The organism is Streptomyces sp. NPDC004629 (genome assembly GCF_042873595.1).
In the GTDB taxonomy this organism is placed as follows: Bacteria; Actinomycetota; Actinomycetes; order Streptomycetales; family Streptomycetaceae; genus Streptomyces.
The window spans coordinates 50,515-165,857 of sequence record NZ_JBIALO010000017.1 but is presented as its reverse complement, the minus strand read 5'-3'; the positions used below and the strand labels follow the sequence as shown (position 1 = coordinate 165,857).

Genomic DNA, 115,343 nt, shown 5'->3' with positions numbered 1-115,343 from the left:
GGACCGCGACCGGCGGCGCCGTCGTCCTCGCGGCGACCGCGGACGCCACCGGCACCGTCACCGAGACCGACGAGGCCAACAACGTCTTCTCCCGCTCGATCGTGGTCGGTCGCGGCGCCGCGGTGCCCTACGTCGAGTACGAGGCCGAGAAGGGCACTTACACGGGCACCCTGCTGACAGCCGACCGGAAGCGCACGTTCGGCCACACCAACTTCGCCACCGAGTCCTCCGGCAGGCAGTCGGTACGACTGAACTCACCGGGCCAGTATGTGGAGTTCACCTCCACCAGCCCGGCCAACTCCATCGTGGTCCGCAACTCCGTTCCGGACGCACCGGGCGGCGGGGGCACGGAGGCCACCATCAGCCTCTACGCGAACGGCACCTTCGTACGCAAGCTGAACCTGACCTCCAAGTACAGCTGGCTGTACGGCAACACGGACTCACCCGAGGGTCTCACCAACACCCCGCAGGCGGACGCGCGCCGGCTCTTCGACGAGTCGAACGCGCTGCTCACCCAGACCTACCCGGCGGGCACCACCTTCCGGCTGCAACGCGATGCGGGCGACACCGCCGCCTTCTACGTCATCGACCTGGTCGACCTGGAGCAGGTGGCTCCGCCCGCCGCGCGGCCCGCCGGCTGCGTCTCCATCACCGAGTACGGCGCCGTACCCGACGACGGACTCGACGACACCGACGCCATCCAGCGCGCCGTGACCGCGGACCAGGACGGGCGGATCGACTGCGTGTGGATCCCGGCCGGCCAGTGGCGCCAGGAGCAGAAGATCCTCACCGACGACCCGCTCGACCGCGGACCCCACAACCAGGTCGGCATCAGCAACGTCACCATCCGGGGCGCCGGAATGTGGCACTCGCAGCTCTACACCCTCACCCCGCCGCAGCAGGCGGGCGGCATCAACCACCCGCACGAGGGCAACTTCGGCTTCGACATCGACGGCAACACCAGCATCTCCGACATCGCCGTCTTCGGGTCCGGCACCATCCGGGGCGGCGACGGGGGCGCCGAGGGCGGGGTCGGGCTCAACGGCAGGTTCGGCAAGAACACCAGGATCAGCAACGTGTGGATCGAACACGCCAACGTGGGCGTGTGGGTGGGCCGCGACTACGACAACATCCCCGAACTGTGGGGCCCCGCCGACGGCCTGCGGTTCACCGGGATGCGGATCCGCAACACCTACGCGGACGGCATCAACCTCAGCAACGGCACCCGCAATTCATCGGTGGAGAACTCCTCCTTCCGCAACACCGGCGACGACGCCCTCGCCGTGTGGGCCAACAAGTACGTCAAGGACCAGTCGGTCGACATCGGCCACGACAACCACTTCCGCAACAACACCATCCAACTGCCCTGGCGGGCCAACGGCATCGCGATCTACGGCGGCTACGGCAACACCATCGAGAACAACCTGGTCTACGACACCATGAACTACCCGGGCATCATGCTGGCCACCGACCACGATCCGCTGCCGTTCTCCGGGCAGACCCTCATCGCCGGCAACGGGCTGTACCGTACCGGCGGCGCGTTCTGGAACGAGGCCCAGGAGTTCGGCGCCATCACCCTGTTCGCGCAGGGCCCGGGCATCCCGGGAGTCGTGATCCGGGACACCGAGATCCATGACTCGACGTACGACGGCATCCAGTTCAAGTCCGGCGGCGGCACGGTGACCGCCCAGATCAGCAACGTCGCCATCGACAGGTCCGCCAACGGCTCCGGGATCCTCGCCATGGGCGGCGCCCGCGGCAGCGCCACCCTGTCCGGCGTCACCATCACCGACTCGGCCGAGGGCGACATCGTGGTCGAACCCGGCTCGCAGTTCTTGATCAACCAGAACGCGCAGGCCGCCGGCCCCCGGAAGGGGAACGCCGCGCACTGATGCGCGCCCTGACGCTTCGCCCCGCCGGACTGTCCGCCGGGGTGAAGCGCTGCGAAGCCGGCTGGGACAGGCGCGGGCTCCCGGCGTTCACCCGGACCCGGGAGCCCGCGCCTGTTCCTCGGCGAGTTCGCGCTCATGGGTCCGCCACGCGCTGTCGAGCGCGGCGAGCATCCGCGTACGTGTGTGCTCGAAGTCCGGCTCGATCTCGACGCCCAGGTCATGCCGCAGCGAGACCCTCAACAAGTACACGCCGTCGGACAGCGGACGGCTGAACCATGCCTTCGCCCGGTCGTACGAACCGCCTGGTGCGGGGCCGCTCGGCAACTGCTTCACGACGGAGTAGCCGACCCCGAGCGCCCTGTTGAGGGTCGAGGCCACTTCCAGGAGGTCCTTCGCCAGAGCCATCTGCGCCTGGGAGTACTGCTCCGCCCAGGCTTCTTTGGCGGCGTCGAGGACCGCCGGGTCGACGGTCTCACCGCGCTCGGCAGCGCGGACCGCGTCCCGGGCGGCGATCCGGTAGGCGCGAGCCGTGGTGTTCAGGCGGGCATAGAGATCACGCCGGGCTTCCTGCACCCGGTCCTGGCGCTCCTCCGCGCGTTGCCGATCGGCACGCTCGTTCTGCTCCCGGTTGGCGCGCCGGCTGAGCACGGCCCCGCCCAGAGTTCCGCCGAGCGTCCCACCCACGCTGATGAGCGCGACGGCGAGCGTGGTCACCTCCACGAGTTTCCCCACCCCGTCCCTTCGTCCACGGCGCTTCCCCCACGGGAGGACGATAACGGGAAGCACAACTGCCCGTACAACGAGGAGGATTCCGTGCACCTGCGCAACGTCGCACCCGACGATGTCGACCCCTACGTCCGGATGCGATGCGACCCGCTCATGATGACCGACCTCGGCGGACCACTGCCGCGCGAACGCATGCCCGACAAGGTGCGCCGGGACGTCAGGGACGCGGCGGCCGGCATCGCCTGGATCAAAATGATCGTCCCTGACCCGGATGCTCCCGGTGTGGTGGCCGGATCGGTGACCATCTGGTCCCATGACACCGACGACGGGCCCATGTCGGAGATCGGCTGGATGGTCCTGCCCGAGTTCCAGGGCCGTGGTCTGGGCAGGCTCGCGGCCCGAACCCTTCTCGAACAGGCCCGGGACGAGGACCGTTGGGGCGACGTGCACGCGTTCTGGGCAACGAGCAACGTCGCCTCGAACGGCATCTGCCGGTCCCTCGGCTTCCGCTTCGTCGCCGAGCAGGACGTCACCTTCGCGGACCGGGTCCTGCGAAGCAACCACTGGCTCATCACCCCGCACACCGACCTGAGGCCCGCCCACCCCGCCCCCAGGAATAGCCGATGACCGACACCCCACCCCTTCCAGAGCCCGGCACCCTGCACCACGTTGACATCTGGGTGCCCGATCTCGCCCGTGCGGCAGAGGACTGGGGCTGGCTGCTCGTGTCGCTCGGCTACACCCTCCACCAGGACTGGCCCACCGGAAAAAGCTGGCGCAAGGGCCACACGTACCTCGTCTTCGAGCAGTCCCCTGCCCTCACCGCCCACCGGCACGACCGCCGCGCTCCCGGTCTCAATCACCTCGCCTTCCACGCCGGTACCCCGGACACCGTCGACCGCCTCGTCGTCGGAGCCCCGTTCTCGGAGCCCCGTTGTTCCGCCCGGCCGAAGCCATGAGGACAAGCCCCGGCGGCCGGACAGAACAACGGGAGGACAACCCAGCAGGGCGTCAGTCAGTGCCCGAGTCACGACCACGGAACCTGCGTACCACTATCAATGTCAGTGTCGGCTGAGAGGATCAGCGGTATGACACCTTTGCTTCTCGCTGACATCGAGCGAGCTGTGCGCAGCAGTTGGAATGCCGACACGTGCACGCCTGAGTTCCGGTCGCGTTGGAGCCCGGACAACCCGGCCCGGGACCAGTGCGGTGTGACGGCGATGGTGCTCAACGACCTGTTGGGAGGGGAGCTGATCCGCGGTGAAGTCCTCGTGAACGGAGAGCGCGTGGACTACCACTGGTGGAACCGCCTCGGCATGGGCGTCGAGATCGACCTCACCCGGGAGCAGTTCGGGCCCGAGGAGATCGTCACCGGGGGCACCGTCATACCTCGGCCTCCGCTCACCGAGTGGCGCAGGCTCCGCGAGGAGTACGAACTCCTCCGCGACCGTGTCATGGAGAAGCTGGACCGAGCGCACGCAGCGGTCCCCGCTTCCGCGGCCGGTTGACGGGGCTCGGCCTGCCGGACCCACGGCATGCCGCCGCGCACCTCGGACACGGCCCAGGTCACCCCGCCACGGGTGCCTGGCCGAGGAGTGCGGCGACGGCGATGAGGCCGGGGACGGAGAAGAGGGTGGACAACAGGATGGACTCACGGGCGAGTTGTTCGGCGACCCGGTACTGGGAGGCGTACGTGTAGAGGTTCTGGGCGGCGGGGAGCGCCGCGATCACGACTACGTCGAGCAGTGAAGCGCCGTGGAGGTGGAAGACCATCACGCCGAGGCTCCAGGCCACGAGGGGCTGGGCCGTGGTCTTGAGGGCGGCGGACAGCACTATGGCGGGCCGGTTGTCCCCGCGGGCGGGCAGCCCGCTGCCGCGCAGGGAGATGCCGAAGGCCAGCAGAACGGCCGGGACGGACATGTTGCCTATGAGGGTGAGGGGTTCGAGGGCGGGCCCGGGGATGGTCCATCCGGTGGCGGCGACAGTGACGCCCGCCAGCGAGCCGATGGCCATCGGGTTGCGCAGCGGCGTGGTCAGGCGTCGCAGGAGGGGTTCCGGTTCGCCGGGACGGCTCAGGTCGAGGGCCGTCAGGGCGAGCGGGGTGACGATGATCTGCTGGAAGAGCAGGACGGGTGCGACGAGTGAGGCGTCGCCGAGGACGTAGACGGCGATGGGGATGCCGAGGTTGCCGGCGTTGACATAGCTGGAGCACAGGGCGCCGATGGTCAGCTGGCCTGCGCTCCAGCCCTTCAGGAGGCCGACGATGAGGAAGACGGCGGCGACCGCCGCCGTGCTGATCGCGGTGATGAGCAGCCGCTCGGACAGGAGGATGGACAGGTCGGCGCCCGCGAGCGTGGTGAAGAGCAGACAGGGCGTGGCGACATGGAAGGCGAGCCTGGTCAGGACGTGTCGGCCGTCGTCGCCCAGATATCTGCGACGCCCGATCACATAGCCGACGCCGACGACGACGGCGATCACGATGAAGCCGGTGAGAACTCCCTGCATGCCCTTCCTCGGTGACGTGCCTGTCGATGTGTGCCGAACGGACTGACCTACGGGGGCTGCGTGGAAGCGGCCGGCAAGGGCGGCGTCCACGGCACCGGCCTGACGGCGGGCGGCAGGCGGCAGGCGGCGGGCGGCAGTACCGACGACGTGCGGCGCCGCCGGGGCACTGCGGCCGGGGCCCGTCAGCCCACCCGTTCGATCCAGTCGCTGCCGCCCAGCGGGTAGTCGTAGCCGGGACGGCCGACATCGGCGCTGGTCCGGAACGGGGTGCCGCCGTTGTCGATGTGGATGGTCCCGCGGCGGCTGCCGCTGGACCAGTCCAGGGTGAGGTCCCAGCGGACGTCGTGCGCCTCGGTGCGGGCGGTGACGTAGAAGACCTCCGGGTCGGACTCGCTGACTTTGTACGGGAAGTCGCGCTGGCCGTTCTTCACGGTGACCGTGGGACTGCCGTTGTCCAGGTCGATGTCGAACGACTTGGTGCCGACGCCGCCGCCGCAGCCGACGCCCATCGAGTAGTCGTTCCAGGCGAGCGGTGCGCCCTTGGCGACGACGCGTACGTGCAGCGCCTCCAGGACGACGGTGTCCGCGCCGGTGCCCTGGACGGTGAGGGCGATGCGCTGTGCGTCCGAGGAGACCGCGCCGTAGGCGGCGGCCCAGCGCGGGGCGTCCTGCTCGTTGGCGGGCGGGCCGACCTGCTCGGGTTCGCTGTCGACGAGGAAGTGCTGGCTGCACGGGTCCTCGTAGACGTAGGGGCGGGTGCCGACGGTCAGCGGGACGGCGCCGGTGCCGTCGGTGGGCTCGACCGCCCCGCCCTGCTTGCCGCTGCCCGACGGGGCACCGGACCCGGTGGCGGTGGCGGAGGCCGATGCGGACGGTGTGCGGCTCCGCCCGCTCGGGGACGGGGCGGGGGTCGGTGACCCGGCGTCGGCCGTCCCGCTGACCGCGGTGGCACCGGCGACGTGCTCGTCCCGCGGGTCGTCCCCGTCTCCGCCCGACAGCGGCAGCACGACGATCGCCACGGCTCCCAGTACGGCGGCCACCGCGGCGCAGGCGATCAGCGCGGTGCGCCGACGCCGTGCCCGCGCGGGCTCTCCCGTGACGCCGACGACGACCGGCTCACCGGGCTCACCCGGCCCGGTGTCCCCGTCCCCTCCCCGCTCACCCGCGGTGCGGGCCGAGCCCGTCCCGGAAGCCGGAGCCGTCCCGGGTGACGGGGGCGCGGCGGAACCGGGCGATGGTGCCGAGCCGGGCTGCGTGGGGCGTGCCGCGCCGACACGCTGCGCGGGATCCGCCGCCGAACCGGTACCCCCCGTACGCGGCGCGTCGGCCGCGGCAGCCGCCTCGGCCCAACCGGCCTCCTGGTCCGAACCGGCCTCCTGGGGCGAACTCTTCGCCGGCGCGTGGCCGGTGGGACCGCCCGTCCCCGCCCCCGTCCCCGCACGCGCCGCCCCGGCCTGGTCCGCCCTGCGCCCCCGTGCCGCGTCCGCCAGGATCCAGCGCCGGTGCAGTTCCACGAGTTCCTGAGGCGTCGCCCGGCACACCCGTGCGAGGCGTTCGACCGGCGCGTACTCGTTCGGAACCGCGGTGCCGTTGCAGTAGCGGTGCAGCGTCGACGTGCTCATGTGCAGCCGCTTGGCCAGCGCCCCGTAGCTCAGTCCCGAACGGTCCTTGAGCCCCCGCAGCAGCGTCGCGAACTCCTCCGTCTCCCCCGCCTCTGCCGCCCCAGACACCCGTTCCTCCATCTCACCGTGTCCCGTTCGAGTTTCCAGGGGCACTGTATTTCCCTCAGCGAGGGGGCACCGCACCACACGCGGCCCGAAGAGAAGGCTAAGCCGGTTCCGGGAAGGCGACATGGGTCCACTCGGGGGCCGTCGTCCAGCGCCAGACGACCTCGTAGCCGACCAGGTCCGGTTCGCTGCCCCGGGTCCACACCAGTTCCGTGGAGTTGGTCAGCGTCGAGGTGACGATCCTCGCGTCGCGCGGCGTGCCGGGGGCCTGGGCCAGGGACCACAGGGCCGCCGCGTTCACCCGGGCCACACGGGCGATGTAACGGAAGTCGCAGAACTCGGGCAGGTCCCCGTACTGCTTGCCGCTCTCGTCGACGCGTACGTCCTGGTGCTGGTGGGCGAAGTCCTCGGCCGGTTCCGTGAAGCGCGCTGCCGGGTAGCCCCGTTCCAGGAAGGGGATGTGGTCACCGCCCCGGCGGTAGCGGTCCCTGCGGTAGATCACGCGGACGTGCATGCCGGTGGCGTCGTTGTCGGCCACATCGCGTACGAACCGGGCCAGTTGGCGGGTCCCGGAGTCGTTCTCGCCGCCCACCGAGCGCCGGGTCGCGGCCTGTTCGGGCGTTTCGGAGGACGGGACGCCCTCCGCGAAGAGCCGGATGGTGTACGGGTCCTGTGTGCCGTCGTCCGCGGTGGAGCTGCCGACGATGTCGTTGGTGAACATGCCCTGCAGGTCGGCGCCCGCCGCCTTGAACTGCTGGGCCATGTGCGCAGCCCCGCACAGGCCCTGTTCCTCGCCGGCCACCGCAGCGAACACGATGGTCGAAGCCGGCCGCCGCTCGGCCATCACCCGGGCCAGTTCCAGGACCACGGCCACGCCGGACGCGTCGTCGTCCGCGCCCGGCGCGTCCGAGGTGGCGTCCATGACGTCCGTGGCGCGGGAGTCGTAGTGGCCGGAGACGACGTACACGCGCTCCGGGGTCACCGAGCCGCGCAGGATGGCGATCACGTTCGTGATGCGGGTGGCGGTCGGGATGCGGGACGCCGGTTCCTGGACGTACGACTGGAGTTGCGCGGTCATCCGGCCGCCGGAGACGGCGGCGTAGGAGCGGAACTCGGCGAGCAGCCAGTCGCGGGCGGCGCCGATGCCGCGTGCGGGGTCGTCCTGGGCGGACAGGGTGTGCCGGGTGCCGAAGGAGGCGAGTGTGCGCACCGTCGCCTCGATGCGGGCCGGATCGATCTCCCGGAGCAGCGCGCGCAGTTCACGGGTCGGGGGCTGGGCCGTCGCGGGCGGACGGTGGGCTTCGCCCCGCGGTTGCGCGGCCTCGGCCGTTCCCGTCGTGCCCAGTGCCGCTGCGCCGCTCGCCGCTGTCGCGGTCAGGATGGTTCGCCTGCTGAAACTGGGACGCATGTGTCCTCCCGGGCTGGCTGTGCCGACCGACCCTGTCATGGTTGTGGACACGCCAAGATTGGGCAAGAGAGCCATGGGATCGCGGATGAGCTGAGGCCCGCCACAAGCGGGCGGGCCCCAGCCGGGTGACCGGTCTCAGTCGGTGTAGACCTCTGCCCTGTCCACGCTCACGAAGGACGCACCGGACGACGCGCTGTGTTCCCCGGTCACCCGGATACGCAGGGTGTGTTTGCCGGAGGGCAGACGCGGGCTGAGGTACTGGAGCGTCTCTCCCGTCCGGGGGGACCCGTAGAAGTCGAAGCGCTGTTCGGCGCCGCCGTCGACACTGATGGCCGCGATGCCGTTGCCGGTGTCCCGCACGGACAGCAGCGCGATCCGGGTGCCCGTGAAGGTGAAGGTCGCGGTGTTGCCCGCCCGGTCGCTCCAGTGGTCGTCGCTCCAGAAGCACTGGGCCGCGCAGCCCGTCCCCGAGTTCCAGACGCCTTGGTAGGCGACCTGGCCGGCGCCGCTGGAACGGCCGTCGTCGTTGATCCAGTAGTTGCCGTTGCCCAGGTCGCCGGACGGCAGGTCCTGCGTCGCGCCGAGGGCGAGCGGGCTGCCGAGGTCCGGGCTGCCGTCCGCGTTCCAGCCGATCTTCTGGGCGCGGGTCGTGCGGTTGCCGTAGGTGTTGCTCGCGGTCGTCTTGGCGTGGTAGACGATCCAGTCCTGCGTGCCGTCGGGCGACCGGAAGAAGGCGTGATGGCCGGGGCCGTAGACCCCCTTGGCATCATCGCGTGAGAAGACCGGGCCGGGGTGCTGCCGCCAGTTGCCGGGCGTCAGCGGATCGGCGTTGTCCGGCAGGGACAGCATCCACAGCTGGTAATCGGGCTTGCCCGTGTCGCATGTCGAATACGTCAGCCACGTACGGCCGTTGCGGTTCAGGAACTCGGGTCCCTCGCGCACCTCCGGGCAGCCCCCGTCGGCATCGAGGGCCACCGCGTTCCCGGAGACGGTGTAGGGGTTCGCCTTGGGGGCGATGTTCAGACCGTTGTGCTGGTAGGCGTTGATCCCCGCGTACGCCAGATACAGCTTGCCGTTGTGCTGGAAGACGCCGGGGTCGATCGCGAAGTCGTTCGCGTGGTTGGGCGGGGTCAGCTTCGCCTTGAAGTGGTAGGGCCCGGTCGGATCGCCGCCCTCCGACTCCAGGACGTACAGCCGGTGATGGTCGTCCACGCCGTCATCGGCCGTGTAGTACATGTACCAGCGGTTGCCGAAGCGGTAGAACTCGGCCGCCCAGATGTGCTGGTTGCGCGCGGGGTCGGTGTCGGTCCACACGGTCACCGGGTCGGCGTCGAGCAGCGTGCCGAGCGAGGGCGAACTCCATATCCTGATGCTGCCGCCCTGCGTGGTGGTGAGGCGGTAGGCCCCGTTCGCGTACGTCAGAAAGGGGTCCGGTCCCGTGTTCAGCGGATTCCGGAATGTGCCCGCGGCCGTGACCGCGGGCGCGGACTGCCCGGCGTGGGCCTGCGGCACGCAGACCAGGCCGATGAGCAGGGCCAGCAGAACGGCCAACCGTGCACTCGTGGACCGACGCGGCATCAGCGGCTCCTCATCTGCGCAAGTACCCAAAGTACCGGGCGATTTGAGATGGCGGACCCTATGGCACCACAGCTCTTACATCGTTGTGAACAGGTCCCGCGGCAAACCGTCCGAGCCACTGCCGCACGGCAGTTACAACCCCGCTTGCGGGCATCACGGGCACGCTCTGCCCGGTAACGAGCGGGCCGTACGAAAACGCGGTGAAAACGGTGAAAACGGTGAAAACACGGTGCACGCCGAGGGGCCGTGGCGGTCTCCGGGCGTCGGCGTCCGGTCTACCTGATGGCATGAGGGGGCGGGTACGCTACCTGCCGTCAAAGGCGAGAAGCGATGGCACATCGGGGTGTTGGGGACCATGCGTATCGTCATCACCGTCGACGGTGGCCGCGACGGCGGCGCGGAATTGCGCCGTTGGCTGACCGCGGAGCCGCAGTTGCGGGGTCGGCTCCGGCTGGATGCACAGCCCCCGCCGCCCGGGACGATGGGCGGCGGGGCGATGGACGCGCTCATCGCGATCCTGGAGCCCGGCGGGGTGGCGACGGTGTTCGCCGGGGCCGTGGTCGCCTGGGCGGCCGGCCGCCGCAGCAGCCAGACCATCACCGTCACCAAGCCCGACGGCACACAGATCAGCATCGAGTCCACACAGGTCAGGGCGGACGCGGCGCAGGCCGCGGAACTGGTCGAGCGGCTGGCCGCCGCGGTGGACGACCCGCCCCGGCCCGAGCACCGCCGCGCACCGGACGGCGCCGCCCCGCCCGGACCGTGAACGGCGGCACCGCCGCGGAGGCGGGACTGGCCGCTGCGGGGACGCGGGCGATCCTGGTGGGCACCGGCCGGCATGCTCCCGGGTCGGAGCTGCCGGACCTGCCGTCGGTCGACACCACCCTGGACGACCTGCACCGTGTGCTGCGCGACGTGTGCGGCATGCCGGACGAGGCGATCCACCGGGTGCCGGCGGACGCCGGCCCGCCGGATGTGGTCGCGGCGGTGGAACGGGCGGTCGCCGACGCACCCGGCGTGGTGCTGCTGTACTACGTCGGCCACGGACTGCTCGGCCCCGGCGACGAGTTGTACCTGGCCACACATGCCACCGAGGCCGCGGACCGGGTCTCCCACGCGGTGCCGTACCGCACCGTCAGGGACCTGCTGAGCGACGCCCGCGGAGACGGCGTCGTCATCCTCGACTGCTGTTTCTCCGGGCGGGCCGCCGTGCCGGCGGGCGGGCGGTCGGGCGAGCCGTTCGCCGCGGCACGGCCCCGCGGAAGCGTGCTGCTCAGCTCGGCCTCGCACTTCGCGTTGTCCTTCGCGCCGGAGGGCGAGCGCCACACCCTGTTCAGCGGCCGGCTGCTGCGACTGCTGGAGCGGGGAGACCCGGCCGGGCCGCCGTGGCTGACCATCGATCGGATGCATGCGCTGCTGGAGCGCGAGTTCGAGGGCTCGCCCGTGCGTCCTCACCGGCAGAGCGAGGGGCGGCTGGGCGAGCTGCGCGTCGCCCGCAACCGCGGCTACCGCCCGGCGCCAGGGCCCGCGGACGTACCGCCCGCCGACGTACCGTGCCCCTACCCGGGTCTTGAGCCGTTCCGGGCGGAGGACAGCCGGCACTTCTTCGGGCGGGAGGGGATCACCGCGCGGTTGCTGGACGCCGTCGGCGGCGTCGCCCAACCGCCCGGCCGGCCCCCGGTGATCCTGGTCGGCGCGTCCGGGGTGGGCAAGTCCTCGCTGATGCGGGCCGGACTGCTGGCCGGGCTTGAGCGGCTGCGCGAGGCGGCCGGGAACGGCGGCCCCGACGACGTGCCCTGGCCGGCGCTGCTGCTGCCCGCGCCGGGACCGCAGCCGCTGCGGTCGCTGGCCGAGCTGTGGGCGCAGGCCACCGGACGGGACACGGACGAGGTACTGACCGCCTTCACCGACGGCGACGGCTTCCCCGAGCCGCTGCCCGGCCGCAGACCCTGCCGGCTGCTGGTGGTCGACCAGTTCGAGGAGATCTTCACCCGCTGCCGGGACACCGAGCAGCGCGCCCGGTTCGTCGGCCTGCTCACCGGCGGGGCAGGAGGCCGGGCCCCGCGCGTCGTACTGGCCTTGCGCGCCGACCACTACGGCAGCTGCCTCGCCCACCCGCCGCTGGTCCGGGCCCTCGCCCATGGGCAGCTCACCGTACCGCCGATGGACGAGGACGCCCTGCGCAACGCCATCGAGGGGCCCGCGCAGGCCGCCGGACTGACCCTGGAGCCCGGCCTGACCGACCGGCTGCTGCACGACCTGCGGCACGGCGGCGTCCTCGGGCCCGCCGCCGCGGCCGGACCGGACGACACCGCCGCCCTGCCGTTCCTCGCGCACGCCCTGCGCGAGACCTGGCGCACCCGCAGCGGCGCGGTCCTCACCCTGGCCGGCTACCAGCGCACCGGCGGCATCTGGCAGTCCGTCACCAAGACCACCGTGGAGCTGTACCAGTCCCTCGACGAGCCCGGCCGCCGGGTACTGCGCGATGTGCTGCTGCGCATGATCCACGTCACCGCCGACGGCACCGACACGGTGGTGCGCCGCCGGGTGCCGCCCGCGGAGCTGCTGGACGGCCGATCACCGCGGCAGCGACGGCTCATCACCGAGGTCTGCGACCGGCTGGCGAACGCCCGGCTGATCACCATGGACCGGTCCACGGCCCAGATCTCCCACGAGGCGCTGCTGCGCGCCTGGCCCCAGTTGCGCCGCTGGATCGACGAGGACCGGACCGACCTGCTGCTGCGCCAGCAACTGGCGGAGGCCGCCGACGCCTGGCAGACGGCCGGCCGCGACCCGTCTTTCCTGCTGCGCGGCACCCGGCTCGACGCCGCCGAAGACCTGGACCGGCGGGCGCGGCTGAGGCGGCAGCCGCTGCGCCGCAAGGACCTGGTGTTCCTGGTGGCCAGCGGCGCTGCCGCACGCGCGGAACGGCTGCGTGACGCGCGCCGCACCCGGCGGCTGAAGCAGGCACTGGGCGGGGTGGCGGTGGCCCTGTGCCTGGCGCTGATCGCCGCTGGCGTGGCGTTCCAGCAGCAGCGTACGGCGCAGGACCAGCGGCGGCTCGCGACGTACCGGGCGCTGACCGCGGAGGCCGGCAACCTGCGGCAGGCCGACCCGCAGACGTCGCTGCGGCTGGGGCTCGCCGCCTACCGGCTCCGTCCGACGGCCGAGGCGCGCAAGGCGGTGTTCGACACGCTGGCGCAGACGCCGTTCGGCGGCAGCGCGCCGCTGCCCGACTGGCGGGCGGGAGAAGGCCGGCACGAGGTGGCCGGGATCAGCCCGGACGGCCGGCTGGTGGCCACCACCGACTACCGGCACCGGGTCACCGTGTGGGACGTCCGGGACACCGCGCACCCGACCCGGACGGCCCTTCCCCGCTGCCGCGACTACGTCGACGGGCTCGCCTTCAGCCGGGACGCCCGGCTGCTCGCCTCGGCGTGCCGGGACGGCTCGGTGAACCTGTGGAGCCTGGCCGACCGGGACCACCCGCGCCGGCTCGCCACGCTGCACCTGCGGTCGCTTCCCGGCGCTCCGGGCACCGTGGCCTTCAGCCCGGACGGCCGCACCCTGGCGGCGGCGGGGTGGTGGAACGAGAAGGCCCTCGGCGGATCGCTCGCGCTGTGGAGCCTGCGCGATCCGGCCCGGCCGCGGCGGCTCGCGCTCCGCGAAGACGTGTACGACGACAGCACGCTGCTGTTCAGCCCGGACGGCCGCACCCTGGTCAGCTCCACGAGCCGGACCGCCGCGCGGGAGGAACCGGTCGACAAGGACTCGATCGTGCACCGCTCCGGCGCGACGTTCTGGGACGTCGCCGACCCGGCCCGGCCGCGGCGGCTGGCCCGCAAGGACCTGCTGCACGAAACCATGGCCTTCAGCCCGGACGGCCGGCTGTTCGCCGCCCAGAACAACCGCACCGTCCTGCTGTGGGATCTCTCCGCTCCGGCCCGGCCGAGGCTGCTGGCCTCCTGGACCGCCCACACGGACATGGTCGACGCGCTCGCGTTCAGCCCCGACGGCCGCCGGCTGGTCAGCGGCGGCCTCGACGACGATGTGAACCTCTGGAACCTCGACCGGCCCAGCCGCCCGCAGCGGATGCGGACGTTCTCCGGAAACACCGGTTCGGTGGGGGCCCTGGCCTTCACTCCGGACGGCCGTGCCGTGGTGTCGGCGACCGACAAGTCGGTGCTCCGCTGGTATGTCACCGCCCGGGGCCGGCCCACCGTCACCGCGGCGCCGGCGCCCGGCGGCGCGCTCTATGCGACCGCCGTCACCCCGGACAGCCGCACCCTGGCGACCGGCGGCGTTCAGGAGACCATCGACCTGTGGGACCTCACCGATCCCACGCGCCGCCGGCGGACGTCGACGCTCACCGGGCACACCAAGGCCGTCCGGGCGCTCGTGATCAGCCCGGACGGAAAGCACCTGGCCGGCGGAGGCGACGACGGCCGCGTCCTGATGTGGGACATCACGGACCGGTCCGGCCCACGCCGAGTGGCCGATCTCGCCGGCCCCGGCAAGATGATTCGCTCGGTCGGTTTCTCCCCCGACGGCGCGACCTTGGTGGCCACCGGCGCGGACACCCTGTTCTCACCGGCTCAGGCACGGCTGTGGAACGTCACGCGGCCCGGCCGTCCCCGCGACCTCGGCGGCTTCTCGGGCCTGGGCATACAGGGCGAGGCCCACTTCAGTCCGGACGGACGGCTGCTGGCCCTGCCCGGCGGGATCCGGACGGCGCTGTGGGACCGGCACGGGCCCCCCAAGCCGGTCGCACTGGCGGACGGGGACTCCACGTCGGCGTTCGCCCCGGACGGGAAGACCCTTGCCACCGGCGACGGTTCCGACGAGGCCGCCGTGCTGTGGGACGTCTCCGATGCCGCCCGCCCCCGCCGGGTCGGGACGGTGCCCGCCGACGACCGGACCGACATCCGCCGGCTGGCGTTCCACCCCGGCCAGAACCTGCTCGCGGCCGTGGGCGACGACGGACGCACCCTCCTGTGGGACGTCGGTGACCGCACCCGGCCACATCTCGCCGCGGTCCTCACCGGGCACCACGACGCCATCACCGACCTGGCCTTCAGCCCCGACGGCCGCCGCCTGATCACCGTGAGCATCGACGGCACCGCGCTGGTGTGGGACCTCGGCGACCTGCCCGCGATCAGCGCCGACCCGATCCGGACGGCCTGTGGCGTCGCGAGCGGCGGGCTGACCCACGAACAGTGGGACGACTACGCGCCCGGTCTTGACTTCCGGCAGACCTGCCCGTGACGGCGCTGCCGCCGCCCGCCGTCCGGGCCCGGCCGGGCCGGCCGACGCTCCGGGAGCGAACAACCAGGCGTTCGCCGCCGCGACACCCATGCGGCGCGGCGCCCGCCCGGAGGAGGTCAGCTACGGCGTGCTCTTCCTCGCCAGCGACGAAGCCGGCTACATCACCGGTACGGATCTCTTCATCGACGGCGGCTACACCGCGCAGTGAGCAGGGTGCCCGGCCGTCGCCTGGTCTGTTCGCGTGGCCGGGGACAGTAGGAAGAGGTACGGTCCGCCGGTGCCCGCGAGGGGCGAACAGGCGGCCGTCCGGCGACCAGGCGCAGTCGAGGAGACGGCCGTCCACCCGGGTGCGGCCACGCAGGCACCCGAGTCGGCTTCCCGGACGCGCACGGTCCGGCGGAGCCGGCGGCGGCGAGCAGGGAACCGTCCGGGGAGAACGCCAGGGCGGACCGGCGCGGCATCGGCTGGTTGCGCCCCGCGGCCGGCTCACCCGGGCACGATGAGGTCGATGCCGTACGCCGCCACCACCAGGCACGCGGCGAAGCACAGCACCGCGGCGCCCGCCGCCACCCGCGCCTGTCCGCCGGCCGCCGCACCGGCGCGCAGGCCACCGGCCCGGTTCCAGGCCGCGATGGCGAGCGAGAACAGTACGACCACCGCGATCGTGACGGCGAAGCTGGCCAGGGACACCTGCCCGAGGTTGTCCCACTTGATGTCCATCGCGCGCTCCTTCCGCGACTGCAAGAACCATGGGGACGGTGCTGATCACACGGCGGACGAGCCGGTGAGTTCGCGTTCCCGCGGCGGCATGTCGTTGACGTTGTCCGGGTTGACCGGCCGGCGCCGGGACAGCACGTAGAAACCGGTGGCCGCGGCCACGGCCACGCCCGCCACGATGGCCACCCCCAGGTCGCCCTGGTCGGCCACCCAGGCCGAGACCCCGCCGACCGCCGCCGCGGCCGGCAGCGTCAGGACCCAGGACACCGCGATCCGCCCGGCGACGCCCCATCGCACCCTGGCCAGCCTGCGGCCGAGCCCCGAGCCCAGGATGCCGCCGGTGCAGACCTGTGTGGTGGACAGTGCGAACCCCAGGTGTGAGGAGGACAGGATGACCGCCGTCGCCGTCGTCTCGGCGGCGAAGCCCTGCGGGGCCTGGATGTCGGTCAGGCCCTTGCCCATGGTCCGGATGATCCGCCAGCCGCCGACGTAGGTGCCCAGGGAGATGGCCAGCCCGGCGGTGAGCACCACCCACCACGGCGGCTGCGCGCCGTGCGGGAGGAAACCGGTGGCGATCAGGGCGAGGGTGATGACGCCCATGGTCTTCTGTGCGTCGTTGGTGCCGTGGGCCAGGGCCACCAGGGAGGCCGATCCGACCTGGCCCGCACGGAAACCCGTGTTGACCTTGTGCTCCCCGGTGCGCTGGGTGATCTTGTAGGCGAGATACGTCGCGATCAGGGCCACCGCACACGCCAGGATCGGTGAGGCGATCGCGGGAATCACGATCTTCTCCACCACCTGGGTGAAGTGGATCGCCGAGCCGCCCGCTCCCACCCACACCGCACCGATCAGTCCGCCGAACAACGCGTGCGACGAACTGGACGGCAGGCCGAACAGCCAGGTCGTCAGGTTCCACAGGATCGCGCCGACCAGACCGGCGAAGATCATGACCAGTGAGACCCTGGAGTCGTTGACGAGCCCGTTCGAGATCGTCGAGGCCACCTCTGTGGACAGGAACGCACCGGCGAGGTTCAGCACGCCCGCGACCGCGACGGCCACTCGGGGTTGCAGCGCACCCGTCGCGATGGAGGTCGCCATGGAATTGGCGGTGTCGTGGAAGCCGTTGGTGAAATCGAAGGCCAACGCGGTCACAATGACCGCGATGAGCAGGAAGGAAAAGCTGTCCACCGCCGACGGCCTCCTACTCGGTGCGTCGTACGAGTAGCCGAACGTCCTTCCCCCGCCCCACGCCGGCGCCCGGCCGCCTGTGACACGACGTGTCGGCCGCGGACGAATCCGCAGAGGCGGCGCCCGCGCGTCGGCATGTGACCGCATTCTGTCTCGCTATCCATCCTGACGACGCCGCCAGGACACGCAACCCGAGCGCCGGGACCCGCTCCCGGCCCGTGCGGGTCACGCGCACCGTCAGGCCGGCATGGCGGAGGTCTTCTCCCTGAGCCAGTCGGCGAATGTCTGGGTGCCGCGGGGGCCGGCGCCGGTCGGAAGCAGGCCGCCGCTGCTCATCCCGCCGGGAACGCGCAGCGGCAGGACCGGGCGTCGGCGGGCGCCGCCCGCGGCGATGAGGCGCCGGGCCATGTCGACCAGCGACTCGACCCGCGGGCCGGCCAGTTCAGGGGCCATCGCCAGCGGCGACTCGGGGGCAAGGCCGGCAAGGGCTTCGGCCACCTCGCGTACGGCGATGGGCTGGACCCGCCCCGCCGGTACCACCGCGACCGGGCCGGGCACGCCGTTCAGCAACTGCCCCGCGAACTCATGGAACTGCGTGGCCCGCAGAATCGTCCACGGCACCGCCCCGCCCCGGACGATCTCCTCCTGCCGCAGCTTGCCGGCGTAGTACGGGCTCCGCACCCGGTCGACCCCCACGATCGACAGCGTCACCAGGTGCCGTACCCCGGCCCGCTCGGCCGCCGCGACGAGGTGGCGCCCCGCCCGGTCGAAGAAGTCCACCGACACCGACCTGCGGGTCGTGATCACATTGCTGACGTCGATGACCGCCTCGGCCCCGGCCAGTCCCACATCCAGCCCGGACCCGCTGAGCAGATCGACGCCCTGCCCGCGCGACAGCACCACCGGCGCATGCCCCCGGGCCCGCAGCACCTCCACCACGAGCCGCCCGGCCACGCCGGTCCCACCGGCAACCGCGATCTTCATGAGCACTCCCGTCCCTCTCTCTGCCGTACGAGAGAACGACAACGGCGCCCCGCATTCTGTGACACCGGGTTGACCGGATACGCCATCGTCTCGACCGTAGGGACCATGGCCCGGCTGCGCCCTTGAGCAGACCATGGAGGACACAAGAGGCCCGGACCCGGGAGGCGATGGTGACAGGAACCGGCACGGCGGCGGACCCGGATCGGACGCTGTCCGCGCGTTTCGCACGCGACGGCTTCGCCGTCCTCGACGGCGCCCTGGCCCCCGCCGAGGTGGACCGGCTGCGCGCGGAGACGGTGGCGATCTGCCGCGGTGAGCGCGGGCGGGTCGGCCGCGCCCCCGCCCTCGAAGCGGACTGGGACGACGACGCGGTGCTCCGCCGCCACCTGTGCGTCCACTATCCGCACAAGCTGTCCGCGCTCGTCCGCGACACCCTGTGCCATCCGGCGGTGGTCGCCGCCCTCACCCAGGTCATCGGGCCGGATGTGAAGGCCATGCAGTCGATGCTGTTCATCAAGTCCGAGGGCAAGCCCGGTCAGGCCTGGCACCAGGACGAGTTCTTCATCCCCACCCGCGACCGGTCGCTCACCGCCGCCTGGATCGCGTTGGACGACGCCACCGTCGAGAACGGCTGCCTGTGGGTGCTGCCCGGCTCCCATCGCCCCGGCGTCCTCTACCCCGACCGCGAGCATCACGACCCACGCTACGACTGCACGGTGGAGCTGTACGGCTTCCCCTACGCCGAGGCCGATGCCGTGCCCGTCGAGATGCCGGCCGGCTCGGTGCTCCTGTTCCACGGCTACCTGCTGCACAAGTCGCCCCCCAACTCCGGCCGCCACGGCTACCGCAGAGCGCTGGTCGGTCACTACATGTCCGCGCGGTCGCTGCTCCCCTGGCAGCCGCCGGGCCCCGGCGAGCACATGGGTCAGGCGGACTTCCGCGACATCGTGATGGTGGCGGGGCAGGATCCGTACGCCTACAAGGGCATCGCTGCCATCCGTGAACCGTATCTGCGGCCCGACCGCGAGGGCGGCTGTGACCGCTGAGGCCCGCCCGCGGTCCGAGGACGCCCTGCGGTCCGAGGACGGCCTGCGGTCCGAGGACGGCCTGCGGCTCGTCGACCGGCTCGGGCCCGCCGTCGGGGACTACCCGCCCGGCGCCGTGTTCGGGCCGCGCACGGCCGTGAACTTCGAGTTCGTCTGGATCATCCGCGGCCGGGCCCGCTGGACCTGCGGCGAGCGCGCCGAGGATCTGCTGCCCGGGACGCTGCTGCTGGTCCGGCCGGGGATGCGCGATCACTTCGCATGGGATACCGGCGGCTCCACCCGCCACGGCTACGTGCACTTCGCGCTCCCCGCCGAGCCGGACCAGGAACGCTGGCCGCTGGTGCGCGGACTCGGCGGACGCGAAGACCCCATGGCGGCCCTGTGCCGTTACCTCCTCTGGCTCGGCACCGAACGGCCTGACGGCTGGCGGCACAGGGCAGCCGGGGTACTGCGGCTGCTGCTGTCCGTCTTCGCCAAGGGCCCGCTGCCGGCGCCGGGCGAGCACCGCGACGGGGTGCCGGCGCCGGTGGCGGCCATGGCGGCGTACGTACGCGAGCGGTGGTCGAGCGGCACCGCCGAGCCGCTGACGCTTGCGGAACTGGCGTCCGCGGCCGGGGTGTCACAGAGCACCCTGTGCCGGCTCTTCCGCCGGCACTTCGGCACCGGTCCGGTCGCCGCCGTCGAGTTGCTGAGGCTCGCACGGGCCGAGCCGCTGCTGTGGCTGAGCAACCTGAGCCTGCGGGCGGTGGCGAAGCAGTGCGGCTTCGCGGACGCCTATCATCTCTCCCGCCGGTTCAAGGCCGTGTACGGCGTGACGCCCAGCGCGTTCCGGGCCGCGGGCCCCGAGGGCGCGCCGCCGTCGCCGCCGGCGGCACCGGGGCTGCGGGCGCTCATCCCGCGGGAATGAGCCGGACGGCGTCCGCCACCACGTACCCGTCGGCCTCGTCGCTCAGCTCGACACCGCCGCCGGTGCCGGCGTCGAAGCGGTGAGTGCCCAGGGACACCCACTGCCCGCCTCCGGAGCGCTGGTCGATGCGGGTGGTCCGCGAGCCATCGGCGGCACGCACCGTGTAGGGGGCGTCGGAGGCGCGGTTGGGGTCCGCGGTGTAGCGCACCTGCACCTCGTAGCGGCCCGCCTCGGGTACGTCCGGCCACCAGCGGGCGACCGCGGAGCCGTCGCCGGCCGGGTGGACCCGGTAGCTCTGCCCGTAGAAGCCGGCGGTGCCCGTGGCCCTCGACCAACCTCCGGCCTGCTCGAAGCCGAACAGCGAGTCGTCGTCGGCGATGACTCGGGGCAGGTCGGCCGGGTGGTCGGCCCGGGTCAGGGTGAGCTGATCGGGCGCGATCACCGTGCCGCCGCCGCGGCCCCGACCGGCCAGGGTGAAGCGGATCCGGTGGCTTCCCGCGGACAGTTCGTCGCTGCCGAGGGAAACGACCTGGTAGCCCTGGAGCGAGGAGAGCGTCGGGTCGACGCGGCCCGCGGGCAGCGTCCTGCCGTCCACACTCACCTCGGCGAGACCGCGGTCGGCCGCCCGCTCCAGGCGCACCGACATCTCGAAGCGCCCGGAGCGGGGCGTGCGGAAGGGGACCTCGACGTAGTCGCCGGGCCGGTGCGCCTCGTAGCGCAGCACCCTGCCGCCCTGTGCGTTGGCGTCGACGACGGACTCGGCGGTGGTGCCGGGGGTGGTCGTCGTTCCGGGGCGGCCCGCGAGTTCGTGTGCGCGCGAGGTCAGGCCGGTGCCGGGGCCGCCGCGGTCGCGTCCGCCGGTCAGCCAGGCGAGGTCGAAGCGGGCGAGGGCGATCCCCTCGGGGAAGGCCGGGCTGGTGCCGTCCCGGCCGTGGACGAGCAGGACCGTGCCGTCGGAGAGCCGGGCCAGGTCGGAGTAGTACGACGGGCCGGCGTGGACGACCTTGTGGTAGCGGAAGCTGCGGCCCTCGTCGTAGCTCGCGGAGACGCTGAGGTTCTCGCGGGCCGAGGCGTCGGGGCGGGAGAAGAGGAGCCGGTCGGGACCGTCCCGGTCGGGGCCGCCGCTGTAGCGCAGCAGTCCGGCGTCGATGGCGACGAACTCGCGGGTGGCGCCGTCGAGTACGGGCTTGGACCAGGTGCTGCCGCGGTCCGTGCTGGTGGCCGTGATGCGGTAGCGGGTGCCGCCGACCGCGGCACGGCCGTTGACGACGACGGTGCCATCGGCGCGCTGGTACACCCGGCTCTCGTTGACCGGGTGGTCCGCGGAGACCGGCACCGGCTCGGTGGCCTGCCAGGTCCTGCCGTGGTCGTCGCTGGAGAGCATGGCGAGGCCGTACATCCGCTCGGCCGTCGTGTGGCCGACGATCGTGCGCCGGTGTGCCACCGGCACCAGCAGCCGCCCGTCGTCGAGCTGGGTGCCGTGACCCGGCCCGGCGCCGTGCAGGGTCCAGTCGTAGGCGTTGGCGTCGAAGAGTCCGGTGAGGTCGTGCGGCCGGCTCCAGGTCCGGCCGGCATCGGCGCTGCGCATGACATAGATCCTCGAACGGTCCGCCGAGCAGGTGGTGTTGCCCTCGTCGCGGGTGGTGCTGCTGACGAAGAGGTGGACGGTGCGGGTCTTCGTGTCGACGACGGGGGTCGGGTTGCTCCAGGACTCGCCGTCGGTGGCCGGCACGACGACGCGGCTCGCCTCGAAGGTCCGGCCGCCGTCGGTGCTGCGCCGCATCACGATGTCGTGCGGCCCGGCGTCGCAGGCCGTGAGCCGCCCTTCGGCGAACACGAGCACCCTGTCGTGGGGCAGCACGGCGAGGCCCTGGACGTGGTAGTTCACATGGGTACCGTCGGTGGAGTCCCACAGGGTCGTCTCGGCGAAGTGCCCGGTGGTGGATCCGGCGTCCTGTGCGGAGCCGGGCGCGGGGATCAGAGCGAGCAGCAGGGCGAGCGCGGCCGTGCAGGCCAGGCGCGAGAGCACACGGATCACGGGCGGCTCCTTGCGGGGACGAGGTGCGCGGACAGCGGATCCAGGAACGCGGCGAGCGCCGTGCGTTCGGCCGCGGTGCAGGCGGTGAAGGGCGGCGCGGCATGGGCGGGGCAGAGTCCGCGTGCGGCGAGCAGCTCTTTGATGACGGGGACGCCGCGGCGCACGCGGTGCACCCCCACCAGCTGCGTCACGATGTCCTGCCACCGGTCGGCCGCCGCGTCGTCGCCGGCGCGTACGGCCTCGTACAGGGCCACGACCGGGCCCGGCGCGGCGTTGGCGATGCCCGGCACGATGCCGTCGGCGCCGCGTCGCAGCGCCGGTGCGAGCGCCGTCTCGGCGCCCTGGCTCACCCCCGTCGCGGGCAGCCGCGCCGCCCGTGCCACCTGGTGGTCGAGCAGCATGGGGTCGCCGGAGCTGTCCTTGATGCCCGCCACATGCTCCAGTGCGAGCACGGCGTCGACGAGCCCGGGGGTGAACGGGCAGGCGTAGGCGGGCGCGTTGTACGCGACCACGGGCACGCCGAGGTCCTTCAGTGCCGCGTAGTGCGCCACGATCTCGTCCTCGCGGTGGGCGAAGTACAGCGGCGGGCTCAGCACCAGCGCGTCCGGCCGCGCCGCCAGCACCGCCTCGGCCCGCTGTACCGCCTCGGCGGTTCCGGGAGCCGTGACGTTGACGAGCACCGGCCCGTCGGGGCGCAGCGTCCGCCACCGCGCCGCGACGCCGGCCGCGAACGTGCCGATGCGGTCGGTGGGGATGAGGGGCCCTTCGCCGTTGCTGCCGAGCAGCATCAGGCTGCGCACGCCCGCCCGGTGCAGTTCCTCCAGCAGCGGCTGGGCGTGCGCGGCGCAGGGGATGCCGGGGCGCTCCATCGGGGTGACGAGCGGCACCATGACGCCGCGCAGCAGCTCGCGCCCGTCGGTCACGTCAGTACCCCTTGATCTCGGGCCGGCGGGCTGGGTGACTTCGGCAAGACGGCTCCTCCTTCTCAGACGGTGATGCACACCGCGGTCCCGTCCCCGGCGGTCAGACGGTGATACGCACCACGGTCCCGTCCCCGGCGGTCAGGCGCACCGTCGCGTCGGCGGCGACGCGGGTGGTGTTGATGCGTCCTCGGACCGCGGTGCGCGCCTGCGCGCCGGCGGGTGCGGGCACCCCGAACACCACCTCCGCCTCGGGCCCGTGGACGACGGCGCGTACCTCGCCGGGGGCGCGGACGTACTCCTCGATCACCGTCCGGGGCGGGGCGTCCAGCAGCAGGGCACCGTCGAGGGTCACCCGCAGGCGGTGGCCGGCCTCGACGGTGAGCTGTCCCTCGCGCAGCCGCAGCCGGTGCAGGGCCGCCGGCCTGCCGGGGTGGCCGAAGCGCCAGCCACCGGGCAGCGGGTCGGCGAGTTCCTGCATGGCGATGTACGCCAGGAGGTTGCCCCAGGTCAGCAGGTAGTCGGAGCGGGCGTCGAAGAAGTGGATGTCCTCGTCGGGGCCGGAGGGGTAGTTCTCGTGGACGTGGCTGTGCTCTTCCCACTCCCGGCGGAACATGCGCAGCAGTTCGTCCGCGATGGCGGCGGCCCGCTCGCGCAGCCCGTAACGGCGCAGCCCTTCGACGGCGAGGAAGGCCACCGGGCCCCAGACACGGCCGCGCATGTAGTGGCGGTCGTACCCGGGGTCGCTGCGTGAGACGCTCGGCAACGGCGGTGAGCCGCCCAGCAGTTCGGGGGTCAGCAGGGTTGCGGCAAGGCTGCGCGCGCGCTGCGCCGAGGGGGTGCCGGCCAGCAGCGGATAGAGCATGGACGGTGCCAGGTGGACGTCGAAGCCGCCGTCGGCGCGCAGATTGCGGTGGTGTCCGGCGGCCTCGTCCCACATGTGTTCCTCGATCCGGGCGGCGGTGGCGGCGTGTTCGGCCCGCAGCCGCTGTTCGGTCCGCGCGTCCTTGAGCAGGCCTGCCATGTCCGCGACGGCCTCGGCGTCGGCCGCGTGCAGGGCGTTGAGGCCGACGTCGGCGAGGTTCATGGTGTGGGTCCGCGGGTCGTAGGCGATCTCGTCCCACATCGGGGAGTCGTCCATGCCCGACTCGCGTTTGGTGCTGTCCGCGGTGGCCGAGCCGGGGTCGTCCGTCGGGTCGGAGCCCCAGGCGAGCAGGCCGTTGGGGCCGCGCCGAGCGCGCGGCCACCAGTCGTGCCAGTCCCGCAGCACGTCGTACGCCTCGGTCAGCAGGCGGCGGTCGCGGGTGGCGTCGCAAAGGCCCGTGCTCCGGTACGCCTTGAGGACGGTGTACGCGCCGACGGGGGGCTGTGAGCGGTCGTCGGTGCGGCCCCGGTCGTCGGAGACACGGTTGGGTACAAGGCCCCGCGGGGTGGCCTGTTCCAGCATCTGCCCGAAGATCCCGCGGGCGTAGTCGTGGTCGATCCAGGCGGCGGTGAGGCCGGAGAAGAAGGTGTCCCAGCAGTGCAGGGCCCAGGTGCCGTAGAAGCCGCGCCGGTCCCGGCTGACGAAGTCGCGCGAGGTCGGGGTGATGACGCGGGCGCCGTCGGACCGCAGCACGGTGTTCCAGGTGAGGGATCGCGTATATCCCTCTCCCGCGCGGCCGAGCAGGCCGGAGGTGGCGAGGGCCGCGGCGGCTGCCTCACGGCCTGTTTCGTCGAGGTCCGCGTCGAGCGGGCGGGCGCCCCCGGCCGGCGCGCAGCCGAACCGCAGCTCCGCGACGTCGAAGTGGAGTTCTCCTGCCGTTTCGAAGGCCGCGGGCGCGGACAGGTCCGGTCGTCGGCCGTCCGTGAACCCGTCCGTGCGCAGCACGATGGCGTGCCCTGCGGCGTGCCCGCTCAGCTCGGCCGAGCCGGACAGCACGCCCGGAGCGGTCTTGGCGAAGCGCAGGCGCAGCCGGGCCGCGCCGCAGCAGTCCTCGGTGCAGTGGACGGTGACCTCGGCGTAGCTGCCGTCGACGGTGTGGTGGCCGAGGCGGACCAGGCCGCGGCGCCAGGTGAAGTCGTCGATCACTCGGCCGTCGGGCGTGCGGATGCCGGCGCGGATACGGAGGCCGGAGGGCGGGTGCACGACGGCGGTGTGGTAGCGGACGTCCCAGGTGTTCCAGTCGTCCGGGGCAGGTCGATGCATGGCCAGTCGGTGTCCCTTACGCGGTGCGGTCGGTTACACAGTGCGGCCGGTTGCACGGTGCGGCCGGTGTCCCTCAGACGACGAAGTCGAGTGCGGCGTCGAGCAGCATGCGGGTGTACGCGTGCCGGGGGGCGGTGAAGATCTCCTCGGTCGGGGCGCACTCGACGATCTCACCGAGGTACATCACCGCGACCCGGTCGGCGATCTGCCGCACCACGCCGAGGTCGTGCGAGATGAACAGCAGCGACAGCCCGTGCCGGCCGCGCAGTTCGGCGAAGAGCCCGAGGATCTGCGCCTGCACGGACACGTCCAGCGCGGACACCGCCTCGTCGCACACGAGCAGTGCGGGCCGCAGGGCGAGCGCGCGGGCGATGCTGACCCGCTGGCACTGTCCGCCGGACAGCTCGCCGGGCCGCCGTCCCGCGACGGTCCCGTCGAGGCCGACCTGGTCGAGCAGATCGCCGACCGCCTGGTGCCGGTCGCCCTCGGGTGCCGCTTCGGGGTGGGCACGCCACGCCTCCGCGATGATCTTCTCGACCGGCATCCGGGGGTTGAGCGACGACTTGGGGTCCTGGAAGACCATCTGGACGGCCCGCCGCTGCGCCGGCGGCCAGCTGCCCGGCCTGCCGATCGGTACACCGCGGAAGGCGATGGTGCCGCCGTCCGCCCGGATCAGCCCCACGACCGCACGGGCGAGCGTGGTCTTGCCCGAGCCGGACTCCCCGACGAGCGCGACGATCTCCTCGGCGCCCACGTCGAGGTCGACGCCCTTGACCGCGGCGACCCGCGCACCCCGCCGCCGGGCGGCGTAACTCACCCGCAGGTCCCGTACGGTGAGCAGTTCCTCCACTCAGACCAGCTCCTCGGCATAGTGGCAGGCGCTCGTCCGCTCCTTCGCCACCGGCCGGGGCCGCGGCACCTGTTCCCGGCAGCGCTCGCGCGCCATGGGGCAGCGGGTGCGGAAGGCACAGCCGCCGGGCCGGGTGAAGGGTCCGGCGGGCGTGCCGGGCAGTGGGTCGGTGAGCGGTGTCTTCACGCGTACGGTCGGCACGTTGCGGATCAGCGCCCTGGTGTACGGGTGTGCCGGCCGGCGCAGTACCTCACCGGCCGGACCGGTCTCGCACACCCGCCCCGCGTACATCACGACGAGGGTGTCGGCGGTGTGCGCCATCACCCGCAGGTCATGGCTGACCAGCAGCATCGCCATGTGTTCCGCGTCGCGCAGCCTGCGCAGCAGGTCGAGGATGCGGGACTGCACGGTGACGTCGAGCGCGGTGGTCGGCTCGTCGGCGAGCAGCAGGCGCGGCTGTCCCGCGAGCGCGAGGGCGATCATGGCGCGTTGCCGCATGCCACCGGAGAACTGGTGCGGGTAGTCGTCGACCCGGGACGCCGCCTGCGGGATCTCCACCCGCTCCAGCAGTTCGACGGCGGCCTTGCGCGCCGCGGCCCGCGACCGGCCGTCGCGGCGCAGGATCTCCCCGACCTGCCGTCCGACGGTCAGCACCGGGTTGAGTGCGGCGAGCGGGTCCTGGAAGACCATCGCCATCTCGCGCCCGCGCAGCCGGCGCCGCCGGGTGGCGTCCAGTTCCAGGGTATTCTCGCCGTCGTAGCCGATCCGGCCCAAGGCGGTGGCGCCGTCGGGCAGCAGGCCGATCACCGCGAGGGCGGTCATCGTCTTGCCGCTGCCCGATTCGCCGATCAGCCCGGTGGTACGGCCGCGGGAGACACCGAAGTCGACATGGTCGAGGACGTCGACGTGCGCGCGCGGACCGGGCAGCCGCACCACCAGGTCCGCCACGTCGAGCAGCGGGGTCATGAGACGGTCACGCCGGTCAGGTCCGGCTGGAAGGCCGGGCTGGTCTTCAGGCCGTGCACGTCGTCCCGCCAGACGTAGGCGATGTTGACGAACATCGGGTACATGCCGACCGCGTCGTCCCAGATGATCTTCTGGGCCGCACCCCACAGCTTGTTGCGTTCGTCCGCGGCGGCCGTGCTGCCGGCCCTGGCGAGGACCGTGTCGAGGTCCGTGTTGCAGTAACCGGTGCGCTTGGCCGCGCACGGGTAGAGGCGGCCCAGGTTGCCGGCGAGGTCACCGGTGTCGAGGGCGAGGGACTGCAGGTTGATGTCCCACCTCATGCCGAGCAGGTCGTCGAGGAAGACGGCCTTCTCCTTGTCCCGTGGCTCCGCCTTGACCCCGATCTTGGCCAGGTCGGAGGCGACGGCCTGCGCGAACTGCCGGAACTCGGCTCCGGAGAACTGCAGTTCATAGGTCTTGGAGTAGTCGAAGCCGGCCTTGTCCAGCGCCGCCTTCGCGGCCTGGGGGTCGTAGGCCACGGGGGTCTGCCGGGCATGCCCCGGCACCCCCTGCGGCACCGGCGAGTCGGCGGGACGGCCGGTGCGCGGGTACAGCGAGGAAATGATGCTGTCGTAGTCGATCGCCTGCCACAGCGCCCGCCGCACCGCCGCGTCCTCGAAGGCGGGGCGGCCGGAGTTGAACCACATGGTGTACACGGCGAAGCTCGGCACGGCCTTGACGGTGATCTCGCCGGTGCCCTTCAGCTGGTCCAGTTGGTCGTCGGGCAGTCCCCAGGCGGCCTGCACCTCGCCGGTGCGCAGCGCCGCGACCCGCGCCGAGATCTCCGTGATGGTACGGAAGACGAGTTTGCGCAGCTTCGGTTCGGCGCCGTAGTAGTGCTCGTTGGGTACCAGGGTCAGTCGCTCGTTCGGCTTGAAGCTCTGCACCTTGAACGGCCCGGAGCCGGTCGGCTCGGTGAAGAAGCCCTCCTTCTCCGCCTGGCCCGCGGGCGTGACGAAGAGGGCGGTGAGCTTGCCGAGGATGCTGACGTCCGGCTTCGTCGACTCCAGCACCACCCGGTCCGGGGACGGCGCCTTCGGGGTCACGTCCGCCCAGGAGGCGGCCTGGGGCCCGTTGAGGCTCGCGATGCGCTTGACCGAGTCGACGACATCGGCGGAGGTCAGTGCGGAGCCGTCGGAGAACTTCACGTTCTTGCGCAGGTCGAACGTCCAGGTCCGGCCGTCCGGTGAGGTCTGCCACCCGGTCGCGAGGTCCGGTTCGTACCGCCCGTCGGAGAGCGTCACCAGCCGGCTGAAGATCTGCCGGCCGGCGGATGCGGTGGCCCCGTCGGCCCGCGGGCTGTGCGGATCGAGGTTCACCAGCGGCCAGTTGGGGGCGACGGTCAGCTCACCGGTCCCGCCCGCGTCCCCGCCCGCGGTGCCGCCGCATGCGGTCAGCGTGAACAGGGCGATCACCGTCGCGGTACCGCGTAATGGCAGTCTCATGCCTGCTCCTTCTCCAGCGGCTCAGCCGGTGCGGCGAGCGCTGCCGACACGATGGGTGAGCTGGTCACCGAGCAAACCCACGCCGATGACCAGGAGGGCCAGCGCGATCCCGGGGAACGCGGAGATCCACCAGGCGGTGGCGAGGTATTCCTTTCCGAGCGCGATCGTCTGTCCCCACGACACGGCGCTGCCCGGCAGGCCGATGCCGAGGAAACTCAGCCCGGCTTCGGACAGCACGATCAGCCCGAACTCAAGGGTGGCGAGGGCCAGCACGGGTCCGGCCACGAACGGCAGCACGTGCCGCAGCAGCACCGCCCGCCGCGGCAGCCCCAGCACGCGCGCCGCCGCGACCCACTCACGCTCACGCAGCGAGAGGGTGGAGCCGCGTACGACCCGGGCGAAGGCGATCCACCGGGTGACGGCCAGCGCCACCACCACGGTCAGGAAGCTGCGTCCCATGACGCCGGAGATGATGATGGCGAGCAGGATGCCGGGAAAGGCCAGCTGGATGTCGATCAGCCGCATCACCACCGCGTCCACCGGCCCGCGCGCGTACCCCGCCACCAGCCCGCACAGCACCCCGAACACCCCGGCCACGACCGCCGTCGCAGTGCCGACGACCAAGGAGGTGCGGGCGCCGTGGACCAGTTGGGCGAGCATGTCGCGGCCCAGCGCGTCGGTGCCCAGCCAGGCGGTGTGCCCGGCGTGGGTCGTGGAGCCCGGAGCGAGCAGCCGGTCGCCGACGTGGGTGGCGGTGGGATCGTAGGGGACGAGCATCGGCCCGATGACCGCCAGCAGGACGAAGCCGCCGACCAGGAGCGCCGGGATCCGGGCCGTCGGCGAGGTGCCGAGGACGGCGGACCGGAGCGGGCGGGTGATCTGGGTGAGGGCCGTCATCGCCGCACCTCGATCCGGATGCGCGGGTCGAGCCGTGAGTAGAGCAGGTCGGCGGCGAGGTTGAGGGCGACCACGATCGCGGCGATGAACAGCGCCGCGGCCTGCACCACGGCATAGTCGCGGCCGGCCACCGACTCGACGACCATCGTGCCGAGGCCGGGCCAGGCGAAGACGTTCTCCACGATCACGGCGCCGCCCAGCAGCGTCCCCATCTGCAGCCCCACCACCGTGATCACCGGGATGAAGGAGTTCTTCAGCGCGTGCCCGAAGAGCACCTGCCCCTCGGTGAGCCCCTTGGAGCGCGCGGTCCGGATGTACGGCTCGGACATCGCCTCCACCACCCCGGCCCGGGTCAGCCGCCCCACCATCGCGGTGAACGGCAGCGCCAGTGTGACCGCCGGCAGCACCAGGTACCGGGGCGAGCCGGCGCCCGAGGTCGGCAGCAGACCCAGCGTCACCGCGAAGAGGAGGACGAGCATGATCCCGACCCAGAACGTGGGCAGCGACTGGAGCAGCAGGGTGAAGCCGGAGACGAGCCGGTCCACGAGGCCGCCGGGGCGGCGCGCCGCCAGCACCCCCAGCGGCAGGCCGATGACGACGGCGATGACACTGGCGGCGCAGGTCAGTTCGAGGGTGTTCGGCAGCGAGCCGAGCACCGCGTCCACGGCCGGCTCATCGAGCCGGTAGGAGGTGCCGAAGTCGAGCGAGAGGGCGTGCCAGAGATAGGTCGCGTACTGCGTGAGAACGGGGTCGTCAAGACCCATCCGGGAACGCACCTGCCGGATGTCGGCCGCCGAGGCGTCGGGGCCGAGCAGCAGCATGGCCGGGTCGCCCGGCGCCAGCCGGACGATGACGAACATCAGGCTGACCGCGCCCCAGATGACGAACAGGCCGGTGAGGATCCGGCGTACGACGATGCCCGTCATGGCCGCCGCTCCCCACCCGGCACGGGTCCGGCCGTCGCACCGCGGAGGAACGCGCACGGCACCAGCAGGGTGTGCGCCTCGGCGTCGGGCGTGTTCAGCAACCCGATGAGCAGATCGACGGCGTCGCGGCCCATCTGCTCCCGGGGGATGGCGAAGCGCATCCAGTCGCGCGGCGGCGAGCAGTACGACGGCGGGTCGCCGAGCACCGCGACCGAGCAGTCGGCCGGCACGGCGGCGCCGGCCTCCTCGGCCGCCGCGCACAGGGCGGCCGCCGCCCGGTCGTCCTCAGTCGGCTCCACGACGAAGGCGGTGACCCCGTCGTCCAGCCATCTGCGCACCAGGCCGGGCCGCAGCTCCCCCGGGTCGGCGACGAGGTGGACACCGACGGGATCGAGCCCCGCCTCCTCAAGGCCCCGCCGGAAGCCGCTCAACCGGTCGCGGGTCGGCTCGGCGTTGCCCGGCACCTTGAGGTAGCGAATGCGACGGTGCCCGAGCCTCGTCAGCTCGGCGACGATCCGGCTGGTCGCGGTCGCGTAGTCCGCGGCCACGTAGCTGATCCGGGCGCCCTCGATCTCACGGCGTCCGATGAAGACGAACGGGAAGTCCTCCTCGGCCAACCGGGCCAGCTCGGCCCGCCGCAGATGCCGGCCGAGCAGCACGCAGCCGTCCGCGACCTTGAGCCGGTTGGCCCCGCCGGCGAAGAGCCCGCGCTCTCGGGCCGCCCCCGCGGAGGTGAAGAGCACCAGGTCGTAGCCGCGCTCGGCGGCCTCCGCCTCGACGCCCTGGAGGAAGGGGTGGTAGAAGTCCCGGTGGTCGGTCGGGAAGACGGCCTCGAAGGTGTAGAGGCCGAGCATCTGGTTCCGGCCGCTCTTCAGGCTGCGGGCCACCGGGTTGGCGACGTACCCCAGCTCGCGGACCGCGTCCAGCACCCGCTGCCGGGTGGCCGGGGCGATCTGATAGCCGCCCGAGACCCCGTTGATCACCTGCGAGACGGTCGCCTGGGACACTCCGGCCTGCCGCGCGATGTCGATCTGCGTCGGCCGACGCCGCTTGCGTTCTTCAGCCACGCGGTTCCCCAATACGTATTGAGCCTGCGGGGAAGGTAGGAGCGCACCCTTACGGCGTCAAGTGCCCCGTACCAAAGCGGAATTGAACGCTTTCACCCGAAGCGGCGGGTCCTGAGGACAGGGCATGGTTCTCCGAGATCACCGGCAGGTGCGGCCGTGGCCAGGTGCGCCAGGCGGAGACACCGAGACGACGAACACCCGCCCCGGCCGGGAGTCGGAAGCGGGGGCCGGTCTCTCCTGCCCGAGGGCGGGGCACAACCCCGGGGCGGTGGGGTCACCGGGTGGGCCGTGGTGTCACCGGGTACACCCCGCACCCGCCGCTCAGCCCTCCTGCCGTACCGGCCGCTCCGGCCTAGCGTCGACAAGTCGTCACCCCAACCCGCAAGGAGACAGCATGAGTTCGACCGGATCGGTGGACCGGCCCGGCAGGCGTGCCATCGTCCGCGCCGCGGCGGCCGCGGGCGCAGCGGCGGCCCTGGCCCCGTCGGTGGCCTCGGCGGCGGTCCCGGAGGGCGGCAGCACCGCCTCCACGTGGCTGCCCGAAGGGCCCCTTCGCGTCTCACCCGAGGACCCCCGCTACGCGTATCTGGTCGCGCGGGGAGCGAGCAACCGTTTCCACGGGACACCGGAGCGCGTCTATCTTGTCGGCTCGACGGAGGATGCCGTGCGGGCCGTGCGCGAGGCGGTGGCCTCGGGTGCGCGGCTCGCGGTCCGCAGCGGCGGGCACTGCTTCGAGGACTTCGTCGACCACCCCGACATCACCGCCGTCATCGACATGTCGCCCATGCGGGAGGTGACGTTCGACGAGCAGCGCCGGGCGTACGCCGTCGACGCAGGGGCCACGCTGGGCGAGGTGTACCAGAAGCTCTACCTCGGCTGGGGGGTCACCGTGCCGGCCGGATACCACGCCGAGGTCGGCGTCGGCGGCCATGTGCCCGGCGGTGGATACGGGCCGTTGTGCAGGCTGTTCGGCCTGGTCAGCGACTACCTCTACGCCGTCGAGGTCGTGGTCGTCGACCGCGAGGGCACCGTTCGCGCCGTCGTCGCCACGCGGGAGCGGAACGACCCGCATCGCGACCTCTGGTGGGCCCACACGGGAGGCGGAGGGGGCAACTTCGGCGTCGTCACCCGCTTCTGGTTCCGCTCGCTGCCCACTCCGCCGGCCACCGCGCTCACCTTCACCGCCGAGTGGAGCTGGGAGGGCATGGACGAGGAGCGCTTCACCCGCATGGTGCGCAACCACGGGCGGTGGGCGGAGCGCCACGCCGCCGCCACGGACCCGAACGCGGCGCTGTACGCCGAGTTCGCCCTGACGCGCCGCGCGGCCGGCGCCCACCTGCTCCTCGGCCAGGTCGCGGCCGAGCCGGGCCGGGACCGCCGCCTGCTCGGCGCGTTCCTGCACGCGGTGAGTGAGGGCACCACCCGCCCCGCGCGTGTGAGCACTCGACGTCTGCCCTGGCTGGACGCCGCCCTGCGCGGCTCCGGTGAGGCCGTCGGCGACTGGCACGTAAAGATCAAGTCGGCGTTCCTGCGCCGGCGGCTCACGGACCGCCAGATCGCCGTGGCCCACCGTCATCTGACCCGGGAGGACACCGGGGTGCTCGCCGGCAGTGTCGTCGTCAACACCTACGGCGGAGCCGTCAACGCCCTCCCGCCCGAGGCCACGGCCATGCCGCACCGCGACTCCGTGCTGAAGCTCTCCTGCCTCGCGTCCTGGGCCGAACCGGAGCAGGCGCCCGAGTACCTGGCCTGGGTACGCGCGTGCTACCGCGACCTCTTCGCCGACACCGGCGGAGTCCCCGTCCCGGGCACGACCGCCGACGGCGCCTTCATCAACTACCCCGACACCGACCTGGCCGACCCGCGCTGGAACACCTCGGGCACGCCGTGGGAGACCCTGTACTACAAGGACAACCACACCCGCCTGCGCGCGACCAAACGACGCTGGGACCCACGCAACGTCTTCCACCACACCCTCTCGATCAGCCCGGACGGCAACTCGATCAGCAACGGGTCGAGGCTTCCGTCACAGCCGCAATCCCACATCTGACCAGCGAAATCCACGCACGAGATGCGCAAAGAGAGCAACCTCTTCAGTCATCGGCCTCAGCCGGCCACCACCGGCTTGAGGTCACCTTCGGGTCCAGACTGATGCGCTGTACCGCGAGCTGCAGCCCGCCGGTGTCACCGCCATGCGCGGCCGATACCCCGGCCAGGAGCTTCATCTGGGAGCTTTTGCCGGGGCGTATGTCGAGCGAACGCAGCGTGTACTCGGGCCGGTCGACGGCCTGCAGCAGCAACGCGCGGACGCGCTGCTCGCTTTTGTCGGTGGTGACGACTTCGAGCACGTAGTCGGTAGAGCCGTCATCGTCCTCCGTCTCCATAGAACCGGACACCTCAAGTCGGGTGGAGCGATTCACCCAGCGGCTCAGCGGTCGAAGGAGTGTGTTGGTGGCGATGATGGCGACGGTGCCGATGAGCGCCATGAGCAGCATCCCGGCGCCGGCGAGGGCGCCGATGCTGGCTGCGCACCACAGGGTCGCCGCCGTGGTGAGGCCGCGAATGTCGAGCCCGTCGCGCAGGATCACTCCGGCGCCGAGGAAGCCGATGCCTGAGACGATCTGTGCCGCGACGCGGGTGGGGTCGGCGTCTGCGCCTTGAATGCCGATTGCGCCGACGATCACGAAGAGTGCGGCGCCGACCGATACGAGGGTGTTGGTCCGTAGACCGGCGCTGCGGAGCCGTCGTTGCCGCTCAAGTCCGATCGCGGCGCCGAGGATGATCGCCGCCAGTATGCGGAGCACCATGTCCAGCAGCAGGACCGGGTCCATGTCCATGTCGCGCAAGGCAGCTCGTCCCTCCCGGGGTCGCTGGAGTCGGTGACTGGCATCTGGGACCGGTCCCGCATGTCGGTACGGTACTAGAGGTTCATGCCCATTTCACTTGGTCTTCCGCATCGGTCGTTACTTTGGGACCGGTCCCAGAGGGTTGACATGTGTCCAGCTCTGTTGCGTGAATGGGACCGGTCCCGGTCACCGTTGCTCGAAAGGCCACAGCATGCGTTCTCCCACCTATGTGCAGCGCACCGCCGGAGGGGTCGCCTTGGCGATCTCGCTTGCGGTCGTGGTTGCCGGCTGCTCCTCCGCCCCGTCCAAGGGCGGCGACGCCAAACTGAGCCTGATGATCTGGGACCCTGCGCAGAAGGCGGGTGTCCAGAAGGCCGTCGACGGGTTCGAGGCGAAGTACCCCAAGATCAAGGTCGACGTTCAGCAGGTCCCGCAGGACCAGTACTTCACGAAGCTCGACGCCTCGCTCGGCGCCGGTGAGGGCCCCGACGTGATGTGGCAGAGCTCGCTCGTGTCGCAGTACGCCAACGGCGGTGCGCTTGAGCCGCTGGACGAGTACATCAAGCAAAGCGGCGTCAATCTGGCGGACTACCCGTCCAGCATCACCAATCTCTACAAGTTCGACGGGAAGCAGTACGGCATCCCGAAGGACGAGGACACCTGGGCCTTCGTCTACAACACGGCCGTGTTCAAGAAGCTCGGCGTGAGGGACGTCCCGACCAACGACTGGACCTGGGACGACATGGTGAAGATCGCCAAGGAGATCAAGGCGAAGCAGACCTCGTCGAGTGATGTTCCGATGTCGTACGACCGCACCTTCAACAACGGCGTCGCCAGCCTCATCCACCAGCTCGGCGGCAAGACCGTCGAGGGGGGTAAGGGCGCGGTCTCGTCGCCGGAGGGCATCAAGGCCCTCACGATGATGAAGGGCCTGCAGGACCAGGGTCTGATCCCGAAGGTCGCCGACTCGGCGGACTTCAGCCCGGCGTCATCCCTCATCTCCGGCACCGTGGCCATGGCCGAGATTCCGTCCTGGAACCTCAGCCTGCTGTCTCAGGCGAAGGTTCCCGCCGGTACCTTCCACGTCGTGCGGCTGCCCTCGGTCGACGGTAAGTGGCTCACCGACACCAATGGCCTGTCGTATGTCATGAACGCCCACTCGGCGCACAAGGACGCGGCGTGGAAGCTGATCGAGTACCTGACCTCGACCAAGGGCGCCGAACTCCAGGCCGAGGGGGGCGCCGCCGTCCCGGCGAACAACGACAAGGCCACGCTCGCGGCGTTCGTGTCGGCGAACTCGAAGCTGGTCGGGCTGAGCGAGGCCCTCGCGTCGGCGCAGAAGCAGACTTACCTGCGCACGTCGACGCAGTATCCTGCCACGCGAGCTCCGATCCCTCAGATCGAGAGCACCGCGATGGGCCCGTTCTACGCCGGCTCCCTCTCCGCGTCGGACGCTGCCAAGAAGATCGACCAGATCCTCGACAAGGCGCTGCGGTGAGCTCGCCCCAGTCACTGCGCGATGGTGCTCAGTTGAGCTCACCTGGGGCGCTGCGCGAAACAGGCACGTCGCTGCGGTCGCCTCGCGTCAGGCGGCGCAACCGCGGCCGGCGGGACGCCTTCACGGGCCTGGTGTTCCTGGCCCCGCTGTTGATCGGATTGCTCGTCTTCCGGTTCTACGGCTTCGGCTACAACGTGTGGCTGTCCTTCACGAAGGCCGGCGCGTTCGGGCCGCCGCAGTTCAACGGACTGGACAACTACCGGGAGCTCTTCTCCGACAGCCAGCTCGGTGTCGCGCTGATGAACACCTTCAAGTTCGCCGTCATCGCGGTCCCGGCCGTGGTCATCGTGTCGCTGCTGTGCGCGAGTCTCATGCAGTACCGCTTCCGCGGTGCATCGGTGTTCCGCGCGATCATCTTCCTGCCGGCGGTGTGCCTGCCGACGGCCATCATCTTTGTGTTCGGCTGGCTCTTCCAGACCCGGTACGGGCTCGTCAACGCGATGATCCGGTCCGTCGGGGCGTCGCCCGTCAGCTGGCTCGGCAGCTCCACCGGCGTCACCGTCGTGGTCACGGTGATCGTGCTGTACCTGTCGTTCAGCGTGCCGACGATCATCCTCTACGCCGGCATGCAGGACATCCCCGCGGAGGTCTACGAGGCAGCGACACTCGACGGCGCGGGGCGGGTACGGCGGTTCTTCTCCATCACGCTCCCGCTGCTCGGCCCGTCGCTGTTCTTCGTCATCCTCACCACGACGATCAGCGTGCTCAAGCTCTTCGATGTCGTGTATCTGCTGCTCCCTCCGGAGCAGTCGACGTCGGTGAACTACGGGATGACGGTCCTCTATTACTACTACCAGCTCGCGTTCATCGGGATCGGGCAGCGCGGATACGCGGCAGCGGTGTCACTTGTCCTGTTCGTGCTGATTCTCGTGATCTCGCTCATCTTGTTCCGCCTGCAGCGCAGGTTCGTGCACTACGGAGAGGACGGATGATGGTTCTCCACCGTGTCCGCCGGTGGACCTACGCCGTGGTGGTCGTGGTCGGGCTGGCGATCCTCGCGCCGTTCGCGTGGATGGTCGCCACCGCCCTCATGAGCACCACGCAGACGCTGCAGGCCAACCCGTCGGTGGTTCCATCGCCCCCCACCTTGCAGGGCGTGGACGCGGTCTTCGCCAAGCTGCCGTTCCTGCGTCTGCTCCTGAACACGGTCCTTGTGTCCGGGGGGCGGGCACTGGCGACCCTCATCATCGCGTCGCTGGCGGCCTACGCGCTCGCGATCATCAAGGTGCCGGGCGCGCGGATCATCCTTGTGGTGGTGCTGACGCTGATCATGGTGCCGGGCGACATCTTCATCATCCCGAGCTTCTCGATCATGGCCGACCTGCACCTGACGAACACGCTCGTCGCGCTCGCGCTGCCGAACGTGTTCGACGTCTTCGGGGTGTTCCTGCTCTATCAGTTCTTCCGCGGCGTGCCCCGGGAGCTCATCGAGGCAGCCCGGATCGACGGTGCGTCGCATCTGCGGATCCTGTTCACCATCGTCGTGCCGGTCTGCCGCAGCGGGCTCATCGCCCTGGCGATCCTGACCGTGCTGAACGAGTGGAAAGAACTGCTGTGGCCCATCGTCGTCAACCGTGACGTCGACAAGCTCACGCTGGGGCCCGGCCTCGCTCTGCTGCGCGGTACCGCCGTCACCGACTGGAACGTGCTCATGTCCGCCGGCGCGCTGGCGACCCTGCCGATGATCGTGATCTTCCTGTTGCTGCAGCGGCACTTCATGGCAAGCCTCGCAAGGAGCGGACTCAAATGACCGACGTCGACGTTCTCGAACTGCTGGGCCTGGCACGGGAGACGGCCGCGGAAGCGGCCGCCCTCGCAGCCGACATGCGCAGCGGCGGCATCCGGGTGCAGAGGACGAAATCCAACGAGCTAGACATCGTCACCCAGGCCGACAACGCGGTGGAGGCGCTGATCCGCAAGCGGATCGCGGCCGCCCGGCCCGCCGACGGCATGCTCGGAGAAGAGAGCGGAGAATCGGCGGGGACAAGCGGGATCACCTGGATCGTCGATCCGATCGACGGCACCGTGAACTACCTGTACGGGTCCCCGAGCTACGCCGTGTCGATCGCCGCGACGACGAGGGGCGCCGATGGCCGGCTCGTCGCTCTCGCCGGCTGCGTTCACGCGCCCGCCCTCGGCAGCGAATACACCGCGGCCGCAGGCCACCCCGCTCACCGCAACGGCCAGGAACTGCACGTCAACGTCGGAGTGCCGCTGCACGAGGCGCTGGTCTCCACCGGCAGTTCCTACGACCGCGACCTACGGGCCCGGATCCTCGCGGACTTCGCCGCCCTCGCACCGAAGATCCGCGACCTACGCCTCGTCGGCTCGGCCGCGCTCGACGTCTGCGGCGTCGCGGAAGGCCGCACCGACGCGCACGCCGGACGCCGGCTGCCGGTCTGGGACTACGCGGCCGCGGCGCTGATCGCCGCCCAGGCCGGCGCCGTGGTCCGCGGTGCGCGAGGCGGCCCGCCCGGCCTTGAGCTTCTTCTCGTCGCCGATGCGCCGCTCGCCGACGCCCTCGAACCCCTGCTCATCGATGGAGGAACAACACGTGACTGACGACCGGATGTTCGTGCTGTGCGGACACCGCGGAAACATGGCCGATTCGCCCGAGAACACGCTGATCTCGTTCGCCAGCGCGGAACGCATCGGCGTCGACGAGATCGAGCTGGACGTGCGCACGACCATCGACGGCGAACTCGTGATCCTGCACGACCGCACCGTGAGGCGGACGGCCGCAGCCCACACACCGTTCCTCGACATGCCGATCGAACGACTCACCCTCGAAGAGGTACGCAGCATCGACCTGGGCGCCGGACAGACGATCCCGACCTTCGCGGAGAGTCTCGACTCCACCAGCGTGCTGCTGCAGGTCGAGATCAAGGCCCCGGCGGCGGCCCGTCCTTTGGCCCGGTTTCTGCGAAACCGGCCCGCAAGGGACCGCGACCGGTGCCTCATCACGAGCTTCGACCCCTTGTCACTCGCCGACTTCCGCGACGAGTGGACGGGAGGCGCCCGCGGGCTTGCCCTGCACATCCCGGATGTCACCGACAACTGGCGCGATCACGCGGACCGGCTTGAGGTCTCAACCGTCTACATCCCGGTACCACAGCTCACCACGGCGCTCGTTGACGAACTGCATGACAGCGGGCGACGCGTTGCGGCGTCGCTGATCGAAGGACCCGGCGACGTACGACGTATCGTGCAGGTCGATGTCGACGCCACCGCCTCGAACTCGCCGGCCTACGCCCGCCGGCTCCTGGCGTCCAACGACGAGTTCACCACCCGGTTCCCGTCGTTCGCGTCGAACATCGCGAAAACGGCTTGAAGCAATGAACCGATTCCTCTCGGACTTATCAGAAGGGTCAACAGCGTGACCGCGACACCATCTGGCCCGGACACACCGCGTGGCCGTCGCCCCAGTACCATCCGGGACGTCGCCGCCCTTGCCGGGGTCTCGAAATCGACGGCCTCGCGGGTCGTGCTGGGCCAGGGAGGGGTCAGCCCCGAGAACGTCGAAAAGGTCCGGCGCGCGATCGAGCAGCTCGACTTCGTGCCGAACCAGATCGCGCGTAACCTCACCACCCGCTCCTCGGCCCTTCTCGGCCTGTTCCTGCGGCACACCCGCTCACCGTTTTACGCGAGCCTGGCCACCGCATTCGAGGAGAACGCCGGCGTCAAGGGATACGAGGTCATGTCGCTGGCCTCCGGTGATCAGCCCGACGAGGCCAACTACCGATCGCTGATGCTCATGGCCGACATGCGGAGCACCGGAATCGTCGTGGCGGCGCCGACCGTCGAGCCGGCCACGATCCGCCAGGTCGCGTCGCGGGTTCCGCTGGTCCTCGTCGGCCAGATGGGTCAGCCCTCCAACCCGGGGGTACCGTACATCGCCCCTGACCCTCAAGAGGGTCGAGCGCTCATCGACCACGTCGTCGGCCTCGGGCACCGCGCGATCGCGCTGCTGGCCTTCTCACCCAGGCAGTCCCCCACCCAATGGGCACGCATCGCCTGGATGCGGGACGAACTCCGGCACAACGGCCTGCTCACCAGCCTTGAGGTGATCAAGCCCGACGAAGACCTCACCAACGTCGTCGACGCGCTCCACCGAGCGGGCACCACGGCGATCCTGTGCAACAACGACTGGACCGCACTCGACGCGATCGCGGCCGCGGCTCGTCTTGGCCTCTCGGTCCCCGATGACCTCTCGATCGCCGGCTACGACGGCATCCCGCCGTTCGATCACGAAGTACTCGGCCTGACGACGTATCGCACCCCGCTCAACGACATGGCCGAGGCAGCCGTCCGTCTCATCGACGAGCTGGTCCGCGACAACCACGTGGAGACCGGCGGAATCCTACTGCGCGGCGAGTTGCTCGTCGGACGCACCACCGGACCGGCCCCGAGGATCTCACCCCCCGGGGGTGCCTCAGGAGGCGACTTCTCCCCGCCAAGGACAGGAGCATGACCCCCTTGTGCAATCGGACGCTCGGTGCGATCGCCGAGCCCGGTGCACTCTCGATCCCAACCTACGACCGCACCGGCCTTGTGGCCGGGATCGTGCACTTCGGCGTCGGCAACTTCCACCGCGCCCACCAGGCGATGGTGATCGACCAGCTCCTGCAACAAGGTCTCGCCCGCGACTTCGCCATCTGCGGCGTCGGCGTGCTGCCCGGTGACGCACGGATGCGGGACGTTCTCACTGCACAGGACGGCCTGTACATCCTCCGACTCCACAACCCCAACGGCTCCAGCGAGGCGCGCGTGATCGGGTCGATCACCGACTACCTCTTCGCCCCCGACTCCCCGGCCGCAGTGATCGACCGCCTCGCCGCGGCGTCCACGCGGATCGTCTCACTGACCGTCACCGAAGGCGGCTACAACTACGACCAAGTGACCGGCGAGTTCAACGCCGCCCACCCGGACGTGCAGCACGATCTCACTCACCCGGACACGCCCCGCACCACGTTCGGGCTCATCACCGCCGGCCTGCGCAGACGGCGCGACGCAGGCCAGGACCCGTTCACTGTCATGTCGTGCGACAACCTCCCCGGCAACGGGCACATCACCCGGCGCGCGTTGACCGCGCTCGCCCAACTGCAGGACCCTGCCCTTGCGGAGTGGATCAGCAAGTACGTCGCGTTCCCGAACTCGATGGTCGACCGGATCACGCCGGCGACTTCCGACGTCGATCGCGCCTTTGTGCGCGACGAACTCCTCGTCGACGACGGCTGGCCGGTCGCAGCGGAGCCGTTCTTCCAGTGGGTGCTTGAAGACACCTTCACCAACGGACGTCCGCCGTTCGAACAGGCAGGCGTGCAACTCGTCGAGGACGTCACGCCTTACGAACTGATGAAGCTGCGGCTGCTGAACGTGTCACACCAGGCCATGGCATACTTCGGCCACCTCGCCGGCTACCGCTTTGTGGACGAGGCAATGCGCGACAACGATCTGCGCATCATGGTCCGCGCATACATGGACCGTGAGGGTTCCCCGACCCTCCCACCGGTCCCCGGAATCAACCTCGGCCATTACAAGGACTCGCTCATGAAGCGATTCTCCTCCCCGGCTACCCGGGACACCCTCGCCCGCCTCGCCGCGGAATCCAGCGACCGCATCCCAAAGTGGCTCGTTCCCGTGATCCGGGAGAACCTGGCCGCCGGCCGGAGCGTCCAGCTCGCCGCGGGCATCGTCGCCAGCTGGGCACGCTACGCCGAAGCCGTCGACGAGCACGGCAACCCCATCACGCTCGTCGACCGGCTCGCTGACGACCGCCACGCGGCCGCCCTGCGCCGGCGCGAGAACCCGCTCGCCTTCCTCGAAAACGAGACCCTCTTCGCAGACCTCGCCTCCAATGCGGCCTTCACCTCCGCATACACCGCGGCCCTCGACTCACTGCACGAGCACGGAGCCAGCGCAACCTACCGCCGCCTAGCCGGTAGTGCGGAGCCCCGCATCGTCATCTTCGACCTGGGCGAAGTACTCATCACTCCAACCGGTTTGACCCAGGCTCTGGCGGCGCGGGTCTCACGCGAGTTGGGCGCGTTCGAGGCGGCGTACTGGAAGCGCCGCCTCGAATACGACCTCGGCCTCGACGCCTGCGCCTACTGGAGCGACGTACTCGAAGGCCTGGGAGTCCCGGTGACCGCCGCAGTGCTCAAGGACCTGATCCGCGTCGATACCGAGGCGTGGACGACCATCCGTCCCGACGCGGCACTACTCCTCGACAAACTGCACGCCGCCGGCGTGCGCATCGGCATCCTCTCCAACGCGACGATCGAGATGGCCGACGCCGCCCGCCAGAGCCAGTGGGCGCGCTGGGTAACCGACTGGTTCTTCTCAGCTGAGCTGGGCGTCGCCAAGCCCGACCCGGCGATCTACCGTCACGTCACCGAGACGGTCGGATTGCCAGCCGGGTCGATCGTCTACATCGACGACAGTCAGCGCAGCGTCGACGCCGCAAACGCCGCCGGCTGGAACGCACACCTGTGGACGTCCGGCACCCACACATCGGCGCTCCTGGCCGGCCTCGGGCTATTCCAAGTGACGTAGCCGATGATGCAGATGCCCCCTGGCCACCCCGGAGGCTGCAGCGAATACCGCACGCCTCGAATACCGACACTTCACCAGTGCCCCGGACGGTGAACCGGCGCCCGCGGAACTCGACCTCGTCGTGGACGAGCGCCTTCTCCGCCGCCTCGACGGCCCTCGCCGGCTTCGCTGTCCCGGACCTGGACCCGCTCCGCCATGCGCCAAGCCTGATACGGACAGAAGCTGTTCGAGGTTCGGATCCGGGCCGGGACGGCGGAACGCAAACGACCGGGTCCCGGACCAGCCCGCCGACGTTCCGGTCGCCGTCGGCCAGCCGTTGCCCGGCAACCGCAGGACGGCTCCAAGCTCATCTGAGACTGCTGTCGCCATACGCCAAGGTCCGGCTGGGCCGCGTCGTCCCTTTCGATCCGCATGATCGGCGTGCCGGCGCCGAGGGATCGAACTCGTGCGGCGTCTCATCGATGGGAAAGGAAACGGGAAACAGCATCGTTCGCCTTGTCCATCCGGTCGGGGTTGCCGCACTCTTTCCTGCGGCGACCCCGTTCACCTGGATGGATGGTTATGGAGGTTTTCCGTGCCGCAGCCGTCCACCGACTTCGGCGAGGAGCTGAGGCAACGGCGTTTGAACGCCGGACTCAGTCTCACCGCACTGTCTGCCGCCACGCACTACAGCAAGGCACAGCTGAGCAAGGTGGAACGAGGTGTCAAGGCGCCCAGCCGCGACCTCGCCCGACTGTGTGACGCCGCTCTGCAAGCCGGCGGAGCACTGATCGCCCTGGTTGCCACGCCCGTCTCCGGAGCGCCGGATACAGCGGTGACCGGCGGGATCGACGAGGAGGAGTGGATGATGCAGCTGTCGCCGGATGGTCCGAGCCGGTTCCAGCCCGTGGGCCGGCGGCAGGTTGTGAGTGCCGGCGCCGCGTCGCTGATGACATGGCGTACGGGTGACCGAGGACCGATCTCCGCAGCCGCCGCGGGTGGCATGCTCGAAGCGTCGCGCTCGCTGTTCACGCGTTACCGTCGGCTCGGCCAGAGCGTGGAACCCGGCTTCCTGTTGCCGGGCCTGATCGCGCAGACGCACACGTTGCGAGAACTGTCCGTCCATGCGGACTCCCGCACCCGCGGACAACTGCTGGAACTCGGCTCGCGGTACGCCGAGTACGTCGGATGGCTGGTGCAGGAGACCGGAGACGAACAGGCGGCACTGTGGTGGACGCAGCGCGCGGTGGATCTCGCGGCCGGCGGCGGTGACCGAGCGCTGGCCGGGTATGCGCTGGTCCGCCGGGCACTGGTCACGCTGTACCAGGAGGACTCAGCACAGACGGTCGCCCTCGCGCGGCGCGCACAGAGCAGCACGCTCCCGCCACGCGTCCGCGGGCTGGCCGCGCAGCGTGAGGCGCAGGGGCATGCGCTCGCCGGTGACAGCGACGCATGCCTGCGCGCCCTGGACAGGGCACGGGCGCTGCTGGCACGCCAGGAGGACGATACCGACGCACCGGTGATCGGCAGCATGCATCTGCCCGACTCGGTCGGCATGGTCACCGGGTGGTGCCTGTTCGACCTCGGCCGGCCGCGGGAGGCAGCAGAGGAGCTGACCCGGCAGCTCGCACAGGTCTCAACCGAGGCGGTGCGCACGCAGGTGCGGTACGGCATACGCCGAGCGCTTGCCTACGCGTCGGCCGGTGAAATCGAGCAGGCCTGTGCATCGACGGCACCGCTGCTCGACGCAGTGGCAGCGGTCCGGTCCGCAACCGTCACGATCGATCTCCGGCGCCTCGCCCGCGTCCTGGGCCGCTACTCCGATCACGCCTCGGTACGCCAACTGGCCGCGCGGCTCGGCACCTTATCGCACTTCCCTGCTTCCTGAAGAGAGGAACGGCCATGACCGATGTGTTCATCAACTACCGGACTGGGGACGGCGACAAGACGGCCGCACTCATCGACCATGAACTGTCGCGCCGCTTCGGCCGGGACCGCGCCTTCCGTGCCTCGAAGTCCATCGCCCCGGGCAGCGCCTACCCCGACGCCCTGTTGACGGGACTGCGGCGCAGTTCCGTGCTCCTGGCCGTCATCGGGCCTGACTGGACGAAATTCCAGGCCCGGCTGCGAGACCCGGAGGACTGGGTCCGCAAGGAAATCGTTGAGGCCTTCACCTGCGGGATCCCGGTCGTCCCCGTACTGGACGGCCGGAAGACGGACCGGCTGAACAAGGCTGACCTGCCGGATGATCTCGCGCGACTCGCAGACCTCCAGTCCATACGGTTGGACGGGCATGACACCGAGACCGGTTTGAAGCGCCTCGGCGACCTGGTGGCCGAGATGGCCGGCCTCCACGACGCGGACCGGGATGCCGTCCCGCCGCCCGCTTCCGACTCGGTGACGAACTCGACCGGAGACGTGAACGGAACGGCCGTACAGAGCCGGGACTTCACCGGAGACGTCGGGGGGACCGTCATCAAGGGCTCCAACGGGCCCGTGCACACCGGACAGGGCAACATCTACCAGAATTCGCGCCATGTGTCGGGCGATCGGCACTTCTCCGGCGATGGGTCGACGTACTTCGAGGGCGACCATCACGGAGACATCCGGCACCGCTTCGGTGAGTCCGGCCGACGCGAGGGCGACAACGAGTGAGCGAGCGCCACAGCACACGGATCGACAATCCCCGCGGACCCATGCACACCGGCAGCGGCGACATCTACTTCACCGTCGGCCCTCAGCTGCAGGAGACGGACAGAGCCGCCTTCCGGCGTGTCGCTGACGACCAGCTCGTGTGGCTGCGCAGGGTCCTGGTCGACCCGATCGGCATGGGAGAAGCCCGCCGCAAGCTGACCGGCACCGGCACCGTCATCCTGGACGGCGCCCCGGGAAGCGGTCGTACCTCAGCGGCTCGGGTACTTCTCCGCGAACACCACCAGGACACCGGCGTCTTCCACGAACTTCTGCCCGACGAGGAGGACGAGCTGACCCTGAGGGACCCGGACCTCGTGGGTGCCGGTGACCGGCTGCTGCTGGACCTGTCGGCTGCCGACGCCGACCGCTGGGCCGCGGCCCGCGTGGACCTCTCCACTCTCCGCAAGGCCGTGCACGAAGAGCACGCCCATCTCGTGGTGGTCATGCCGCGCGGAAGCACCCTCGACTCGGACCTGCAGCAATACCGGGTCGAAATCGAGCGCCCACCCGCGCTTGAGGTCTTCCGGCGCCACCTCCGGGTGCATGGTGTGCCCCACGAGCAGTATCTTCCGGCTGACCCGACTGTCACCGGCCTTCCGGGTGACCACTGGCCGATGCGGGAGATCGCGGCCTTCGCCGACCTGGTGTGCCGCGCCCGCGAGACAGCTCCCGCCGAGCACGGATTCACGCAGTGGTGCGCAACGGCTCGCAGAGCGCGGGAGGACCGGCGCAAGGAGATCGCCACACTCGTCACCCGATTACGCGAAGGCCCGCAGCGGGCCCTGCTGATCACCGTCGCCATGCTGCACGGCGCCCACGCCGACGTCGTCGACCAGGCGTCCCGGCTGTTACTCGGCACCCTCAGGCATCCACCGGACGAACTCCCGTTACTCCAGCGCAAGGACCTCGCCGAGCAACTGGAGGAGATCTCCGCCGGCACCGGACCGGACGGTCACGTACGCTTCATGGAGCTCGACTACGACGCCGCAATCCGCGCCCACTTCTGGGATCACATGCCCGAACTGCGGCAGCATCTCGGCACCTGGGCCGCGCACAGCGTGGACCTGACCGACCCGCACGTCACCCGGGAGGTCCGTGACGAACTGGTGGCGCGGCTGACCGCGCAGTATCTGCGGACCGGACGCGGGGAAGGTCTGGCGTCCCTGGCCGAGGACTGGAGCGCCACGACCGCGAGCGGGGCCCGCCTGGAGGCCGCGGTCCATGCACTCACCTGCGGGCTCAACGACCCCGCACACGGCAGGAGCTTCCGCAAGCGGATCTACCAGTGGTGCGCCAACTAGCAGCTCAAGGGAGAGTTCGCTCAGGTCCTTGTCCGGGTCTGCGCTGATGTCATCGCGTCCAGCCACCCCGATCAGGCCCTGCTCCGGTTGTACTACCTGGCTCGCCGCGAGCGCGGCACCACCCGCGCCCTGCAGGAACTGTGCGACCTGGTGGCAACAAGCGGCCGACTACGCCGACGGTTGCTCGACCGCCTGGCACGCTCTGCCCTCTCCCCCGCCGAGCTCCGCATCGTCCTGCCCACCTGTGACCCGGTGGCACTGATCGCGTCCCATGACAACTCGCGCGCCCTGGTGGAGGAAAGCGGGGTGCAGAACTCCGTGATCACGTGCTGGGGAGCGGTGCTGGACACGCTGTCCCATGGCGAGTGGCAACCGTACGCGGAACGCTGGATGCACACGGCGACCGATGCCGGACACCGCGGTGAACTGCTGCTGGACCTCGCCGTCAGCGCGGCCGACCGGTGTGGTGACAAGCGTGGCACAGCCTTCGCCGCGCTGTACGCGAGCGCCCGCAGCGCCGAGCGCACCGCCCCCGGCGGAGCCGCGCGAGCCGCCGCGATCACCGAGCAGCTGCTCCACAAGATCTCCGCGGCCCAGGGCCTCGCCCTGCACGACACGCCATCGCCAATGGAATCACCCCGGGGGACCACACCATGACGACCGGCTGCAAGACGACGACCGTCTTCCTCGCCATCCTGTGCGGCCTGCTGTTGACCATTCTCGGCCTGACGCAGCATTGGCCCACGTTTGCGTGGCCCGCACTGGCCGTACTTCTCATCGGAGTCCCCGCAGCCGCGTTCAAGATCGCCGCTGTACGGCGTGGACCCCTTCCGGTCGACGTGCAGGAACAGCGCACAGATCCTCCTGTCGAGCGCAGGGAACACCATGTCAGGAACGTTGCAGTACCTAGCCAGTGGGCCGACTACGACTTCTTGTTCTCGGCAACTGTGCGGTGGTACCCCCTCGAAGCCACCGGCAGTGACCCCGTCCTGAATCCGGCGGGCCTCGCAGTGGAAGCAGTCCTGGACCGAGCCCGCTCGATCACCGAGCAGCGGGAACCAGGTCGGCCCTCCCTGGTCCAGCACGAACTGAGCGGTGCGCTCAGCAGGATGCGCCCGGACCCGACCGGGACCCTGCACATCATGGCGGAGGACATCACACTCGCCCTGCGCGAACACGACCAGGAACGGCTGGACCGGCTCGCCGAAGTACGCAAGGACAAGGCGGTCTGGGAACACCAGCGGAAGTACGAGCAGAGCAAGCGTCAATACCTGAGCGAAGACGTACTGAAAGACACCGGCAGCGCCGTCGTCTGGTGGCTCGCCAAGAACGACGACCATGTGGAGAAGACCGTGGCCGACCTCGGTCTGCTCGCGCAGCTCACGTCTGCCGCCAACGACACGGACGTGCCCGAACGGCTTCTTCATCTCATAGCCCGGCCGCACGACGAAGGACCCGGTCCCGACCCGCTGCAGGAGCCGGCTCCTCCCTTCGGACAAGAGCCGACGACCGCAGACCGCTTCGAAGCCTTCCTCAACAGCATGGGCTTCACAGACGGAGACGTCCGACGAGCGATGCTGGCCAAGCAGATCGCCGACGTCATCAAGACCCAGGACCAGCACGAGACCGCCGAGGAACTACTGCGCAGATTCCACCCGCCGGCGAGTTTCACGCCGGACGCCGGTGAGCCGCCGGCTTCCACACACGCCACGACCGACGAGACACCCTGAACCTCGCCCCTGAGAGGAAAACGATGGACAGTGAGCTGGCCGCCCTGGCCGCATCCGGAGCGACCACCCTGGTCTCGCTCATGGTCACCGACTCCTGGACGCACGCCCGCGAACTCGTCGGGCGGTACTTCTCACGCATCGGTTCAGATGAAGCCGCGATCACCGACTTGGACACCGCCCGAACCCGGCTGCTCGCCGCCGAAGCCAGAGGTGAGACACAAACGACCCGAGACATCACCAACCAGTGGCACGCCTACCTGCGCCATCTCCTCCACACAGGCTCCGCAACCAGCGACGACCTCCGCGGCCTGCTCACGTCCTTGCAGGACGTCGCGGACAATCCGGACACACAACCAGGCACCGTGCACAACACCATCAGCGGAGACGTACAACACGGTCCCGTCGTCCAATCCGGCCGGATCACCGGGCTCACCTTCCACACACACCGCCCGGCTGGTCCGGCGTAGTGCCGGGCCACGATGCAGGCCATCGCTGTTGTCCCCCTTCCGAAACCTCCGCCACATACCCACCGGAACCACGGCCTCGGCTGTCCCGCCCGCACGCGAAGGAGCCGAATGACCACCCCTGTCACCACCGACTACTGGGAGCCGCTTTGGGCCGGCGGACGCCGGTACGGGGAAGTCACCAGCAGCGAGGCCGCACTCCTTGCCGGCTTCGTGGGGCCCGGCCGAGGACGCCCGGCCCTCGACATCGGCACCCGCGACGGCGCCCCTCGCCCACCACCTCCACAAGCTCGGTTACCGCACCACCGGAATCGACTTCGCGCCCAGCGCCATCGCCGCAGCGGCCAAGAACACCCGGAGCCACCAGCGCAGCGAAGGGCCGACCTGGCGGCTGACGGACTTCACCACCGCGGACCTCAGCGCCCTGCCGGACCCCGCGTACGCCATCGTCACCTGCCGCCCGGTCTACCGGTGGACGGGGCTGGTCCGTCGTACGCATCGCCGATCTCGACGTGCTGCGCCGCTACGCACTCCGCCCCTGAAACCGACATGTAGGAGCCAACGTGTTGGACATCGAACGGCAGACACGCCTCGCCTGGGACGCCTACGGAAATCACCATCTGCGGCGCGGTACGCCCCTGACCGAAGTGGACCAGATCACCTGGGGCCCCGCAGCGAAGGGGCCGGGAGACTCCATCCTGGGGGACCTCAGGGGTCTGCGCGTCCTGGACCTCGGCTGCGGCCCCGCCCGGCACGCCGCACACCTGGCTCGCTCCTACGGCGCACACCTGGACGCCGTCGATGCTTCCCTCAGCCAGATCGAGCGGGCCCGCGCCCGCTACCTCGATGTGCCGGGACTGCGGCTGGTCCACGCCGACGCCGTCGAGCACCTGAACACGGCCGCGCCGTATGACGTGATCTTCTCCCTCAGCGCCTTCCACTTCCTCGACGCACACCGGCTCCTGCCCGTCCTGGCGACCGCTCTCAAGCCTGGGGGCCGGCTGTACTTCACCGTGCTGCACACCAACTCCGACGGCGACGGCCCCACCTCGACCGTCACCCCACGCCCGGAGACCCTGCGCCCGGCCGGCGGCAACGATCTCACCGTGCACATGTGGGTGCTCACTCCCGAGTTGTGGGAGGACCTGCTCGTGCAGTACGGGCTCCGAGTGCACGGCATCACCGTCCTCGACGCGCCGCAGGAGAACAACCATGCCTCCTACCGGCTGTTCCAGGTCCACCGACCGGAACGGATCACTGCTCGTCCCCGTACCGCGAAGCCACCTGTCGCCCGCGCCGCAGTGGGCGTCGGCGCCGTGCTGCTCGGGCCCCAGGGCCTGCTCCTGGGTCAGCACCGGCTGGGCACACGAGAGCTGCCCGGCGGGACCGTGGAGCCGGGCGAGTCCCTGCAGGAGGCAGTCGTGCGCGAACTCGCTGAGGAAACCGGCCTGTACGCCGACACCGCCGACGTCCACCTCCTGGGCATGCTCCTCGACCGGGTCGGCGACGTCGTCCGCATCACCTTCGGCGCACTCGTCACCCGCTGGCGCGGGGAGCCGGCCGACCAGCCCGACGAAAGCATCGGCGACTGGCGCTGGTGGCCTCTGGACGCCCTGCCCCCAAACCTGTTCGAGTGCAGCGCCCAGATCCTCACCGTCTGGCGTTCCGACCTACCGATCGACCACGCACCCGCCCACTTCACCCCCATCACCGACCCACACACGCCCGCCACTGCCTGATCCCGCCCCTGCATACGGGCGGGACAACCCTCCCATCGCCACAGCAAGACGGGCCGATCCCTTGACCACTCCCGCGCCATGCCCGGCAACGCCGCGTCTGTGCTGCCGGCCCGCGCTGTCCGGGCATATCCGCGGTGAGGCAACGCACGGCGAGTAAGGGGAGGCGCCGATCATGACAGCACCGCACCGACCGGCCGGACAGCCCCCTCCGGGCCAAGTCCTTTTGACGGCTTGGGCCTGCAACTGGACTCCCTGCCCCTCCCCCGCCGGCATGCCGCCTGCCCGTGGTCTGCGGTTTGCTTCCTACGGCCGGATGTCCACCGAGGATCATCAGGACCCGGACACGGGCGAGTCTTCGCCGAGTTCTTCGACACCAGGCGCAGCCGCACCGTCCCCTGGGCGCGTCACCCCGACGCCGCCGCGCTGCCGACAGCGGTGATCATCGGCTCCGCTGTTCGAGTACTGCGGCGCCGAGGTGCGGGGGCCCGACCTGGGCGGCACCGTGGACCCGCAGGTCGGCGGGCAGGAGGAGTTGACGATCCTGGCTCGGCATCCTGTCCAGGCGGGAGATCGCCCGCGCCCGGATCCGATGCCGGCCCACACCCCAACCGGCGCTCGCCCGCCGCGGTGTCCGCCTGCAGCGCCTGGGCACCGACCCGGAGTGCGGGCCGATCGTGTCCTGTATCTTCGCCGAGCGCCGGGCCAGGCACAGCATCGCCCGCATCACCCGCGCCCTCAACGACGCCAGCATTCCCTGCCCGGACGGCGCCACGGGGCTACGCCCATGGACAGGCGCATGAGGAACCGGGCCCGGTTCTCGGGGAGTACCCGACCGTGCGGGTAGCCACGAAGTCGGGGTTCTTCACGGAGGAGCAAGGCCGCACCGCCCTGGCTGAGGGAGTGCTCACCCGACAAGAGGCGGCTGTGCGGCAAGCCTTCACAGCGCTGGAGGAGTTCGCCCATGCGGGCAGGATCGGCGGGTACGGCGTCGCCACCTGGTCGGGCCTGACCTTCGGAGCGTTCAGCGTGCCTTAGTTGCCTGCGCTCGCCCGGCAGGCGGCTGGTTCCGTCGAGCATCACTTCACGGGCTTGCAGATGCCCGTCAGCCTGATCATGGATGTCCCGATCACACAGGCTCTGAACGGCGGCGGACCGCTGGTCTGGACGTCGGAGAAACAGAAGAACCCCAGCTGAACTGGGGTTTCTTGGTGTCCGAGGGGGGACTTGAACCCCCACGCCCGATAAAGGGCACTAGCACCTCAAGCTAGCGCGTCTGCCATTCCGCCACCCGGACTTGGTGTCTGCCGCCTTGCCGGGGGTGTGCCCCGTGGCGACAGGCACAACAATACCAAGGTTTCGCAGTGGCATTCACCTGCGTTTCCGTGACCTGAGCGGGGCGCGCGGCGCGGTCGGCGGCGCGCCGCCCGGCCTCGTCACAGACCGTGTCCGGACGGGCACATCAGGGTTCGCGTGGTGCCCGGACACGGAGTCGCACGGTTCGGGGGCGGGAGGTTGGAGGGGCTATGGCATGAGCTGGTAGTCCGGGAAGTTTCCGGGCAGGCGCTCGCCCGCCGGGCCCCGGGTGACCGCGCGGACCAGTAGTTCCCCGCCGACGAAGGCGCCCCGCCAGGACGCGCCGAAGCCGCCGAACAACTCGTCGCGGTCGCCGCGGGAGCGCGGCTTGCCGTAGCCGGTCTTGAACGCGCGGATCTGCGGGACCAGCCGGTCGTAGGTGGCCCGGTCGTCGGTGGCCAGCGTGGCCACCAGCGCGCCGTTCGACGCGTTCATGGCCGCCAGCAGCTCCGCCTCCGTGTCGACCAGGACGATGGTGTCGACCGGTCCGAAGGGCTCCGCGTGGTGCAGCGGGGACGAGGGCGGCGGCCCGAGGAGCGTGACCGGCTGGACGTAGGCGGAGGTGTCCTGGCCGGGCAGGAAGCGGGCGTCACCTGCCCTGCCGCGGTGCAGGGGTACGGCGCCGCGGTCGATGGCCTCGGTGACCTGGTCCTGCAGTTCCTTGGCCTTGGCCGCGTTGATCAGCGGGCCGAAGTCCAGCTCGGGGCAGGCGTCGTCGGGGTGCTCGACCGCCAGCGGGTGGCCGACCCTGACGGTGCGGACCGCGGGGAGGTACGCGGCCAGGAACTCGTCGAACAGGGCGCGCTGGACGACGAAGCGGGGGTAGGCGGTGCAGCGCTGCTTGCCGTAGTCGAAGAGTTTGGGCACGACGGCGGTGAGCGCGTCCCAGTCGGAGTAGTTCCAGATGCCCCAGGTGTTCAGGCCCTCCTGTTCCAGTACGTGCCGTTTTCCGAGGTCGGCGACGGCCGTGGCGACGGCGGCGCCGGTGTCGCGGCCGCCGACGAAGGAGACGCAGCCGATCTCGGGGGCCCGCACCAGGGCCTCGGACAGTTCGCCGCCGCTGCCGCTGACCAGGGTGACGGGGATGCCCTCGCGGGCGGCGAGCGCGGCGGCCAGGGTGAGGCAGGCGACGCCGCCGTCGGTCGGGGTCTTGGCGATGACCGCGTTGCCGGCGAGCGCCTGGACCAGCATGGCGTGCACGAGGACGCTCATCGGGTAGTTCCAGCTGGCGATGTTGGACACGGGTCCGTCCAGCGGGGCCCGGCCGGCGAGCATCGGTTCGATGCCGTCGACGTACCAGCGCACGCCGTCGATGGCCCGGTCGACGTCGGCCTGGGCGAGCCGCCAGGGCTTGCCGATCTCCCAGACGAGCAGCAGGGCGAGCAGTTCGCGGTGCTCGGTGAGCGCGTCCAGGGCGGCGGCGACCCGGGCCCGGCGCTCGTCGAGGGGGACGTGCCGCCAGGCGCGGTGCTGGTCGAGCGAGGCGCGTACGGCCTGCCGGGCGGTGGTCCGGTCCAGGCGTGGGGCCCCCGCGATGGGGCTGCCGTCGACCGGGGTGGTGGCGGGCAGTGCGTGGCCGTCCGGCTGCCAGGCGGCGCCCCAGAGGTTGCGGACGCCGTCGTCCCGGAAGGCCTCGGGGGCGATGGCGAGGCAGCGCCGCCAGGCGTCGTTCCAGGACGTGCCGGATTTGAGGGTGAGGGTGGGGCGGTTCGTGGTGGGGTTGGTGGCCATGGGGTCGGCTCCGCTCTCGGTGCACGATCGGGCGGGGTGGGGCGGGACGGCCGCCCCCGCCCCCGGCCCGCGGCGCGGACGCAGGCGACACGGGGCGCGGGTGCGCGCGCTGGGCGCGGGGTCGCGCCGGGCACGTCGGTCGGGGCAGGCACATCGGTCAGGGCGGGTACGTCGGTCGCGCCGGGTACTTCGGTCGGGGGCAGGCACGTCGGTCACGCCGGGTACATCGGTCGGGGGCAGGCACGTCGGTCACGCCGGGTACATCGGTCGCGCCAGGCACATCGGTCACGCCGGGTACATCGGTCGCGCCAGGCACATCGGTCACGCCGGGTACATCGGTCGCGCCGGGTACATCGGTCGCGCCAGGCACATCGGTCACGCCGGGTACATCGGTCGCGCCAGGCACATCGGTCACGCCGGGTACATCGGTCGCGCCAGGCACATCGGTCACGCCGGGCACGTCGGTCGGGGCAGGCACATCGGTCAGGGCGGGTACGTCGGTCGGGGCAGGCACGTCGGTCACGCCGGGTACATCGGTCGGGGCAGGCACGTCGGTCACGCCGGGTACATCGGTCGGGGCAGGCACGTCGGTCACGCCGGGTACATCGGTCGGGGGCAGGCACGTCGGTCACGCCGGGTACATCGGTCGGGGCAGGCACGTCGGTCACGCCGGGTACATCGGTCGGGGCAGGCACGTCAGTCAGGGCGGGTACATCGGTCGGGGCGGGACGCTTTGCCCGGCTCAGCCGCGCGCGGCGTCGCCGCGTACGTCCAGTGTCTCCAGTACCAGCCGGGCCGTCTCGGTGGGCGTGCCGCCGACCCGGACGCCGGCCGCCTCAAGGGCCTCCCGCTTGGCGCGGGCGGTGCCCGAGGAGCCGGAGACGATCGCGCCCGCGTGGCCCATGGTGCGGCCCTCGGGGGCGGTGAACCCGGCGACGTAGCCGACGACGGGTTTGGTGACGTGTGCGCGGATGTACGCGGCGGCGCGTTCCTCCGCGTCGCCGCCGATCTCGCCGATGAGGACGATCAGCTCGGTGTCGGGGTCGACCTGGAAGGCGGCGAGGCAGTCGATGTGGCTGGTGCCGACGACGGGGTCGCCGCCGATGCCGACGCAGGTGGAGAAGCCGATGTCGCGCAGCTCGTACATGAGCTGGTAGGTGAGGGTGCCGGACTTGGAGACCAGTCCGATGCGGCCGGGTTTGGTGATGTCGGCGGGGATGATCCCGGCGTTGGACTGGCCGGGGGTGATCAGGCCCGGACAGTTGGGGCCGATGATCCGGGTGCCCTTCGCGCGGGCGTGGGTGGTGAAGGCGACGGAGTCGTGGACGGGGATGCCCTCGGTGATGACGACGGCGAGTCCGATGCCGGCGTCGGCGGCCTCCAGCACGGCGGTCCGGGCGAAGGCGGGCGGTACGAAGACGACGGTGACGTCGGCGCCGGTCGCCTCGATGCCCTCGCGGACCGTGCCGAAGACGGGGACGGCCCGGTCGGCGAAGTCGACGCTCCGTCCCGCCTTGCGCGGGTTGACGCCGCCGACGACGTCGGTGCCCGCCGCGAGCATGCGGCGGGTGTGCTTCATGCCCTCGCCGCCGGTCATGCCCTGGACGAGGACCTTGCTCTCCTTGGTGAGGTAGATGGCCATGGCGTCCCTGTCTCCTCAGGCAGCGGCGGCGAGCCGGGCGGCATGGGCGGCGGCGCCGTCCATGGTGGTGGCCTGCTGGACCAGCGGGTGTGCGCGCTCGTCGAGGATCGCCCGGCCGCGGGCGGCGTTGTTGCCGTCGAGGCGGACGACCAGCGGTCTGGTCAGCCGGACGGTGTCGAGGGCCTGGACGATGCCGTCGGCGACCGCGTCGCAGGCGGTGATCCCGCCGAAGACGTTGACGAGGACGGACCTGACGGCCGTGTCGGACAGGATGACCGACAGGCCGTCCGCCATGACCTGCGCGGAGGCCCCGCCGCCGATGTCGAGGAAGTTCGCGGGGCGGGCGCCGCAGCCCGCGACCACGTCGAGGGTGGACATGACGAGTCCGGCGCCGTTGCCGATGATGCCGACCTCGCCGTCGAGCTTGACGTAGGTGAGGCCGCGGGCGGCGGCCACGGCCTCCAGCGGGTCGTGGTGATCGGCCTCCTTCGCGCCCCAACGGGCTTGCCGGAAACGGGCGTTGTCGTCAAGGGTGACCTTGCCGTCGAGGGCGAGGATCTGGCCTTGCCGGGTACGTACGAGCGGATTGACCTCGACGAGCAGGGCGTCCTCGCGGACCAGCACCTCCCACAGCCGGACGAGGACGTCCACGGTCCGCGGCGGCAGCCCGGCCGCCGCGGCGATCCCGGCGGCCTTCGCCGAGGTGACGCCCTCGGCCGGGTCGACGGGGATACGGGCGACGGCCTCGGGCCGGCTCGCGGCCACCTCCTCGATCTCCATGCCGCCCTCGGCCGAGGCGATGGCGAGGAAGCCGCCGGCCGCGCGGTCGAGCACGTAGGAGACGTAGAACTCGGCCTCGATGTCTACGGGTTGGGCCAGCATCACGGTGCCGACGGGGTGGCCCTTGATGCGCATGCCGAGGATTTGACGTGCGGTCAGTTCGGCGGCGGCCGGGTCGGCGGCGAGCTTGACGCCGCCCGCCTTGCCCCGGCCGCCGGTCTTCACCTGCGCCTTCACCACGACCCTGCCGCCGAGCCTGCGGGCGATCTCGCGGGCCCCCTTGGGCGAGTCGGTGATCTCGGCCCTCGGCACCACGATGCCATGTTCCTCGAAGAGTTCCCTTGCCTGGTGTTCGTACAGGTCCATCACCGGCTCCTGTCTGAAAGTGCCGCACGCCCCCTGGACACCACCCATCGGATGCGGGATAACAACTTCATACAGTATTCGTCGACTGTATGCAATGTACCCCAGAGCGTTCCAACCCCTACGAAGGGACAGGACTTCGCCATGCCCGACGACACCCAGGACGTGATTTCCGGTGGTCATCTCGTTGCCAAGGCGCTGAAGGCCGAGGGGGTCGACCGCATCTACACCCTGTGCGGCGGCCACATCATCGACATCTACGACGGCTGCGTCGACGAGGGCATCGAGGTCGTCGACGTACGCCACGAGCAGGTCGCCGCCCATGCCGCCGACGGCTACGCGCGCATCACCGGCAAGCCGGGCTGCGCGGTCGTCACCGCAGGACCGGGGACGACCGACGCGGTCACCGGTGTCGCCAACGCCTTCCGCGCGGAGTCCCCGATGCTGCTGATCGGCGGTCAGGGGGCCCTCACCCAGCACAAGATGGGGTCCCTGCAAGACCTGCCGCACGTCGACATGATGACGCCCATCACCAAGTTCGCGGCGACCGTGCCGGACACGGCGCGCGCGGCGGACATGGTCTCGATGGCGTTCCGCGAGTGCTACCACGGCGCCCCCGGCCCCTCCTTCCTGGAGATACCGCGCGATGTCCTCGACGCCAAGGTCCCGGCCGGCGCAGCCCGCGTGCCGACGCCGGGCCACTACCGTGCCTCGCCGCGTTCGGCCGGCGACCCCGAGGCGATCGAGAAACTCGCCGACCTGCTGGTGCACGCCGAGAAGCCCGCCATCCTGCTCGGCAGCCAGGTGTGGACGACCCGGGGCACCACGGCCGCCATCGAGCTGGTGCGCACCCTCAACATCCCGGCGTACATGAACGGCGCCGGCCGCGGCACCCTGCCGCCCGGCGACCCGCACCACTTCCAGCTGTCGCGCCGGTACGCCTTCTCGCACGCCGACGTCATCGTCATCGTGGGCACGCCCTTCGACTTCCGCATGGGCTACGGCAAGCGGCTGTCGCCGGAGGCGACCGTCGTGCAGATCGACCTCGACTACCGCACCGTCGGCAAGAACCGGGACATCGACCTCGGCATCGTCGGCGACGCCGGCCTTGTGCTGAAGTCCGTCACCGAGGCGGCCGGCGGGCGGGTCAACGGCGGTGCGTCGCGGCGCAAGGAGTGGCTCGACGAGCTGCGCGCGGCCGAGCAGACCGCGTTGGACAAGCGGCTGCCGAGCCTCAGGTCGAACGCCTCGCCGATCCATCCGTACCGGCTGGTCAGCGAGATCAACGACTTCCTCACCGAGGACTCGATCTACGTCGGCGACGGCGGCGACATCGTCACCTTCTCCGGGCAGGTCGTCCAGCCCAAGTCGCCCGGCCACTGGATGGACCCGGGCCCGCTGGGCACGCTCGGCGTCGGCGTCCCCTTCGTGCTGGCCGCCAAGCAGGCCCGCCCGGACAAGGAGGTCGTCGCCCTCTTCGGCGACGGCGCGTTCTCGCTGACCGGCTGGGACTTCGAGACCCTGGTCCGCTACGACCTGCCGTTCGTCGGCATCGTCGGCAACAACTCCTCGATGAACCAGATCCGTTACGGCCAGGCCCAGAAGTACGGCGTGGCACGCGAGCGGGTCGGCAACACCCTCGGCGATGTCGCGTACGACAAGTTCGCGCAGATGCTGGGTGGTTACGGCGAGGAGGTCCGCGACCCGGCCGACATCGGGCCCGCGCTGCGGCGCGCCCGTGAGTCAGGGCGGCCCTCGCTGATCAACGTCTGGGTCGACCCCGACGCGTACGCCCCCGGAACCATGAACCAGACCATGTACAAGTGAGGTGAAGTCCGGTGACCAGCAAGGCACTCGACGGCATCCGCGTCCTGGACATGACGCACGTGCAGTCCGGGCCCTCGGCGACCCAGCTGCTCGCCTGGCTCGGCGCCGACGTCGTCAAGCTGGAGGCGCCGACCGGTGACATCACGCGCAAGCAACTGCGCGACCTGCCCGACGTCGACTCCCTCTACTTCACGATGCTCAACTGCAACAAGCGCAGCATCACCCTGAACACCAAGACCGAGCGCGGCAAGGAACTCCTCACCGAGCTGATCCGGCGCTCCGACGTCATGGTCGAGAACTTCGGTCCTGGCGCGGTCGACCGGATGGGGTTCACCTGGGACCGCATCAAGGAGATCAACCCGCGCATCGTCTACGCCTCCATCAAGGGGTTCGGCGACGGTCCGTACACCGACTTCAAGGCGTACGAGGTCGTCGCGCAGGCCATGGGCGGCTCGATGTCGACCACCGGCTTCGACGACGGGCCGCCGCTCGCCACCGGCGCCCAGATCGGGGACTCGGGCACGGGTGTGCACACCGTGGCGGGGATCCTCGCGGCGCTGTTCCAGCGCGAGCGGACCGGGCGCGGGCAGCGGGTCAACGTCGCCATGCAGCACGCGGTGCTCAACCTGTGCCGGGTGAAGCTGCGCGACCAGCAGCGCCTTGCGCACGGCCCGCTCGCCGAGTACCCCAACGAGGACTTCGGGGACGAGGTGCCCCGCTCCGGCAACGCGTCCGGGGGCGGCCAGCCCGGCTGGGCCGTCCAGTGCGCGCCGGGCGGCCCGAACGACTATGTGTACGTGATCGTGCAGCCGGTCGGCTGGAAGCCGATCAGCGAGCTGATCGGCCGGCCCGAACTGGCCGACGACCCCGAGTGGGCGACGCCCGGGGCGCGGCTGCCCAAGCTGGGCAAGATGTTCCAGCTGATCGAGGAGTGGTCCTCGACGCTCCCCAAATGGGAGGTGCTGGAGCAGCTGAACGCCCACAACATCCCGTGCGGGCCGATCCTGTCGACGAAGGAGATCATCGAGGACGACTCGCTGATCGCCAACGAGATGGTCGTCACCGTCCCGCACCCCGAGCGCGGCGAGTTCGTCACGGTGGGCAGCCCGCTCAAGCTCTCCGACTCCCCCGTCGAGGTATCCGCCTCACCCCTGCTCGGCGAGCACAACGCCGAGGTGTACGTAGGCGAACTGGGCCTCGGTGACGAGGAGTTGCGCCTGCTCAAGTCGAACGGAGTGATCTGACGTGATGGCCGAGGACCGGGTGCTGAGGGTGCGGGCACTGCTCGACGCGGTGCGCGCCGAGGGTCGCAGCGCGCTGACCGCCCCGGAGGGCAAGGTCATCGCCGACGCGTACGGCATCGCCGTACCGGGCGAGGAACTGGCGACGGACGTGGACGAGGCGGTCGCGCACGCGGCGCGTTTCGGCGGGCCCGTCGTGCTGAAGATCGTCTCGCCCGACATCCTGCACAAGACCGACGCCGGCGGGGTGATCGTCGGCGTCGAGGGCGCGGCGGACGTACGGGCCGCCTTCCTCCGGATCGTGGCGAACGCGCGCGCCTACGACGCCGCGGCCCGTATCGAGGGCGTGCAGATCCAGGAGCTGCTGCCCCAGGGGCAGGAGGTCATCGTCGGCGCGGTCACCGATCCGACGTTCGGCAAGGTGGTGGCCTTCGGGCTCGGCGGTGTGCTGGTCGAGGTGCTCAAGGACGTGACGTTCCGGCTCGCGCCGGTGGACGCCGACGAGGCGCTGTCCATGCTGGACTCGATCCGCTCGGCGGAGATCCTGCGCGGGGTGCGCGGGCGGGCGGGCGTGGACCGGTGGGCGATCGCCGAGCAGATCCGCCGGGTCTCCCAACTGGTCGCGGACTTCCCGGAGATCGCCGAAGTGGACCTCAACCCGGTGATCGCCACACCGGAGGCCGCGGTCGCCGCCGACATCCGGGTGATCCTCGCCGGGAAGCAGCCGCCCCCGCGCCGGACGTACACGCGTGAGGAGATCCTCACCTCCATGCGGCGGCTGATGCAGCCGTCGTCGGTCGCCGTGATCGGCGCCTCCAACGAGCAGGGCAAGATCGGCAATTCGGTCATGCGCAACCTCGTCGACGGCGGCTTCGCCGGGGACATCCACCCGGTGAACCCCAAGGCCGATGACATTCTGGGCCGCAAGGCGTACAAGAGTGTCACGGACGTTCCCGGTGAGGTGGATGTGGCGGTCTTCGCGATCCCCGCCGCGTTCGTGGCCGCGGCCCTCGAAGAGGTGGGGCAGAAGAAGATCCCCAACGCGGTACTGATCCCCTCCGGGTTCGCGGAGACCGGCGAGCACGCGTTGCAGGACCGGATCGTGGCGATCGCGGAGCGGTACGGCATCCGGCTGCTCGGACCGAACATCTACGGCTACTACTCCCCGTGGCAGGACCTGTGCGCCACGTTCTGCACGCCCTACGACGTCAAGGGCCCGGTGGCGCTGACCTCGCAGTCCGGCGGCATCGGAATGGCCGTCCTGGGCTTCGCGCGCACCACCGGGACGGGTGTGTCGGCGATCGTCGGCCTCGGCAACAAGTCGGACCTGGACGAGGACGACCTGCTGACCTGGTTCGGTGAGGACCCGCACACCGAGTGCATCGCGATGCACCTGGAGGACCTCAAGGACGGGCGGGCGTTCGTCGAGGCGGCGCGCGCCACGGTGCCGAAGAAGCCCGTCGTGGTCCTCAAGGCGGGCCGTACGGCGGCCGGCGCGAAGGCGGCCGGTTCGCACACCGGGGCGCTCGCGGGCGACGACGCCGTGTACGACGACATCCTCCGCCAGGCCGGGGTCATCCGGGCGCCGGGCCTGAACGACATGCTGGAGTACGCGCGCGCGTTGCCGGTGCTCCCCACCCCCCGGGGCGACAACGTGGTGATCATCACCGGGGCGGGCGGCAGCGGTGTGCTGCTCTCGGACGCGGTGACGGACAACGGCCTGTCCCTGATGGAGATCCCGCCGGACCTGGACGAGGCCTTCCGGGCGTTCATCCCGCCCTTCGGGGCCGCGGGCAACCCGGTCGACATCACCGGGGGCGAGCCGCCGTCGACGTACGAAGCGACGATCCGGCTCGGCCTTGAGGACCCGCGCATCCACGCCCTGGTCCTCGGCTACTGGCACACGATCGTCACGCCTCCCATGGTGTTCGCCGAGCTGACCGCACGGGTGGTCGCCGAGTTCCGGGCGCGTGGCATCGAGAAGCCCGTCGTCGCGTCGCTCGCGGGTGACGTCGAGGTCGAGGACGCCTGCCAGTACCTGTACGAGCGCGGGGTGGTGGCCTACCCGTACACCACGGAGAAGCCGGTCGCCGTGCTCGGCGCCAAGTACCGGTGGGCCCGTGCAGCAGGTTTGTTGGGGGGCGGTTCATGAGGTGAGTGACGAAGGGGCCGGCCGGCGGTGCGCGTCGGCCGGCCCCGGGACCCGAGCGCGCACGAAACGCATTGGACAGGGGGCGCTGGCCAAGAGCTTTCGACGCAAGGGGTGCTGAACAGATGACAACCACCGACTACTCCGCGTCCGTCCCGTACCGGGAAGTGACGGACCGCAACGGCCGCATGTACCGGATCGGCGAGTTGGACGTCGGCATCATGGGCCGGCCACGCAAGTGGATGGTCATCCTGCCCTGGGTGGGCATGATGGGCATCAGTTCCGCGGAATACGCGTTCACCTCCGCGGAGGACACGCTGCACGCGGCACATCTGTGGAGCAGCGGACACATCTTCTGGCTGATGGGCGTCTGGGTGTTCTTCCAGGCGGCCGTGGCCTTCCCGGCCGGGCAGCTGCGGGAGAGCGGACGGCTCCCCGCCCGCACGGCCATGCTGATCGGCGCCGTGGGCACGCTGCTGGGCTATCTGGCGCTGGCGTTCGCACTACGGGCTGGTGTACAGCGGCAAGCTGATCAGCGGCCTGTTCGGGGGCGGGCTCGGTTCGATGGTGGTCGGCGCCTGGGGCTACAACGGGGCGTACGCGCTGGCCGGCGGCGTGTCGATGGCCGCGGCGTGCATCGCCCTGCTGCTCAGGCAACCGGGCCACACCCCCCACCCCACCCCCACCCCCTGACCCACAACGAGCGGGCCCTCCCCAGCCCATGGGGAGGGCCCGCTCGGGTTTATGTGGTGGGGTTACCTGCGGCGCAGGGACGCCAGGTTGCGGTAGCCGGTGCGGGCGTGGGTCAGGGACTGGGCCGGGTCGGTGGCGCTGGGCGCATTGTCCTGTTCGACCATCGGGTTGTGGTAGTTGCGCTGGCCGACGCGGGAGAAGAACGTCGTGTAGTCGATGACGCCGGTGCCGAACGGGACCATGTCGTAGCCCTGTCCGTTGGTGGTGTTGACGACGCCGTCCTTCGCGTGGAACAGCGGGTAGCGCTTGTTGTGGCAGGCGACCAGGCCCGCCGGGTCGAAGATCTGCTCCCGGGTGGAGCCGTCGGGAGCGGTGTAGCTGCGGAACTTGTACTGGGCCACGTGCGCCCAGTAGATGTCCATCTCCAGCCACACCAGCTTGGGGTCGGTGACGGACAGGAAGTACTCCAGCTTGCGGATGCCGGAGCTGCGGGTCGGGCGGCCCTGGGCGTCCAGCGGACCGCGGTCGAGCAGGAAGCCGTATGCGGCGTCGTGGTTGTGCGTGTACAGCTTGATCCCGGCGCGGCGGGCGATCGCGCCGAGGGCGTTCCACTTGTCCGCGGCCACGTCCCAGTCGGCCTTGTAGGAGCTGCCGGTGGGGTCGCCGCCGGTGCCCATGTGGTCCATGCCGAGGATGTTCGCGATCTCCAGGTGCTTCTTGAAGGTGTCCAGGTCGGCGGTGGTCAGCGGCCAGGAGGGCGGGATGAAGCCGTGGTTGCCCTGGGCCCGCAGCCCGAACTCGTCCAGCCAGCGGCGCAGCAGCCGGGCGCCCTGGACGCTCTCCAGGCTCGCCCCGCCGGGCGCGTTGGTGTGCTGGCCGTATCCGGCGAACTCGACCTGCCGGTAGCCGAACCGGGCGAGCTGCTCGAACACGGCCCGGAACCCGGAGGGCAGGCTGGTGGAGAGCGGGTCGCGGCCGGTCGCGTCGCGGACGGTGTACAGGATGATGCCCCGCTTGTCGGCGGGAACGAGCAGCTGCCCTCTGCCGCCCTTCCCGGACGCGGGGACGGCCGGCGCGGCCTGGACGGGTGCCGCGCCGAACACGGGAGCGGCGACCGCGCCCGCCGCGACGGCGGTGCAGGTGCTCAGGAAGCCGCGTCGGCCGATGCCGAGGGCGCGGCGCAGGGGTTCGTCGGTGCCGGTGACGGTGGTGTCGATGTCGTTCACGGGTGCCTCTCTCTGGACTGGTGGTCCGATAGGCCCGCCAGGGCGAGCAGCAGGGACTTCACGTCGGTGGCCGCGATGCGGTCGCCGACGGCGCGGGGGGTGGAGCACAGCAGGAGCGGACCGTCGTCGTCGCTCGCGGGTAGGCGGCCGTGGCTGCCGCGGATGGGTGAGGCGTCGAGGGGCACGACCGCCATGCGGTAGCGCATGCCGAGCTTCTTGCGGGCGAGCGCGGTGGCGGCCTTGACCTTGACATAGGGGTCGAGCGGGTCCATGAACAGCTCGACCGGGTCGTACCCGGGTTTGCGGTGGATCTCGACGAGCTGCGCGAAGTCGGGGGCGCGGTCGTCGTCGAGCCAGTAGTAGTACGTGAACCAGGCGTCCGGCTCGGCGACGGCGACCAGCTCGCCGGCCCGCGGATGGTCCAGGTGGTGGGCCTTCTTGCCCTGCTCGTCGAGGAGTTGGTCGATGCCGTCCAGTCCGTCGAGCGCGGCCCGGGTGGCGTCCAGATCCTCGGGACGGCGCACATACACATGGGCGATCTGGTGGTCGGCGACCGCGAAGGCGCGGGAGGCCATCGGGTCGAGGTATTCCATCCCGTCCTGGGTGTGCACCTCCAGCAGCCCGGCCCGGCGCAGCGCCCGGTTGATGTGCACGGGGCGGTCGGCGCGGGTGATGCCGTACTCGGAGAGGGCCACGACGGTGCGGCCCTCGGCGCGGGCGTCGTCCAGCAGCGGGGCGACGGCGGTGTCCAGGTCGGCGGCGGCCCGGTGGGAGCGCGGGTCGTCGGGGCCGTAGCGCTGCAGGTCGTAGTCGAGGTGCGGGAGGTAGCAGAGCGTCAGGTCGGGGTTGCGGGTGCGCAGGACGTGCCGGGTCGCGTCGATGATCCACTGGCTGGAGACCAGGTCGGCGCCCGGGCCCCAGAAGTGGAAGAGGGGGAACGTGCCGAACTTCTCGGTGAGTTCGTCGTGCAGCGCCGGGGGCCGGGTGTAGCAGTCGGGTTCCTTGCGTCCGTCGGCGTAGTAGACGGGCCGCGGGGTGACGGTGATGTCGGTGTCGGCGCCCATGGCGTACCACCAGCAGATGTTGGCGACCGTGTAGCCGGGGTGGACGCGGCGGGCGGCGTCCCACAGTTTCTCCCCGGCGACCAGGCCGTTGTGCTGGCGCCACAGCAGGACGTCGCCGAGTTCGCGGAAGTACCAGCCGTTGCCGACGATGCCGTGTTCGGACGGCATGGTGCCGGTCAGGAACGTGGACTGGGCGGCGCAGGTGACGGCGGGCAGGACGGTGCCGAGCGTGGCCCGGGAGCCGGTTCGGCCGAGCCGCTTGAGGTGCGGCATATGGTCGAGGAGCCGGGGGGTGAGGCCGACGACGTCGAGGACGAGCAGCGGGGTGGGTCCCGCGGCGGCGGGCGCGGCGCTCATGGCAGCTCCTTCAGGCCGAGGTCGGTCAGCAGGTCGCGGGCCAGGGTGAGTTCTGCGGCGATGCCGTCGGCGAGCCGGCCCCGGTCGCGGGGCCGTAGGTCCGGCGGGAGTGCCTGCCAGGTATAGGTCTCGACCTCCAGGTGGTGGGTGAGCGGGTGCGGGCCGCCGACGAGCCGGGTCAGGGCCGTGCGCAGCACGGGGAGTGTGGCGGTCAGGGGTGCGGCGGGTGCCGCGTGCAGCGGGACGTGGAAGTGGGACCGCCAGGGCGCGGTGTCGGGCAGCGCGTCGCCGTGCACCGCCTCGGCGAGGTCGTCGGTGCCGCTCAGCCCGGTGTCGGTGAGGGTGCGGGTCTGGTGCAGGAAACGGGGTTCGGCGAAGGCGGCAAGGGCCTCGCGGACCTCGGGGCGCCGCGGCTCGGCGGCGTGCAGGGCGGCGGACAACTGGGACTTGACGATGCGGACGCCGGCCCCCGTGAGCGCGTCCAGGGCGGTGTCCGGGTCCTCGAAGGAGGTGGCGAGGTGGCAGGTGTCGACGCAGACACCGATGCGGTCGTGGGCAAGCGCGGTGAGCGGGCCGATGGCGTCGGCGGTGGTCTCGACGACGCAGCCGGGCTCCGGCTCCAGGCCGACGCGGACGGAGCGGCCGGTCAACTCCCGCAGGGCGTCGAGGCGTTCGGCGAGGGTGCGCAGCGCGGTGCGGGCGGTCTCGGCGCGCTCGTCGTCCCAGCGGGTGCGCCAGGCCAGCGGCAGCGTGGACACGCTGCCTTCGGTGACGTCGTCGGGGAGCAGCCCGGCAAGCACCCGGGCCAGCGACGTGGTGTGCTCCAGGCGTTCGGGGTCGGCCCAGTCCGGTCGGTAGACGCGGTACTTGACCTCCTCGGCGCCGAAGCCCTCGTAGGGAAAGCCGTTGAGGGTGACGACCTCCAGGCCGCGCCGGTCCAGTTCGGAGCGCAGGGTGCGCAGGGCAGCCGGGTCGGTGACGAGGGCGTGGGCCGCGTCCTTGGCGAGCCACAGGCCGATGCCGAGCCGGTCCCGGCCCAGTCTGCGGCGTACGGGTTCGCAGTGGTCGCGGAGTTGGGCGAGGACGCCGTCAAGGGTCTCGGCGGGGTGCACGTTGGTGCAGTAGGCGAGGTGGACGGTGGTGCCGTCGGGGTGCCTGAAGCGCATCGCTCACTCACCGCCGCGCAGGATGCTGCTGCCCTCGTGGGTGGCGCCGGTCTCCGGGACGTCCAGGGCGAGCCGGCCGCTGAGCCCGTAGAAGGCGACCGGGTTGCGCCACAGGACCCGGTCGACGTCGTCCTCGGTGAAGCCGTCGGCGAGCATCAGGTCGGCCACCTTGCGGGTCTTGAGCGGGTCGCTTCTGCCCCAGTCGGCGGCGGAGTTCACCAGCACCCGGTCGGGCCCGTAGGCGCGCAGGATCGCGACCATCCGGGCCTCGTCCATCTTGGTGTCCGGGTAGACGGAGAAGCCGAGCCAGCAGCCGCTGTCCTTGGCCTCCTTGACGGTGGTCTCGTTGAGGTGGTCGACCAGGACGCGGTCCAGGGGCAGTGCGGACTCGCGGACCACGTCGAGGGTGCGGCGCAGCCCGGACAGCTTGTCGCGGTGCGGGGTGTGCACGAGCGCGGGCAGCGCGTGGTCGGCGGCGAGCTGCAACTGGGCGGCCAGCGCGGTGTCCTCGGCCGGGGTCATCGAGTCGTAGCCGATCTCGCCGACGGCCACCACCCGGTCCTTGACGAGGTACCGGGGCAGTTCGTCCAGGACGGGCGCGCACCGCGGGTCGTTCGCCTCCTTGGGGTTGAGGGCGAGCGTGCAGTGGTGGGCGATGCCGTACTGGGCGGCGCGGAAGGGTTCCCAGCCGAGGAGCGAGTCGAAGTAGTCGAGGAAGGAGGCGGGCGAGGTGCGGGGCTGGCCGAGCCAGAAGGCGGGCTCCACGACGGCGCGGACGCCTGCGGCGTGCATGGCCTCGTAGTCGTCGGTGGTCCGCGAGGTCATGTGGATGTGGGGGTCGAAGATGCGCATCAGGACTCCTTGCCGTGGGGGTCGTCCGTGGTGTGCGGCAGTGTCGCGGCCCCGGTCAGGGTCAGCACCCGGTACAGGTCGTCGGGCACGCGGCGGTCGGCGGCGGTGCGCTCGGCGGCGTAGTCGTCGAGCATGCGGGCGAGTTCCGCGTCGCCGTGGGCGCGCCGTGGAAGGTCGGCCACCGCGTCCACGGGCACGCCGGTGAACAGGCACTTGAGGACGGCGTGCCGCCAGGCGTGGGCGTCCAGGTGGCGGGCGGCGTACGGGCCCACGGCGGCGGCCAGGAGCCGGGTGTCGTTGGTGCGCAGCGCGTCCTCCACGAGCGGGAGCGCGCCGGCGTCCGCGACGAGGTGGGGCAGGGCGTGCAGGACCGCGCGGCGTTCGTCGGCGGTGCCCTGCCGGTAGACGCGGGTCAGGGCGTCGGTGTCGGCGCGGGCCGCGTGCAGCACGAGGACGCGGGCGGCGTCGGCATGGGCGGGGCCGCAGCGCCGGCCGGCCTCCGCGAGGCGCAACTCCCAGGCGGAGATGGGGCCGTGGCCGCCGGGGTGGGCGGCCGCCTCGGCGAGGGCGTGGTCCAGCCAGGTACGGGCGGCGGCGTCGAGCCGGGCGTGCAGCCTGGTGCGCAGGTCGTCCGGTGGGGTGTGGGCGGGGCCGGCCACCGGGGTGTCGGGTGCGGGGTGCCGGTGGGTCATACGGTGCTCCCTTCGGGGGTGGCGGGGGGCTCGCCTGGGGCCCGGACGGGGTGCGGGGTGCCCGGTGCCGCGGAGCCGGCGGCGGTGGCCGCGGCGCGCAGGAACGGCAGGGCGAGGGCGGCCTGGTGGGGTCCGGCGTGCGAGTGGCGGGGCAGTTCGACGACGGTCAGACCGCGGTAGCCGGTGGCGGCGAGGGCCGCGAGGACGGGCGGGAAGTCGATCTCGCCGTCCCCGAAGGGCAGGTGTTCGTGGACGCCGCGCCGCATGTCCTCGATCTGGACGTGGCGCAGCCAGGGGGCGGCGGCGCGTACGCAGTCGGCGGGCGGCAGCGGTTCGAGGCACTGGCAGTGGCCGATGTCGAGGGTGAGGCCGAGCGGGGCGGGGTCGCCGAGGGTGCGGCGCAGCCGGTGGAAGTCGGCGAGGGTGGCGAGCAGATGGCCGGGTTCGGGTTCGATGGCGAGCGGGACGCCCGCGGTGGCGGCGGCGTCCAGGACCGGCGTGAGACTGCCGGCGAGCCGCTGCCAGGCGGTGTCCTCGTCGGTGCCGGCCGGGGTGATCCCGCTGAAGCAGTGCACGGCGTGCGCGCCGAGGTCGGCGGCGACCCGGACGGCGCGCAGCAGCAGGTCCGTGCGGCGGGCGCGGGCCTTGGGGTCGGGGTCGAGCAGGGAGGGGCCGTGCTTGTGCCGGGGGTCGAGGACGTAGCGGGCGCCGGTCTCCACGGTGACGTCCAGGCCGAGCCGGGCCAGCCGGTGGGCGACACGACGGGTCCGGGCGCCGAGGTCCGGGCCGAGCGGGTCGAGGTGCATGTGGTCGAGGGTCAGCCCGACGCCGTCGTAGCCGAGATCGGCGAGCAGCCCGAGGGCATCGTCGAGCCGCAGATCGGTGAGACCGTTACTGCCGTACCCAAAGCGAAGCGGCGGGTCTCCGGGGGTCGGTGCGGGCGCGGTGACCGGGGCGGCGATGGTCGATGCGGGTGCCGTGGCCTGGGTGGCGGGGGTTGGTGCAGGCGCCGCGGCCTGGGTGGCGGCAGCCGGTGCAGGCACCGCGGACGGACCGCCGGCGGCCGGTGCAGGCGCCGCGGCCGGGCCGGAAGCGACCGGTGCAGGCCCGGTAGCCGGACCGCCGGCGGCCGGTACAGGCGCCGCGGCCTGGGTGGCGGCAGCCGGTGCAGGCCCGGTAGCCGGACCGCCGGCGGCCGGTACAGGCGCCGTGGGCGGGCCACCGGGGGCCGGTGCAGGCGCCGCGGCCTGGGTGGTGGGGGTTTGCTGGGAAGGCGGGGGGTGCGGGCTCATGTGACGCTCACCTTCTTTGCGAACCGGCGGGCGAGCGGCGCGAGGGCCGCGGTCAGCAGGGCGCTCGCGGGCGCACCGGCGCGGGCGCAGAGCGCGGCCTGGAGGGGGACGGTGGCGCGGATGCCGCCGCCGACGGCCCGCTGGGTGAGCTGCGGGGACGGGTTGAGTACGGCATGGAGGTAGGGCCGGCCGGCCGTGACGGCGTAGGTGGCGCCGAGGGCGGCGCGCAGTGTGTCCTCGGCGCCGCCGGCGGTGCGGCGCGGCCTCGGCGGGTAGGTCCCCGGCGGGCCGGGGGCGGCGGCGTCACCCCGGCCCGCCGGACGGCGGAGGGAGCCTGGTGATTGCTTGCCGCGGTGGGCCGTGGCGTCGACGGGAACCGGCGAGAAAGCGGACGCGGACGCGGTCTGGCCGGTCCGTGGCCGGGTCAGCGCCAGCGTGAGGGCGCCGGTGGTGGCCAGCGCGGCCAGGGGGGCGAGGGCCGAGCCGCCGGTCGTCTCGCGCCGGGACACCGCCGTGACCGCAAGGGTGTGGGAGCCGAGCAGCGCGGCGGAGGGCAGCGCGCCGCGGACGGCGCCCGGGGCGGGCCGACCGGCCGCCGCCCCGAGCAGCAGGTCGAGGCCGCGGGCCGCGGCCATCGCCGCGGGGCCCGCCGGGGTGTGCTTGAGGACGAGGTCGTACGCCCAGACGGTGGCCGCGAGCGGGGCGGCGACGGCGAGCGCGGGCCGGCCGGCGCGGGCGGCCAGGGCCAGGCCCGCCGCGGTGCAGGCGCCGGCCGCGGCGAGGGCCGCGGCCGGCCGGATACGGCCGGACGGCAGCGGCCGGTGCGGGCGCTCGACGGCGTCCTCGGCGCGGTCGGCCCAGTCGTTGAGTGCCATGCCCGCCTCGTACAGGCACAGGGAGGAGCCGATGGCCAGCAGGGTGTGCCGCCCGGGGCGCGCCGACACGGCGGCGGCGCCGGCCAGCACGTCACCGGGCACGGTGAACAGGGCGGGCAACCGCAGCAACTCGGCCCAGGCCCGCGGCCGGGAACCCCGCAGGCCGGCACCGCCCCGCGGCCCGGACGGAGCGTCGGCCGCACGCCCCGCGCGGGGTTCCGCGCCGTCGCCGCTTGCGTGTGACGGGGTGCGCCGGAGCGGCCGGGCCTCGTCGCCCGACCCGGTCCGCCCCGCCGAGCCACCGGTCCGCGCCGCCGAGCCACCGGTCCGCGCCGCCGAGCCACCGGTCCGCGCCGCCGAGCCACCGGTCCGCGCCGCCACGACGGACCGACGCAGCGACGCCATACCCCTCAGCATCCGCGCACCTCCGCCGGTCCCTCGGCCGCCCCGGGCGCCCCGTCCCGCAGTCGCTCCGCGAAGCGGCCGAGGGCCGTGTGCTGGTCGGCCAGGGACGACGGGGCATCGCCCAGGGGGTCCTTGAAGTAGAAGGCGAGATCGGTCAGGGGGCCGGTGTGTCCGCACTCGTGGGCGCGTGCGGTCAGCCGGGCCAGGTCGAGGACGAGCGGCGCGGCCAGCGCGGAGTCGCAGCCCTGCCAGATGGTCTGCAGGACCATGCGGGTGCCGAGGAAGCCGTCGAAGGCGACGTGGTCCCAGGCGGTCTTCCAGTCGCCGAGGGCGGGCACGTCGTCGATGTGCACCTCGCCCTGTGGTGTGCCGCCCAGCGTGTCGGCGAGGACCCGTTCCTTGCCGGCGTTCTTGGCTGCGGCCGCCGCCGGGTCGGCGAGGGCGGCGCCGTCGCCGCCGCCCAGCAGGTTCGTGCCCGACCAGGCGCGGACCGCCAGCGCCCGCTGCGCGAACATCGGGCCGAGCACCGAACGGAGCAGGGTCTGCCCGGTCTTGCCGTCGCGGCCCGCGTACGGCAGGCCGCTGTTCGCCGCCGCCGCGGCCAGCGCCGGGTGGTGCAGACCGGTCGACGGGGTGAAGTTCACGTACGGGCAGCCGGCCCGCAGGGCCGCCGCCGCGTACAGCGAGCTGGGCGGCAGGGCGTCACCGGTGGCGGTGGGTTCGGTGGATGCCACGTTCACGACGACGGCGCGGTCGAGTCCGCCCCGCCGTACGAAGTCGGAGATGTCCGCGGCGAAGCCGGCGATCACCTCGTCGGGGTCCCGGGTGTCTGCCGGGGCCGGGCCGCCGGGCCTGATCTCGGCGTCGGCCGCTTCGAGTTCGCCCGCGACCGCGGCGGGCAGGCCGTGCGACAGGACGCCGCCCGCCGCCAGTTGCTCGGCCCGCTTGGGCAGGGGGCAGTCGACCGTGTCGTGCCCGCCGAAGACGAGCGAGGCGAGGGGCGGCAGCCCGCAGTCGGCGAACAGGGCTGTCTCGGTGACCATTCCGGTGGGCGGGTGCAGGCCGGCCGCCACGGCGGCGCAGCCCGCGACCACGGTGGTGGCGACGGAACCCCGGGCGCCGATCAGCCACACTCCCACGCGGTTTCGGGAAAGGGACGCGGACATGGGCAGCCTCCTTGTCGTGCGCGAACCCCGGCTAAGACGGGACGAAGACGGCGGGCGGGGGTCCGGCGTCCCCCGCCCGCCGCCGCTCACCTGCCCTTGACGGGCAGTTCCTTGATCCGGATGTCGCGGAAGGACACCTGGTCGTCGGCTCCGTGGTTCTGGATGCCGACATGTCCGTCGCGCAGGCTCCGGGCCGGATCGGTGTTGGTGAAATCGTTGATCTTCACGCCGTTGAGCCAGATGCGGAGGCGCTCGCCCTCCACCCGGATCTCGTACGTGTTCCACTCCCCCGGCGGATTCAGCGCGCGGTCGCGCTTGTCCAGGTCGGCGGAGTGGAAGCCGTAGACGGACCCGGTGGTCTTCTCGGGCGCGTCCGTGGCGTCGATCTGGATCTCGTAACCGTTGTTCACGGCCGACCACGGGTCGTCGGAGGGCGGGAAGCCCACGAACACACCCGAGTTGTCGTCGCCGTCCATCTTCCAGTCGAGCTTCAGGGAGTACGCCCCGAAGCTCTGGTCGGCGTACCAGAGCATCCCCATGCCGCCCGTCGAGGTCAGTGTGCCGTCCTCGGACAGGGTGAAGGAGCCCGGGCCCGCCTGGCGCCAGCCGTCCAGGGAGGTGCCGTCGAACAGCGGCCGGTAGCCGTTCTCCGGGCGGCAGTCGGCCTGGGCGTCGCCGATGGCCCAGCGGATGCCGCCCAGCAGGTGCTGCCGGAAGGCGGGTTCGGCGTAGGACTCCTTGGTGTGGCCGGCGCCGGTGTAGAAGGCCCGGCCGCCCCGGTAGTCCTGGCACCAGGCGATCGGATGGTCGCCGTTCATGGTGCCGCCGGTGTACGACGACTCGTCGAGCGAGGCGAGGACATGGGCCCGTTCGCGCGGGTTGGAGCGGTAGTTGTACCACTCGTCCGTGCGGTCCCAGGTCCGCGCCAGGTCCGAGGTCGCCGGGTGGGCGCGGTCCTCCACGTCCACCGTGGCCGGCTGGATCGCCGGGTGCGACTGGAAGTAGGCGCCGGCCAGGCCGCCGTAGAACGCCCAGTCGTACTCGGTGTCGGCGGCGGCGTGGACGCCCACATAGCCGCCGCCCTGCCGGATGTAGCCCTCGAAGGCCCGCTGCTGGGCGTTGTCGAGGACGTCTCCCGTCGTGGACAGGAACACGACCGCGCCGTAGCGCCGCAGGTTCTTCGCGGTGAAGGCGCCGGCGTCCTCCGTGGCGTCGACGGCGAATCCGCCGTCCGCGCCGAGTTCCCTGACCGCCGCGATCCCTTCGGGGATGGAGTCGTGCCGGAATCCGGCGGTCTTGGAGAAGACCAGCACCCGCTTGTCCTGTGCCGGGTGCGACGAGGCGGGTCCCGCCACGCAGCCGAGGAGGAGGGCCGCCCCGAGGACGGCGGTCGTCAGTCTGCCGGTCGAGCGCATCGCGGCCTCCGCTCAGCCCGTGGTGAAGACGAAGTCGTCGACGTCGAACAGGGCGCCGCTTCCGGTGCTCCCCTTGAAGACCAGGTAGAGCGTGGTGGTGCCCTTCGGTGTCTTCGACAGGTTGGCGGTGACGTCCTGGAAGGTCTCCCAGCCGCCGGTCACCGGCACGGTCGCCTTGCCGAGCAGCTTGCCCGTCGGGGAGCCCGTGCGGACCTCAAGGGTGCCGCCCGCGCCGCCGGAGGACACGCGTGCCGTGATCTTCTTGGCGTTGGACAGTACGTACGGTGTGAAGGAGATCCAGTCGCCGTTGTCGATGTCCCCGACCGTCTTGCCGCCGTGGGCCTCGGCCTTGGTGATCACCGAGACGCCGGAGGAGTCGCCGAAGTGCTCGGCCTGCCGGTGCCGGGGCTGCAGGACGTTGCGGTCGTGCGAGGTGAGCGCGGCCTGGCCGCCGCCTCCGTTGTCGGTGTACTGGGCGTCGAACACGCCGAAGATGTTGGCGTTCTCGTCGTGGCCGCCGTCCGCGCTGGTCTGGATGGTGCCGGAGCAGCCGTTGGCGGAGGTCAGCGGGTGGCCGTGAGTGTCGTGGCCGAGGATGAAGTTGACCGTGACCTTGGAGCAGTCGATGTTCCTGCCGTCCTCGGGGTCGGTGACCTTCACCTTGAACGGGACGGCGTCACCGAAGCTGAACAGCTGGCCGTCCTTGGGGAGTTGGAGGGTGATGGTGGGCGCGGTGTTGCCGACGACGATCTGGACGCTCGCGCTGCCGGTGCGTCCGCCCGGGTCCTTGGCGGTCACCGTGGCCGTGTAGGTGCCGTTCTTCTTGTAGGTGTGGCTCGGGCTCGCTCCGGTCGCGGTGGCGCCGTCGCCGAAGTCCCAGCTGTAGGTGAGCGCGTCGCCGTCCTGGTCACTGCTGCCGGCCGAGGAGAACGTCACCTTCAGCGGTGCCTGTCCCGAGGTGCGGTTCGCCGCCGCCTGGGCCACCGGCGAGTGGCCGTCGGTCGCGTTCTCGATGCGGAACAGGCCGGAGTTGTCGTCACCGCCGAACCAGGAGGTGCCGTAGTCGAGGACGTACAGCGCCCCGTCGGGTCCGAAGGCCATGTCCATCACCTGGGTGCCGGTCCAGGGCACGGGGTTGATGGACTGTACGGCGCCGTCCGCGTCGCTGGCGATGCGCTTGATCCAGCGGCGGCCGAACTCACCGGCGAAGAAGTTGCCGTCGTAGGCCTCCGGGAACTTCACGGGCGAGTCGAGCGCGGGGTCGTAGTGGTAGACCGGTCCGCCCATGGGGGATTCGGATCCGTCGCCGAACTCGGGCACGGACGGGCCGTCGTACGGGATCCAGGCGGGCTGGGCCGGCGGCAGGTCGGTCAGGCCGGTGTTGTGCGGCGAGGTGTTCTTCGGTGCGGCGCAGTCGAAGGCGGCGCCGGACGTCTTGGTGGCGAAGTCGTAGTCCTTGTACGCCTGGTTGTCGCCGATGCACAGCGGCCAGCCGTAGTTGCCGGGGCCGGTGACCCGGTCGAACTCGACCTGCCCGGAGGGGCCGCGGTCGGGGTTGGCGGAGCCGGCGTCGGGCCCGTAGTCACCGACGTAGAGGATGCCGGTTTCCTTGTCGACGCTGAAGCGGAACGGGTTGCGGAAGCCCATCGCGTAGATCTCGGGCCGCGTCTTGGGCGTGCCGGGCGCGAAGAGGTTGCCGTCGGGGACGGAGTACGAGCCGTCGGCGTTCACCTTGATGCGCAGGATCTTGCCGCGCAGGTCGTTGGTGTTGCCGGCGGAACGGCGGGCGTCGAAGGCGGGGTTGCGGTCCGGGCGTTCGTCGATGGGCGCGAAACCGTCCGACTGGAACGGGTTGGAGTCGTCACCGGTCGACAGGTAGAGATTGCCGTCCTTGTCGAAGTCGATGTCCCCGCCGACGTGGCAGCACAGGCCGCGGGAGGCCTGGACGTCGAGGATCTGCTTCTCGCTGGCCTTGTCGAGCGTGCCGTCCGGGTTCAGGACGAACCGGGAGAGCCGGTTGACGCCGTCGAAGGGGGCGAAGTCGGCGGCCGTGCCGGTCTCCGGGGCGTCGCCCGCGGGGGTGTTGAGCGGGGGCGCGTAGTAAAGGTAGATGAAACGGTTGTCGCTGAAGCCGGGGTCGACGCCGACGCCCTGCAGGCCCTCCTCGTCGTGCGAGTAGACATCGAGCTTGCCGGCGACCTTGGTGTTGCCGGCGGCGTCGGTGACGCGCAGCGTGCCGTCGCGCGAGGTGTGCAGCACGGAGCGGTCCGGCAGCACGGCGAGCGACATCGGCTCGCCGACCTCCGCCGCCCCCTTGGCGAGGGTGACCTGCTGGAAGTCCTCGGCCGCCGCGGCTGCCGGGTCGGCGACGGCTGCGCCGGCCTGCGGGGCGGTGAGACTCAGGGTGGCGCCCGCGAGCAGCGCCCCGCTGAGCAGGGCCACCGCCTTGCGGAATGGGCGTTGTCTGTTGGTCTCGTTTCTGCGGGTGCTGGTGGTGCGGTGGTTCCCGTGCACGAATGCCTCCAGAAAGGGGCTGGTTGTACGGGGCGGGTGCGGTACGCCGGGATGCGCCGTCATCCCGGAAGAACGGAGAAGCGGTGGATGGTGGGCCGGGGGCGAAGATCAGCCCCCGCCCCCAAGGGGCGCGGGGAACTGCGCGACCAGCCGCAACGACGCCGCAGACGACCGACGACACAACTCGGCCGGTGCAGCGCAGCGCTATTTACCGAACGCCGCGTCGAAGGAGGCCGTAGGCGGTTCGAAGTCGAACGCCTTGAGGCGGGTCAGCGCCTCCGGGGCGCCCTGGAGCCGGTCCATGCCGGCGTCCTCCCACTCCACGGAGACGGGCCCCTGGTAGTCGATGGACCGCAGCATCCGGAAGACGTCCTCCCAGGGGACGTCGCCGTGCCCGGCGGACACGAAGTCCCAGCCGCGGCGCGGGTCGCCCCAGGGCAGATGGGAGCCGAGGCGGCCGTTGCGGCCGTCGAGGCGCTTGCGGGCCTCCTTGCAGTCGACGTGGTAGATCCGGTCCCGGAAGTCCCACAGGAAGCCGACCGGGTCGAGGTCCTGCCAGACGAAGTGGGAGGGGTCGAAGTTGAGGCCGAAGGCGGGCCGGTTGTCGACGGCGGCCAGGGCGCGCTGGGTGGTCCAGTAGTCGTAGGCGATCTCGCTGGGATGGACCTCGTGCGCGAAGCGCACGCCCTCCGCGTCGAAGACGTCCAGGACGGGGTTCCAGCGGTCGGCGAAGTCCTGGTAGCCGCGGTCGATCATCGCCTCGGGCGCGGGCGGGAACATGGCGACCAGGTGCCAGATGGCGGAGCCGGTGAAGCCGATGACGGTGTCGACGCCGAAGGCCGCCGCGGCGCGCGCGGTGTCGGCGATCTCGGCGGCGGCCCGCCGGCGTACGCCCTCCGCCTCGCCGTCGCCCCAGATCCGGGCGGGCAGGATCGCCTCGTGCCGCTCGTCGATGATGGCGTCGCAGACGGCCTGTCCGACCAGGTGGTTGGAGATGGCCCAGCACTTGAGGCCGTACTTGTCGAGGAGTTGGTGCCGTGACTTCACGTAGGTGGGGTCGGCGAGGGCCTTGTCGACCTCGAAGTGGTCGCCCCAGCAGGCGAGTTCGAGTCCGTCGTAGCCGAAGTCGCGGGCGAGGCGGCAGACCTCCTCCAGGGGAAGGTCGGCCCACTGACCGGTGAAGAGCGTGAAACTGCGCGGCATTGGCGGGGCCTCCTCAGGCCGCGATGGGCGTGTAGACGGAGTTCTTCTCGGCGCTCTCCTCCACCGCGGCGAGCACGCGCTGGACCTGTAGTCCGTCGGCGAAGGAGGGTTCGGGGGCGCTGCCCTCGGCGATGGCGAGCAGCAGGTCGCGGGCCTGGTGGACGAAGGTGTGCTCGTAGCCGAGGCCGTGGCCCGGGGGCCACCAGCCCTCCAGGTAGGGGTGGTCGGGTTCGGTGACCAGGATGCGGCGGAAACCGGCGTGCGTCCCGGGTTCGGTGCCGTCGTGGTACGACAGCTCGTTCAGCCGCTCCAGGTCGAAGGCGAGCGAGCCGCGCTCGCCGTTGAGTTCGATGCGCAGCGCGTTCTTGCGTCCGGTCGCGTAGCGGGTGGCCTCGAAGGAGGCCAGCGCGCCGGAGGCGAAGCGGCCGGTGAACAGAGCGGCGTCGTCGACGGTGACCTCTCCGGTGCCGGCGGCCGACACCGCGGCCAGGCCGCTGCTCGGGCCGCCGGGCAGCGGCCGCTGCCGTACGAAGGTCTCGGTGAGCGCGGAGACCCCGGTCAGCCGTTCGCCCGCCAGGTACTGGGCGAGGTCGACGATGTGCGCGCCGAGGTCGCCGAGCGAGCCGGATCCCGCCTGTTCCTTGCGCAGCCGCCAGGTGAGCGGGAACTCCGGGTCGACCAGCCAGTCCTGGAGGTAGCTGACCCGGACGTGCCGCAGGGTGCCGATCCGGCCGTCGGCGACCATGCGCCGGGCGAGCGCCGTGGCGGGCAGCCGCCGGTAGTTGAAGCCGACCATCGCCACCTGGCCGCGGGCCTTGGCCTCTTCGGCCGCGCGGGTCATCGCGGTGGCCTCCTCGACGGTGTTGGCGAGGGGCTTCTCGCACAGCACGTGCTTGCCGGCGGCCAGGGCGGCGAGGGCGATCTCGGCGTGGCTGTCCCCGGGCGTGCAGATGTCGACGAGGTCCACGTCGTCCCGGGCGATCAGCGCACGCCAGTCGGTCTCGGCCGCCGCCCAGCCGTGCCGGTCCGCCGCCGCCCGGACCGCGGCGCCGTCCCGCCCGCAGATCGCGGCCAGGACCGGCCGTCGGGGCAGGTCGAAGACCCGGCCCACGGTGCGCCAGCCCTGGGAGTGGGCGGCGCCCATGAAGGCGTATCCGACCATGCCGACGCGGATCGGTGGCTGTGCTGCCTCCGGCCCGTCCGTCTGCTGCGGCTGTCCCATACGGAAGTCCTCCTGGTCCTCGTCGTGTCTGGCGCCGCGGTGGCGCCGTGGGGGGTGCGGGGCGCAGCCGGTCAGCGGAAGCCCGTGGACATGTACTGGTCGATGTTGTCCTTGTCGACGACGGCCGAGTACAGCGTGATCGACGACGGGATCTCGTACTCGGCGAGACCGCCGATGCCCTTGCTCTGGCCGAGGGCGCGCGCCAGGTCGATCGCCGAGGCGGCCATGGTCGGCGGGTAGAGCACGGTCGCCTTCAGCACGCCGTTGTCCTGCTTGATCGCCTGGAAGGCGGAGAGCGCTCCGGCCCCGCCGACCATCAGGAACTCGTCGCGTCCGGCCTGCTCGATGGCGCGCAGCGCGCCCACGCCCTGGTCGTCGTCGTGGTTCCAGACGGCGTCGATCTTCGACTGGGCCTGGAGCAGCTGGGACATCTTGGCCTGTCCCGACTCGACGGTGAAGTCGGCTGCCTGGCGGGCGACCTTCTTGATGTTCGGGTAGTTCTTGAGCGCGTCGTCGAAGCCCTGGGTGCGCTGCTTGGTCAGCTCCAGGTTGTCGATGCCGGCCAGTTCCACGACGCGGGCGTCCGCCTTGCCCTTCAGCTTCTCGCCGATGTAGCTGCCCGCGTTGAAGCCCATGCCGTAGTTGTCGCCGCCGATCCAGCAGCGGTAGGCCTGCGGGGTGTTGAAGATCCGGTCCAGGTTGATCACCGGGATGCCGGCGCGCATCGCCTTCAGGCCGACCTGGGTGAGGGCCTTGCCGTCGGCGGGCAGGATCACCAGTACGTCGACTTTCTTGTTGATCAGGGTCTCGATCTGGCCGATCTGCGCGGCGGTGTCGTTGGAGCCCTCGGTGATCTCCAGGGTGACGTCCGAGTACTTCTTCGCGCGGCTCTTGGCGTTCTCGTTGATCGCGTTGAGCCAGCCGTGGTCGGCCTGGGGTCCGGCGAATCCGATGGTGACCTGCTTGCCGGGCTCGTCGGCGGCGGCCGGCTGGTCGTTCGCGGCGGGCTTCTCATCGTTGCCCGCGTCGCTCTCGTTGCTCGTGCAAGCGGTGAGCAGGGCGCCGGCGGAGACCGCGGCGGTCCCGAAGAGCAGTCCTCTGCGGCTGGTGAGCTGTGACATGGCGGTGAACCCTTTCCTCAGGTCGTGCTCGCGGTACGGCGCTGGACCAGCACGGCGGCGACGATGATCGCGCCCTTGGCGATCTGCTGGACGTCGCTCTGCAGGTTGTTCAGGGCGAAGATGTTGGTGATCGTGGTGAAGATCAGGACACCGAGCACGGAGCCGGTGATGGTGCCGCGGCCCCCGCTGAGCAGGGTTCCGCCGATGATCGCGGCCGCGATGGCGTCGAGTTCGTACAGGTTGCCGTTGGTGTTCTGGCCCGAGCCGGACAGGATGATCAGCAGGAAGGCGGCGATGCCGCAGCACAGTCCGGACAGCAGGTAGAGGTAGAGCCGCTGGCGGCGCACGTCGATACCGGCGAGCCGGGCGGCCTCCGCGTTGCCGCCGACGGCGACCGTGCGGCGGCCGAAGGTGGTCCGGTTGAGCACGAGCCAGCCGATGATCGTCACGACCGCGAAGACCAGGACGAGCGGTGGGATGCCGAGCACATAGGAGTCGCGCTCGCCGAGTTTGAGGATGCCGTCGACGGTCACGATCTGTGTCTTGCCGTCGGTGATCTGCAGGGCGAGGCCGCGCGCCGAGGCCAGCATGGCGAGGGTGGCGATGAACGGGACCATGGCGCCGTAGGCGATGAGTACGCCGTTGACGAGTCCGCAGCCCACGCCGACGAGCACCGCGGTGAACAGGATGCCGGCGAAGCCGAAGTCCTGGGTGGCCATCGTCGTCGCCCACACCGAGGCGAGGGCGACGATCGCGCCGACCGACAGGTCGATGCCGCCGGAGGTGATGACGAAGGTCATGCCGACCGTGACGACGCCGATCACCGAGGCCTGGGTGAGGACCAGTTGGAGGTTGCGGGTGTCGAGGAACTCGTCCGGTTTGGTGATGCCGCCGACTACGACGAGCGCGAGCAGCACGCCGAGCAGCGAGAGGGTGCGGACGTCGGCGCGGGCCACGAGGGAGCGCCAGGCGGGCAGGGGGCCGATCGGCTGCACCTTGTCGGTGCTGCCCCGCGGCGGGGAGGCGTGCTGCGTCATGACGCCGGGCTTCCTTCCATGACGAGGTCGAGTACGCGGTGTTCGTCCAGTTCGCGGGCGGGTGCCTCGTGTACGACGTGGCCCTCGCGCAGCACCAGCACGCGGTCGGCGAGCCCCAGTACTTCGGGGACCTCGCTGGACACGAGCAGCACGGCGAGCCCTTCGTCGGCCAGCCGGCGCACGACCGCGTACAGTTCGGCGCGGGCGCCGACGTCGACGCCGCGGGTCGGCTCGTCGAGCAGCAGCACCCGGCAGCCGCGCAGCAGCCAGCGGGCCAGCACGGCCTTCTGCTGGTTCCCACCGGAGAGGGTGCGCACGGGTACGGAGGGGTTGTCGGGGCGCAGCGACAGTTCGCGGGTCGCCGCGCGGGCCGCGCCCAGTTCGGCGCGCCGGTCGAGCCAGCCGCCGCGCGAGAAACGGGAGAGGGTGGAGACGGACACGTTCCGGGTGACGGACTCCTGCATCAGCAGGGCCTGCGCCTTGCGTTCCTCCGGGGCGAGGCCGAGTCCGGCGCGGACCGCGGAGCGTACGCTGCCGGGCCGCAACGGTCTGCCGTCCACCAGGACTTGGCCGGTGCTGGGCCTGCGGGCGCCGTAGACGGTCTCCAGCACCTCGGAGCGGCCCGAGCCGACGAGTCCGGCGAGGCCGACGATCTCCCCGGCCCGGACGGTGAGGTCGAGCGGTGCGAACTCGCCCGCCCGGGACAGCCCACGGACCTCCAGGACCGGGGCGCCTGCGGGCGCGGCGGCGGGCCGCTCGGGGAAGACGTACTCGACGTTGCGCCCCGTCATCAGCGCCACGACATCGCGGGTCGGCGTCGTCTTCGCAGGCAGCCCGCCCGCGACCGCGCGGCCGTCCTTGAGCACCGTCACCCGGTCGCCGATGCGCCGGATCTCCTCCAGGCGGTGCGAGATGTAGACGACCGCCACGCCGTCGGCGGTCAGGGCGGCGACGATGCGGAACAGGTTGTCCACCTCGTCCGGGTCGAGGGCGGCGGACGGCTCGTCCATGACGATGAGCCGTACGTCGTGGGAGAGCGCCCGGGCCATGGAGACGATCTGCTGCTGGGCCGCGGACAGTTCGCCGACGAGCCGGGCCGGGTCGATCTCCGGATGGCCCAGTCGCTTCAGGAGTCGGGCTGCCGAGGCACGCGCGGCCTTTTGGCGTACGACGAATCCGGCGGCCGTCGGCTCATGGCCGAGGTGGACGTTCTCGGCCACCGACAGGTGCTCCACCAGGTCGAGTTCCTGATAGATGGTGGCGATACCGAGGCGCATGGCGGCGATGGGCGAGCGGAGCGTGACCGCCTCGCCGCGCCAGTTGATGGTGCCGCTGTCCGGCTGGTGGGCGCCCGCGAGCACCTTGATCAGGGTGGATTTTCCGGCCCCGTTCTGGCCGAGCAGGCAGTGCACTTCACCGGCCTGGACGTCGAGGTCGACGCCGTCGAGGGCCCGGACGCCGGGGAACGACTTGGTGATGCCGGACATGCTGAGCAGCGGTGGTTCTGGTGCCATGTGGGTTCCCCTCGGCGGGCGTGCGGGGCCGGAGTCAGGGCGAGGTCACCTGCGTGCGCAGGCGCGTGGGAGCAGGGCAGGGCAGCGCGGGGCGCCGTGCCGGGTGGTACGCGGAAGAAGGTGGTGCGCGGAACAGGGTGGTGCGCGGGAGAGGGTGGTGCGGGAGTCGGCTACGCGGGTGAGAACAGATGGTCGCTGATCAGGCGGGCCGCGCCGATGACTCCGGCGTTCTGGCCCAACTCCCCCAGGACGATGGGCAGATTGCCGGTGGCCAGCGGCAGTGACTGGCGGTAGACCTGGGTGCGGATCGCGGCGAGCAGGGTGTGGCCGAGGCCGGTCACCCCACCGCCGATCACCACCAGGCCGGGGTTGAAGAAGGAGACGAGTCCGGCGATGACCTGACCGACGTGGTTGCCGCCCTCGCGGATCAGGCCGAGCGCGATGGCGTCGCCCGCGGCGGCAGCGGCGGCGACGTCGACACCCGTCAGGGTGCCGTTTGCCGCGAGCCGCGCCGCGAGTTCCGTCGACAGGCCCTGTTGGGCCGCTTCCAGTGCGTCGCGGGCGAGTGCGGCCCCGCTGAAGTGGGCTTCCAGGCAGCCCCGGTTGCCGCAGGCGCACGGCCGGCCGTCGGACACCGCCTGGATGTGCCCGATGTCGCCCGCGCTGCCCGTCACCCCGCGGTGGACCTCACCGCCGGCGACGATGCCGCAGCCGATGCCGGTACCGATCTTGACGCAGAGGAAGTCGCCCACGGAACGCGCGACGCCCGCGTGCCGCTCCCCCATCGCCATCAGGTTCACGTCGTTGTCGACCATGACCGGGCAGCCGAGTTCCTGGCTGAGCGCCTCCCGTACCGGGAAGCCGTCCCAACCCGGCATGATCGGCGGCGCGACCGGGACGCCCTCGGGGAAGCGGACGGGCCCCGGGACGCCGATGCCGGCGCCGTCGAAACCCTCCGCGAGCCCCGAGGCCCGCAACTTCGCTGCCATGGCGAGGACTTGCTCGAAGACCGCGACGGGGCCCTCGCGTACGTCCATGGGCTGGTTGAGGTGTCCCAGCACCTCCAGTTCGGCGTTGGTGACGGCGACGTCGACCGAGGTCGCGCCGATGTCGACGCCGAGGAACCGGAGGTTCGGGGCGAGCCGGATGTTGTGGGACCGGCGTCCGCCGCGGGAGGCGGCGAGGCCGTCGGCGACCGCGAGTCCGGTCTCCAGCAGTCGGTCCACCTCCACGGCCAGCTTGGACCGCGAGAGGTCGATCTGGTCGCCCAGCTGTGCTCGGGAGTTGGGGCCTCCGTCGCGCAACAGCTTGAGCAATCTGGCCTGATGGGCGTTCGCGGGTCGTGCGGTCATGCGTCTCACGTGCCCCTCCCCGCCTCAATTCGGCCATCCGGGTGTGTCTTTCGAGGGGAACGTAGCAGCCACCGCCGAAGCTGGGAAGAAGCTGTGCACGGATTCCTGCGAACTTTCTCCTCTCACAGGACAAAGGCGTGCCGCGCCCGGTCGAGAGAACCGTTACGAACCTCAAGAAACCCGAACAAAATCACCCCACCCACCGGCACACACACCACACCAGCAATCCGAGCACCACAACCACCGCACCCCCGCCCCGGGGCGCGCCCCACCTGGACCCGGCCCCGGACCACCACGGCACCCGGGCTGACCGCTCGGGGCGGGTCGACCGACCGGGGGCCGCGGACGGCCCGCACCCGAACCGAACCGGGCTACGGCCGCCCGGGACCAGCAGGCCGGCAGGAGTCGTCATCGGTGCGCGGCCGAAGACCCGCCACGGCGCCGACTCAACCGACCAACACCCCCGCCGACCCAGATGCCCGGCCCCGCCCTCATCCCGCGTCAGGGTGTTGGGCGGTCGTGGTAGGAGTGGCGGGTGTGTTCCGTGTGTTCGCGCATCAGTCGCGTCGCGAGCGCTTCGTCACGGTCGGCCACCGCCGCGATCAGGGCGCGGTGCTCTACCCAGGACTCCCGGCCGCGCTGGCGGGCCACCGGCGTGTAGTACCAGCGCACCCGCCGGTCGACCTGCCCGGCCAGCTCCGCGAGGACCGCGTTGCCCGCCAGCTCCATGATCTTGGCGTGGAAGGCCGCGTTCAGCGCCACCGCACCGTCCACGTCGTCCGCGGCCACGGCCTTCTCCCCCTGCGCGCACAGCTCCTTGAGCGCCGCGATGCCCGCGCTGCCCGCGTTCGCCGCGGCGAGCCGCGCGGCCTCCGCCTCCAGCAGCGTCCGCACGGTGAGCAGCTGATCGGCCTCGTCCTCCGTCGGCTCGTGCACGAACGCCCCCTGGGCCGGCCGCAGATCCACCCAGCCCTCGGTGTTGAGCCGCTGCAACGCCTCCCGCACGGGCTGCCGGGAGACCCCGAGGTGCCCGGCGAGCTCGCTCTCGACGAGGTGCTGGCCGGGCTGCAGCGCGCGCGTGGTGATGAGTTCGAGCAGCGCCTCGTAGACACGGTCGCGCAGCGGGCCGGGCCGTTCGAGCTTGGGCACGGCCCCCTGTGGCAGTCCGGTCGACAACATCGCGGTCCCCCTCCTGGGCAGGGCCGTGCACGGCGGACGTCGGCTCGTGCGCGCTCCGAGCCCCGTATCGATTGTCTTTCGTCTACAGTCTACGGCGCACCGATGCCAGAGGAAGCGGCAGTTGAGCGCGTCACATCGCGGGGCAGCGACCGCCCGCACCGGCTCGCGGCGCGGCTCAGGGGCACCGCACGACCTGCCCGGCGTACGACAGGTTGCCGCCGAAGCCGAACAGCAGCACCGGGTCGCCGCCGCAGATCTCGCCCCGCTCGACGAGCTTGGACAGGGCCAGCGGGATGCTGGCCGCGGAGGTGTTGCCGGACACGGTGACGTCCCGGGCGACCACGGCACGCACCGCGCCGATCTTCTCCGCGAGGGGTTCGATGATGCGCAGATTGGCCTGGTGCAGCACGACCGCGGCAAGGTCCTCAGGGGCGAGCCCGGCCTTCTCGCAGGCGCGGCGGGCCAGGGGCGGCAGCTGTGTGGTCGCCCAGCGGTACACGCTCTGACCCTCCTGGGCGAACCGCGGCGGTGTGCCCTCGATCCGCACGGCGTGCCCCATCTCCGGCACCGAGCCCCACAGCACAGGCCCGATCCCGGGCTCCTCCCCGGGCGCGCACGCCTCGACGACCGCGGCCCCCGCCCCGTCGCCGACCAGGACGCAGGTGGTGCGGTCGGTCCAGTCGGTCACCTCGGACATCTTGTCGGCACCGATGACCAGCGCCCGGCTCGCGGCGCCGGCGCGGACGGTGTGGTCGGCGGTGGCCAGCGCATGGGTGAAGCCGGCACACACGACGTTGACGTCCATGGCGGCGGGCCGTGGAATGCCGAGCCGGGCGGCAACCCGGGCGGCGGTGTTCGGGGAGCGGTCGACGGCGGTGGAGGTGGCGACCACGACCAGGTCGATGGCGTCGGCGGCGAGGCCCGCCGCGGCGAGCGCCTTGGCGGCGGCCTGCGCGGCCAGTTCGTCCACCGGTTCCTCGGGCCCGGCGATGTGCCGGGTCGTGATGCCCACCCGGGACCGGATCCACTCGTCACTGGTGTCGACCAGGCCCGCCAGGTCCTCGTTGGTGAGCACCTTGGCGGGCTGGTAGTGGCCGACGGCGGCGATGCGTGAGCCGTTCATCTGGGATCCCCCTTGTGGGCACGGGTAGCGGGATTCACCAGTGTGTTCAGTGACTCGCGGGTATGTCGGCAGGTAAGGCCACAGGATTCGGGCGCCCGCGTTGTCGGCTTCCGTCAGGACCTCGGACGCCCTGGCGATCATCCCGTGAACAGCTGCGTCGCCTTCTGGACCAGTTCGTACAGACCGTAGCCGAGGGGCGCCCCCACCCACACCCAGGCGAAGGCGATCAGACCACGGCGGCTAGGCGGACTGCTCTCGCCGGACATCGGCGGCCTCCTTCGGCGGCGCGGGGACGTGGTGACGGGCGTGGACGGGGCGGACGAGTTCGTTGGCGACGAAGCCGACGAGCAGCAGCCCGATCATGATGGCGAAGGACAGACCGTACAGGGACGAGCCGTGCTTGCCGGCCTCCTCCTGCCGGTCGGCGATCCAGTTGACGATCAGCGGGCCGAGCACGCCCGCGGTGGACCAGGCGGTGAGCAGCCGGCCGTGGATGGCGCCCACCTGGTAGGTGCCGAACAGGTCCTTCAGATAGGCGGGAACGGTCGCGAATCCGCCGCCGTAGAAGGAGAGGATCACCAGCGCGCACACCACGAACAGGGGTTTCGCGGAGTCCCCGAACAGGGCGATCGTCAGGTACATCAGCGCGCCGACGCCCAGGTAGACGCGGTAGATGTTCTTGCGTCCGATCAGGTCGGAGGTGGAGGACCAGCCGATGCGGCCCGCCATGTTGGCCGCGGACAGCAGCGCGACGAACCCGGCCGCGGCGGACGCCGTGACGGGCGCGCTGGAGTCCGTGAAGAAGTCTGTGATCATCGGCGCGGCCTTCTCCAGGATGCCGATGCCGGCGGTCACGTTCGTGCAGAGCACGACCCACAGGCACCAGAACTGCGGGGTGCGCACGGCGCTGCGGGCCGACACCTGGACGCCCTCGGCGGCGCTCGGCCCGCCGGCCGCCGCGGCGCGGTCCGTGCCGCGGGGCACCCGGACGAGGAACACGCCGAGCGCCATGAACACCGCGTACGACAGCCCGTGCACGAGGAAGGCGAGCGCGATCCCCGAGGGGCCGGTGCCGAAGGAGTCCAGCATCTGCGCCGACCAGGGCGAGGCGATCAGCGCCCCGCCGCCGAAGCCCATGATGGCGATGCCGGTGGCCATGCCGGGCCGGTCCGGGAACCACTTGATCAGGGTGGAGACGGGCGAGATGTAGCCGATGCCCAGGCCGATGCCGCCGACGAAGCCGTAGCCGAGGACGATCAGCCAGTACTGCTCGCTCCACGCGCCGAGGGCGGAGATCAGGAAGCCCGAGGAGAAGCAGACGAGAGCCACGGTCATCGCCCAGCGCGGCCCCCTGCGTTCGACGAGGGTGCCGCCGAACGCGGCCGACAGCCCGAGCATCACGATCGCGAGCTGGAAGGGCAGCGCGCTCTGGGTGCCGTCGAGGTGGAGCGCGGACTCCAGGGACGGCTTGAACACGCTCCAGGCGTAGGCCTGGCCGATGGAGAGGTGGACGGAGAGCGCGGCGGGCGGGACGAGCCAGCGGCTCCACCCCGGCGGTGCGAGTGGGGGACTCATGATCGCGAACGATAGGGACGCGCGGGGCGGTTGAGAAGGCGTCGGGTCGACCGTATGCGATGAGCGGTATGCGACATGCGATGAACGGTCGCCTGGCCCCTTGTCGACCCCCTTCCCATACTGTAGACAATATTTCGTCGACGAGATTCACCCCCCACCTCCGACGAGATTCACCCACCTCCGCGGTATCCCTCAAACCGAACGGAGCGTTCCCCGTGAAAGTCGCAGTCCTCGGCGCCGGTGCGATCGGCGCCTATGTCGGTGCCGCGCTCCACCGCGCCGGCGCCGATGTGCATCTCATCGCCCGTGGACCGCATCTGGCGGCCATGAGGCAGCACGGAGTACGGGTGCTGAGCCCGCGCGGCGACTTCACCGCGCACGCCCACGCCACCGACGACCCGGCCGAGGTCGGCCCGGTCGACCATGTCTTCCTGGGCCTGAAGGCCAACGCGTACGCGGCGTGCGGGCCGCTGATCGCACCGCTGTTGCACGAACGGACGACCGTGGTGGCGGCCCAGAACGGCATCCCCTGGTGGTACTTCCACCGCCACGGCGGCCCGCACGACGGCCACCGCGTCGAGAGCGTGGACCCCGGCGGCGCGGTCAGTACCGTGCTCGCGCCCGAACGGGCCGTCGGCTGTGTCGTCTACGCCGCCACCGAACTCGAAGCTCCGGGCGTGGTACGGCACTTGGAAGGCACCCGGTTCTCGATCGGTGAGCCCGACCGCAGCGTCTCGGCACGCTGTACCAACTTCAGCGAGGCCATGCGGGCCGGCGGCCTGAAGTGCCCCATCGAGCCGGAGCTGCGCAACGACATCTGGCTCAAGCTGCTCGGCAACATCTCGTTCAACCCGATCAGCGCCCTGGCCCGGGCCACGATGCGGCAGATGTGCCGGCACGGCGGCACCCGCCGGGTCATCGAGACCATGATGCGCGAAACCCTCCTGGTCGCCGAATCCCTCGGCTGCGAGGTCGGGGTCTCCATCGAACGGCGGCTCGCGGGCGCGGAGCGGGTCGGCGACCACCGCACCTCCACGCTCCAGGACCTGGAGCGCGGCAAGCCGCTGGAACTCGACGTACTGCTCGCCGCCGTCGTCGAACTGGCGGGGATCACCGGTGTTCAGGTGCCCACCCTGCGCACCGTGCACGCCATCTCGGACCTGCTCGCGCTGAGGAGCGCCGCATGAGGAAACGGCAACCGAAGACATACACCCGGCTCACCCACCCGCTCGTCCGCGACCGGCGCGACGAGCCCTTCCGGCAGGCCAGCTGGGAGGAGGCACTGGAGCGCACCGCCCAAGGGCTGCGGCGCAACCGCGGCGCCTTCGGCCTGTTCTCCTGCGCGCGGGCGACCAACGAAATGAACTACGTGGCGCAGAAGTTCGCCCGCGTGGTGATGGGCACCAACAACGTCGACTCGTGCAACCGCACCTGTCACGCGCCGAGCGTGGCCGGTCTGTCGGCGGCATTCGGCTCGGGCGGCGGGACGTCCTCGTACGAGGAGATCGAGCACACCGACGTCATCGTGATGTGGGGCTCCAACGCCCGTTTCGCGCACCCGATCTTCTTCCAGCATGTGCTGAAGGGGATCAGGAACGGCGCCCGGATGTACGCGGTCGATCCGCGCCGCACCTCGACCGCCGAGTGGGCGGAGAGCTGGCTCGGCCTCAACGTCGGCACGGACATCCCGATGGCGCACGCGATCGGCCGCGAGATCATCCACGCGGGGCTGGCCAACGAGACGTTCATCGCGCGGGCGACCTCCGGCTTCGACGAGTACCGGGCGCTCGTCGAGCCCTGGACGCCGTCGCTCGCCGAGAAGGTGACCGGCGTACCGGCCCGCGCGATACGGGAGTTGGCGCACGCCTATGCGCGCGCAGAACGCGCCCAGCTGTGCTGGACCCTCGGCATCACCGAGCACCACAACGGCACCGACAACGTCCGCGCACTGATCAACCTCTCGCTGCTCACCGGCCAGGTCGGCCGCTACGGCTCGGGCCTGCAACCGCTGCGCGGCCAGAACAACGTGCAGGGCGGCGGCGACATGGGGGCCATCCCCAACCGGCTGCCGGGGTTCCAGGACATCCTCGACCCCGGCATCCGGCTGAAGTTCGAGTCGGCGTGGGACACCGTCATCCAGCCGCACTACGGGCTCAATCTGACGGAGATGTTCGAGGCGATGGAGGAGGGCACGCTGAGGGCGGTCTACTGCATCGGCGAGAACCCGGCCCAGTCGGAGGCCGACAGCGAGCAGGCCGTACGGCGGATGAAGGAGCTGGACTTCCTGGTCGTGCAGGACATCTTCCTGACGCGCACGGCCGAACTGGCGGACGTGGTGCTGCCCGCGACCGCCGGCTGGGCGGAGACCGACGGCACGACCACCAACAGCGAGCGGCGGGTGCAGCGGGTGCGCCGGGCCGTCACCCCGCCCGGTGAGGCCCGCGAGGACATCGGCATCCTCTGTGAGCTGGCCGGGCGGCTCGGGCACGACTGGAAGTACGCCGACGCCGAGGCCGTGTGGAACGAGCTGAGGTCCCTCTCGCCGGACCACTACGGGATGACGTACGAGCGGCTGACCGAACACCAGGGCATCCAGTGGCCGTGCCGGAGCACCGACCGGCTCGAACCGCCCTATCTTCACGGCCGGTTGTGGGAGGCGGACCCGGCGAAGCGGGGCCTGCTCGCGCCCTTCGGGATAGTGCGGCACGACCCGCCGGTCGACCTGACCGACGAGGAGTACCCGATCCGGCTCACCACCGGGCGGCGGCTCGACTCGTACAACACGGGTGTGCAGAGCGGTGGTTTCGCCTCACCGCTGCGTCGTGGCGAGTACATCGAACTGTGCCCGGAGGACGCCGAACGGCACGGGGTGGCGGTCGGCGAGGAGGTCCGGGTGACCTCGCGGCGCGGCGCGGTCGTGGCACCGGTGTGGATCGACACCGCCCTGCGCCCCGGGCTCGCGTTCATGACCATGCACTTCCCCGACGAGGTGGACACCAACCAGCTGACGATCGAGGCCAACTGCCCGATCGCGGGGACGGCGGAGTTCAAGGCGTCGGCGATCCGCATCGAGAAGCTGCCGATCACCACGACCGTCGGCTGACCGCACCGCTCGACCCACGCGAGAAGTCCAAGTGAGGTGACCTGGTGGATCTGCACTTCGGCGACGGCAAGCCGACGGACGAGGAACGGGCGGCCGTCGACGCCCTGCTCGGCCCCCCGGAGTCCTCCTGGCAGGGCGCGGCCCGGGACGAGATGAGGACCGAGGACCTGAGGTGGGCGCGCGGCGGCCGCAGTGCCCGCGAACGCCGCGACCTGCTGTTGCCGGGGCTGCACGCGATCAACGACCGGATCGGCTGGATCAGCGACGGCGCCCTCGACTACCTGTGCCGGCGGCTGACGGTCCCGCCGGCCGAGGCGTACGGCGTCGCCACCTTCTACGCCCTGTTCTCCGTGCGGCCCCGCCCGGCGACCGTGCTCCACGTCTGCACCGACCTGGCCTGCACCGCCGCCGGGGCCGAGGAGATGTGCGCGGGGATCACTGCTGGGCTCGGGCCGGGCAGCGGGGTGAGCGTGGAGCGCTCCCCGTGCCTCGGTCTGTGCGAGCGGGCACCGGCCGCCCTCGCGATCCGCGCCGGTGACCCGGTGCGTACGGCGGTGTCGGCGCCCACGAACGTGACGGCGGCCGTGTTCGCCGCGACCGCCCCCGACTCGGCGCCCGAGGAGCCGCCCGCCGCGCTCGCGGTCCCGCAGGCGGGCGACCCGTCGCTGGTCCTGCTGCGCCGCGTCGGCGTGGTCGACCCGGCGTCCCTCGACGACTACCGCGCCCACGGCGGCTACGCCGCGCTGCGCCGGGCCTTCGCGCTCGGGCCCGCCGGGGTGATCCGCGAGGTCGCCGGCTCCGGCCTGGTCGGCCGCGGCGGCGCCGCCTTCCCGACGGGCCGCAAGTGGCAGGCCACGGCGTCCCAGCCCGACCGGCCGCACCACCTGGTGTGCAACGCGGACGAGTCCGAGCCGGGCACCTTCAAGGACCGGGTGCTCATGGAGGGCGATCCGTACGCGCTGATCGAGGCGATGACGATCGCCGGGTACGCGATCGGTGCGCACCGCGGCTTCCTGTATCTGCGCGGCGAGTACCCGCGCGCGCTCCGCCGCCTGGAGCACGCCGTCGCCCAGGCCCGTGCCCGCGGCTTCCTCGGCGACGACGTCCTCGGCCAGGGCTTCGCCTTCGACATCGAGATCCGGCGGGGCGCGGGCGCGTACATCTGCGGCGAGGAGACGGCCCTGTTCAACTCGATCGAGGGCTACCGCGGCGAGCCGCGCGCCAAGCCGCCGTTCCCGGTGGAGAAGGGCCTGTTCGGCAGGCCGACGGTCGAGAACAACGTGGAAACCCTGGTCAACGTCCTGCCGATCCTGACCATGGGCGCCCCGGCGTACGCGGCGATCGGCACGGAGACGTCCACCGGGCCGAAGCTGTTCTGCGTGTCGGGAAGCGTGGCGCGGCCCGGCGTCTACGAACTGCCGTTCGGGGCGACGCTCGGCGAACTGCTGGCGCTCGCGGGCGTGCGGCACGGGCTGCGCGCGGTGCTGCTCGGCGGGGCGGCGGGCGGCTTCGTACGGCCCGACGAACTCGGCATCCCACTCACCTTCGAGGGCACCCGGCAGGCGGGCACCACCCTCGGCTCCGGGGTCGTGCTGGCCTTCGACGACACGGTGCCGCTGCCCCGCCTGCTGCTGCGCATCGCCGAGTTCTTCCGCGACGAGTCCTGCGGGCAGTGTGTGCCGTGCCGGGTCGGGACCGTCCGGCAGGAGGAGGCACTGCACCGGATCGTGGCGCGCACGGGCGCCGACGCCACCGGTGACATCGCCCTGCTGCGCGAGGTCGGCCGCGCGATGCGGGACGCCTCGATCTGCGGTCTGGGACAGACCGCGTGGAACGCCGTGGAATCCGCCATCGACCGTCTGGGGGCGTACGAATGACCGTCACACCGCTGGGGATCCCCCGCCGGCTGCTGGAGTTCACCGTCGACGGCGCGCCGGTCCGGGTACCGGAGGGCTCGACCGTCCTGGACGCCTGCCGGGCCGCCGGGAAGGACATCCCGACCCTGTGCCAGGGCGACACGCTGCGACCCAAGAACGCCTGCCGGGTGTGCGTGGTCGAGGTCGAGGGCTCGCGCACCCTGGTGCCCGCCTGCTCACGCGGGGCCGAGCCGGGCATGGTGGTGCACACGGACACCGAGCGCGCCCGGCACAGCCGCAAGATCGTCCTGGAACTCCTCGCATCCTCGGTCGATCTGTCCACCACGGCGAGGGCCGCCGAGTGGATCAAGGAGTACGAGGCGAAACCGGACCGTTTCGGCCCGGACGCGGCCCGGCTGAACGAGGAACCTGAGATCGACAACGAGCTGTACGTGCGCGACTACGACAAGTGCATCCTGTGCTACAAGTGCGTGGACGCGTGCGGCGACCAGTGGCAGAACACGTTCGCGATCTCGGTCGCCGGGCGCGGCTTCGACGCCCGGATCGCGGTCGAGCATGACGCCCCGCTCACCGACTCGGCCTGCGTGTACTGCGGAAACTGCATCGAGGTGTGCCCGACGGGGGCGCTGTCCTTCAAGTCGGAGTTCGACATGCGCGCGGCGGGCACCTGGGACGAGTCGGCGCAGACCGAGACGACGACGGTGTGCGCCTACTGCGGAGTAGGCTGCAATCTGACCCTGCACGTGCAGGACAATGAGATCGTCAAGGTCACCTCACCGCACGACAACCCGGTGACCCATGGCAACCTCTGTATCAAGGGCCGCTTCGGCTACCAGCACGTACAGAACCGGAGCTGATCGGGACATGGGACGAGTCACGGAACGACGCAAGGTGATCCGGATCCGCGACGGGGCGGTCACGAGCCGGCCGGACACGCTCGTCGCCGAGGAGCCGCTGGAGATCAGGCTCAACGGCAAGCCCCTCGCCATCACCATGCGCACGCCCGGCGACGACTTCGCGCTGGCCGCCGGGTTCCTGGTCAGCGAGGGCGTCCTGGCCACCGCCGCCGACCTGGCGAACATCGTGTACTGCGCGGGCGCGACCGTGGACGGTTCGAATACCTACAACGTGGTGGACGTGAAGACCGCGCCGGGCGTCGTGCTGCCCGACATCACGCTGGAACGGAACGTGTACACGACCTCGTCGTGCGGGCTGTGCGGCAAGGCCAGCCTGGACGCCGTGCGTACGACGGCCCGCTGGCCGATAGCCGACACTCCCCCGGTCCGGGTGGACCCCGAACTGCTCGCGAGCCTCCCCGACCGGCTGCGCGCCGCCCAGCGGGTGTTCGACCGGACCGGGGGGCTGCACGCGGCGGCCCTGTTCTCCGAGGACGGGGAGCTGCTGGACGTACGGGAGGACGTGGGCCGGCACAACGCCGTCGACAAGCTGGTCGGCCGCGCGCTGCAGAGCGGTTCCCTGCCGCTGTCCCGTTCGGTCCTGCTGGTCTCCGGCCGGGCCTCCTTCGAGCTGGCGCAGAAGGCCGTGATGGCGGGCATCCCGGTGCTCGCCGCGGTCTCGGCGCCGTCGTCGCTGGCGGTGGACCTGGCCGCCGAGACGGGACTGACCCTGGTGGGTTTCCTGCGGGGCAGCTCCATGAACGTGTACGCGGGGCAGGACCGCGTCGCCCTGCGGACCGCGGCCGCCCAGGGCTGACACCGTCTCCCCGCGACACGGCGGCGGGGCCCCGACCGGCGGGGAGCGCCCCCTGCGCCGCAGGGGCCCCGCCGTGCCCCGCCGCCCGCTCGCCTCAGGCGCGCTCCCGCGCCGTCCGGGCGAACTCGGCGATCAGCGGTGAGCGCTGGCTCGCCGCCCAGGCGAGGAACACCTGGTCCGGCTCGGCGTCGCGCACGGGCACATACGCGATGTCGGGCCGGGAGTACTGCTCGGCGACCGAGGCCGGCACGAGGGTGATGCCGGTGCCCGCCGCCACGCACTCGAACTTCTCCTCGACGGTGCGGATCGGCATGTCGTCGGGGAGCGGGTCGACGTAGCGCAGCCACCGCTCCCCGGCCAGGTCGGCGAGGGCGAGGTCCCGCTTGCCGGCGAGCCGGTGCTGCGCGGGCAGCATCGCCACCCGGTCCTCGGTGAACAGCGGCAGCAGGGTGAGACCCCGCTCGTGCACCGGACGACGCACATAGGCCAGGTCGACCGTGCCGTCCAGGAGCAGCCGTTCCTGGTCGTCCCACTCGACGCGGCGGGCGTGCACCGCCACGTCGGGGTGGGCGGCGCCGAAGGCGCGCAGCACGGGGGTCACCACCACGCCCGCCCGGAAGCCGACGACCAGCCGCCGCGGTCCGCGCGCCGCCTTGCGCACCCGGCGCCGGGTGGCACCCGCGGCGGCCAGCAACTGCCGTGCGTCGTCGAGGAGTTGGCGGCCCGCCGGGGTGAGGGTCACACCGTGGCTGTCCCGCTCGAAGAGGGTGGCGTCCAGGTCCTTCTCCAGGGCCCTGATCTGGCGGCTCAGCACGGGCTGGGTGATGTGCAGCCGCTCGGCCGCCCGCCCGAAGTGCAGTTGTTCGGCGACCGCCGTGAAGTAGCGGACCTTCCGCAGGTCGAGGTCCATGGCCGTCCCTTCCGCCGTCGCGGTGGCGATGCCCTCAGAGTATCGCCACGCCCGGAAGAGGTCTTGGACGGCGAGGGGCCGGCAGGCGGAGGCTGGAGCCCGTCGGACCGGCACGGCAGGGCGACGGAACGGAACAAGCGGAACAACGGGGCAACGGGACAACGGGACAAGCGGATAACGGCGGAAAGGGACAGCGGTATGAGTCTGCGAGGACAGCGGGTCGTGGTCGTCGGGGGTACATCGGGCATCGGCTTCGCGGTCGCCGAGGCCGCGACGCAGGACGGGGCCGCCGTGGTGGTCGCCTCCCGGCGGCAGGAGAGCGTGGACGCCGCGCTGCGGCGGCTGCCGCCCGGCGCCGAGGGGCAGCCGCTCGACGCGACGGACGAGACGGCGGTGCGCGCCTTCTTCGAGCGGATCGGCGCCTTCGACCACCTGGTCTACACGGCCGGGGAGTCCCTGCTCATGACGGGTCTCGCGGAGGCGGACCTGGCCCAGGCCAGGCGGTTCCTGGACACCCGGCTGTGGGGTGCGTACGCGGCCGTCAAGTACGCGGCGCCCGTGATCCGCGAGGGCGGTTCCGTGGTGCTGACCACCGGTACGGCGGGCCGTCGGCCGCTGCCGGGCACCACTGTCGCGGCGAGCCTGTGCGGCGCGATGGAGTCGCTGACCCGGGCGCTGGCCCTGGAACTGGCCCCGCTCCGGGTGAACGCGGTCTCCCCGGGCGTGGTGCGCACCGACCTGTGGCGGGAGATGTCCGAGGAGGACCGCGCCGGGCTGTTCGAGTCGAGCGCCGCCGCGCTGCCCGTGGGCCGGGTGGGCACCCCGCAGGACGTCGCCGAGGCGTATCTGTATCTGATGCGCGGCGGGTACAGCACCGGCTCGGTGGTGGTCGTGGACGGCGGCGGCCTCCTGGTCTGACCCCCGGCGCCCCCAAAGGGACGCGTAGAACTGCGCGACCAGCCACAACGGTGCCGCAGACGACCACGGCGCGACAGCCGTGGAAGGCGCCGAAGGTCATGACGGAACGTCAGCCGCGCCCCCCGAATGGGCGACAGGGTGCTTGTGAGTCGCGGTGGCCCCCAACTAACATCTGAGATACGGACATTGGACGTCGGATGTCCGAATGTCCCGATGCCCGTATGTCTCGACGCATGAAGGGCGGGCCGCACATGCCACGGAGGAGATCCGTCCGGGCCGCCGCGCTCACGGCGGCCGCGCTGCTCCTGCTGCCCCACCCCGCACACGCTCAGCCGACGCGCACCCGGCCGGCGGACGCCCAAACGGCCCCCGACTCCCCCGGATTCGCCCAGCAGGTCCTCTTCAAGGCCGCCCAGGACCCGGGCTATGCCTGCTTCCGTATCCCGGCGATCGTGCGGACGACCGCCGGCACGCTCCTCGCGTTCGCCGAGGGCCGGGTCCTCAACTGCGGTGACGCCGCCGACATCGACCTCGTGCTGAAGCGCTCCACCGACGGCGGCCGCACCTGGGGCCCGCTCCAGGTGGTCAACGAGGGCGGGGGCGACACCCACGGCAACCCGGCGCCCCTCGTGGACCGCGCGACGGGGCGCATCCTGCTGGCTCAGACGTACAACACGGGCCGCACGGACGCCGCGAACTGCTCCGTGCCCTGCGACCGCACCCCGCACCTGCAGTACAGCGACGACGACGGCCTGACCTGGTCGGCACCGCGCGATCTGAGCCCCGAGATCCTGCCGCCCGACTGGAACTCCTGGTACGCCACCGGTCCCGCGCACGGCATCCAGCTCGACCGCGGCCGGTACGCCGGCCGGCTCGTCTTCGGCGTCAACACCGAGACCTGGAACGGCAGCCGGGTCACCGCCGACCACGCGGCGCTCATCGTCAGCGACGACGGCGGCGACCACTGGCGGACCGGCGCCACGGACAGCCGGCCGGTGGCCGCCGACGGCACCTTCCCGCAGAAGCCGTCCGAGCTGACGCTCGCCGAGCGCGCCGACGGCTCCCTCCTGGTCAGCGGTCGCGAACAGGACGGCACCGACCTCGGCCACCGCACCCAGACGGTCAGCCGCGACGGCGGCGGCAGCTTCACCGCCCCCTTCCAGGACCTCCCGGACCTGTACGCGCCCCAGGTGCAGTGCTCGACGCTGCGGCTCGGCGGCCGACTCCTGCTGGCCTGCCCCGGCGACCCCGACCGGCGGCGCACCATGATGATCCGCTCGTCCTCCGACGGCGGCCGCACATGGGACAGCGTGGACCGCGGCACCGTCGTCACCGCGGACTGGTCCGGCTACTCCGACCTGGCACACATCGCCGGCGACACGGTGGGCCTGCTGTACGAGGGCGGGACGGTCGACGCCCGCGACGAGATCCGCTTCGCCCGCTTCACCGAGGACTGGCTGCGCCCGCGCCGCGGCCCCGATCCCACCACCCCCGACCTGGCCCCGCGCGCCCCGCGCGCGGCGGTGCTGGGAGGCGCCGGTGAGACGGCCGGCATGTCGGGCGGCGCCCTGGAGTTCGACGGCGCCGACGACGCCGTGCGCCTGCCCTACGACGACCGGCTGCCGCTCGGCACCCGGGACTTCACCGTGTCGCTGTGGTTCCGCACCAAGGCCACCGCCGGGGAGCAGCCGCTGCTGTGGATGGGTGGCATCGGCACCAGCCAGCCGCAGGTGTGGCTGCGCGCCGAGCCCGGCAGCGACCGGGTGCGCGGGCTGATCACGGCACGGCAGGGTGCGACCACGGTCCGCACGGCGGCGGTCACCGCGCCCGGCGCCCACAACGACGGCCGCTGGCACCACCTGGCGCTGCGCCGCGGCGGCGGGCGGCTGACCCTCGTTCTGGACGGTGAGGCGTCGTCCGTCGCCAACGTACCGGGCTCCGTCAGCCGTAATTCGCCCTTCGGTGTGCACATCGGCCAGCGCATGGACGGCCGGGCGTTCTTCACCGGAGCGATCGACGACGTGCACGTCTGGGACCGGGCGCTGACCGACGCGGAGCTGTCCGGCCCGGGGGCGCCGCGCTCCCTGCGGGACACCGTGCTGTGGCTTCCCCTGGACCGGGTGACCGGCCCTCCCGGGCGCCCCTGAACCGGGCGGCGGATGTCAGCGCGGACGCGTTCTGGGGCCGGCCGCGGCGGGCGTCGCCGCGGCCGGTGCGGCGGTGGCCGTGGCCTGCTCCTCGGGGTCGCGCGCCCGGCGCTTGGCGATGACCGCGCAGACCATCAGCTGCATCTGGTGGAAGAGCATCAGGGGCAGCACCGCCAGGGAGGCGTGCGCGCCGAACAGGACGCTCGCCATGGGCAGCCCGGAGGCCAGCGACTTCTTCGAGCCGGCGAACTGGATCGCGATCCGGTCCCCGCGGGGGAACCGCAGCGCCTTGGCGCCGTACCAGGTCAGGGAGAGCATCACGGCCAGCAGGGCGGCCTCGACGGCGAGCAGCCCGGCCAGCCGGGCCGGACTGACCTGGTGCCAGATGCCCTGGACCATGCCCTCGCTGAACGCGGTGTAGACGACGAGCAGGATCGAGCCGCGGTCGACCAGTCCGAGCACCCTCTTGTGCCGGGCGATGAAGCCGCCCACCCACCGGCGCAGCAGCTGTCCGGCGAGGAACGGCACCAACAGCTGCAGCACGATCTTGATCAGTGAGTCGGCGGAGAACCCGCCGCCGCTGTTGCCGAGCAGCCCCGCCGCCAGCAGCGGGGTCAGCACGATGCCGACCAGCGAGGAGAAGGAGCCCGCGCAGATCGCGGCGGGCACGTTGCCGCGGGCGATCGAGGTGAACGCGATGGACGACTGGATCGTCGACGGCACCAGGGTGAGGAACAGCAGGCCCTGGTAGAGGGGGTGGGTCAGCAGGACCGGCACCAGAGCGCGGGCGGCCAGGCCGAGCACCGGGAACAGCACGAAGGTGCAGGCCAGAACGGTGACATGGAGTCGCCAGTGGCGCAGTCCTTCGACCGCCTCACGGGTGGACAGACGGGCGCCGTAGAGGAAGAAGAGGAAGGCGATCGCGGCCGTCGCGGCACCGGACGCCACGTCGGCGGCCGTGTCCCGGGCGGGCAGCAGCGCGGCGAGGCCCACGGTCCCGAGCAGGAGCAGGATGTACGGGTCGATCGGCATCCGGCTCGGCCAGTGCAGGCGTTTCACGGTGCTCCACTTGCTGTGCGTCGAGGCTCGTCATGCGGTGGGTCCGGGTGGTGCTGGGCGCGTACGGGCCCTCTCCATCGTCCTCCTCCGGCCGGTGATCGGGAATCCGGCATACCGTTCTCACTGTCATCACGTCCCGCGATAGCCTGGTGGTGTGTACGACCCCTCCCAGCTGCGGACGTTCCTCGCCGTGGCCCAGACGCTCAGCTTCACACAGGCCGCCCGGCGGCTGGGGCTGCGCCAGTCCACCGTCAGTCAGCATGTGCGGCGGCTGGAGGACGCCGCGGGGCGCCAGCTGTTCACCCGCGACACCCACTCCGTGGAGCTGACCGAGGACGGCGAGGCCATGCTCGGGTTCGCGCGCCGGATCCTGGAGGTGCACGAGCAGGCGGCGGCGTTCTTCACCGGCACGCGGGTGCGCGGCCGGCTGCGCTTCGGCGCCTCGGAGGACTTCGTACTGACCCGGCTGCCGCAGATCCTGGAAGGCTTCCGGTACGACCATCCCGAGGTGGACCTGGAACTGACGGTCGAACTGTCCGGCACGCTGCACGAACAGCTGGCCGCGGGGAAGCTGGACCTGGTGCTGGCCAAGCGGCGGCCCGAGGACCCGCGCGGTGAACTGGTCTGGCACGACGACCTGGTGTGGATCGGCGCGGAGCGGCTTCGCCTGGACCCGGACCGCCCGGTGCCGCTCATCGTGTTCCCGCCGCCCGGCATCACCCGGGCGCTGGCCCTGGAGGCACTGGAGCGGCAGGGCCGCCCGTGGCGCATCGTGTGCACCAGCGGCAGCCTCAACGGCCTCATCGCGGCGGCCCGGGCCGGGCTCGGTGTGATGGCGCACTCACGCGGGCTGGTGCCGCCCGGACTGTTCCGGGTGCCGGACCGGGCGGGACTGCCGGAGCTGGGCGAGGTCGACTTCGTCCTGGTCCACGGCCACAGCCGCCGTCCGGCGCCGGCCCGGAACGCGGCGGGGGCGCTGGCGGCGGCCATCCTCACGGGTGCGCTCCGCTAGGAGGGCCGGGATACGCGCGGTGGTTCATCCGCGGCGCCGTCGTGGTTGGTCGCGCCCGCGTTTCGGGGTACTGGCGCGCCGTGGGCGACTGCAGCGACATCGTGGCTGGTCGCGCAGTTCCCCGCGCCCCTATCGGGCGCCATCGAGCCGCACATTGGTACAGCTCCGCGTCCCTTTCGGGGGTGCTTCGCGTGTGCTGTGGGGCGTAGTGGGTGGGGCGTACAGATTCGGTGGAGATTGGGGGACCGGGAGCTACTGAACCGTAGGCGGTTCTGTCCGGCCGTTCCCCGTGTGGGCGAAATTTCTGGGTGGCCGCCGGGCCGTACGCGGGGTTTGGCCGGTTTCGTACCCCCTCCCACCCCGTCGACGCGTGGGGTAGCTTTCACGGCGCTGTGCGGAGCGCCACCGAGGAGCGGGAGCGGGGTTTGCGCGAGTTCACCAACCCTCCGTCGGCGTCGGCACCACCGGTGGGCGGTCTGGCCGACGTCGTCTTCGAGCATGCCGTCCGGGACCCGCTCCATGTCGCCCTCGGCCGCAAGGACGAGCTGGGCCGGTGGCGGGACGTGACCTCCGCCGAGTTCCGCGACGAGGTCCTCGCCCTCGCCAAGGGCGTGCTCGCGCGCGGCGTCCGCTTCGGTGACCGGGTCGCCATCATGTCCCGTACCCGCTACGAGTGGACCCTCTTCGACTACGCGCTGTGGACCATCGGCGCGCAGGTGGTGCCGGTCTACCCCACCTCCTCGGCCGAGCAGTGCTTCTGGATGCTGTACGACGCCGAGGTGTCCGCGGCGGTCGTCGAGCACGAGGACCACGCCATGACGATCGCCACCGTCATCGGCCGGCTGCCGCAGCTGCGCCAGCTGTGGCAGCTGGACTCGGGCGCCGTGCAGGAGCTGTACGACGCCGGCGCGCACCTGGACGACGAGATGGTGCACCGGCACCGCCGCGCCGTCACCCCGGACTCGGTCGCCACGATCATCTACACCTCGGGGACGACGGGCCGCCCCAAGGGCTGTCTCATCACGCACGGCAACTTCATGTTCGAGGCGGACACGGTCATCGAACGCTGGGAGCCGGTGTTCCACTCCAGGAAGGGCGACGAGGCGGCGACCCTGCTGTTCCTGCCGCTCGCGCATGTCTTCGGACGGATGGTGGAGATCGCCGCGATCCGCGGCGGGGTGCGCTTCGGGCACCAGCCGCAGCTCAACGCCGCCGCGCTGCTGCCCGATCTGCAGGCGTTCCGGCCGACGTTCATCCTCGCGGTGCCGTACATCTTCGAGAAGGTGTTCAACTCGGCCCGGCGCAAGGCGGAGAAGGAGGGCAAGGCCGGGCCGTTCGAGAAGGCCGTCGATGTCGCGGTGCGGTACGCGGACGCGATGGAGGCGAAGGCCTGGGGCATCGGGCCCGGCCCCTCGGCGGCTCTGCGCATGCAGCACCAGTTCTTCGACAAGGTCGTCTACGCCAAGGTCCGTTCGGCCATGGGCGGCCGGATCCGCAACGCGATGTCCGGCGGTTCGGCCATGGACCGCAGGCTCGGGCTGTTCTTCGCGGGCGCCGGCGTGCAGATCTACGAGGGCTACGGCCTCACGGAGTCGACGGCAGCCGCCACCGCCAACCCGCCCGAACGCACCCGTTACGGCAGCGTCGGCCAGGCCATCCCGGGCGTGACGGTGCACATCGCGGACGACGGGGAGATCTGGCTGCACGGCGCCAACGTCTTCCAGGGCTACCTCAACAACCAGAAGGCCACCGACGAGACGCTGCACGACGGCTGGCTGGCCACCGGCGACCTGGGTTCCCTGGACGAGGACGGCTATCTGACCATCACCGGCCGCAAGAAGGAGATCCTGGTGACCTCCGGCGGCAAGAGCGTGTCCCCCGGGGTGCTGGAGGAGCGCGTCCGTGACCATCCGCTGGTCAACCAGTGCATCGTGGTCGGCAACGACCGCCCGTACGTCGCCGCGCTGGTCACCCTCGACCACGAGGCGATCGAGCACTGGCTGACCATGCGCGGCAAGCCGCGGATGACGTCGGCCCAGCTGGTCCGCGACCCGGATCTGGAGACCGAGGTGCGGCGCGCGGTGGTGGCCGCCAACACGCTGGTGTCGCAGGCGGAGTCGATCCGCACGTTCCGCATCCTGGCCCAGCCGTTCACCGAGGAACACGGTCTGCTGACGCCGTCGTTGAAGCTGAAGCGCAAGGCGATCGAGAACGCGTGCGCGAGCGAGGTGGAGGCCCTGTACCACGCGTGACCACGCCCCGAGCGACCGCGGACCGCGATCGGCCCCGTGCAGGGCCGGTCATTCTTCGCCACCGGAGCCGGCTCTCCGGTCAGTTCCGGCGTATTTCATGGTCAGGAATGCACGACGGGCTGTGATCGTTGACGATGGTGGTATCACCTGTCCGCAACCGAAGGATCAAGAGCTCGTGAGCAGCAAGGTCCCCCCGATCATCCTCAACAACGGCGTCGAGATGCCCCAGCTGGGCTTCGGCGTGTGGCAGGTGCCGGACGACGAGGCCGAGCGGGCCGTCGCCACGGCACTGGAGGCCGGGTACCGCAGCATCGACACAGCGGCGATCTACGGCAACGAAGAGGGCACCGGCAAGGCGGTCGCCGCCTCCGGACTGCCCCGCGAGGACATCTTCGTCACCACCAAGCTCTGGAACACCGACCAGGGGTACGACGCGACACTGCGCGCTTTCGACGCCTCACTGGAGAAGCTGGGCCTGGACTACCTCGACCTGTATCTGATCCACTGGCCGCTGCCGTCCCGCGGCGCGTCCACCGACTCCTACAAGGCCTTCGAGAAGCTGTACGCCGACGGCCGGGTCCGGGCCATCGGTGTCTCCAACTTCCTGCCCGAGCACCTGGAGCGGCTGATCGCCGAGACGTCGGTCATCCCCGCGGTCAACCAGATCGAACTCCACCCGCAGCTGCAGCAGCACGCGGCCCGTGAGTACCACGCCGAGCAGGGCATCGCCACCGAGGCATGGTCGCCGCTCGGCCAGGGCAAGGGCCTGCTGGGGGTGCCGGCGATCGTGGCCGTCGCACAGAAGCACAATCGAACTCCGGCCCAGGTGGTGCTGCGCTGGCACGTCCAGCTGGGCAACATCGTGATCCCGAAGTCCGTGACGCCGTCCCGGATCAGGGAGAACATCGAGGTCTTCGACTTCAGCCTGGACGCCGAGGACCTCGCGGCGATCGGCGCGCTCAACGAGGACCACAGGCTGGGACCGGACCCGGCGACGTTCGACGCCCGCTGAGCCGCCAGAACCGAGCGTTCCGTTCGCCCCGCGGCGCGGTAACCGCACCGCGGGGCGGGCGCGTACCGGGGGGCGGGCGCATGCCGCGGGGCGGGCGCATGCCGCGGGGCGGGCGCGTACCGGGGGGCGAGCGCATGCCGGGAGGCGGGCGCGTACCGGGGGGCGAGCGCATGCCGGGAGGCGAGCGCGTACCGGGGGGCGAGCGCGTACCGGGGGGCGAGCGCGTGCCGCGGGGCGGGCGCGTACGGGGGCGGGCGCGTACCGGGGGGCGAGCGCATGCCGCGGGGCGGGCGCGTACCGGGAGGCGAGCGCGTACCGGGAGGCGAGCGCATGCCGCGGGGCGGGCGCGTACCGGGAGGCGAGCGCGTACCGGGAGGCGAGCGCATGCCGGGAGGCGAGCGCATGCCGGGAGGCGGGCGCGTACCGGGGGGACGGGCGCGTACCGGGAGGCGGGCGCATGCCGGGGGGCGGTCAGTCGGGCCGCACGTCCGCGTGCACGACCTCGAACTCCTCCAGCGCGGTCACGGTCGCATGCGCCTTGGCCACGCCGTCGTGCCGGGCGACCGCATGGCCCGACCGGGACGCGGCCAGGGCGTCGCGGTCGACGAAGAGCATGCCGACCATGCCGCGTCCGCGCTCCCGGTCCACGAACAGGGACGCGCCGGCGACGCCGCGTGCCGCTTCGAGCCGCGGCATCACCGATGCCCGGAATACGTCGGTGAGCAGGTCCGTGTCCGCGGGGTCGAACTCCAGCCTGGTGACGCGCAGTCCGCCGCCCACCCGGGGGTGCTGGAGCACATGGAGGGCCGCCACCTCGTAGTTGTCGACCGTCACGGTGCCCGCGAACGGCTCCAGGAGCGCGGCCCGCTTCACGCGCATCACCTCGTCGCTGTTGTGCCGGTCGGCCGCGGAGGCCCACCAGCTGGCCGAGAGCAGCTTGCCGAGTTCCCGGTCCACGAAGACGCCCGCTCCGCGGTAGCCGGGGCGGTCCGCGAGCAGATCCCGCCCCGCCGTGTTGAGCGCGCGGATCGCCGCATCGGTCTTCGTGGGGTCTCCGGTCGCGTACACCGTGCGGACGAACATGACGCCTCACCTCCGCGGAAGCCAGGTAACGGCGCGGGAACACCCCCGAGAATCCGGACATATCCGCTTGAACCCAAGTCTTGACCGCGGGACCGACCACCGCAAACGGCACGGGCGACACACGGTCGCGCCGCGGGGCTTGACGAGGGCACGTAAAGAAGGCCACTTTGGAGCAGCCGGTAAGGAAACTTTCCTAATAGAAGGGTCCCTAACAGTGCGCATGCGACCACTGACCCTCACCGCGGCCTCCGGAGCCGCGCTGCTCGCGGCCGGCCTGCTCCCCGCGAACGCCTCAGCCGCCCCCGCCTCGGCCCAGGAGGGCACCGTCAGCGCGGCCGCCCTGCTCGCCAAGGTGACCTCCTGTCAGCAGATCTCGAACGGCACATACCGGACCGACGAGGAGACCTCGGCCGCGATCCCCGTGTGCGGCAAGAACGGCGCGGTGTTCTGGAAGGCCGACATGGACATCGACTGCGACGGCCAGCGCACCGCGAACTGCAATGAGAGCACCGACCCCTGGTACCAGGACGACACGGCCTTCCACCAGTCCGACGGCAAGCCGCTGAAGGCGGACACGCTGCCCTACGTCGTGGTGCCCAGCCCCAGCGGCATCTGGAACTATGCGAACGCCGGAATCAGGGGCGGCGGCGTGGTCGCCGTCGTCTACGCCGACAAGGTCGAGTACGCGGTCGTCGGCGACACCGGCCCCACCGGGATCATCGGCGAGGCCTCGTACGCCACCGCCAGGGCGCTGGGCATCGACCCCGACCCCGAGACCGGCGGCGCCGACTCCGGTGTGACCTACGTCCTGTTCCAGAACTCGCAGGTGTCCCCCATCGAGGACCACGGCGCCGCGGTCGCCCTCGGAGACCGGCTGGCCAAGCAGTTCGTGCAGACGGGCTGAGGCCGCAGCCGGCACGATGGACGCAGACTCAGCGAAACCCATTGCGGCACGACAGCACCCCAAAGGGGCGCGGGGAACTGCGCGAACAACCACGACGGCGCCGCACACGACCGACCGCACATCGCATCACGGCGCTTGCACCGGAGGACGGATGGCCGTGTAGACCGTCTGGGCGGACAGGACGAACACGTCCGGGCGGCGGTGGACGCTCGCAGGGTCGGACGGGTCGAGGAGGCGGTCGAGGGTGGCGCGATCGTCCGCGTCGAGGCTGTCGGCGACGACGTCGCGCAGCCGGCCGAGGCTCCCGGCGGCGTGGGCGCGTGCCTGGTCGGAGGCCGGGGCGGGCAGGTCGAGCAGGAAGCTGCGGGTGCGGGAGTGCTGCAGGCCCGCGGACGTCAGCAGGGCCGGCCAGTCCTCGGTCTCGGCGACGCTGCCCGGCAGTTCGGCCCGCATCCGGGTGAACCACTCCTCCTGCACCGCGTCGAGCCTGGCCTGCAGTCCTGGCCGCCCGATGCCGATGTCCCGCGGCAGGAACCGGCTGGGCAGGCCGCCCTCCAGCAGGGCCAGCGTGCCGCCCGGTGCCAGCCGGGCGGCGAAGGCGGCGAGCGCGGCGCGCTGATCGGCGAGGTGGTGCAGGCTGCGGCCCGCCCACAGCAGATCGGCCGGGTAGGGCAATTCGTCGAGCACGCCTGGCAGTTCGCCGACGAGGGTGTCGAGGCGGTCGGCGAGGCCCTGCCGGGCGGCCCGGGCGCGGGCCCGTTCCAAAAGCGGCTCCGATCCGTCCACCGCCAGCACCCGGGCCCCCGGGAACGCCTCGGCGAACAGGCACGACACCACGCCGGGGCCGCTGCCCACGTCGACGATCAGTCCGGGCTCGGGCGCATCCTGGGCGAGCCAGGCCATGGTCCGCTCGTACACCGGTGCGGACAGCTCGGCCTGGGTCTCCAGCATCGATGCCAGCTGGGACCAGTCGGTGTCGGTCACCCGCTGCCCGTGCCCCTGCCCGTGGGGGTGCGGGTGGCCGTGGTGGTCGTGGTGTCGGTGCGCCATGCTGGTCAGCCTCTCCTCCGGATGCGGCCAGCTTGCGCCGACGCACCGTGCGGGGGCCAGTCCAGTTGCCGGTGCGGCAAAAAGCCGGGACGGCGCCGCGCGGGCGGGAGGGGCGTGCCGTCGGGCCGGCCCCCTGCGGGAACCGGCCCGACGGGCCGTCAGCACGTCACGACAGCGGCGGGTAGGCGTTCTGCATCAGCTGCTGGAACTGGGCGGAGAACCAGTGCCCGGACAGCGGCGCGTTCGGCAGGGCGCCCGACATGTTGTTGCCGTTGCGGGCGTTGCCCGTGTACGTCGGGTCGCACATGCGGTCGAAGCCCTTGCCCTCGTCGTTCGGGATGGCGCTGCTGGAGCCGTCGGACTCCCCCGGGGGCTTCATCCACACGTAGGCGTCGATCCCGCTCGCCGGGCTCGCCTGCGGCCGCTCGCCGAGGCCGGCCCCGGACTGGTTGCACCAGTTGCCGACGTGGATGCGCCGGTCGTAGCGGCCACCGTCGATGTACGTGTCGACGCTGGTCTGCGCGCCGGGTCCGCTCGGCCGGGCGGTGCCGCCCCAGCCGTTGCGGGAGGTGTCGATGAGCATGCCGATGTTCGAGTTGAAGCCCGCCGAGACCAGCTGGTTGCGGAAGGCCTGCGCGAAGGACAGCTCGTCGACGTAGCGGTTCCAGTCGACCCACTTGGACTGGCGCACGGAGGTGCCGTTCACCGAGTCGCCGATGGTGAAGTTGTTCTCCTTCAGGGCACTGTAGTTCGCCGTGTTGGTGATGAACCCGGCGACGTCGTCGACCGTCGCGCCCTCGCTCGTCGCCGCCTGCTTGAACAGGGTTGCGGACGGGGCGAAGTTGTCGTCCCAGCCGATCCAGCCGTGGTGGCCGGCGTCGAGGTAGTTGTAGACGTTCGGGATGGCGCCCAGCTTGGCGAGGGCGTAGCCGACGCCCTTCACGTAGTTGCCGTTGGCGAGCATCGTGTCGCACTGCGGGGTGGCGGTGGCGCGGCTGCCGGTGTTGGTGACGAGGTTGGGCAGCGAGTCGATCTCGATGGTGGTGACGATCCGCAGCGAGGCGTACTTCGGGTCGGCCAGGATCGCCGCGATCGGGTCGATGAACTGGGTCTTGTACTTGTCGATCTCGGTCGAGCCGAGTTCGCCGTTGGACGCCAGGGCGGCGCAGTCCCGTCCGGGCAGGTCGTAGACGACCAGTTGGACGACCTCTTCGCCGCTGCCCTTCTGGGCGAGGGCCGCGTCCAGGTGGTCGCGCAGGCCCATGCCGCCGTTCACACCGTTGATGGCGGCGATCCGGTCGAGCCAGACGCCGGTGGGCTGGTTGGAGACGCGGCTGCCGCCCGGCTCGGCGGCGGCCTTCGCGGACCACTCGGGGTTCACGTACACCTTGGCGCCGGTGTACGGGTTGTCGACGCGGGAGCCGGTGCCGCCGCCGTCGTCACCGCCACCGCCGTCGTCACCACCGCCGCCGCTGCCGTCTTCGACGTTGCAGGTGACGCCGTCGAGGGTGAACGTGGCCGGGACGGCGTTGCTGCCACTGTAGGAGGCGTTGAAGCCGAAGCTGATCGAACCGCCGGTGCCGAGTGTGCCGTTGTAGCTCTCGTTGGCCACGGTGACGGCCTTGCCGCTCTGGCTGATCTTCGCGTTCCAGCCGCTGGTGACGGTCTGGTTGCCGGCGTAGGACCACTTCACCGACCAACTGGACTTGGCGGCCCCGTTGTTGGTGACGGTGACGGCGGTGGTGAAGCCGCTGTCCCACTGGTTCTGCACCTTGTAGTCGACGGTGCAGGGGACGGCGGAGATACCGGCGTTCGCGGCCGGGCCGGCCGCGAACGCCGTCCCGGAGGCGCCGGCGACCAGCGCCAGGGCGGCGAGCATCGCTGTTCTGGTACGGCTCATGAGTGCGGGTTCCTTCTTCCTCTCGGTGTCTTCCTCGGTGCTTTCTCTCGGTGCTTGCTTTCTCTTGGTGCTTTCCTCGGGGGTTACGGGTTGACGGCGCGCAGGTGATCGCGCAACCCGATGCCGTACGCCGTGGGCGTACCGTCGAATGAGGAGATCAGCGACGGGCCGGAGGAGCAGTCCCAGGTGTTCCAGGTCCAGCCCAGGTAGGACAGGTTCCGGTCGTCGAACCACTTCATGACCTGGTCGACGAACCCATGGGAGCAGGTGTTCTCGCCGATCTCCCCGGCCACCAGCGGCACTTGCGCCGCCACCGGGGCCAGCGTGGAGTTCCAGCAGCTCTCGCTCGCGCAGGTGTTGAAGTTGTACACGTGGTACGCGGCGACGAGGTTGCCGGTCGGGTCGGTGGGCCGGTGGGTCAGCCACTGGCCGAGGTCGTTGGAGTAGGCGAGTCCGCCCGCCATGACGACGTTCTTCGCGCCCGTGCCGCGCACGGCGTCGACCAGGTCCTGCATGCCGGCCACCTCATAGCCGATGCCGGGGCAGTCGCCGCCGTCCCGCCAGCACTGCCAGGCCTGGGCGAGGGTGGGGGTGGCGCGGTCCGGGTACGGCTCGTTGAACAGGTCGAACACGGCCGCCGGATCGTCCTTGAAGGTGCCGGCCACCGAGGCCCAGAAGGACGGGGTGTACTGCATGTCGGGCATCGGCTTCTGGCAGGTGGCGTGCACGTCGGAGCAGCCGGCCGAGTTGCCGGTGTACTGGCCGTGGCTCCAGTGCAGTTCGAGGATCGGGGTCATGCCGTGCGCCTCGACGCGGGCCACCAGATCCTTGACCGCGGCGATGTAGTTGTCGCCCGCGTACTCGGGCTTGACGTTGGAAAGACCCAGCCAGCACTCCTCGTTGAGGGGGATGCGGACCGCGTTGGCCTTCCAGTCGGCGATCGCCTTGATCGCCGCGTCGTCCACGGGCCCGTCCCAGATGCCGTAGCCCTGCACGCACATGAACTCGCCGCCGGAGCGGTTCACGCCGAGCATGCGGTGCGCGGTGCCGGCGGCGCCCACGAGCTTGTTCCCGGACACATGCAGTGCGGGTGCCGTGCCGTTGCCGGGCGGGTCGGTCGGTGGGTCGGTCGGCCCGGAGTCGACGTTGCAGGTGGTCCCGTTGAGCTTGAACGTCGTCGGTGCGGCGTTGCCGCCCGACCAGGAGGCGAGGAAGCCGGCGCTGATGCTCGCGCCGGTGCCGAGCGAGCCGTTCCAGCTCTCGTTGGCGGCGGTCACGGTGGTGCCGGACTGGGACCACTTCGCGTTCCAGCCCTGGGTGACCTCCTGGCCGCCCGCGAAGTCGAAGCCGAGGCTCCAACTGCTCAGCGCTGCCTGGTGGTTGGTGATGGTCACGGCGCCCTGGAAGCCGTTGTCCCACTGGCCGGTGACGGAGTACTCCACCGTGCAGGCGGGGGTGGCCCCGGACGCCGAGACCACCGGCACCAGTGCGGTCGTGAGCAGGGTGACCGCACCGGTGATGGCTAAAAGTACTGAACGCGGGGGGTGTCGCATGAGCGACTCCTTGCAGATCGGGCGCGTCGTGCCGGACGCGTCGACTGAATGGAATCGCTCCCACTGGTGCGAAGGAAGGTAGCGCCAAGTGACGGCAAAGAACAGAGGAGTTACTTGACTTTTCCGAGGCGGCGTTCATCGAATCTTTTCGACTCTTCAAGCACCTTGACCGCCCCCGGCCCCTTCCCCAGTATGGGAGCGCTCCCACTGGTTCAAGCCTTGACTTCTCCGAGCCGCACAAGGAGGAACCAGCACCATGCACCCCGGACGCAGACGAAGAGCCGCACGGCGGTTATGGACCGCCGTGGTGGCGGCGCTCGCCCTCCCTCTGTCGATGCTCGCCACCGGCACGGCACCCGCGCACGCGGCGGCACTCCAGTGCAGCGTCGACTACACGGCGAACGACTGGGGCTCCGGCTTCACCGCCGACCTCACCCTGACCAACCGCGGTACGGACGCCATCGACGGCTGGACACTGACGTACGCCTACGCGGGCAACCAGAAGCTCACGAACGGCTGGAACGGCACCTGGTCCCAGTCCGGCCGGTCGATCACCGTGCAGAACGCCGCGTACAACGGGACGATCGCCGCGGGGGCCGCGGTGATCACGGGTGCGCAGTTCACCTACAGCGGCGCCAACGCGGCTCCGGCCTCCTTCGCGATCAACGGAACCACCTGTGCGGGCGCCCACCAGCCGCCGGTCACCGTGCTGACCAGTCCGAGCGCGGGCGCGGTCTACTCCCAGGGCGACGCGGTGCCGCTCGCGGCGACCGCGGCGGCGGCCGACGGCGCGACGATCAGCAAGGTCGAGTTCTACGACGACACCACGTTGCTCGGCACCGACACCAGTGCGCCGTACTCGCTCTCCGCCTCTGGTTTGACCGTGGGCAGTCATTCCTTGCTGGCGAAGGCGTACGACAGCCTGGGCGCCGCCGCCGAGTCCACGCCGGTCGGCATCACCGTCGCCTCGGGACCGGCCGTGGTCGCCTCCCCGACCCAACTCGGCATCCAGCAGGGGAAGTCGGGCACGTTCGACGTCAAGCTGTCCACCCGGCCGAGCGCCGACGTGACGGTGAGCGTGGCCCGCACAGAGGGCAACACGGGTCTCAGCGTCACCGGCGGGTCCTCGCTGACCTTCACCCCGGCCGACTGGAACACCGCGCAGCGGGTGACGATCACGGCCGACTCCTCGGGCACCGGCACCGCGACGTTCACCGCCTCGGCGACCGGCCACGCCAAGGCGACGGTCACCGTGACGGAGCTGGCCGCCTCGAAGACGTACAACGCGCGCTTCCTGGACCTCTACGGGAAGATCACCAACCCGGCGAACGGCTACTTCTCCCCCGAGGGCATTCCCTACCACTCGGTCGAGACGCTGATCGTCGAGGCCCCCGACCAGGGCCACGAGACCACCTCCGAGGCCTACAGCTACCTGCTGTGGCTCCAGGCCATGTACGGCAAGGTCACCGGTGACTGGTCCAAGTTCAACGGCGCCTGGGATCTGATGGAGAAGTACATGATCCCGACCCACGCCGACCAGCCGACCAACTCCTTCTACAACGCGTCGAAACCGGCGACCTACGCGCCCGAGCTGGACACCCCGAACGAGTACCCGGCCCGGCTGGACACCTCGATCCCGGTGGGCTCCGACCCGATCGCGGGCGAGCTGAAGAGCGCGTACGGCACGGACGACGTCTACGGCATGCACTGGATCCAGGACGTCGACAACATCTACGGCTACGGCAACGAGCCCGGCACCTGCGAGGCCGGCCCCACGGCCACCGGACCGTCGTACATCAACACCTTCCAGCGCGGACCGCAGGAGTCGGTCTGGGAGACCGTCCCGCAGCCGACCTGCGACGCCTTCAAGTACGGCGGCACGAACGGGTATCTGGACCTGTTCACCGGCGACTCGTCCTACGCCCGGCAGTGGAAGTACACCAACGCCCCGGACGCCGACGCACGCGCGGTGCAGGCCGCCTACTGGGCGGACGTGTGGGCGAAGGCGCAGGGCAAGGGCGCCGCCGTGTCGGCCACCGTCGGCAAGGCGGCAAAGATGGGCGACTATCTGCGCTACGCGATGTACGACAAGTACTTCAAGAAGATCGGCAACTGCGTCGGTCCCTCCAGTTGCCCGGCGGGCACCGGCAAGGACGCCTCGGACTACCTGCTGTCCTGGTACTACGCCTGGGGCGGCGCGAGCGACCCCGCCGCCGGCTGGGCCTGGCGCATCGGCTCCAGCCATGTGCACGGCGGCTACCAGAACCCGCTCGCCGCGTACGCGCTCAGCTCCTACGCCGATCTGAAGCCCAAGTCGGCGACGGGCGCGGCGGACTGGGCGAAGTCCCTCGACCGGCAACTGGAGTTCTACCGCTGGCTCCAGTCCTCTGAGGGCGCCATCGCGGGCGGCGCGACCAACAGCTGGCAGGGCCGCTACGCCACCCCGCCGGCCGGCACGCCGACCTTCTACGGCATGTACTACGACTGGCAGCCCGTCTACCACGACCCGCCCTCCAACCAGTGGTTCGGCTTCCAGGCCTGGTCGATGGAGCGGGTCGCCGAGTACTACCAGCAGAGCGGCAGCGCAGCGGCGAAGACGGTCCTCGACAAGTGGGTCAAGTGGGCGCTGTCCCAGACCACGATCAACCCCGACGGCACCTACCGGATCCCCTCCACCCTCCAGTGGTCGGGTCGGCCCGACACCTGGAACCCGTCCGCGCCGGGATCCAACAGCTCCCTGCACGTCAGCGTCGCCGACTACACCGACGACGTCGGCGTGGCCGCCGCATACGCCAAGACCCTGACGTACTACGCCGCCAAGTCCGGTGACGCGGCGGCGAAGTCGACGGCGAAGGCGCTGCTCGACGGCATGTGGGCGCACCACCAGGACAGCCTGGGCATCGCCGTCCCGGAGACCCGCGCCGACTACAACCGCTTCGACGACGGCGTGTACGTGCCGAGCGGCTGGAGCGGGAAGATGCCCAACGGCGACGCGATCGACGCGCCCTCCACGTTCGCGTCGCTGCGGTCCTTCTACCAGGACGACCCGGCCTGGTCGAAGATCGAGAGCTATCTGGCGGGCGGCGCCGCGCCCGTCTTCACGTACCACCGCTTCTGGGCCCAGGCGGACATCGCCCTGGCCATGGGCTCGTACGCGGAACTCCTCGAATAGTCCCCGCCGAGCGCTTCGCGGGCAGGCCGGTGCTCGGCCGCGCCTCCCGCGGGTGCTTGAAGCCCCGCGTGCGCGACCCCGTCATCCGGCGACGGGGTCACCCGGCCGGGCGGTCCTCACCCGCACCGAGGGCCGCCCGGCCGTCGCGTCCTTCCCTCCCGTCCCGAAGAGGGCGGTCCCGGACCGGACCGCCCCGGAGAGGACCCCCCACCGTGCGCAGAACCCGCATCCTGACGGCCGTGCTGGCGCTCACCGCCGGCCTGCTCGCGGGCACCCCGCCCGCACTGGCCGCGCCCGCCCCGCGGGCGGCGCTCGCCGCCGACACCTACACCTGGCACAACGCCCGCATCGACGGGGGCGGTTTTGTCCCCGGCATCGTCTTCAACCGCTCCGAGAAGAACCTGGTCTACGCCCGCACCGACATCGGCGGCGCCTACCGCTGGCAGCAGTCGACGAAGACCTGGACGCCGCTGCTGGACTCGGTCGGCTGGGCCGACTGGGGGCACACCGGCGTGGTCAGCCTGGCCTCCGACGCCGTGGACCCGGACCGGGTGTACGCGGCCGTGGGCACGTACACCAACAGCTGGGACCCGGGCAACGGGGCCGTGCTCCGCTCCGCCGACCGGGGCGCCACCTGGCAGAAGACCGACCTGCCGTTCAAACTGGGCGGCAACATGCCCGGCCGGGGCATGGGCGAGCGGCTGGCGGTCGACCCGCACCGCAACAGCGTCCTGTATCTGGGCGCGCCCAGCGGCAAGGGCCTGTGGCGGTCGACGGACTCCGGGGTGACCTGGTCGCAGGTGACGAACTTCCCCAACCCCGGCACCTATCGGCAGGACCCGGGCGACACCACCGGCTACGCGAGCGACAACCAGGGCATCGTCTGGGTCACCTTCGACGAGTCCACCGGCAGCGCAGGCGCCACCACGAAGACGATCTACGTGGGGGTCGCGGACCAGGACAACGCGGTGTACCGGTCGACGGACGCGGGCGCGACCTGGTCGCGGCTGCCGGGCCAGCCGACCGGCCATCTCGCGCACAAGGGCGTCCTGGACGCGCAGAACGGCTATCTCTACCTCGCCTACAGCGACAAGGGCGGCCCGTACGACGGCGGCAAGGGCAGGCTGTGGCGGTACGCGACCGCGACCGGCACCTGGACCGACATCAGCCCGGTCGCCGAGGCCGACACCTACTACGGCTTCAGCGGGCTGAGCGTCGACCGGCAGCATCCGGGCACCGTCATGGCCACCGCGTACAGCTCCTGGTGGCCGGACACCCAGATCTTCCGCTCCACGGACAGCGGCGGCAGCTGGACCGGGGCCTGGGACTACACGTCGTACCCGAACCGCTCGAACCGCTACACCATGGACGTGTCGTCGTCGCCGTGGCTGACCTTCGGCGCGAACCCGTCGCCGCCCGAACAGACCCCGAAACTGGGCTGGATGACGGAGTCGCTGGAGATCGACCCGTTCGACTCGGCGCGGATGATGTACGGCACGGGCGCCACGATCTACGGCACGGAGAACCTGACCGACTGGGACGGCGGCGGCCGGTTCACGGTGAAGCCGATGGTGCGGGGCCTGGAGGAGACGGCGGTCAACGACCTGGCCGCTCCGCCCTCCGGCGGGGCACAGCTGTTCAGCGCCCTCGGGGACATCGGCGGCTTCCGGCACACGGACCTGACGAAGGTCCCGTCGATGATGTACACCTCGCCCACCTTCACCACGACCACCAGCCTTGACTTCGCCGAGACCAACCCGAACACCGTGGTGCGCGTCGGCAACCTGGACTCGGGCCCGCACGTCGCGTTCTCCACGGACAACGGCGCCAACTGGTTCGCGGGCAGCGACCCTTCGGGCGTCAGCGGCGGCGGCACCGTCGCGGCTGCGGCCGACGGCAGCCGGTTCGTGTGGAGCCCGGAGGGCACCGGAGTGCAGTACACGACCGGGTTCGGCTCGTCCTGGTCGGCGTCGAGCGGCATCCCGGCCGGCGCGGTCGTCGAGGCGGACCGGGTCGACCCGAAGACCTTCTACGGCTTCAAGTCGGGGAGGTTCTATGTCAGTTCGGACGGCGGCGCGACCTTCACCGCGTCCCCGGCGAGCGGGCTGCCGAGCGGCGACAGCGTACGTTTCAAGGCGCTGCCCGGCACCGAGGGCGACATATGGCTGGCGGGCGGGGCGAGCGACGGCGCGTACGGGCTGTGGCACTCGACGGACGGCGGGACGAGCTTCACCAAGCTGGCGGGCGTCGAGCAGGCCGACACCATCGGCTTCGGCAAGGCGGCCACGGGCGCCTCGTACCAGACCCTGTACACCAGCGCGCAGATCGGCGGGGTCCGTGGCATCTTCCGGTCGACGGACAAGGGTGCGAGCTGGACCCGGATCAACGACGACGCCCATCAGTGGGGCTGGACCGGCGCCGCGATCACCGGCGACCCTCGGGTGTACGGGCGGGTGTACGTGGCGACGAACGGCCGGGGTGTGATCTACGGCGACACCTCGGACCCGAGCGGCGGAGGCGGGGACGGCGGTGGCGGCACCGACCCCACACCGACCGGCGCCTGCGCCGTCGGCTACCGGATCACCAACCAATGGTCGGGCGGCTTCCAGGCGGACGTGCAGCTCGCCAACACCGGCACGAGCACCTGGTCCGGCTGGTCGCTGAACTGGTCCTTCCCGGACGGCCAGAGCGTGTCCCAGCTCTGGAACGCCGAGTACGGCCAGTCCGGTGCGACGGTCACGGCGAAGAACGTGGCCTGGAACGGCACGGTGGCGCCGGGTTCCTCGGTGGGCTTCGGCTTCACCGGGAGCTGGTCGGGCGCCAACACGAGACCGACCTCGTTCCGTCTGGACGACCAGACCTGCGCGGTCCCCTGACCGACGAGGGCGCGTGCCACCCGGCCCGCGCCCTCCTGCCGCCGCTACGGCGTGTACACCGCCGGCCGCGGGGCCGTCGGCATTGCCGTCGCCGTGCGCCACAGCCGGGTGCCGTCCAGCTCCATCCCGTCGACGTTCGTGTTGCCGGTGTAGCCGGACTGGGAGTTGTCCTTGGCGTTCGTCGGCTGCCACTTGAGGACGAGGTCGAGGGCGCCGTCGCCGTCGAGGTCGCCGACGGAGGCGTCGTTGGCCTCGTAGGTTGTCGGGGTCGGTGCCCAGCCGGCGCCGGCTGACCAGGTTGCCCCTGTGGGTGTGGACGCTGACGACACCGCGGTCCAGGGCCTCGACCTGGCGGGCGGTGGCCGCCTCGGCGGTGCCGGCGGACAGGGCGGTGAGCCCGGCGCCGAGCAGTGCCGTCGTGGCGGTCACGGCGCAGGGCCTCGACCTGGCGGGCGGTGGCCGCCTCGGCGGTGCCGGCGGACAGGGCGGTGAGCCCGGCGCCGAGCAGTGCCGTCGTGGCGGTCACGG

At 71.4% G+C, this 115,343-nt stretch carries 90 protein-coding genes, 1 tRNA gene and 3 pseudogenes (1 of these 94 running past the window's edge); 44 read left to right on the top strand and 50 right to left on the bottom strand.

From position 1 onward, the window contains the following. A protein-coding gene (locus ACFYTE_RS25770) for a CARDB domain-containing protein (protein WP_388714824.1) crosses the window boundary here: on the top strand, window positions 1-1,892 show its 3' portion. Its footprint begins 1,522 nt before the window's first position; 1,892 of the gene's 3,414 nt are visible here — the last part of the coding sequence; its start codon lies off the left edge, out of view; its stop codon occupies window positions 1,890-1,892. 87 nt (window positions 1,893-1,979) lie between these two features. On the opposite strand, the gene ACFYTE_RS25765 is transcribed toward ACFYTE_RS25770, so the two are convergent. After that, window positions 1,980-2,624, bottom strand: a complete 645-nt coding sequence (locus tag ACFYTE_RS25765) for a hypothetical protein (protein ID WP_388714821.1) — start codon at window positions 2,622-2,624, stop codon at window positions 1,980-1,982. Window positions 2,625-2,705: 81 nt separating this feature from the next. Here ACFYTE_RS25765 and ACFYTE_RS25760 point away from each other — a divergent pair, with 81 nt between their 5' ends. From ACFYTE_RS25760 to ACFYTE_RS25750, 3 genes and pseudogenes are all read left to right on the top strand, one after another. Continuing rightward, entirely contained in the window at window positions 2,706-3,245 is a 540-nt protein-coding gene (locus ACFYTE_RS25760) for a GNAT family N-acetyltransferase (RefSeq protein ID WP_388714818.1), read from the top strand. Further along, window positions 3,242-3,523, top strand: a pseudogene (locus tag ACFYTE_RS25755) (glyoxalase); the annotation flags it as partial. The gene ACFYTE_RS25760 and the pseudogene ACFYTE_RS25755, both read left to right, overlap by 4 nt. A 183-nt stretch (window positions 3,524-3,706) precedes the next feature. Continuing rightward, entirely contained in the window at window positions 3,707-4,126 is a 420-nt protein-coding gene (locus ACFYTE_RS25750) for a hypothetical protein (RefSeq protein ID WP_388714815.1), read from the top strand. Window positions 4,127-4,184: 58 nt separating this feature from the next. Here ACFYTE_RS25750 and ACFYTE_RS25745 read toward each other — a convergent pair whose 3' ends face one another. From ACFYTE_RS25745 to ACFYTE_RS25730, 4 genes are all read right to left on the bottom strand, one after another. Then, complete coding sequence (locus ACFYTE_RS25745; protein ID WP_388714812.1) at window positions 4,185-5,123, bottom strand: AEC family transporter; 939 nt, start codon at window positions 5,121-5,123, stop codon at window positions 4,185-4,187. Between the two features lie 182 nt (window positions 5,124-5,305). Then, window positions 5,306-6,865, bottom strand: a complete 1,560-nt coding sequence (locus ACFYTE_RS25740; RefSeq protein WP_388714809.1) for a helix-turn-helix domain-containing protein — start codon at window positions 6,863-6,865, stop codon at window positions 5,306-5,308. Between the two features lie 85 nt (window positions 6,866-6,950). Then, the gene (locus tag ACFYTE_RS25735; protein WP_388714807.1) at window positions 6,951-8,258 is read right to left on the bottom strand and encodes a M20/M25/M40 family metallo-hydrolase; all 1,308 of its coding nucleotides are present in this window, start codon (window positions 8,256-8,258) and stop codon (window positions 6,951-6,953) included. 135 nt (window positions 8,259-8,393) lie between these two features. After that, window positions 8,394-9,836: a family 43 glycosylhydrolase gene (locus tag ACFYTE_RS25730; protein WP_388714804.1), complete on the bottom strand. Its 1,443-nt coding sequence runs from the start codon at window positions 9,834-9,836 to the stop codon at window positions 8,394-8,396. A gap of 355 nt (window positions 9,837-10,191) precedes the next feature. Between ACFYTE_RS25730 and ACFYTE_RS25725 the strand changes: the two genes are divergently transcribed. The 3 genes from ACFYTE_RS25725 to ACFYTE_RS25715 are packed head-to-tail and all read left to right on the top strand — an operon-like array spanning window position 10,192 to window position 15,309. After that, window positions 10,192-10,602 carry a hypothetical protein gene (locus tag ACFYTE_RS25725; protein ID WP_388714801.1) on the top strand — a complete coding sequence of 137 codons (411 nt, stop codon included), beginning with the start codon at window positions 10,192-10,194 and terminating at the stop codon, window positions 10,600-10,602. Continuing rightward, complete coding sequence (locus ACFYTE_RS25720) at window positions 10,599-15,101, top strand: hypothetical protein (protein ID WP_388714799.1); 4,503 nt, start codon at window positions 10,599-10,601, stop codon at window positions 15,099-15,101. Before ACFYTE_RS25725 ends, ACFYTE_RS25720 begins: the two co-directional genes overlap by 4 nt. Then, window positions 15,076-15,309 (top strand): SDR family oxidoreductase, encoded by a 234-nt coding sequence (locus ACFYTE_RS25715; protein ID WP_388714796.1) that lies wholly within the window; start codon window positions 15,076-15,078, stop codon window positions 15,307-15,309. Before ACFYTE_RS25720 ends, ACFYTE_RS25715 begins: the two co-directional genes overlap by 26 nt. Before the next feature lie 278 nt (window positions 15,310-15,587). On the opposite strand, the gene ACFYTE_RS25710 is transcribed toward ACFYTE_RS25715, so the two are convergent. The 3 genes from ACFYTE_RS25710 to ACFYTE_RS25700 all read right to left on the bottom strand — a co-directional run bounded on the left by ACFYTE_RS25710 (window position 15,588) and on the right by ACFYTE_RS25700 (window position 17,990). After that, a complete protein-coding gene (locus tag ACFYTE_RS25710; RefSeq protein WP_388714793.1) occupies window positions 15,588-15,821 on the bottom strand; it encodes a hypothetical protein in 234 nt (77 codons plus the stop codon). 45 nt (window positions 15,822-15,866) lie between these two features. Further along, entirely contained in the window at window positions 15,867-17,006 is a 1,140-nt protein-coding gene (locus ACFYTE_RS25705; RefSeq protein ID WP_388714790.1) for an anion permease, read from the bottom strand. 237 nt (window positions 17,007-17,243) lie between these two features. Further along, window positions 17,244-17,990 carry an SDR family oxidoreductase gene (locus ACFYTE_RS25700; protein WP_388714789.1) on the bottom strand — a complete coding sequence of 249 codons (747 nt, stop codon included), beginning with the start codon at window positions 17,988-17,990 and terminating at the stop codon, window positions 17,244-17,246. 167 nt (window positions 17,991-18,157) lie between these two features. Between ACFYTE_RS25700 and ACFYTE_RS25695 the strand changes: the two genes are divergently transcribed. Then, window positions 18,158-19,036 (top strand): phytanoyl-CoA dioxygenase family protein, encoded by an 879-nt coding sequence (locus ACFYTE_RS25695; protein WP_388714786.1) that lies wholly within the window; start codon window positions 18,158-18,160, stop codon window positions 19,034-19,036. Beyond that, complete coding sequence (locus ACFYTE_RS25690; RefSeq protein WP_388714784.1) at window positions 19,026-19,943, top strand: AraC family transcriptional regulator; 918 nt, start codon at window positions 19,026-19,028, stop codon at window positions 19,941-19,943. Before ACFYTE_RS25695 ends, ACFYTE_RS25690 begins: the two co-directional genes overlap by 11 nt. Here ACFYTE_RS25690 and ACFYTE_RS25685 read toward each other — a convergent pair. The 9 genes from ACFYTE_RS25685 to ACFYTE_RS25645 form a co-directional block, all read right to left on the bottom strand. Further along, entirely contained in the window at window positions 19,927-21,981 is a 2,055-nt protein-coding gene (locus ACFYTE_RS25685; RefSeq protein ID WP_388714782.1) for an exo-alpha-sialidase, read from the bottom strand. The two genes, ACFYTE_RS25690 and ACFYTE_RS25685, sit on opposite strands and share 17 nt — an antisense overlap. After that, the gene (locus ACFYTE_RS25680) at window positions 21,978-22,904 is read right to left on the bottom strand and encodes a dihydrodipicolinate synthase family protein (protein WP_388714779.1); all 927 of its coding nucleotides are present in this window, start codon (window positions 22,902-22,904) and stop codon (window positions 21,978-21,980) included. Before ACFYTE_RS25680 ends, ACFYTE_RS25685 begins: the two co-directional genes overlap by 4 nt. A gap of 100 nt (window positions 22,905-23,004) precedes the next feature. Next, window positions 23,005-25,089, bottom strand: a complete 2,085-nt coding sequence (locus ACFYTE_RS25675) for an amylo-alpha-1,6-glucosidase (protein WP_388714775.1) — start codon at window positions 25,087-25,089, stop codon at window positions 23,005-23,007. Between the two features lie 73 nt (window positions 25,090-25,162). Next, complete coding sequence (locus ACFYTE_RS25670; protein ID WP_388714772.1) at window positions 25,163-25,939, bottom strand: ABC transporter ATP-binding protein; 777 nt, start codon at window positions 25,937-25,939, stop codon at window positions 25,163-25,165. After that, window positions 25,940-26,905: an ABC transporter ATP-binding protein gene (locus ACFYTE_RS25665; RefSeq protein WP_388714769.1), complete on the bottom strand. Its 966-nt coding sequence runs from the start codon at window positions 26,903-26,905 to the stop codon at window positions 25,940-25,942. Then, on the bottom strand, window positions 26,902-28,389 hold the full coding sequence (locus tag ACFYTE_RS25660) for an ABC transporter substrate-binding protein (RefSeq protein WP_388714767.1): 1,488 nt from the start codon (window positions 28,387-28,389) through the stop codon (window positions 26,902-26,904). The genes ACFYTE_RS25665 and ACFYTE_RS25660 overlap by 4 nt, the downstream gene beginning before the upstream one ends. Before the next feature lie 21 nt (window positions 28,390-28,410). Further along, window positions 28,411-29,286 carry an ABC transporter permease gene (locus ACFYTE_RS25655; RefSeq protein ID WP_388714764.1) on the bottom strand — a complete coding sequence of 292 codons (876 nt, stop codon included), beginning with the start codon at window positions 29,284-29,286 and terminating at the stop codon, window positions 28,411-28,413. Further along, window positions 29,283-30,212, bottom strand: a complete 930-nt coding sequence (locus tag ACFYTE_RS25650) for an ABC transporter permease (protein WP_388714761.1) — start codon at window positions 30,210-30,212, stop codon at window positions 29,283-29,285. Before ACFYTE_RS25650 ends, ACFYTE_RS25655 begins: the two co-directional genes overlap by 4 nt. Beyond that, a complete protein-coding gene (locus ACFYTE_RS25645) occupies window positions 30,209-31,279 on the bottom strand; it encodes a LacI family DNA-binding transcriptional regulator (protein ID WP_388714758.1) in 1,071 nt (356 codons plus the stop codon). The genes ACFYTE_RS25650 and ACFYTE_RS25645 overlap by 4 nt, the downstream gene beginning before the upstream one ends. Before the next feature lie 394 nt (window positions 31,280-31,673). Here ACFYTE_RS25645 and ACFYTE_RS25640 point away from each other — a divergent pair, with 394 nt between their 5' ends. After that, on the top strand, window positions 31,674-33,329 hold the full coding sequence (locus tag ACFYTE_RS25640) for an FAD-binding oxidoreductase (RefSeq protein ID WP_388714756.1): 1,656 nt from the start codon (window positions 31,674-31,676) through the stop codon (window positions 33,327-33,329). Between the two features lie 43 nt (window positions 33,330-33,372). Here ACFYTE_RS25640 and ACFYTE_RS25635 read toward each other — a convergent pair whose 3' ends face one another. Further along, on the bottom strand, window positions 33,373-34,116 hold the full coding sequence (locus tag ACFYTE_RS25635) for an MgtC/SapB family protein (protein ID WP_388714894.1): 744 nt from the start codon (window positions 34,114-34,116) through the stop codon (window positions 33,373-33,375). 220 nt (window positions 34,117-34,336) lie between these two features. Between ACFYTE_RS25635 and ACFYTE_RS25630 the strand changes: the two genes are divergently transcribed. From ACFYTE_RS25630 to ACFYTE_RS25570, 13 genes are all read left to right on the top strand, one after another. Beyond that, on the top strand, window positions 34,337-35,623 hold the full coding sequence (locus ACFYTE_RS25630) for an ABC transporter substrate-binding protein (protein WP_388714753.1): 1,287 nt from the start codon (window positions 34,337-34,339) through the stop codon (window positions 35,621-35,623). A 32-nt stretch (window positions 35,624-35,655) separates the two neighbouring features. Then, the gene (locus tag ACFYTE_RS25625) at window positions 35,656-36,615 is read left to right on the top strand and encodes a carbohydrate ABC transporter permease (RefSeq protein WP_388714750.1); all 960 of its coding nucleotides are present in this window, start codon (window positions 35,656-35,658) and stop codon (window positions 36,613-36,615) included. A 35-nt stretch (window positions 36,616-36,650) separates the two neighbouring features. Beyond that, window positions 36,651-37,433 carry a carbohydrate ABC transporter permease gene (locus tag ACFYTE_RS25620; RefSeq protein WP_388714747.1) on the top strand — a complete coding sequence of 261 codons (783 nt, stop codon included), beginning with the start codon at window positions 36,651-36,653 and terminating at the stop codon, window positions 37,431-37,433. Beyond that, window positions 37,430-38,245 (top strand): inositol monophosphatase family protein, encoded by an 816-nt coding sequence (locus tag ACFYTE_RS25615; RefSeq protein WP_388714744.1) that lies wholly within the window; start codon window positions 37,430-37,432, stop codon window positions 38,243-38,245. The genes ACFYTE_RS25620 and ACFYTE_RS25615 overlap by 4 nt, the downstream gene beginning before the upstream one ends. Beyond that, a complete protein-coding gene (locus ACFYTE_RS25610) occupies window positions 38,139-39,014 on the top strand; it encodes a glycerophosphodiester phosphodiesterase (protein WP_388714741.1) in 876 nt (291 codons plus the stop codon). The genes ACFYTE_RS25615 and ACFYTE_RS25610 overlap by 107 nt, the downstream gene beginning before the upstream one ends. 45 nt (window positions 39,015-39,059) lie before the next feature. Next, window positions 39,060-40,154: a LacI family DNA-binding transcriptional regulator gene (locus ACFYTE_RS25605; RefSeq protein ID WP_388714738.1), complete on the top strand. Its 1,095-nt coding sequence runs from the start codon at window positions 39,060-39,062 to the stop codon at window positions 40,152-40,154. Next, the gene (locus tag ACFYTE_RS25600) at window positions 40,151-42,238 is read left to right on the top strand and encodes an HAD-IA family hydrolase (protein WP_388714735.1); all 2,088 of its coding nucleotides are present in this window, start codon (window positions 40,151-40,153) and stop codon (window positions 42,236-42,238) included. The genes ACFYTE_RS25605 and ACFYTE_RS25600 overlap by 4 nt, the downstream gene beginning before the upstream one ends. A gap of 574 nt (window positions 42,239-42,812) precedes the next feature. Continuing rightward, entirely contained in the window at window positions 42,813-44,105 is a 1,293-nt protein-coding gene (locus ACFYTE_RS25595) for a helix-turn-helix domain-containing protein (protein WP_388714732.1), read from the top strand. A gap of 14 nt (window positions 44,106-44,119) precedes the next feature. After that, complete coding sequence (locus ACFYTE_RS25590; protein WP_388714729.1) at window positions 44,120-44,872, top strand: toll/interleukin-1 receptor domain-containing protein; 753 nt, start codon at window positions 44,120-44,122, stop codon at window positions 44,870-44,872. 41 nt (window positions 44,873-44,913) lie between these two features. Further along, on the top strand, window positions 44,914-46,212 hold the full coding sequence (locus tag ACFYTE_RS25585) for a hypothetical protein (RefSeq protein ID WP_388714726.1): 1,299 nt from the start codon (window positions 44,914-44,916) through the stop codon (window positions 46,210-46,212). A gap of 87 nt (window positions 46,213-46,299) precedes the next feature. Further along, window positions 46,300-46,869, top strand: a complete 570-nt coding sequence (locus ACFYTE_RS25580) for a hypothetical protein (protein ID WP_388714723.1) — start codon at window positions 46,300-46,302, stop codon at window positions 46,867-46,869. Then, window positions 46,866-47,942, top strand: a complete 1,077-nt coding sequence (locus tag ACFYTE_RS25575) for a hypothetical protein (protein ID WP_388714720.1) — start codon at window positions 46,866-46,868, stop codon at window positions 47,940-47,942. Before ACFYTE_RS25580 ends, ACFYTE_RS25575 begins: the two co-directional genes overlap by 4 nt. A 23-nt stretch (window positions 47,943-47,965) precedes the next feature. Next, the gene (locus ACFYTE_RS25570; RefSeq protein WP_388714717.1) at window positions 47,966-48,409 is read left to right on the top strand and encodes a hypothetical protein; all 444 of its coding nucleotides are present in this window, start codon (window positions 47,966-47,968) and stop codon (window positions 48,407-48,409) included. Window positions 48,410-48,700: 291 nt separating this feature from the next. On the opposite strand, the gene ACFYTE_RS25565 is transcribed toward ACFYTE_RS25570, so the two are convergent. After that, window positions 48,701-48,853 (bottom strand): hypothetical protein, encoded by a 153-nt coding sequence (locus ACFYTE_RS25565; RefSeq protein WP_388714714.1) that lies wholly within the window; start codon window positions 48,851-48,853, stop codon window positions 48,701-48,703. 116 nt (window positions 48,854-48,969) lie between these two features. Here ACFYTE_RS25565 and ACFYTE_RS25560 point away from each other — a divergent pair, with 116 nt between their 5' ends. The 3 genes from ACFYTE_RS25560 (at window position 48,970) to ACFYTE_RS25550 (ending at window position 51,339) form a co-directional block, all read left to right on the top strand. Next, a complete protein-coding gene (locus ACFYTE_RS25560) occupies window positions 48,970-50,145 on the top strand; it encodes an NUDIX domain-containing protein (RefSeq protein WP_388714712.1) in 1,176 nt (391 codons plus the stop codon). An 834-nt stretch (window positions 50,146-50,979) separates the two neighbouring features. Continuing rightward, the gene (locus tag ACFYTE_RS25555; RefSeq protein ID WP_388714709.1) at window positions 50,980-51,180 is read left to right on the top strand and encodes a hypothetical protein; all 201 of its coding nucleotides are present in this window, start codon (window positions 50,980-50,982) and stop codon (window positions 51,178-51,180) included. Beyond that, on the top strand, window positions 51,181-51,339 hold the full coding sequence (locus tag ACFYTE_RS25550; RefSeq protein WP_388714706.1) for a hypothetical protein: 159 nt from the start codon (window positions 51,181-51,183) through the stop codon (window positions 51,337-51,339). It begins immediately after the preceding gene. A gap of 12 nt (window positions 51,340-51,351) precedes the next feature. On the opposite strand, the gene ACFYTE_RS25545 is transcribed toward ACFYTE_RS25550, so the two are convergent. The 5 genes from ACFYTE_RS25545 to sucC all read right to left on the bottom strand — a co-directional run bounded on the left by ACFYTE_RS25545 (window position 51,352) and on the right by sucC (window position 56,017). After that, window positions 51,352-51,439: transfer RNA gene (locus ACFYTE_RS25545), tRNA-Leu, on the bottom strand. 227 nt (window positions 51,440-51,666) lie between these two features. Then, window positions 51,667-53,229, bottom strand: a complete 1,563-nt coding sequence (locus tag ACFYTE_RS25540; RefSeq protein ID WP_388714704.1) for an aldehyde dehydrogenase family protein — start codon at window positions 53,227-53,229, stop codon at window positions 51,667-51,669. A gap of 157 nt (window positions 53,230-53,386) precedes the next feature. Continuing rightward, entirely contained in the window at window positions 53,387-53,824 is a 438-nt protein-coding gene (locus tag ACFYTE_RS25535; protein ID WP_388714701.1) for a hypothetical protein, read from the bottom strand. 147 nt (window positions 53,825-53,971) lie between these two features. After that, entirely contained in the window at window positions 53,972-54,871 is a 900-nt protein-coding gene (sucD, locus tag ACFYTE_RS25530) for a succinate--CoA ligase subunit alpha (RefSeq protein ID WP_388714698.1), read from the bottom strand. Window positions 54,872-54,886: 15 nt separating this feature from the next. Then, window positions 54,887-56,017, bottom strand: coding sequence for an ADP-forming succinate--CoA ligase subunit beta (gene sucC, locus ACFYTE_RS25525; RefSeq protein ID WP_388714695.1), 1,131 nt, complete (start codon window positions 56,015-56,017; stop codon window positions 54,887-54,889). Window positions 56,018-56,158: 141 nt separating this feature from the next. Between sucC and ACFYTE_RS25520 the strand changes: the two genes are divergently transcribed. The 5 genes and pseudogenes from ACFYTE_RS25520 to ACFYTE_RS25500 all read left to right on the top strand — a co-directional run bounded on the left by ACFYTE_RS25520 (window position 56,159) and on the right by ACFYTE_RS25500 (window position 61,924). Further along, window positions 56,159-57,841, top strand: coding sequence for a thiamine pyrophosphate-binding protein (locus ACFYTE_RS25520; RefSeq protein ID WP_388714692.1), 1,683 nt, complete (start codon window positions 56,159-56,161; stop codon window positions 57,839-57,841). A gap of 11 nt (window positions 57,842-57,852) precedes the next feature. After that, complete coding sequence (gene frc / locus ACFYTE_RS25515; protein ID WP_388714689.1) at window positions 57,853-59,085, top strand: formyl-CoA transferase; 1,233 nt, start codon at window positions 57,853-57,855, stop codon at window positions 59,083-59,085. Between the two features lie 4 nt (window positions 59,086-59,089). Beyond that, window positions 59,090-61,234, top strand: a complete 2,145-nt coding sequence (locus ACFYTE_RS25510; RefSeq protein WP_388714686.1) for an acetate--CoA ligase family protein — start codon at window positions 59,090-59,092, stop codon at window positions 61,232-61,234. Window positions 61,235-61,356: 122 nt separating this feature from the next. Continuing rightward, window positions 61,357-61,734: pseudogene (locus tag ACFYTE_RS25505) on the top strand (MFS transporter); the annotation flags it as partial. A 10-nt stretch (window positions 61,735-61,744) separates the two neighbouring features. Beyond that, entirely contained in the window at window positions 61,745-61,924 is a 180-nt protein-coding gene (locus ACFYTE_RS25500; RefSeq protein ID WP_388714683.1) for a hypothetical protein, read from the top strand. Between the two features lie 62 nt (window positions 61,925-61,986). Here ACFYTE_RS25500 and ACFYTE_RS25495 read toward each other — a convergent pair whose 3' ends face one another. From ACFYTE_RS25495 to ACFYTE_RS25405, 19 genes are all read right to left on the bottom strand, one after another. Then, complete coding sequence (locus tag ACFYTE_RS25495) at window positions 61,987-63,150, bottom strand: sugar phosphate isomerase/epimerase family protein (RefSeq protein WP_388714680.1); 1,164 nt, start codon at window positions 63,148-63,150, stop codon at window positions 61,987-61,989. After that, a complete protein-coding gene (locus tag ACFYTE_RS25490) occupies window positions 63,147-64,571 on the bottom strand; it encodes an alkaline phosphatase family protein (RefSeq protein ID WP_388714677.1) in 1,425 nt (474 codons plus the stop codon). The genes ACFYTE_RS25495 and ACFYTE_RS25490 overlap by 4 nt, the downstream gene beginning before the upstream one ends. Then, complete coding sequence (gene eboE / locus ACFYTE_RS25485) at window positions 64,568-65,737, bottom strand: metabolite traffic protein EboE (RefSeq protein WP_388714674.1); 1,170 nt, start codon at window positions 65,735-65,737, stop codon at window positions 64,568-64,570. The genes ACFYTE_RS25490 and eboE overlap by 4 nt, the downstream gene beginning before the upstream one ends. 3 nt (window positions 65,738-65,740) lie before the next feature. Continuing rightward, entirely contained in the window at window positions 65,741-66,589 is an 849-nt protein-coding gene (locus ACFYTE_RS25480) for a TatD family hydrolase (protein ID WP_388714671.1), read from the bottom strand. Continuing rightward, a complete protein-coding gene (locus ACFYTE_RS25475; protein WP_388714668.1) occupies window positions 66,589-67,281 on the bottom strand; it encodes an EboA domain-containing protein in 693 nt (230 codons plus the stop codon). The genes ACFYTE_RS25480 and ACFYTE_RS25475 overlap by 1 nt, the downstream gene beginning before the upstream one ends. Next, window positions 67,278-68,243 (bottom strand): sugar phosphate isomerase/epimerase family protein, encoded by a 966-nt coding sequence (locus ACFYTE_RS25470; RefSeq protein ID WP_388714891.1) that lies wholly within the window; start codon window positions 68,241-68,243, stop codon window positions 67,278-67,280. Before ACFYTE_RS25470 ends, ACFYTE_RS25475 begins: the two co-directional genes overlap by 4 nt. 326 nt (window positions 68,244-68,569) lie before the next feature. Then, complete coding sequence (locus ACFYTE_RS25465) at window positions 68,570-69,853, bottom strand: SCO3242 family prenyltransferase (RefSeq protein ID WP_388714665.1); 1,284 nt, start codon at window positions 69,851-69,853, stop codon at window positions 68,570-68,572. Window positions 69,854-69,858: 5 nt separating this feature from the next. Beyond that, a complete protein-coding gene (locus ACFYTE_RS25460) occupies window positions 69,859-71,019 on the bottom strand; it encodes an inositol-3-phosphate synthase (RefSeq protein WP_388714662.1) in 1,161 nt (386 codons plus the stop codon). A gap of 86 nt (window positions 71,020-71,105) precedes the next feature. Beyond that, complete coding sequence (locus ACFYTE_RS25455; protein ID WP_388714659.1) at window positions 71,106-72,434, bottom strand: ThuA domain-containing protein; 1,329 nt, start codon at window positions 72,432-72,434, stop codon at window positions 71,106-71,108. A 12-nt stretch (window positions 72,435-72,446) separates the two neighbouring features. Continuing rightward, window positions 72,447-74,948: a PQQ-dependent sugar dehydrogenase gene (locus ACFYTE_RS25450; RefSeq protein ID WP_388714656.1), complete on the bottom strand. Its 2,502-nt coding sequence runs from the start codon at window positions 74,946-74,948 to the stop codon at window positions 72,447-72,449. A 204-nt stretch (window positions 74,949-75,152) separates the two neighbouring features. Continuing rightward, complete coding sequence (locus tag ACFYTE_RS25445; protein ID WP_388714653.1) at window positions 75,153-76,151, bottom strand: sugar phosphate isomerase/epimerase family protein; 999 nt, start codon at window positions 76,149-76,151, stop codon at window positions 75,153-75,155. 13 nt (window positions 76,152-76,164) lie between these two features. Next, complete coding sequence (locus ACFYTE_RS25440) at window positions 76,165-77,373, bottom strand: Gfo/Idh/MocA family protein (RefSeq protein WP_388714650.1); 1,209 nt, start codon at window positions 77,371-77,373, stop codon at window positions 76,165-76,167. 71 nt (window positions 77,374-77,444) lie between these two features. Continuing rightward, window positions 77,445-78,494, bottom strand: a complete 1,050-nt coding sequence (locus ACFYTE_RS25435; RefSeq protein ID WP_388714647.1) for a substrate-binding domain-containing protein — start codon at window positions 78,492-78,494, stop codon at window positions 77,445-77,447. A 17-nt stretch (window positions 78,495-78,511) separates the two neighbouring features. Next, complete coding sequence (locus ACFYTE_RS25430; protein ID WP_388714644.1) at window positions 78,512-79,531, bottom strand: ABC transporter permease; 1,020 nt, start codon at window positions 79,529-79,531, stop codon at window positions 78,512-78,514. Then, window positions 79,528-81,045 (bottom strand): sugar ABC transporter ATP-binding protein, encoded by a 1,518-nt coding sequence (locus ACFYTE_RS25425; RefSeq protein WP_388714641.1) that lies wholly within the window; start codon window positions 81,043-81,045, stop codon window positions 79,528-79,530. The genes ACFYTE_RS25430 and ACFYTE_RS25425 overlap by 4 nt, the downstream gene beginning before the upstream one ends. Window positions 81,046-81,215: 170 nt before the next feature. Further along, complete coding sequence (locus ACFYTE_RS25420; RefSeq protein ID WP_388714638.1) at window positions 81,216-82,397, bottom strand: ROK family protein; 1,182 nt, start codon at window positions 82,395-82,397, stop codon at window positions 81,216-81,218. A gap of 501 nt (window positions 82,398-82,898) precedes the next feature. Further along, on the bottom strand, window positions 82,899-83,576 hold the full coding sequence (locus ACFYTE_RS25415) for a GntR family transcriptional regulator (protein WP_388714635.1): 678 nt from the start codon (window positions 83,574-83,576) through the stop codon (window positions 82,899-82,901). Between the two features lie 175 nt (window positions 83,577-83,751). Continuing rightward, entirely contained in the window at window positions 83,752-84,699 is a 948-nt protein-coding gene (locus ACFYTE_RS25410) for a beta-ketoacyl-ACP synthase III (protein WP_388714632.1), read from the bottom strand. A gap of 240 nt (window positions 84,700-84,939) precedes the next feature. After that, window positions 84,940-86,274, bottom strand: a complete 1,335-nt coding sequence (locus ACFYTE_RS25405; RefSeq protein WP_388714629.1) for an OFA family MFS transporter — start codon at window positions 86,272-86,274, stop codon at window positions 84,940-84,942. 215 nt (window positions 86,275-86,489) lie between these two features. Between ACFYTE_RS25405 and ACFYTE_RS25400 the strand changes: the two genes are divergently transcribed. From ACFYTE_RS25400 to fdhD, 5 genes are read left to right on the top strand one after another with little or no spacing between them, the layout of a single operon-like run. After that, window positions 86,490-87,461, top strand: a complete 972-nt coding sequence (locus ACFYTE_RS25400) for a 2-dehydropantoate 2-reductase (RefSeq protein ID WP_388714626.1) — start codon at window positions 86,490-86,492, stop codon at window positions 87,459-87,461. Then, window positions 87,458-89,377 (top strand): molybdopterin oxidoreductase family protein, encoded by a 1,920-nt coding sequence (locus tag ACFYTE_RS25395; protein ID WP_388714623.1) that lies wholly within the window; start codon window positions 87,458-87,460, stop codon window positions 89,375-89,377. The genes ACFYTE_RS25400 and ACFYTE_RS25395 overlap by 4 nt, the downstream gene beginning before the upstream one ends. Window positions 89,378-89,421: 44 nt before the next feature. Further along, entirely contained in the window at window positions 89,422-91,254 is a 1,833-nt protein-coding gene (locus tag ACFYTE_RS25390) for an NADH-ubiquinone oxidoreductase-F iron-sulfur binding region domain-containing protein (RefSeq protein ID WP_388714620.1), read from the top strand. After that, window positions 91,251-92,111 (top strand): 2Fe-2S iron-sulfur cluster-binding protein, encoded by an 861-nt coding sequence (locus ACFYTE_RS25385; RefSeq protein ID WP_388714617.1) that lies wholly within the window; start codon window positions 91,251-91,253, stop codon window positions 92,109-92,111. The genes ACFYTE_RS25390 and ACFYTE_RS25385 overlap by 4 nt, the downstream gene beginning before the upstream one ends. Before the next feature lie 7 nt (window positions 92,112-92,118). Continuing rightward, window positions 92,119-92,967 (top strand): formate dehydrogenase accessory sulfurtransferase FdhD, encoded by an 849-nt coding sequence (gene fdhD / locus ACFYTE_RS25380; protein WP_388714614.1) that lies wholly within the window; start codon window positions 92,119-92,121, stop codon window positions 92,965-92,967. Between the two features lie 94 nt (window positions 92,968-93,061). Here fdhD and ACFYTE_RS25375 read toward each other — a convergent pair whose 3' ends face one another. Continuing rightward, window positions 93,062-93,877 (bottom strand): LysR family transcriptional regulator, encoded by an 816-nt coding sequence (locus ACFYTE_RS25375; protein WP_388714611.1) that lies wholly within the window; start codon window positions 93,875-93,877, stop codon window positions 93,062-93,064. Window positions 93,878-94,075: 198 nt separating this feature from the next. Between ACFYTE_RS25375 and ACFYTE_RS25370 the strand changes: the two genes are divergently transcribed. Both ACFYTE_RS25370 and ACFYTE_RS25365 read left to right on the top strand, forming a co-directional pair. Further along, entirely contained in the window at window positions 94,076-94,795 is a 720-nt protein-coding gene (locus tag ACFYTE_RS25370) for an SDR family oxidoreductase (RefSeq protein WP_388714609.1), read from the top strand. A 251-nt stretch (window positions 94,796-95,046) separates the two neighbouring features. Continuing rightward, on the top strand, window positions 95,047-96,942 hold the full coding sequence (locus ACFYTE_RS25365; RefSeq protein ID WP_388714606.1) for an exo-alpha-sialidase: 1,896 nt from the start codon (window positions 95,047-95,049) through the stop codon (window positions 96,940-96,942). Between the two features lie 15 nt (window positions 96,943-96,957). Here the strand turns inward: ACFYTE_RS25365 and ACFYTE_RS25360 are convergent, their stop codons facing one another. Next, on the bottom strand, window positions 96,958-97,974 hold the full coding sequence (locus tag ACFYTE_RS25360; protein WP_388714889.1) for a bile acid:sodium symporter family protein: 1,017 nt from the start codon (window positions 97,972-97,974) through the stop codon (window positions 96,958-96,960). A gap of 181 nt (window positions 97,975-98,155) precedes the next feature. On the opposite strand from ACFYTE_RS25360, the gene ACFYTE_RS25355 reads away from it, so the two are divergent. The 3 genes from ACFYTE_RS25355 (at window position 98,156) to ACFYTE_RS25345 (ending at window position 102,277) form a co-directional block, all read left to right on the top strand. Next, the gene (locus tag ACFYTE_RS25355; protein WP_388714603.1) at window positions 98,156-99,013 is read left to right on the top strand and encodes a LysR substrate-binding domain-containing protein; all 858 of its coding nucleotides are present in this window, start codon (window positions 98,156-98,158) and stop codon (window positions 99,011-99,013) included. Between the two features lie 425 nt (window positions 99,014-99,438). Beyond that, window positions 99,439-101,265 carry an AMP-dependent synthetase/ligase gene (locus tag ACFYTE_RS25350; RefSeq protein ID WP_388714886.1) on the top strand — a complete coding sequence of 609 codons (1,827 nt, stop codon included), beginning with the start codon at window positions 99,439-99,441 and terminating at the stop codon, window positions 101,263-101,265. 175 nt (window positions 101,266-101,440) lie between these two features. Beyond that, window positions 101,441-102,277, top strand: a complete 837-nt coding sequence (locus tag ACFYTE_RS25345) for an aldo/keto reductase (protein ID WP_388714600.1) — start codon at window positions 101,441-101,443, stop codon at window positions 102,275-102,277. Window positions 102,278-102,748: 471 nt separating this feature from the next. Here the strand turns inward: ACFYTE_RS25345 and ACFYTE_RS25340 are convergent, their stop codons facing one another. Continuing rightward, window positions 102,749-103,360 carry a hypothetical protein gene (locus tag ACFYTE_RS25340; RefSeq protein ID WP_388714597.1) on the bottom strand — a complete coding sequence of 204 codons (612 nt, stop codon included), beginning with the start codon at window positions 103,358-103,360 and terminating at the stop codon, window positions 102,749-102,751. A 214-nt stretch (window positions 103,361-103,574) separates the two neighbouring features. On the opposite strand from ACFYTE_RS25340, the gene ACFYTE_RS25335 reads away from it, so the two are divergent. Then, window positions 103,575-104,264: a glycoside hydrolase family 75 protein gene (locus ACFYTE_RS25335; protein ID WP_388714595.1), complete on the top strand. Its 690-nt coding sequence runs from the start codon at window positions 103,575-103,577 to the stop codon at window positions 104,262-104,264. Window positions 104,265-104,390: 126 nt separating this feature from the next. Here the strand turns inward: ACFYTE_RS25335 and ACFYTE_RS25330 are convergent, their stop codons facing one another. The 3 genes from ACFYTE_RS25330 to ACFYTE_RS25320 all read right to left on the bottom strand — a co-directional run bounded on the left by ACFYTE_RS25330 (window position 104,391) and on the right by ACFYTE_RS25320 (window position 108,767). Continuing rightward, window positions 104,391-105,314, bottom strand: coding sequence for a class I SAM-dependent methyltransferase (locus ACFYTE_RS25330; RefSeq protein ID WP_388714592.1), 924 nt, complete (start codon window positions 105,312-105,314; stop codon window positions 104,391-104,393). 166 nt (window positions 105,315-105,480) lie between these two features. Further along, window positions 105,481-107,214, bottom strand: coding sequence for a glycoside hydrolase family 6 protein (locus ACFYTE_RS25325; protein ID WP_388714589.1), 1,734 nt, complete (start codon window positions 107,212-107,214; stop codon window positions 105,481-105,483). An 83-nt stretch (window positions 107,215-107,297) separates the two neighbouring features. Continuing rightward, window positions 107,298-108,767: a cellulase family glycosylhydrolase gene (locus ACFYTE_RS25320; RefSeq protein ID WP_388714587.1), complete on the bottom strand. Its 1,470-nt coding sequence runs from the start codon at window positions 108,765-108,767 to the stop codon at window positions 107,298-107,300. Window positions 108,768-109,023: 256 nt separating this feature from the next. Between ACFYTE_RS25320 and ACFYTE_RS25315 the strand changes: the two genes are divergently transcribed. Both ACFYTE_RS25315 and ACFYTE_RS25310 read left to right on the top strand, forming a co-directional pair. Beyond that, window positions 109,024-111,939 (top strand): glycoside hydrolase family 48 protein, encoded by a 2,916-nt coding sequence (locus ACFYTE_RS25315; protein WP_388714584.1) that lies wholly within the window; start codon window positions 109,024-109,026, stop codon window positions 111,937-111,939. Between the two features lie 212 nt (window positions 111,940-112,151). Beyond that, complete coding sequence (locus ACFYTE_RS25310) at window positions 112,152-114,815, top strand: cellulose binding domain-containing protein (RefSeq protein WP_388714581.1); 2,664 nt, start codon at window positions 112,152-112,154, stop codon at window positions 114,813-114,815. A 95-nt stretch (window positions 114,816-114,910) separates the two neighbouring features. On the opposite strand, the pseudogene ACFYTE_RS25305 reads toward ACFYTE_RS25310, so the two are convergent. After that, window positions 114,911-115,244, bottom strand: a pseudogene (locus ACFYTE_RS25305) (rhamnogalacturonan lyase); the annotation flags it as partial. Between the last annotated feature and the right edge of the window lie 99 nt (window positions 115,245-115,343).

Excerpts from the sequence above, each read along its gene's own strand:
- ACFYTE_RS25600 (WP_388714735.1), top strand. The coding sequence starts at position 40,151 with ATGACCCCCTTGTGCAATCGGACGCTCGGTGCGATCGCCGAGCCCGGT.
- ACFYTE_RS25735 (WP_388714807.1), bottom strand. The coding sequence starts at position 8,258 with ATGCGTCCCAGTTTCAGCAGGCGAACCATCCTGACCGCGACAGCGGCG.
- ACFYTE_RS25570 (WP_388714717.1), top strand. The coding sequence starts at position 47,966 with ATGGACAGTGAGCTGGCCGCCCTGGCCGCATCCGGAGCGACCACCCTG.
- ACFYTE_RS25710 (WP_388714793.1), bottom strand. The coding sequence starts at position 15,821 with ATGGACATCAAGTGGGACAACCTCGGGCAGGTGTCCCTGGCCAGCTTC.
- ACFYTE_RS25325 (WP_388714589.1), bottom strand. The coding sequence starts at position 107,214 with ATGAGCCGTACCAGAACAGCGATGCTCGCCGCCCTGGCGCTGGTCGCC.
- ACFYTE_RS25465 (WP_388714665.1), bottom strand. The coding sequence starts at position 69,853 with ATGGCGTCGCTGCGTCGGTCCGTCGTGGCGGCGCGGACCGGTGGCTCG.
- ACFYTE_RS25475 (WP_388714668.1), bottom strand. The coding sequence starts at position 67,281 with ATGACCCACCGGCACCCCGCACCCGACACCCCGGTGGCCGGCCCCGCC.
- ACFYTE_RS25340 (WP_388714597.1), bottom strand. The coding sequence starts at position 103,360 with ATGTTCGTCCGCACGGTGTACGCGACCGGAGACCCCACGAAGACCGAT.
- ACFYTE_RS25565 (WP_388714714.1), bottom strand. The coding sequence starts at position 48,853 with ATGGCGTACGCGGGGTCCGGCAGGGCGCTGAGGTCCGCGGTGGTGAAG.
- ACFYTE_RS25640 (WP_388714756.1), top strand. The coding sequence starts at position 31,674 with ATGAGTTCGACCGGATCGGTGGACCGGCCCGGCAGGCGTGCCATCGTC.
- ACFYTE_RS25385 (WP_388714617.1), top strand. The coding sequence starts at position 91,251 with ATGACCGTCACACCGCTGGGGATCCCCCGCCGGCTGCTGGAGTTCACC.
- ACFYTE_RS25445 (WP_388714653.1), bottom strand. The coding sequence starts at position 76,151 with ATGCCGCGCAGTTTCACGCTCTTCACCGGTCAGTGGGCCGACCTTCCC.
- ACFYTE_RS25455 (WP_388714659.1), bottom strand. The coding sequence starts at position 72,434 with ATGCGCTCGACCGGCAGACTGACGACCGCCGTCCTCGGGGCGGCCCTC.
- ACFYTE_RS25370 (WP_388714609.1), top strand. The coding sequence starts at position 94,076 with ATGAGTCTGCGAGGACAGCGGGTCGTGGTCGTCGGGGGTACATCGGGC.
- ACFYTE_RS25415 (WP_388714635.1), bottom strand. The coding sequence starts at position 83,576 with ATGTTGTCGACCGGACTGCCACAGGGGGCCGTGCCCAAGCTCGAACGG.
- ACFYTE_RS25585 (WP_388714726.1), top strand. The coding sequence starts at position 44,914 with ATGCACACCGGCAGCGGCGACATCTACTTCACCGTCGGCCCTCAGCTG.
- ACFYTE_RS25740 (WP_388714809.1), bottom strand. The coding sequence starts at position 6,865 with ATGGAGGAACGGGTGTCTGGGGCGGCAGAGGCGGGGGAGACGGAGGAG.
- ACFYTE_RS25410 (WP_388714632.1), bottom strand. The coding sequence starts at position 84,699 with ATGAACGGCTCACGCATCGCCGCCGTCGGCCACTACCAGCCCGCCAAG.
- ACFYTE_RS25360 (WP_388714889.1), bottom strand. The coding sequence starts at position 97,974 with ATGCCGATCGACCCGTACATCCTGCTCCTGCTCGGGACCGTGGGCCTC.
- fdhD (WP_388714614.1), top strand. The coding sequence starts at position 92,119 with ATGGGACGAGTCACGGAACGACGCAAGGTGATCCGGATCCGCGACGGG.
- ACFYTE_RS25365 (WP_388714606.1), top strand. The coding sequence starts at position 95,047 with ATGCCACGGAGGAGATCCGTCCGGGCCGCCGCGCTCACGGCGGCCGCG.
- ACFYTE_RS25650 (WP_388714761.1), bottom strand. The coding sequence starts at position 30,212 with ATGACGGGCATCGTCGTACGCCGGATCCTCACCGGCCTGTTCGTCATC.
- ACFYTE_RS25750 (WP_388714815.1), top strand. The coding sequence starts at position 3,707 with ATGACACCTTTGCTTCTCGCTGACATCGAGCGAGCTGTGCGCAGCAGT.
- ACFYTE_RS25405 (WP_388714629.1), bottom strand. The coding sequence starts at position 86,274 with ATGAGTCCCCCACTCGCACCGCCGGGGTGGAGCCGCTGGCTCGTCCCG.
- ACFYTE_RS25420 (WP_388714638.1), bottom strand. The coding sequence starts at position 82,397 with ATGACCGCACGACCCGCGAACGCCCATCAGGCCAGATTGCTCAAGCTG.
- ACFYTE_RS25520 (WP_388714692.1), top strand. The coding sequence starts at position 56,159 with ATGCCCGACGACACCCAGGACGTGATTTCCGGTGGTCATCTCGTTGCC.
- ACFYTE_RS25490 (WP_388714677.1), bottom strand. The coding sequence starts at position 64,571 with ATGAGCGCCGCGCCCGCCGCCGCGGGACCCACCCCGCTGCTCGTCCTC.
- ACFYTE_RS25725 (WP_388714801.1), top strand. The coding sequence starts at position 10,192 with ATGCGTATCGTCATCACCGTCGACGGTGGCCGCGACGGCGGCGCGGAA.
- ACFYTE_RS25540 (WP_388714704.1), bottom strand. The coding sequence starts at position 53,229 with ATGGCCACCAACCCCACCACGAACCGCCCCACCCTCACCCTCAAATCC.
- ACFYTE_RS25315 (WP_388714584.1), top strand. The coding sequence starts at position 109,024 with ATGCACCCCGGACGCAGACGAAGAGCCGCACGGCGGTTATGGACCGCC.
- ACFYTE_RS25655 (WP_388714764.1), bottom strand. The coding sequence starts at position 29,286 with ATGACGGCCCTCACCCAGATCACCCGCCCGCTCCGGTCCGCCGTCCTC.
- sucD (WP_388714698.1), bottom strand. The coding sequence starts at position 54,871 with ATGGCCATCTACCTCACCAAGGAGAGCAAGGTCCTCGTCCAGGGCATG.
- ACFYTE_RS25425 (WP_388714641.1), bottom strand. The coding sequence starts at position 81,045 with ATGGCACCAGAACCACCGCTGCTCAGCATGTCCGGCATCACCAAGTCG.
- ACFYTE_RS25330 (WP_388714592.1), bottom strand. The coding sequence starts at position 105,314 with ATGGCGCACCGACACCACGACCACCACGGCCACCCGCACCCCCACGGG.
- ACFYTE_RS25730 (WP_388714804.1), bottom strand. The coding sequence starts at position 9,836 with ATGCCGCGTCGGTCCACGAGTGCACGGTTGGCCGTTCTGCTGGCCCTG.
- ACFYTE_RS25665 (WP_388714769.1), bottom strand. The coding sequence starts at position 26,905 with ATGACCCCGCTGCTCGACGTGGCGGACCTGGTGGTGCGGCTGCCCGGT.
- ACFYTE_RS25440 (WP_388714650.1), bottom strand. The coding sequence starts at position 77,373 with ATGGGACAGCCGCAGCAGACGGACGGGCCGGAGGCAGCACAGCCACCG.
- ACFYTE_RS25395 (WP_388714623.1), top strand. The coding sequence starts at position 87,458 with ATGAGGAAACGGCAACCGAAGACATACACCCGGCTCACCCACCCGCTC.
- ACFYTE_RS25615 (WP_388714744.1), top strand. The coding sequence starts at position 37,430 with ATGACCGACGTCGACGTTCTCGAACTGCTGGGCCTGGCACGGGAGACG.
- ACFYTE_RS25320 (WP_388714587.1), bottom strand. The coding sequence starts at position 108,767 with ATGCGACACCCCCCGCGTTCAGTACTTTTAGCCATCACCGGTGCGGTC.
- ACFYTE_RS25695 (WP_388714786.1), top strand. The coding sequence starts at position 18,158 with ATGGTGACAGGAACCGGCACGGCGGCGGACCCGGATCGGACGCTGTCC.
- ACFYTE_RS25460 (WP_388714662.1), bottom strand. The coding sequence starts at position 71,019 with ATGTCCGCGTCCCTTTCCCGAAACCGCGTGGGAGTGTGGCTGATCGGC.
- ACFYTE_RS25675 (WP_388714775.1), bottom strand. The coding sequence starts at position 25,089 with ATGCATCGACCTGCCCCGGACGACTGGAACACCTGGGACGTCCGCTAC.
- ACFYTE_RS25630 (WP_388714753.1), top strand. The coding sequence starts at position 34,337 with ATGCGTTCTCCCACCTATGTGCAGCGCACCGCCGGAGGGGTCGCCTTG.
- ACFYTE_RS25510 (WP_388714686.1), top strand. The coding sequence starts at position 59,090 with ATGGCCGAGGACCGGGTGCTGAGGGTGCGGGCACTGCTCGACGCGGTG.
- ACFYTE_RS25480 (WP_388714671.1), bottom strand. The coding sequence starts at position 66,589 with ATGCGCATCTTCGACCCCCACATCCACATGACCTCGCGGACCACCGAC.
- ACFYTE_RS25700 (WP_388714789.1), bottom strand. The coding sequence starts at position 17,990 with ATGAAGATCGCGGTTGCCGGTGGGACCGGCGTGGCCGGGCGGCTCGTG.
- ACFYTE_RS25575 (WP_388714720.1), top strand. The coding sequence starts at position 46,866 with ATGACGACCGGCTGCAAGACGACGACCGTCTTCCTCGCCATCCTGTGC.
- ACFYTE_RS25375 (WP_388714611.1), bottom strand. The coding sequence starts at position 93,877 with ATGGACCTCGACCTGCGGAAGGTCCGCTACTTCACGGCGGTCGCCGAA.
- ACFYTE_RS25435 (WP_388714647.1), bottom strand. The coding sequence starts at position 78,494 with ATGTCACAGCTCACCAGCCGCAGAGGACTGCTCTTCGGGACCGCCGCG.
- eboE (WP_388714674.1), bottom strand. The coding sequence starts at position 65,737 with ATGCGCTTCAGGCACCCCGACGGCACCACCGTCCACCTCGCCTACTGC.
- sucC (WP_388714695.1), bottom strand. The coding sequence starts at position 56,017 with ATGGACCTGTACGAACACCAGGCAAGGGAACTCTTCGAGGAACATGGC.
- ACFYTE_RS25430 (WP_388714644.1), bottom strand. The coding sequence starts at position 79,531 with ATGACGCAGCACGCCTCCCCGCCGCGGGGCAGCACCGACAAGGTGCAG.
- ACFYTE_RS25745 (WP_388714812.1), bottom strand. The coding sequence starts at position 5,123 with ATGCAGGGAGTTCTCACCGGCTTCATCGTGATCGCCGTCGTCGTCGGC.
- ACFYTE_RS25635 (WP_388714894.1), bottom strand. The coding sequence starts at position 34,116 with ATGGACATGGACCCGGTCCTGCTGCTGGACATGGTGCTCCGCATACTG.
- ACFYTE_RS25660 (WP_388714767.1), bottom strand. The coding sequence starts at position 28,389 with ATGAGACTGCCATTACGCGGTACCGCGACGGTGATCGCCCTGTTCACG.
- ACFYTE_RS25590 (WP_388714729.1), top strand. The coding sequence starts at position 44,120 with ATGACCGATGTGTTCATCAACTACCGGACTGGGGACGGCGACAAGACG.